Raw genomic sequence first — 115,343 nt, 5'->3', positions numbered from 1 at the left:
TAAATTTCCTTGTAGACTGGTTACTTTTGATTCAAGAGATGAAATATATAATTCTAAATCATCTGTTTTTATATTTTTTGCCGACTGAAAATTATATTTCTTATTTTTAATTATAATTATATTCGCAAAAGGAAGATTAATCGTTTTACCAAATCCTGTAACAATTTCTTTGTCAGATTTTCCAGATTTTATGATTAATTTTTCTCCTTCAATTTTTAGTTTTAAAACATTAACTTCCGAAGGAGAATATTTTTTCTCATTAATAATTTTAACTTCTATGGGTGAAGACTCCTTATATAGCTCTATATTTTTTATTCTATCTTTTGCAATTATGTTAGTTTGAAGATTTTGATTAACAACGACCTCTCTCATTAATCTTTTTGATCTTAAAAGCTCTATTTCGTTTGCTATGCTATTCGTTTTCAGACCTCCAAAACCTGATAAATCAGGTAAAACACCTAAATCATTAGGGCTTACTTGTGAAGATGAATTTTTGGCATCCTTAATAAGTATAGTTGTTTGAACATTGTATATAGAAGTCATAAATTTCAAAGCTATGAATCCTATTACCAATGCAATTGTAGCACTAATAATAAACCATCCCCATCTTCGAATATAAGGTTTAACTATTTCTTTAATATCTATATTATTAAATTTTTTTTCTTCTTGCAGTTGCGGAGAATATTGATTGTCCATTAATTTTCTTATTTCTTAAATAAACTTACCACTACTGCGACTGCTGTAATGGCTATAGATGCTGCTGTTAGATAAAGTCCGGTATTTGGATTCTGTTTAGCCGCAAGGTCTCTTGTATTACTGGCTGAAACGATGATCGCATCTCCTTGTTTTAAATTATAGTATGGTGAATTAATTAGATTAGCATCTTGTAAATTAACTTTACCATGTGTGATAGTGCCATTTTCTGTTCTTATTACGAGTACATCATTTCTTTTGCCATACATCGTTAAATCACCAGCAAGTCCTAAAGCATTTAAGATTGTTGCCTGTCCGCTTGTTATTGTATAATCTCCCTGTCTATTTACTTCACCTAACACTGTAATTTTAAAATTAGCAAGTCTCAAACTTATCGTAGGACTGATGATGTATTTTGTCATTTTATTATAAAGTTCATCTTTAAATTCAACTAAAGACTTACCCGTAGTATTAATTTTTCCTAAAATAGGAAAATCAATATTTCCATTTGTATCTACAATATATGTTGGACCCGAAAGGGTAGTTGAACCCTGATTAGGATTATTTCCTCCGGCTAAAGCATTTGTCTGAATTATTTCTGATGAAGAATAATTCTGATTAAATGGTTTTACAACATCCATATCTTTAGCAGTAATTAGGATAATCAATTGATCTCCTATCTGTATTGTAGAATTTGAATTTTTAGCTGATGCTTCCGTTGCTACCTGCTCTATATTTTGCATATAGTTCAGATCATTCTTTTTTTTCGGATTAGTTTTACATCCAACTAATAAAACCAAAAAAAATATGGCCAATATTTTACCCTTCATATTTTAAAATTGTGCAAATATACATTTATATTTTTTCTATTTATCTAATACCTCATAAACAGAATTGTTACTCCTGAATTCGGGAACAATTGTTTTCAAAATCCTTACTACATCTACTTTATCCCTCTTTATGGACGCCCTTGTAATGGAGTTCACTAATGCTTCTATATCTGAGAACTCCATTGTCGGATCTTTCGAAATCATAATTTTATTATTATGAGTAGGAAGTGTTTTTGCATTATCACTTAATAGCTCTTCGTATAGCTTTTCCCCAGGTCTTAAACCTGTATAAATTATTTTTATATCAATATTTGGTTCAAAACCAGATAATTTTATCATTCTTTTGGCCAGATCCAATATTTTCACTGGTTCTCCCATATCAAATACAAAAATTTCACTTCCTTGTCCCATTGTTCCTGCCTGCAAAACGAGCTCACAAGCTTCAGGAATGGTCATAAAATATCTTACAATATCCGGATGGGTAATGGTAACAGGGCCTCCTACTTCAATCTGTCTTTTAAAATGTGGAATAACAGATCCATTTGATCCTAAAACATTTCCAAATCTTGTGGTAATAAATTTGGTCACATTACCTTCAACATTCTGTAATGACTGTACAAACAGTTCTGATGCCCTTTTAGAAGCCCCCATCACATTGGTAGGATTAACAGCCTTATCTGTTGAAACCATCACAAATCTGTTCACTTTATATTTACTTGATAAAGTCGAAACATTTTTTGAACCTAAAATATTAACTAATATAGCTTCATGAGGATTTTCTTCAACTAAAGGAACATGTTTATAAGCAGCAGCATGATAAACCATTGAAAAATTATACATCTGGAATAACGGCTCAATTCTATGTTTGTTTGAAACATCCGCAAGAACAAATTTGAATCTGATGTGAGGGAATTTTTCCTTCATTTCCAATTCAATATCGTATAACGGTGTTTCAGCTTGATCTAACACTACGATTAAAGATGGGTTAAATTGTGCCACCTGCCTTACAATTTCACTACCTATAGAGCCTGCTCCACCTGTTACTAATATATTTTTATTGTAATGTCTACTTTTAACCTCTTCATTTTCTATTTTTATAGGCTTTCTATTTAATAAATCTTCAATCTGAAGATTTCTGATGGAAACTCCTAAGTCATTTTCTCTAAGCTTTTGTACAGATGGTGCTTTGAAAATATTTAAGTCTTTTTCTAAAAATAAATTAACCCAAGAGTTCATTTCATCTTTAGACATCATTTCTTTAACGATAATTACCCCGTCTATAATAAGATCTTCTTTAGAATTTTCTTCAATTCTTTTCTTTTCGTAAATAGGCTTTCCTAATAATGATGCTCTTTTAGAATCTGTTCTCTGAGTAAGAAACCCAACTACATGATAAGGCAAACTAGGATTGTCTAAAATAGCTCTTGCAATGGCAATAGACTGTTCATCAATCCCCAATACCAAAATTCTTTTCTTTAGCGCACTTCTTCTGTATTCTCGCACGATATGAAAAAATTCTTTTACATACAATCTGAAAAGAAATAACCCCATAAAGGATATGATAAAATAAAGAATAAGATAAGGTGTAAGAATGAATTTCTCACCTGTTGTCCAGAAATAGATCATATTGATCGTTCCTATAATGAACATAGTACAGAAGCACGAAATCAATAATTTGAATAGATCAATAAAAGTTGAATGCCTTATAATCCCGGCGTAGGTTTTAAAAAAATACATGAGTATAACATTCACCGAGATAATGGAAACAAAAACAATGTTTTCATTATCATGATAAATAAATTCTTTTATACTGATTTTTTCAATGATGTAGGTTGAAAGAAATAAGGATATGACCAGAATAATAATGTCTATTACAAGTATTATCCATCTGGGAAGGTATCTTACATCTGAGAGATTGACAACATTATCTCCTGCAAACATTTTATTTCTAAGAGAATTGTACATTGTCGTTATTTGTGTTCATATTTAATAAGGTATAAAACCTGATATTCATTATTAATAGTTATATCAATCTTGCAAAATTAAAATAAAATTTCATCTATGCTTACTATTTAAAAAATAAATTTAAATTTTAGTATTTTTGAAAATCTCAATAATCCTTTTTCTACAAGTATCAATAAGGTTAGTTCATGATGGCAAGCACAAACCATTGGCAAAAATTATACCAGAAAACATATCCTAAAGAATTTGCATTTCTGATAAAGTAGATGCAAATATATCTAATTCCATAATTACTTGGTTTTTATATTATTTTGAAAAAAGTATCTTATATTTTCTTTTGATAAAAATCTTTCATCTTTCATAATTATATTTAACCAAAAAGTTGAAATAAAAAATATTGAGTTCGAAAAACAGATTTATCCAATCAATTTCCTTAAGAGTTTCTTGATAAAAATCATGGTTTTCTACTTTTAATACATTCTGTTATCTAGAATTTTAAGGTATAATCAAATAGTTTTATTTTTTTTCAATTATTTAATCAAAAATATCATTTATTTTTTCATATTCAAAACCTTTGCCCATCAAATATTTAATAGTCTTTGATTTTCTTTGATATTCCTTTAAGCCTGTTTGTTTAGAATAATAATCTTCAAACATTTTTTTTAATGCTTTTTCATAATCTGGTTCATAAATTTCATCAAAACAGCTATTTATTAGTTTTTCAGAAATCTGTTTTTGCTTCAGATTAATTTTAATCTTATTTCTCCCCCAATGTTTTATGTAAAACTTTCCACGGATGTAACTTCGGGTAAATCTTTCTTCATTTAAATAGTTTTCTTTTAAAAGATAAAGGATTATTTCATCTTTAGCTTCTTCAATTAACATAAATTCTCGCATTTTCTGCTCTACTTCTGCATGACAACGATCCTGATAAACACAATAGTTTACCAATTTCAGCTTAATTTCATCAAAAGTGAAAGATTTCTTTTCCATAGCTATAAAAAAAGAATGAGCATAAGCCCATTCTTCATATTTTAAATTCGGTAAATATTAGTAGTTAAATAACGCTTTACCTTCCATTAATTCATTCACTTTTTTTCTTACAGAAGTAAGAACCTCTTCATTTTTAATATTATCAACCACTTCAGAGATTAATTCCGAAATCGTTTCCATATCATTTTCTTTCAATCCTCTTGTTGTGATCGCAGCCGTTCCCAATCTGATTCCAGAAGTTGTGAATGGTGACTTATCATCAAAAGGAACCATATTTTTATTACACGTAATATCAGCTTTTACAAGCGCTTTTTCAGTTTCTTTACCGTTTACGCCTTTATTTCTAAGATCTACCAACATTAAGTGATTGTCTGTTCCTCCACTTACGATATCAAAACCTCTGCTTACCATTGCTTTTGCTAAAGCCTGAGCATTAGATTTAACCTGCTTAGCATATGTTTCAAACTGAACATCCAACGCTTCACCGAAAGCGATTGCTTTACCAGCAATAACGTGCTCTAATGGACCACCTTGAATTCCCGGGAAAACAGCTCCATCCAATACTTGGCTCATCATTTTAGTTTCTCCTTTTGGAGTTTTGTGACCGTATGTGTTTTCAAAATCTTTACCCATCATGATCATTCCACCTCTTGGACCTCTTAATGTCTTGTGAGTAGTAGTTGTTACCACGTGGCAATGTGCGAATGGAGAATTTAATAATCCTTTTGCAACCAATCCTGCTGGGTGAGCAATATCTGCCCAAAGTGTAGCTCCGATCTCGTCTGCAACCTCTCTGAATTTAGCATAATCTAAATCTCTTGAATACGCAGAGAAACCAGCGATCAACATTTTTGGTCTTTCTCTAAGAGCAACTTCTCTCATTTGATCATAATCGATCAAACCAGTTTCCTGCTGAACTCCGTAAGAAACTACATTATATTGAATTCCTGAGAAATTAACCGCAGAACCGTGAGTAAGGTGACCTCCCATTGAAAGATCCATTCCCATGATTTTGTCTCCAGGTTTCAAAACTGCCAAGTAAATTGCTGCATTAGCCTGAGAACCAGAGTGCGGCTGAACATTTACATAATCAACTCCGAAAAGCTCTTTCGCTCTATCGATCGCCAATGTTTCAACCTCATCTACTACTTCACATCCTCCGTAATATCTTTTACCCGGATATCCTTCTGCATATTTATTAGTCAATACGCTTCCCATTGCTTTCATTACATTTTCAGAAACAAAGTTTTCTGATGCAATCAACTCTAATCCATGGGATTGTCTTTGTCTTTCTTTTTCAATAAGGTCGAAAATAATGTCCATTTACTTTTAGATTTTGAAATTTTTCACCCCAAATATACGGATTTTTAGGCTAGATTTCAGTATCCTCATTTATGATTTTTGGACTAAAAATCTAATCATAATCAATAAATCCCTGTTCAGCTTACATTATCACTAATAAACTTCCGGCAATAATTTTTTATCTGTAACCGAACATCTCTAAATTGTTGCTTGACCACTTCTTCAGTACCGACCGCTTTTGCGGGATCCGGAAAGTTATAATGAAACTTTTCAGCTTTATTAGGAAAATACGGGCAATTTTCTTTGGCATTATCGCAAACCGTAATCACAAAATCAAAGTTTATATTTTGGTATTCATTAATATGATTTGAAGTGTGATCTGAAATATCAATCCCATCTTCTGCCATTGTTTCGATCGCCTTTGAATTAACACCGTGAGTTTCAATTCCTGCGCTGTAAACTTCTGCTTTATTTTCTGCAAAATATCTTAAATATCCTTCTGCGATCTGGCTTCTGCAACTATTTCCCGTACAAAGTACCAATATTTTCTTTTTCATATCTAAACAAATAACCATATTATATTAATTGCACAAAACTTAGGATCAAATCCAAAAATGAGCTGTAAAACAATAATTGAAAACGTTATAATGATTGCTTTTTTATACTTAATCAATTTTTGTTTCATAATCAGCAACATCCTGAATTCGGAGAGCAAGAATTACTCTTATCACCTTTCAATTCGCTCAGATTTATTTTTTGTTTTTCCTGAGGAATTCCGCAAGCGTCCTGAGCTAAACAAGCGGTTACTTTATTTTTAAGGATAAAATTCTTTCCATTAAAATCAAGATCATACTTTCCAATCGTTGTGTCTTGATATTCCACTTCAATTTCAAAATTTCCGATTCCTAATTTTTCTTCTGAAAGTGTAATAATATGCAAAAGCTTTCCCGGTTTCAGGCGATGTTCAAAATCATCAGCATTCCAAAGTTGGAAATTCACTCTTTCTTCTTTTCTCATGGTACCACCACAATCTATAAAGTTTTTGGTAACCATTCCGATTTCTGTGACATGGAAATGTTCAGGGACAAACTTTCCATTTTCTAATTGAAATTCTACGTTTTCTAATGATGGTAGAATATTTTTAATTTGTTCTAAAGTCATTTTTTCTTTATTTTAAATTGTCACATTGCAATATTACGATATACTTGGTCAAAAATTTTTTAACAGCAGTTTTGCTTTTTTACTGTGGAAATAATATTCGAGAAATAGGTATTTAAAACCTCGAAAGCTTTATCATCGATGCAATAGCAAATTTTGTTTCCTTCAATATTACCTTTGATCAAACCTGCGTTTTTAAGCTCTTTTAAGTGTTGAGAAACTGTTGGCTGGGCAAGCGGTAATTCATTGACGATATCTCCACAGATACATTCATTCACTTTCAATAAATGTTCTATGATTGCTATTCTGGCAGGATGTCCCAAAGCTTTTGCAATGGTAGCGATCTGGTTTTGCTGTTCTGTAAAAAAGTCTGTTTTAGTTGCACCCATTTTTATAAATAATTTTATATCGCAATATTACGATAATAAATAAAACCATGAAAGATTTTTTCTACATTTAACAAAAAATCCTTGCTGAAATAACAACAAGGATTCAAAAAATATAATATAATTAAAACTGTTCATCCACTAATTCTTTATTCACCATTGCTCCGGCAAAATTTCCTTGAGCAATGGCATTTGAAACCGAACGCATCATCGTTACATTATCTCCGCAGGCATAAACACCATAAATATTTGTTTTTTGAAAAGGATCAACTTTAATAAATCCATGTTCGGTCATTTCACAGCCAAGATCTTCTGATACATTGATATTTTGTTGAAATGGGATTTTTGCATACAACGCTTTCAATGAAAATTCTTGTCCATTCTTGAAAGTTAATTTTTGAATTTGTCCGTTTTTATGGATTACTTCTTCAATTTCGTTTTCATTGATATTGATGTTTTTCTCTTTTAATTTTTGAGTCTGATCTTCACTTAAGCTTGATTTTCCGTTTGTGAATAATGTTAAGTCTTTTGTCCAGTTCAGGATCATTTTTGAAAATTCAAAAGCTATATCTCCGTTGGCAAAAATTCCGGTAGTTTCATTCTTAACTTCATATCCATGACAATATGGACAATGCAAAACAGAAATTCCCCAACATTCAGCAAATCCGGGAATATTGGGTTGAATATCTTTTATACCTGTCCCAATAATGAGTTTTTTAGCAGAAAATTTTTCTCCTTGTTCAGTTTCTACTTCAAAACCAATATCAAGCCTAGCGATTTTCACCACTACTCCATCATGAAATTTTACCGTATCATATTTTTCTACCTGTTCTCTTGCAATCGTGCTTATTTCTTTTGGAGTTTTCCCGTCCTGAGTCAGAAAATTATGAGAATGTGGAGTTTGTCTGTTACAAGGTTTTCCGCTATCAATGAGCAAAACATTTCTCAAAGATCTGCCTAAAGCCATTCCCGCTGAAAGTCCGGAATAGCTTCCTCCAATAATAATTACGTCAAAGTTTTTCATATTGCTTGTTTCTTGTTGCAAATGTAAAACAAATTTTCATTAATGCGACTTTATCGCAATAATATTTTATATATTTGTATATGCTTAAGAGAAATACAAAAACAAAACAGCTGATCCTGGATTCTTTAAAGAATTCAAAATCAGCGATTAGTCAGGATATTTTATTAAAAGAATTGGGAGATGAAGTAGACAGAGCTACGATTTACAGAGTTTTAAACAGCTTCTGTGATGATGGAATTGTGCATAAAATTCTAAGCGACGATGGGAAATATTATTTTGCTTTCTGCGTCAACTGTTCAGAAAAGGCACATCAACATAATCATTTCCATTTCAGATGTTTAAGTTGTGGGAAGATCGAATGTATTCCCAATGAAATTGAAGTGAAATTACCGACTGGTTATCAATCTGTAAATTTTAATGGATTTATTTCGGGATATTGTGCAGGTTGTTCTTAATTAATTGTTAATGCTAATTCAAATCAAATTTTTGAAATTTCATTTCACTTTTAACATTCAATATTTTTTCGTTCCAATAGTTAATTCTCTCCATCTTATCAGGATATTCTGCCTCACTTTTACCTTGATAATAAGTAATAGAATCCTGATATTCTTTCAAAGCTTTTTGTAAGTATACTTCGTAATCTTTTGGATTTTGAGGAATGTAACCTATCCCGTCACAACCACAAGTATGAAAACGCTTTCCTAATTTAAAAAGTCCTTCTACAATTTTCCATTCTTTAACTGCAGTTTTCTTTGGAGCTTTAAAATCTCTACCTAGATCAGCCATTAAGTTTCCACATTCGGGACATTTTATATCTCTATTTTTTATTTCATGTACTAATTCAGCTAATTTATTTCTTTCTGATTTTGTAAAAACCTGACCTACTTTTCGTATAGATTTTCCATTAAGCTCATGATATACTTTATCCTTTTTTATTCGTAATAAAATATCATCTGAATCAGCTTGCTTAAATGATTTTCTACATTTAAAACAAACGTAATGACATTTATATGTTTTTCCTGCGTATCGACACATTACTTTTATTTTTATGAATAGTTCAAAATTATAAAATCAGTTTCATTAAAACATTCTCAATTGAAATTAATTATCTTTTAAGCAATAAAATGTAGAGATTTCTTCATTCCTCGGAATGACTGTTTTCATATAAACAAAAAAAATCCCGAAAAAAATTTCGGGACTTCAGATAAAATGTATCTAGTTAGTTTATTATTTCTTGCCTTTCTTTTCTTTAAGCTCTTCTTTATCTTTATCAGACGGGTTCCAAACTTTTATTTCAGAGTCTTTTGTAATATTTGATCCTGGAAGAATCTGAACGTTGATTCCGTCACTAGCTCCTAATTTCACGTATACTTTTTTGAATGTTCCGTTAGCTTGTTTTACCTCAACAAAAGGAACGTCTTTACCATTTTTCTTTTCATACTGAACCAATGATTCATCCAATAACAAAGCATTTTTCTGAGAACTTAAAACAATTTCACCGTTGGCAGAGAATCCAGCTCTGATGTAGTCATTATTAGGATTCTGAACATCACCTTCAACAGGGAATTTTATCGTTCCGTTGGTGTCTTTTCCTTTTGGAGCGATCATCGTCAGCGTTCCAGGGAACGTTTTGTTCTGTAAAGCTCCAATCACGATTTTCATATCCATTCCTTGCTTTAATTTTCCAGCCTGAGCTTCATCAATTTCCCCTTGGAAGATCAAAGCGCTAAGATCAGCAATAGAACAAATCGTTGTTCCTGCATTGAATGAGTTAGCTTCAATTACCTGACTTCCCACTTTCACAGGAACTTCAAGAACTGTTCCTGCAGCTTTAGAACGAATCTGAGTCGTTGCAAAACCTTGTAATTCTGGAGTAGCACCTGTTTTTACAATTTGTAATCTTTTTTGAGCCGTTACTAATTGTTGGTTAGCGTTTTTAAGATTCTGCTGTTGTGTATATAATTGTTGTTGAGAATTAAGATATTCCTGTTTAGAAATAACGCCTTGTTTAAATAATCTCTCCTGCATTGCAAACTGCTTTTGCATATTCTCAACATTCATTTTAGAGTTACTGATCTGAAGCTGAGAATTTTGAACCTCCTGCTGTGCATTATTAACATCACTCACACTCGGAATAATTCTTACCGTTGCAATTAACTGTCCAGCAGTTACTTTATCACCTTCATCCACTAAAATTTTGTCGATGATTCCGGCGATATTCGGCTTGATCTCAATTTCTTCTTTTGGAACAATTTTTCCTGTTGCCATCACTTTATCATCCATATTCTGAATGGTTGGTTTACGGGTAAGGAAAGCTTCACTTTCTTTAGAATTCGACTTTACAAGGTAGCCAATCCCTGAGAATAATGCCACTGCAAATAAAAGCCCCAAGAATATATAAATGGCTTTTTTCCAAGTGAATTTCTTTTTCATATATCTAGTTTATTTTTTAATATTGAATTAATTTATCTTTATCTAATTGTTTATGCTTTTCAAGCTTCTCAAATGCCTGATCTAAATTTTCCGGTTTATTAATAAAAAGGATAACGATCATTCTGTTTTTAGCATCAAAAAAACTTATATTACTGATTGTGTTATCATATTTTATTTTCTGAATTTCTGGAAATGCCTTTTTCAATTCTTCCAGATTCTCTTTTTGATTTTTATCTAATAATATGATAAAAGAAGAATCATCTTCCAATAATCTATGACTTTGCGAAACATCCTTCAGCGGGCTTGAAACATGCACACTATTGGCACTAAAATATTTAAAAAAATTATCAAAAATATAATTGCCTTCCAACTGATCCGCATACAGGTTTAATGTATTAAAATTAGGACCATATTCGTAAATCGAGTTGGGAAATGTCTTCTCAAAACTTTTAATTATTTCATCAACAAAATTCTTATCAATTGGTTTATTTTGTTCCAAATATTTTTCTGTTAAAGGATAAATTACTTTTGCAAAAAGATTAATGGTAGCTTTATTATACCATTCTCCTTTATCTAAATTTCCTTTATTTAAAATTTTATATCCATACCCGTTTCCTAATGCTGTAGCCATTGCTTCATTAAAATAAGAGTAAGCCAGTTTTGAATATCTTGATTTATTTTCTGTAAAATATTTTTCTAATTCTGCCTGAACTTCTTTGCTCTGCTCATTGTATAAAATATGACACATTTCGTGTAGTGTTACACCCAAAGTCCCGATTGTATCATTTGAATCTGTCATACTTCCTACACACAAAGCATTTCCATGAGGTGTAGCCGTAGTATTTCCTTGCTTTCCTGGGATTGGATATAGGGTAACATAAAACGGAACCTGCACATCCCAAGATGACTTATAAAAATGATTAAACTTTAAAAATAATTCTGAGCTAATATCATTGTGTTTCTTAAGTTCAATGATCTGTTTTTTTATTTTAGCTTCACTTTCATTCCATACAAACTGTCTGAAATACGGTTGTGCTTTTTTCAATGAATTATAAATTTTCATCTGCTCATTAATTGGCAAAATCCCAGTTATTCTTTCATTAAAATCTTCAAGATCTTTAGACTTTAAAGTAGTTACCACAAGCAATGTCAAATAACTTTTTCTATAATTTCGTCCTGCAGGATAATCTTGTCTTGAGATACTTTCATTATAATCAATAGACTTGAAATCCTGAACCAACTTTTGAAAATCTTTATTATCTGCTAACTTTTCAGTAATAAATTTTCTGTAGGTTGATGATGTCCCGGGCATTTTTGCTGCGGTCTCCATAAAATTAAAAAGACTGTATACTTCACTTTCTTTAAAGATAAAGAACTCATTGCGCTGTCCCGAAACAGAGCCAAAAAAGAAGATTATTATAATTAAAAAAAGTCTTTTCATCTTTAAATTACTCTGATCTTAATGCTTCAATAGGTCTAATTTTCACCGCTCTCTGTGCAGGAATCATCCCGATAATTAATCCTAAAATTACCATTACCGCCATTGCTCCAAATACGTTTGCATAGTTTACTGTTGGATTATAGAATGGAAATTCATCCTGACCCTGAGTCGCCATATTCAAAATAATCAAAACAAAAATCCCGAATATAAAACCTAGTATTCCTGAAGACAGCGTAATAACAACACTTTCAAGCAAAATCTGGTTTCTTACTTCCGAAGGTTTCGCCCCTAAAGCTCTTCTGATCCCTATTTCTTTTGTTCTTTCTTTCACCGTAATTAATAGGATGTTTGAAATCGCAATTACCCCAGCAAGAATCGTTAAAGCACCTACAATTATGGTTAATAACTGCATTCCGGTTAAGAAACCTGTTAGTTTTTTAAATTCTTTTCCAAGGTTGAAACTTCCAAAAGCGTTTGTATCTTCCGGTGAAACTTTATTTTTAGCCTTTAAAGCCAGTTTTACCTGTTCCTCCACCTCATTTACGTTTGCGTTAGGCTTACTAACAATCGCAAACATATCGATATTGTCTCCTGCATTGTACATTTTCGTGTAGGTAGAAAGTGGAATAAAAACGGTTTGGTCATTCTCAAATCCACCCCCTTTTTTCACTCTGAAAACTCCAATTACATTAAAGAATATCCCTTTAACATTGATTGATTTTCCGATTGGGTTTTCATTCTTTTTAGAATCGAAAAAGTTCTTGTAAACCTCTTCTCCAATTACTACTACATTTTTATTTCCTGAAACGTCTGCATCATTGATATATCTTCCAAAAATCAGTTTCTTTTCAGAGATCTTATTTCCTATCGGATAATCTCCGGTAAGAGAATAAGTCGCATTTTTTCCGTTTCTTGACATTGATTCCCCAGGTGTTCCGGTAAAACTTCCTCTTGCATTTTGTGGAGAGATATAATCAATTTCCGAGATTTTATTTTTAAGCATCTGGATATCCGGAAGATTAAGATGTACCTGTCTTCCTTTCGGGAAACCTTCATAAGGGATATTCGTGTTTTGCGCCCAAAGGAAAATAGAATTCGTCGCAAATCCTGAGAACACTTTATCAAAGCCGTTCTCCATTCCTTTTGCTGCTCCCAGCAGACTCACGTATAGAAACATCCCCCATCCCACACCAATCATGGTAAGGAATGTTCGAAGCTTATTATTCTTCAACGAATAATAAATTTCCTGCCAAGTATCCTTTTTAAATAAGATGTTCATTTTTTACTATCAATATTTTACTTTGTAAAAGTGAATTCACTTCGTTTGTCAATTGTGAAGATAAAATTCACCATTGACTATTTACAATTACCTATTCTGTTCTTAACGCTTCAATCGGTCTGATTCTCGAAGCTCTGTATGCCGGAACAAATCCTGCAATTAATCCTGAAAAAACAAGAGCGATAAATGCCATGATGATCGTTCCCCAGCCAACACTTGGGCTTTTTATGAAATATTCTTCAAGGCTGTCTCCGATTAAATGTAAAGCCAATACACCGATGCCGACTCCTACAAATCCTGAAACTACAGTAATCACCACACTTTCCTGAACAATCAAAGCAACAATACTTCTTGGTTTTGCTCCAATCGCTTTTCGTACTCCGATTTCTTTGGTTCTTTCTTTTACGATGTACACCATGATGTTACTGATTCCAATAATTCCTGCCAGCAAAGTTCCCAATCCGATAAATGTTACAATAGCGGTAATTACTGCCATGAAAGTGAATGTATCACTCATATTCTTAGCATTATTCCTTACACGAACTCCATTTTCGTCATCAGGGGAAACATTTTTTCTAGCTTTTAATCTATCTTGTAGTTCATCCCCATATTTTATAGCTTCCTGAGGAGATAATTTGTCATTATAAGCAATAAATACTGTACTCACGGTATCTGAGCCTTTTTTCATTTGTTGCAGCGTAGTGATAGGCACCGAAATATGCCTTTCATCCCAGTCACCTCCGTCATCAGAAAATACGCCGATTACTTTAAACATGGTTCCATTGATATCAAGATCTTTTCCTACAGGACTTCCATTTTTAATTAAATCCCTTTGAACCATTCTACCAATTACCGCTACATTTTGTTTTCTGGCTAAATCTGCAGAATTAAGATATCGGCCTTCAAGCATTTTACGGTTTTCGATATATTTTTCTTCTGCATCTGTTCCGTTTATCTGATAAGTTCCACTCTCTTTCCCGTATTTCACCAATAAACTTGATTGATATCTTGGAGTAGCTTCTCCTACTTTTTCTTTATCAGAATTAACCAAAAAATCATAGTCATCATTATTCATTGTCACCGTTCTATCCGACTGTAAACCTTTATAAGCAATAGTCGTTTTCCCTGTAAAAATAGTGATCAGGTTTTGAGCATCTCTTGCGAAACCTTCTGTAAAAGCATTTTGCAATCCTGTACCAATTCCGAAAAGAACAATGAAGATAAATAATCCCAAAGCCACCGTAAATCCCGAAAGCACCGTTCGCAATACATTACTGCGAATAGAACTGAATATTTCCTGCCAACGATCTAAGTCGAACATATATTTTTGGTTTGAAGCGGGAAGACTGAAGCTTGAAGCTCTCCAACTTACCGCATATTTTTTTACTTAATTTTTAGACTTCCTGCCTCCTTCTTCTAACTCCCAGCTACAAAACAATCTGCTTTATAAACTCATCACTTTCAATGATACCGTCTTTTAAAATAACGTTTCTTTTTGTCTGTGCTGCAACGTCTGGTTCGTGGGTTACAACGATGATTGTTTTTCCTTCATTATTTATATCCTGAAGAAGTTTCATAATATCATGTGTTGTTTTGGAATCTAATGCTCCTGTTGGTTCATCGGCCAAAACAATTTTAGGATTGGTGATCAAAGCTCTTGCGATGGCAACTCTTTGTTTCTGTCCTCCGGAAAGTTCGTTAGGAAGGTGATTCGCCCATTGCGCAAGACCTACTTTTTCCAAATATTCCATTGCTTTTTGGTTACGCTCTTTTCTCGGTACATTTTGATAATATAAAGGAAGGGCTACATTATCCAAAGCTGTTTTATATCCAATAAGATTAAAAGATTGAAAAATGAAACCCAGAAATTTACTTCTGTATTCTGCAGCTTTTATTTCAGATAAATGCTCGATCGGTACACTATCCAATTCATAAGTCCCTGAATCTTTTTCATCCAGAATACCAATAATATTAAGGAGTGTAGATTTTCCGGAACCGGAACTTCCCATAATAGAAACAAACTCGCCTTCGGAAATATTAAGATTAATACCCTTGAGAACGTGCAACTTGCTTTTCCCTGTATCGTATGATTTATGTAGATCCTGAATTACTAACATTAAGTGATGTATGTTTTTATATCCTAATAAGTAGAAGTAATTTTCAATTTGTTACAAGAATAAAAATTTATTCAAATAATTTACTGTTTAACTATTTTCTATTTTGTTTATAGGTATTTACGATAAAGTGTTTAACTGTAACTCGGCAATTTTATTTATTTTTGCTGAATAATAGTGTATAAGCCAATATCAGAGCAAGTTTCATGTAAATGTGGAAAACTTTTAAGGTTAAAAGTCAACCAATTAGTATTTGCCTCTTTTAAAATCAGTTCTTTTTTTCGACCTTTGTGCTTCGCACGTAACAAGAAATAAGCGCGTTGGTTGAGTGAATAACTTTTAATTATAAGCTTCAAATAATCAGAACGTTAAATATTTCTTGAATCTTATCCACAGTGATCTAATTATTTTAATTTTAAAGACATTTTAATATGGGAATTTTTGATAAAAGAGTAAGCTATAAACCATTTGAATACCCTGAGGTTCTTCAATTTGTAGAGGCAATCAACAAATCGTTTTGGGTACATTCGGAAGTGGATTTTACCGCAGATGTTCAGGATTTTCATTCGCAACTTGAACCGCACGAAAAATATGCTGTAAAAAATGCACTTTTAGCCATTGCACAGATCGAGGTGTCTGTAAAGACATTCTGGGGAAACCTATACAACCACATGCCAAAACCCGAATTAAACGGTCTTGGAGCTACTTTTGCAGAATGTGAATTCCGTCATTCTGAAGCTTATTCCCGTTTGGTAGAAGTTTTAGGATATAGCGAAGAATTCTCTAACGTTATAGAAATTCCTGCCGTAAAAAAGAGAATTGATTTTTTATCAAACGTTCTTAAGCACGCGAATTCTACAACACCGAAAGAATACGTTTCTTCTCTTTTATTATTCAGTATCCTGATTGAAAACGTATCGCTTTTCTCACAATTTGCGATTATTCTTTCTTTCACAAGATTTAAAGGATACATGAAAAATGTTTCTAATATTATCGCTTGGACTTCTATTGATGAGCAGATTCACGCAAATGCAGGAATTTATTTAATCAACAAAATCCGTGAAGAGCAACCTGATTTATTGACTGATTCTGATATTGAAGATATTTATACTTTAGTTGATCAATCTGTAGAACTAGAAGGTGAAATCCTTGACTGGATCTTTGAATTAGGAGAATTAAGCGTTTTCTCAAAAGAAGATCTTTTGAACTTCATGAAATACCGTGTTGACGATAGTTTAAAGAAAATCAATATGGATACTCGTTATAATATTACTCCGGAGCAATACCGTCCGATGAAATGGTTTGAAGAAGAAGTTTTCGCAAATTCTATGGATGATTTCTTTGCAAAAAGACCTGTGGATTACACGAAACATGATAAGAGTATTACGGCAAATGATCTTTTCTAAATTTTAGATTTTAGATTCTGAATTTTGGATGAAAAGCGCGAGCGAAGCGAGCGTCAAAGCAGTTAGTATTAGCAATGTCATGCTGAGTCTGTCGAAGTATATTAATAATTAAAATTTTAAACCATTAAGAATTTATTAAGAGGTTAAGATTATTAAGAGATTGCTTCGTTCCTCGCAATGACAAGCGTATTAAAATCAAATACAAAAAATAATGATCAACGTAATCGTATCTTATACTGTAAATCCCGATTTTGTTCCAGAAAACAAAGTCAATATTCAAAAGTTTTTGAATGATTTTAAAAATTTAGATCAGGAAACATTTGAGTATAAAGTTTATGTAAAAGAAGACGGCGTTACCTTTGTTCATTATTCAAATTATATCAATGAAGCAGTTCAGCATGAGGTTTTGAATGTACCATCTTTTAAAGAATTTCAAAGGTTAAGAGATGAAAGCGGACTGAACGGTTCTCATAAAGTAGAAATTTTACAATCAATATAAACAACACAAAATTTCCGGGTAATAAAACAAACCCGGAAGTTTGAAAACATACAAACATCTATGGAAGAGCAAAATTCAAATATATGGTGGCTCAATGAAGAGTCTGAGCAAATGCTTAACAGAGGATATCTGTTAAAAGGGGAAACTGTAGACGGAGCTATCGACAGAATCACCACCGCAGCTGCAAAAAAATTATACAAGCCTGAATTACAGCCGGCTTTCAAGGAAATGATCGTGAAAGGATGGATCAGTTTCTCTTCTCCGGTTTGGGCAAATATGGGAACGCAGAGAGGTCTTCCAATCTCTTGTTTCAACGTTCACATTCCGGACAGCATTGAAGGAATTACCCACAAAATGGGTGAAGTGATCATGCAGACAAAAATTGGAGGTGGAACTTCAGGTTATTTCGGGGAACTTCGTAACAGAGGTACTGCCGTAACAGATAACGGAAAATCTTCTGGAGCTGTTTCTTTCATGAAATTGTTTGATACTGCAATGGATGTAGTTTCTCAAGGCGGTGTAAGAAGAGGTGCTTTTGCTGCTTATTTGGATATTGACCACGGAGATATTGAAGAATTTTTATCAATTAAAGACATCGGAAGCCCGATCCAGAACTTGTTTACAGGAATTTGTGTTCCTGATTACTGGATGCAGGATATGATCGATGGTGATATGGATAAACGTAAAATCTGGGCAAGAGTATTGGAAAGCCGTCAACAAAAAGGGCTACCTTATATTTTCTTTACAGATAACGTTAACAGAAACAAACCTCAGGTTTACAAAGACTTAGGAATGCCTGTAAACGCAAGTAACCTTTGTTCTGAAATTATGCTTCCTTCTACAAGAGAAGAATCTTTCATCTGCTGTTTATCTTCTATGAACTTAGAATTGTACGACGAATGGAAAGATACGGACGCTGTAAAATTGGCTGTTTACTTCCTGGATGCAGTTCTAACTGAATTTATCGAAAAAACAGAAGGAAACTACTATCTACAAGGAGCTAGAAACTTCGCATTGCGTCACAGAGCGCTTGGTTTAGGAGTTTTAGGATACCATTCTTATTTACAGAAAAACATGATTCCGTTTGAAAGTTTTGAGGCTACTCAATTCAATGCAAGAGCTTTCAGACATATCAAAGAACAGGCAGAAACAGCTTCAAGAGAGCTTGCAAATATCTACGGAGAACCTGAATTATTGAAAGGTTACGGATTGAGAAATACCACGACAATGGCTATTGCTCCTACCACTTCAAGTTCTGCAATTTTAGGACAAACTTCTCCTGGAATTGAGCCTTTTGCATCTAACTATTACAAAGCAGGTTTGGCTAAAGGAAACTTTATGCGTAAGAACAAGTATTTAGCTAAATTATTAGAAGAAAAAGGATTAGACAACGAGGAAACTTGGAGAACGATCATGCTAAATCATGGTTCTGTTCAGCATTTAGCTGAATTAACTGACGAGGAAAAAGCAGTATTCAAAACATTTAAGGAAATTTCTCCGATGGAGATTATTTCTCAGGCTGCTCAGAGACAACAGTATATTGACCAAGCTCAATCATTAAACTTACAGATTCCTTCTACAATGCCGGTAAAAGATGTAAACTACCTTTACATTGAAGCTTGGAAAAAAGGAGTTAAGACATTGTATTACCAAAGAAGTTCATCTGTTTCTAAAGAAATGATGGTCAATTTTGTTTCATGTTCAGCTTGCGAAGCATAAATTACAAGTAATAAACCTCAGCATATTATTAATAAAAGCACGTTTTTTAACGTGCTTTTTTCGTGTTTTTAAAATTTTTAATGAAAATTTAATTTAGCATTAATAAACATTTATTTTTCGTTTATCTACGATTAATACTAGAAATTTTATGTTCATACTCTCCAAACAGTGATATTTAGACAGTATATCATTGATTTCCAAGTAACAATATTTTGTATTTTTTTTATATTTTTGTGCCCACAACACAATAAAAATTATTTCAAACCCTTATTATGACAAAAATTATTAACGCTAATAAAATCATTATGTTGATTTTATTAACAGCCCTCTTTGAAGTCAAGGCTCAGGTAAAAATCTCAAATTCATCACCCGTAATAAATTCAGAAAGTGTTTTACATCTTGAAAGTAATTCCAGCGACAAAGGTTTCTTGTTGACGAGAATTACACTTCAAGCCACGAATTTAGCAGCTCCGCTTGCTTCACATTCTGCAGGAATGGTTGTTTACAATACAGCAACAGCAGGAACTTCACCTAATAATGTAACTCCCGGCCTATACTACAATAATGGTACAGCTTGGGTGAAATTATCTACAAAAAAACCTCAAGTTGGAGATATTAAAAACGGTTTCCAAAGTGCTGATCACAACGGATGGTATCTTTTAAACGGAAGAACGGTTTCTACGTTAGCGGTAAATCCAAGAGCCAGAGCCGCTGCTTTAGGCTTTTCTGCAATCTTACCTGATGCAACAGACAGATATTTAAAAAATACAAGTGGAAGTGACAATATGGGAACTGCTTCGGGAAGTGATACATTTACTTTAGTACAAGCTAATTTACCGAATGTAACGTTCACAGGAACAACCAATACGACAGGAAGTCATACGCATACTTATACAGATAATCCGGCAAACGCAACAACAAACGGTGTTGCAGCGGGAACTAACAATCCGATTTCTAATACAGCAAGTGTAAATGACACAACTTTCAGCTCGGGAGCGCATACCCACTCTCTTAGTTTTACATTAGGAAGCAGTCAGGCTGTAAGCTTAAAACCGGACAATATTATCACTAACGTATTTATCTATTTAGGCAACTAATTATGAGAACAAGATCATTTTACACATCGATAGGGATTCTTTTTTTCGCAATATTAAAATCCCAAGTTGGCATAGGAACTTCAAATCCTTCCAACTCTGCTGTTTTAGAATTAAATAGTTCTAATAAAGGCCTTCTTATGAATACTGTTTCTCTTACTTCTTTAAACTCTGCTTCTCCGATGAGTAGCCATGTTGAAGGAATGTGGGTTTACAATACAGCAACAGCAGGAACTTCACCCAATAATGTAATTCCTGGATTATATTACAATGACGGAGCTAAATGGGTTTTAATGTCCATCAATGACAATCTTCCAAGAATTGGAGATATCAAATCCAGTGTGGTAACAACAGATCACGACGGTTGGTATTTGTTGAATGGAAGAAATATCACAACTTTACCAACTATTGGTCAAACAAATGCTTCTTCACTTGGTTTTGCCACTACTCTGCCCAATTCAAGCGACAGAATTTTGAAGGGTAAAAATACTTCCGAAGCTCTGGCTGCCGTAGGAGGAAATAATTCTTACTCGATCACTCAGGCTAATTTACCCAATCTAAGCATCACAGGAAACACCGTTCAAAGTGGAGCCCACACTCATAGTTACACCAACAGAGGTGTTAATTATTGGAATTACAATGCCGGAGGACAAAATACAACAAGAACGGTTAACACAGAAGTAAGAATAACAGGAGCTGCAGGAGATCACCAGCATACATTCTCTGTCCCAAGTGGAGGAACCAATACAGCTATCAATCAATATCCTAAACATATGGTTGTTCAGAACTTCATTTATTTAGGAAAATAAACAAAAACACAAAAATCAATGAAAAAATTAAGTTACATACTCTTACTTATAGCTTGCACTTTTACTCAGGCTCAGGTTATGATCACGGCAGGTGTTACAGCAACACCTTCACCTAATACAGATGCTGCTTTAGAATTATATTCACAAAACAGAAATAAAGGTTTATTAATGCCAAAAGTATCTTTAACGGCAACTAATAACCCAAGTCCGCTTCCGAGTCATATTGCAGGAATTACTGTTTATAACACAAATACCGCTACAGCAACAGCTCTAACAAGCGTGACACCGGGATTTTATTACAACGACGGAACTTCTTGGAACAAACTGGAAGTACAGACACCAACTGTAGGAGACATAAAACACAGCAGCACAGCAACCGATCACGAAGGATGGTATCTTTTAAACGGAAGAACAATATCTACTTTACCAGCTGTTGCACAAACAAATGCAACTTCTCTGGGATTTTCAACCGTTTTACCAGATAGTTCAGATAAGTTTTTAAAGGCAAAATCAGCATCAGAAACATTAGGAGCGACCAGTGGAAGTACTTCTGTTACCCTTGCAAGAGTTAACTTGCCAAACACAACTTATAACGCTACAACTACGAGCGCAGGAGCACATACTCACACTTATAATGACAGAGCAAGCGGTATTACAGACAGTGTAGAAGGCGGAAGTACCAAAACCGTAGTTGATAATGATTCTGAAATATCAACCACAGCCAGTGCCGGGGCCCACACGCACACTTACAGTTTGTCTACAGGAGGATCAAGCACGCCGTTGAATTTAACTCCTAAGTATTTGTCAACGTATATTTTTGTGTATTTAGGACAATAAAATTAATTATTAGTAATTTAAATATAAAGATCTCTTTTTGGGATCTTTTTTTTGTTTGAATTAAAACTTAATCAAAACTATAAAATATTTATCCTGATATTTTAACATCAAAATCCATAGAAATTTCTGTGGTTTTGTTTTATATTTGTTAGACAGTTTAATTCCAAAAAAAATAGATATGAAATTCGGGCAAGTAGAAGATCCTTCAAAAATAGATTTTACGTTACCAAAAGATCATTCCAGAACAAAGGAAATTTTAAGTCAAAACAAAAAAGGCTTAGAAAATATTTCTATCGGATGTGCAAAATGGAATAAAACAGATCTTAAAGGATTTTATCCTAAAGGAACAAAAGACGAATTAACATATTACGCAACACAGTTCAATTCCATTGAATTAAATGCTACATTTTACGGAATGCCAACTCCGGAACAAGTTCTTACATGGAAAGAAAAAACTCCGGAAAACTTCAAATTTTTTCCAAAAATAACGAATACTGTTTCTCATTTCAGAAGGCTGATTGATGTTACGGATCCTGTGACTCAATTTGCGACTTCAGTGATGAACTTCAACGAAAAATTAGGAATGGTTTTCCTCCAACTTCATGATAATTTTAAACCAAAAGATTACGATAGGTTAGAAAAATTCGTGAAAGAGTGGCCAAAAGAGGTTCCTCTCGCTATTGAGTTAAGAAATACGGAATGGTTTACCGACGAAGACATTTTTAATACTACCTGCGAACTTTTTGAGGCTAATAATATCACAAACATCATCGTAGATACTGCCGGAAGAAGAGATATGCTTCACATGCGTCTTACAACTCCAAACGCGTTCATTCGATACGTAGGCGCCAATGCCGAAAGTGATTACGAAAGACTGGATGACTGGATGAAACATTTAACAAAATGGAAAAAAGAAGGTCTTCAAAATCTATACTTTTTTGTGCATCAGAATATCGAAAAAGCATCTCCGCTATTATCCGCTTATTTCATCAATAAAATGAATGAAGAATGGAAAACTGATCTTCTGCTCCCTAAAATGGCAACAGAAAACACGCCAACCTTATTTTAATCATTTTTTATTATACTTTAGACATAAGTAATACCCTAAAATAATTCACACCTATTTGATCTCAATATAATAGATTTCTCCATAATCCCGTTTTATAAAAACATTAATAAAACCCTCTATTTATAATAAAAATTGACTAAATTAGAGATGAAAACATATTGAATATTTAATGTTCAAAAATTAATGTTATGGAAAAAGAAATTTGTACAATCAGTATAGCCACAACTTGGCTTGGAGATACCTACACTTTTTATGATGATAATAAGATAAAAAGAGTTTACGACAATAACAGCCTGAGTTCTGATGTAAGCGAATGGCTGGAAGCAGAGCAAATCAGTAAACAAAACAAGGATAAACTGATTAAAAATTGTCCTGAAGAATTCAAAGAAAGAGTGATGCAGATTTTAGATTATCCTTAATCTTTAAAAAAGTTTAAAAAATTAACTTAAAAACTAGTATTTAACGAAACAAATCCCAACTTACGTTATCTTTTTTTATTTTTTCTTTCTCAATAACAAAACCATATTCAGGAACAATAAAAGAAAATCCAAAGACACCCAAATTCCAAGTTTAATATTCTCATGATTATAAGCTTCAACATCTTTCTTTGCGATTTCGGAAAGCTTTACACTCTGATTGATATAATTCTGAACCTCAATAATCTGATCAATATTTTTATTAGGAACGGAATGTTGTGAGAAATAGACCAGATTCTTTTTCCCTAAATATCCTACAATCCAGTATTCATTGGATTTATCCATTTTAAGATGTTCAATTCTGTAGTATTCTGGACGAATTTTCCCGATATGTTTGGCCTCTAAAATTCCATTTTTATCAGGATCATTATTGTTAATCACATAAAAATCAAGCGTCTGAGGAAGTTTATTGATTACCTGTAAAGCCAAAGAATCCTTCACAATTCCTACCGCACTTTTCTTCACAAACCAATAGGTAAAAATGGAGATCGAGAAAACAACAGTAGCAATTCTGAAAATCTTCGCCCATTCGGCACCTTTCCCTTTTTTTATTTTTGATAAAATCAGAGAAATGATACAAGCCAGAAAGATAACAAAAATGATTAAGCCCATGTTGCAAAGATACTGATTTCGAAAGGTCTTTAAAAGAAGACTACTCTACATTCCACTCCTTATAGAACTGATCTAGAAATTTTAACATAAAATCGTGTCTTTCCTGCGCGATCTCTTTTCCTTTTTCAGTATTCATTAGATCTTTCAGAAGCAACAATTTTTCGTAAAAATGATTGATTGTTGTGCCGTTAGACTTTTTGTATTCGTCTTTAGACATATTCAGTTGTGGCTTAATGTCAGGATGATACATCAGATTATTTTTAAATCCACCAAAGTTGAACGTTCTGCCAACCCCGATGGCACCAATCGCATCAATACGATCTGCATCCTGAACGATTTTAAGCTCAATAGGAAGATCTTTAGGAGCTTCACCTCTATTCTTGAATGAAATATTTTTGATAACGAATAAGACCTGCTCAATGATATTTTCAGGTGTATTCTGGCCTTCCAGAAACTCACGGGAAACCTTCAAAGCTAAAGTTTCATCACCGTTATGAAATTTGGGATCTGCAATATCATGCAACAACGCCGAAAGTTCCACAACATCCTGATTACAATCCTCATCCTGAGCTATTTTCTTTGAAAGTTTCCAAACTCTTTCGATGTGAAACCAATCGTGACCAGCTTCTGCACCTTCCAGTTTTTGCTTTACAAATTCTACCGTGTTATCTATTATATCTTTCATTTCTCAATTAATTCATTTAAAATAATGTCCCAAAGTTTTTTATTAAAGCTTCTAAAAAAATTAATGTGCCCAATTTCTCTCTTTTCTGATTCAGAAACCTTAACTAATCTGTAAGTTGGTTTTAGGTTAGGGTAAGTATCATTTAAAAGGCTTTTTACTCCTTTTTCCGTTAGCCAGGCATCATCTTCAGCCCGAATAACGAATACTTTTTGCGTTAAATTTTTAGAAAAATCATCAATTTTCTCTAATAAACCGTTGGTTGATTTCTTGTTCAAAATTAAGATTCTCCAGTCATAAGCGCAATTTTTTGGAAGACTTTCTCCCAAACCAAACCAATTTGCAGGGAAATAACCTAATAAAGTGGTAGTTACAGGCTGAATAATTCCGAAACCGACGTAAGCTTCAATTTTTGTTTTAAATTTTAAATGCCCGACAAAAGCATTTTGAGTTCCGACAAAAATAAATTCTTTAAACATTTCAGAGTCCTGATTCATTCCTAAAATCAAGGCACCAACCGAATGCCCCAGACAATATTTTTCGTGGTCTGGAAATCTATTTTTGATATATTGTGTCAATGCTTTATAATCTTCTGAACCCCAAATTCTCATGGAAGCTTTAAAACCTTTCATAATTTCAGGTTTTGAAAGTCCAATTCCGCGATAATCATAAGTAATCACTGTAAATCCTTCTTCGGCAAAAAACTGAGCAAAAGAAAAATAAATCTGCTGTTTAACTCCCGTCGCAGAATTGATGAGCAGGAATTTATTATTACTATTCTCAGGCACAAAAAGATGTGCTGTGAGCGCTGTATTGTCGTGAGTGTTAAGAATTAACTTCTCCATATTTTAAAACAAAAAATCCACTATAAAAGTGGAGATTTTATTGATATTTTTTATGTTAACTTATCTGTTATCGATATGCAGTAAATAGTTTTAAGAAAAGAAGTCTGAAACTCTCGGTAACGCACTTTGCGAACCTTTTGTTCCTGAAACCCTTGAAGAAACTTCATTCCCGAATTTCACGCATTCTTCAATAGAATTTCCGTGGCACAATGCTACAGCAAATCCTGATGTAAAGGCATCTCCCATTCCCATTTTATAGGCTGTTTCGTCTTTGTCGTTTCTGTAATATTTCATTTCTGTTCCATCAAAATAAACAGTAGAATTGGTATCATCTCTTACAAAAACTTTGTTGGAATATTTTTTAAGAATATCTTCTCGCTGATCTTCACCAAAGACAATGTGTAATTCGCTGCTTTTAGAAACTATAAAATCTACATTTTCCAGAAGTTCATCACTTAATCTCATGGCAGGAGAAGCATATAAACCAACTTTTTTACCGTATTTCTTAGCTTTTCTGATCGAATATTCTACCACTTCAAGAGAAACTTCAAGTTGAACAAGCATTAAATCAACAGTGTGAAAATATTTATCTGCCGCCTCAATATGTTCTATACTCAAACATTTATTGGCTGCCGGAACCACAACTATAGCCGCGTCTCCACCAGAAGTCGTTACATAAGCAGTTCCCGTAGACTCTCTGTCTGTTTCATAAACAAATCCCACATTCACGCCCTCACCTACAAGATTTCTCATAATTTGCTGACCAAGAGGATCCATTCCCACACAGCCAACAAAATAAACACTTGCCCCCAATCTCGCAGCACCAACTGCCTGATTTGCCCCTTTTCCTCCGAAATAACTATCTGAATTAGTGGCTAAAACAGTTTCGTTTGGAATGGGAATTTTTTCGGTTTCTAAAATCAGATCTATTGAAGAACTGCCGACCACTATAATTTTGGGTTGTTCTGAGGAAAAATTCATTGTGTTTTTTTTATTTAGTTTTTAGTTTGAACAAATGTAAAAAAGGGAAATATTGTTTCAAAAACAATTAACTTTAATTAACTAATTTCTATAAATTCTGTAATGATCTTTACAGGATTATTATTCTTATCATAACCAATATAGCTTGCATAAAAACCTTCACCATACCCTGTTTCAAAACCGAAAATGGTTCCGGGATGGTCTTCTGACGGCTTTAAAAATGCATATTGATCGATCGCGCCATTTTCATCAAAGAAATAATCGTGGAAGAATTCTTCATAAATTCCCATGAAATCTGCTCCTTTGCTGTGATATAATTTTTTTTCCAGCTTATCCAGACTTTCCTGAGTATCTACATCCATAAAACAGCCCATGCCGCTTTCAGCAGGATACCCAAAAACCTCGCCTTCTGCCAGATCTTTTACATTTTGATCGGCTGTCGTGGCCAATTTCCAGTCGGTGACTTCAGAATTAGCGAAAATAATTTCGGCATACGCTACACAATTACTCTCTCTTTCTTTATGCAATAAAACAGAAAAATCACCTTTTGGAAATTCTATAGAAAAAGGCTGCATATCATTAGTAATCAAAGGATCACAGGCAACCAATTTCCCGCTGGAAAGATAAATTTTTCCAACTTCAAAGCTCTCCAATAACGGACTTTCTACGAAGTCTTTTGAGAATAGCTTTTTTATGTTTTCTATGTGTGTCATTTCAATCTTGAAATATATTTAAAAATTGCCAGACTTAGATATAACTCAGCCTGACAATTTTCATACTTTATTTTATATTTTAATTATAAACTTTTCAGTTTCTCTTCCAGAATTGCAATTTTATCCTGCGCATCTTTTTGTTTCTTACGCTCACCGTCTACTACTTCCTGTTTTGCATTGGCAACGAATTTTTCATTAGAAAGCTTTTTATCAACAGAAATTAAGAATCCTTTTAAATATTTTATCTCTTCTTCTGTCTTGATTTTTTCTTCTCCTAAATCTAAGTTATCACTTAAAGGAATTGAAACTTCCGTTGATCCGATCAGGAAAGTAAAGCTTGGTTTATCTGTTTTTTCACCAAAATGAATATCAGAAACGTTGGCTAGTTTTCTTATAACAGCTTCATTTTCAAATTCGTTCGCACTTGTATAAACCTCAACCGCTTCTTTTGGCGAAATACCTTTTGTCTGACGGTAATTTCTTACCCCAGAGATAATTTCTTCCGCAGTTTCAAAGTTTTTAATAATATCTTCATTAAACGTTTCTGCCTTTTTTTGCTGAGAAATAATTAATGCTTCTTCAATATTTCTGTCTGAGATCAATTGCCAGATTTCTTCTGATTGGAAAGGCATGAACGGATGAACCAATTTCATTAATTCCTCAAAAAGTGCAACTGTTTTATTGTAAACTTCTTTAGAAATACCTTCACCGTAATTTGGCTTGATCGCTTCCAGATACCAACCACAAAAATCATCCCAAATCAATTTATAAATCAAATGCAATGCATCAGAAATTCTGAATTTCTCGAATTGCTGATCGATCTCTATAATCGTTTTATTTAATTTATTTTCAAACCATTCGATAGCTTGTTTGTCGGCAACGTTTGCAGGTTTATCTTCATGGTTCCACATGTTGATCAAACGGAAAGCACTCCAAATTTTAGTCATGAAATTTCTTCCCTGAAGCATTAAATCTTCATCAAAAAGAAGGTCATTTCCAGCCGCAGAACTTAATAAAATACCAACACGAACGCCATCTGCACCATATTTATCCATCAATTCTAATGGATCCGGTGAATTTCCTAAAGATTTTGACATCTTTCTTCTCTGCTTATCTCTTACAATCCCTGTAAAATAGACATTCTTGAACGGAACTTCTTTTCTGTATTCCAATCCGGCCATAATCATTCTTGCTACCCAGAAGAAAATAATATCCGGACCTGTTACCAAGTCTGAAGTTGGATAGTAATAATTGATGTCCTTATTTTCAGGATCATTCAAACCATCGAAAACAGACATTGGCCACAACCAAGATGAGAACCATGTATCAAGAGCGTCTTCGTCTTGCTTTAAGCTGGAAGCTGGAAGCTCGGAGTTGGAAGTTTTTTCTCTTGCGAGTTTTAAAGCTTCTTCGATTGTCTCTGCAACTACGAAATCATTTTCTCCTTCTCCATAATAGAATGCAGGAATTTGTTGTCCCCACCATAATTGACGTGAAATATTCCAGTCGCGGATGTTTTCCATCCAGTGTTTGTAGGTGTTTTTAAACTTTTCAGGATAAAATTTAACCTCATCATCCATTACTACATCCAAAGCTGGTTTAGCAATATCAGCCATTTTTAAGAACCACTGAACAGAAACTTTAGGCTCAATAACGGCACCTGTTCTTTCTGAAGTTCCAACTTTATTTACGTAATCTTCTGCTTTCAACAAAAGATCTTTTTCTTCTAATTCTTTCGCGATTTGTTTTCTTACGTCAAATCTGTTTTTTCCTGCGTAATGTAAACCGTGATCGTTTAAGTTTCCGTCATCATCCAAAGAATCAATCATCTGAAGATTGTGTTTTTTTCCGATCTCATAGTCATTGATGTCGTGAGCAGGCGTAATTTTCAAAGCACCTGTTCCGAATTCAATATCAACATAATCGTCTTCAATAATTGGAACGACTCTGTTTACGATCGGTACAATTACATTTTTACCTTTTAAATGAGCATATCTCTCATCATTAGGATTGATACAAACCGCAGTATCACCAAAAATCGTTTCAGGACGCGTTGTAGCAACCGAAAGGAATTCTTCTGTACCTTCGATTTTATATTTTAGGAAATATAATTTTCCGTTTTGTTCTTTAAAGATAACTTCTTCGTCAGAAATATTGGTTTTCGCTTCCGGATCCCAGTTTACCATTCTGTATCCTCTATAAATAAGTCCTTTATTATATAGATCAACAAAAGATTTGATCACCTGCTGAGAAAGTGACTCTTCCATTGTGAAACGGGTTCTGTCCCAATCGCATGAACAACCTAGTTTTTTCAACTGTTCAAGAATCGTTCCTCCGTATTTATCAGTCCATTCCCAAGCGTGTTTTAAAAACTCTTCGCGGGTAATTTCTGATTTATTAATTCCTTCTGATTTCAGTTTGGCAACAACCTTCGCTTCCGTAGCAATTGAAGCGTGATCTGTTCCCGGAACCCAGCAAGCATTAAAGCCCTGCATTCTTGCACGACGGACCAGAACATCCTGAATGGTATTATTCAACATATGACCCATGTGTAAGATCCCCGTAACGTTTGGCGGAGGAATTACAATAGTATATGGTGGTTTTTCATTTGGCTCTGAATGGAAGTACTTGTTTTCCAACCAGTAGTTGTACCATTTTTGTTCTGTTTCCTGTGGATTATACTTTTCTGAAATCTGCATAAATTCTATTTCTTTGGCTTACAATTTGCAAAAATAGTCTAAAGAAAAAAAAAATTCAGTATGAATTAAAATAATTTTTAACTTTGTTTCTCAAAATTTATCTAACAAACATATTAACATTCAAGAATATGAAAAAATTAATTGCAGGAATTGCACTATTTGGAACATTTGCTCTAGCATCTGCGCAGACTATCACTTTTGATAAAACGACTTTTGACTACGGTAATGTGAAGCCTAGTTCTGACGGTGTAAGATTCTTCACTGTAACGAATACTGGTGATAAGCCTCTTGTTCTTTCTAATGTAAAAGCTTCTTGCGGATGTACAACTCCTGAGTTCAGCACTGATCCTATTATGCCAGGAAAATCTGCTAAAATCAAAGTTGGATACAACACAGCAATCAATGGAGGATTCAACAAAATGATTGAAGTTTTCTCTAACGACCCTGCAAACAGCAGAAGCGTAATTTACATCAAAGGAACTGTTGATGCTAATGCACCTGACGTTGTAGTAGCTCCAGCTAAAATGGAAACTCCAGTTGATGCTAAAGCTGCTAAAAAAGAAGCAAAGAAAGCTGCTAAAGCTGCAAAAAAAGTAGCTGCTGCGAAGTAACCTCTACTCAAAAAAAATAAGAAACCGTCTCCATGGAGGCGGTTTTTTTGTTATATTTAGGCTTTAGGCAAAATTAATCTTTTAATCACTATAAAAAATATGGACACCAATTTCTCAGATGATTTCCTGGTACAAGGAAAATTTTCAATAAAAAAAACTTCAACAGAATATAAAGGAAAACTTACCAAAGAAGAGGGAGGACAATTATTAATTCAGGAAAAGGAAAAACTTCGTAATCTGCAGGAAAAATTATATGCCGATGGAAGTAAATCTTTATTGGTTGTTCTTCAGGCAATGGATGCAGCCGGAAAAGACAGCTTAATTGAACACGTTTTCGGGGGAGTGAATCCACAAGGTTGTAACGTAACAAGTTTTAAAACGCCAAGTTCAAAAGAATATTCTCATGACTTTTTATGGAGACATTATTTGGCACTTCCTCAAAAAGGGATGATTGGAATCTTTAACCGTTCGCATTACGAAAGTGTTTTGGTGTGTAAAGTTCATCCTGAATATAATTTAAGTGAAAAAACATGGGGTTCTGTAAAAGATTTCGATGATAAATTCTGGGCAAACAGATATGAAAGCATCAGAAATTTCGAAAAACATCTGGCTCAGAACGGAACAACCATCGTTAAAATATTTTTAAATGTTTCCAAAGAAGAGCAAAAGAAAAGACTTTTAGACAGAATAAACGAGCCTGAAAAAAACTGGAAATTCTCAACTGCGGATCTTCCGGAAAGAGCTTTATTCGATCAGTACATGGAAAATTATGAAATTGCTATTAATGAAACCAATAAAAAAGATGCTCCATGGTATGTACTTCCGGCAGATAATAAATGGTTTGCAAGAATAGCTGCTATCCAGATTATTATTGATACTTTAGAAAAAATGGATTTGAAGTATCCTCAGCTTTCAAAAGAAGACAAAGCAGGGTTGCAGGAAGCGAAAAAGCAATTGGAGAATGAATAAATTTTGATGGAAGATTGGAGCTTGAAGATAGAAGTTTTTAACGCAATAATTTTAAACCTCCATCTTCAAGCCTCTAACTTCCGTCTTAAAAAAATCACGAGAAAATCTATAAGCCGGATTTTGTACTTCCGAAGAAGCGCCTGTTATTTATCTACGTCGTACATTACTGCAAAACTTGAGCTGATTACCCCTCGGCTTTCAGAGCGAGCCGCTCCTATTTCCATTACTGAAAAGAACCGATATACTTACCATTGCACCGCAAAGAGTTTACCTGGTTTCACTACAGCCGAACTGTACATACTTTCTGTTGCACTTGTCCTACCCTCGCGGGTGACGGATGTTATCCGCTTTGCTGCTCTATGGTGTCCGGACTTTCCTACCCTTGCCGAAACAAGAATCAACAAGCCGACTTTCTCGTGGCTGCAAAGATATACAAAATGCCTATAATATTTGCATTTTGTGAATTGTGAATAGTCAATTCACTTTGTTGTCAATTTTTTTAAATGTTTTCAAAATAAAATTCACCATTCCCTTACGAAGTAAAATTTACAATTGACTTATTATTATTATCTTCGTGAATTATTACACATCCATTTTGATCTCGAGAGAAAAAGAATTTGCGCAATTGATAAAAGATAATCAGGGCTTGATTATCAAGGTTTCGCGTCTTTATACGAATTCTCTGGAAGATGAGGAAGATCTTTTTCAGGAGATTGTTTTACAGCTCTGGAGAAGTTATGATTCTTTTAAAGGAAATTCTAAAATTTCTACTTGGATGTATCGTGTAGCCCTGAATACAGCTATTACCCTTTTCAGAAAAAAAAGCAAAAGCTTGCCTACTAATGAATTAGACATCAATCACAGAGATTTTATCGAAGATGATGACGAAAAACACCAACAGGTCTCACTTTTGTATACAGTAATAAAGACGCTTCCCAATGTGGAAAGAGCGATTGTTACCATGTATCTGGATGATTTGCCTTACAAGGATATTGCAGAAAACCTCGGGATTACCGAAGTAAATGCGCGTGTGAAAATGAACAGATTAAAGAAAACCCTTAAAGAACAGATGGAAAAATATGCCTGAATTTGATTTAGACAGCTTTAAGAAAACATGGCAGGAACAGCCTGTTCAGCAAAAATACGACAATAACGAGATCCTTAAGATGTTGAACAGAAAATCACGTAATTATGTGAAGTATATTTTCTGGATCAGTGTTGTAGAATTTCTGTTTTTTACCGTGTTGGGATTATTTTATATTATCCAAGACAAAGAATCAAACAGTTTTCTCAGTATTCTGGAAAGACTTGGTGCCAAAAAAACAACCGAGCTAGAAGGTTTTCTCGACAACATATATGTAGTATTGAAGGTTTTAAGTCTTTCTATAACCGCTTATTTTGTATTCAAATTTTATCAAAATTATAAGAAAATAAAGATTGAAGAAAACTTAAAGAAATTTATACTTAGAATTATTCAGTTTAAGAAAACGGTTAATGCTTTTATTTTAATTAATATCCTTCTATTAATAGCATTTACGTCTGTTTTCACTGTTTTTGTATTTTATATTTTAAAAACTCAGCATATTGAGGTCAATAATTCCAATCTTATGGTCTTCATAATTGGAACCATTGTAAGTACCGCATTGGCAGTGCTTTTGATTTGGCTTTATTACAAAATAGTGTATGGAATCATTATGAGGAAGCTCGATAAAAATTTAAAACAATTAAAAGATATTGATTCTGAGGAAGACTAATATCTTTTACACTTATAAACAAGAAAAGCATTTCAAATTGAAATGCTTTTTTTATATCATAAACTTAAATAAAATATCATTAAAGTAAAATCAAAAAACACAGTAAAAAAATTTAAATTTTATTTTTTATTATGTTAAATTTAATAATTTTACGTACCACATTTTCCAATTTTATTATTTAAAAGTATTTAGCTTTCAACTGATTAACATGATGCAGTATAATTGCAGTATTTTAACTTTTAATAAAGGGTTTTAACTTTGATACCGCGATATGAAAAATTAGAGTTATTTGTTTTTTTAAACTTAAAAACGATTTTAATTGTCCTAAACATTAAAGTGATATTAAATAATACAAACATTAAAATTGATTAAAAATGAGAAAAAAATTCATTCTTTTATGTCTTTTGGCAGTAGCGCCATGGGCATATTCCCAAGTCGGGATTAATACTTCAAACCCTCAGGGCATGCTACACGTTGACGGAGGAAAAGACAATCCTTCAACAGGAATTCCTAACACTGTACAACAAGCTAATGATTTTACAGTAACCTCAGCAGGTAGAGTCGGAATTGGAAACATCGCTCCTACATCAAATCTTCATATCGTAAATAATGGGACTGCTACAAGTATTGGAGGTGGTGAAGCAACAAATACCGGACTTTTGATAGAAAATCCGGTTACTAACAATTCCATATTAGCTATTTTAAGAACTATAGGAACTACAGGAATCAAACAAGCTGTAATGGGAATAAATCCAAATTTCAACGGAAATAATGGCGCTTTTATTATTTCGCGTATTCCCGGCGGATCTGATTTTGCAATGGATTTAACTACAGGCAATATAGGAGTTGCCACAAACATTCCTACAAATACTTTAGATGTAGCCGGTAGCGCGAGAGTAAGAACTTTAGATGTTGCAGCAGGAGCTACCTTAATTACTCCTGTATACACTGATCCTAACGGAGTTTTAAACAAGGCTGTGAGTAACGTATACGGAACAGTAATTAATAACACAGTCAATATAGCATCAGGAGCTACAAATACTCTTATTACAGGAATTGCTGACGGCGGAATATATAAAGCTGTTGTGAGTGTTAGTAATTCTTGTGGACGTGTTGCAGTTGCAGATTATTATGTGACTAATAATAATTTCAATAGCGCTTTCTCAATCAAAGGAATAAACGGACTATTGAATACCGATACAACCGACAAAGCACCAGCTTTTACCGAAGTAAACAGAAATACCACTTCAGTTGTTTGGTCTGGAATTCCAAATTGTGCAGGTGGAACAAATACGGCATTTAGCTATACTTTAACAATGCCTTCGGCAGGAACTATAAATCTTACTAATAATGGGAACGTGAGCTTAGAGTATAGAATTGTACTTACCAGAATTTTTTAAGATACGGATAAATCTAAATTTATATCTAAAAACAAAAAATGCTCAGAACAATCTGAGCATTTTACATATTTTATAGAATTTTTATAATTCTTTTCTTAGTCTCGCAACAGGAATATTCAACTGTTCTCTGTATTTTGCAATGGTTCTTCTTGCAATATTATAGCCTTGCTCCTTTAAAATAACCACTAAAGCATCATCAGTAAGAGGTTTTCTTTTATTCTCTTTGCTGATAACTTCCTGAAGATGATTTTTAATTTCCTTTGTAGAAACTTCTTCCCCATCGTCATTTGTTAAACTATCCGAGAATAGATCTTTAAGATACAAAATCCCGTTTGAAGTATCGGCATATTTACTTTTCACCACTCTTGAAATGGTAGAAATATCAAAACCTGTAATATCGGCAATATCCTTTAAGATCATTGGTCTCAGAGATTTTTCGTCTCCGGTAATGAAATAATCTTTCTGGAATTTTACAATAGCCGTAATGGTCTGTAATAAGGTATTCTGACGTTGATTGATCGCATCAATATACCATTTTGCAGCATCTAGCTTTTGTTTGATAAATAAGGCAGCCTGCTTATGCTCAGAAGAGTTTTTATCGTGAGAATACGTCGTTAAAATATCTTTATATTCTTCTGAAACTCTTAGAGTTGGTGCATTTTTACTGTTCAACATTGGGATCACCATTCCATCCTTCACCTGAATCACAAAATCCGGAATAATTTCCTGGTTGATCGTAATCGTCTGAGTATCAAAATTCCCTCCTACCTTTGGAGATAATTTTGAGATTTCTTCCAATGCATCTTTTAAATCTTCTTCATCAATATCATATTTCTGAATGATTTTGTTGTAATGCTTGTTCGTCAAAGCATCAAACTGATGTCTCAAAATATTGGCAGCCAAAGAAACGGCTTTATCAGAGCTTACTTTTTTCTCGATCTGCAACAATAAACATTCCTGCAAACCTCTTGCTCCAACACCAGGCGGATCTAATTTCTGAACATAATTTTCAAGAACATCATCCACTCTCTCTTTGGTCGTATAAATCCCTTGAGAAAAGGCAAGATCATCAACAATCGCTTTGATTTCTCTTCTTAAATATCCGTCTGTATCTAGGTTTCCGATGATATATTCGGCAATTTTTACATCTTCTTCATTAATATTGGCAAGATGGATCTGCTCCAATAAATAATCATATAAAGACTGACCTTCCGTTAAAAGGCTTTCGTTATCGAATTCTTCATCATCTGCAGAATAGTTGCTTGAAGCAGTTTTATAGGTTGGCTCGTCATCGTAAAGATAATCGTTAACATCAAAATCGGTTTCAATGCTTTCCGTACCTTCATTTTCATAAGCATCCTCCAAAGAAGCATAATCATCTTCCTTAGACTCTTCTTTCGCGATTTCCAAAGCAGGGTTCTCCTCTAGTTCTCTCTCCAATTCCTCTTCAAACTCCAATGTATGAAGCTGAATAAGCTTCATCAACTGAATCTGCTGAGGCGCTAACTTCTGTCCTAATTTGAGTTGTAAGTGTTGTCTAAGCATATTAATCTTTGTGTTTTAACATAACATATTCTACGAATTTAGATAAATTTATTCGACAAAAAAAGCATTTAGCACGATTTTTGCTGTATATGTGGTACCCAATAAACTATTAAAAAATAAAAAAAGCCTTAAATTTTACTTTAAGGCTTTTTTATTTATCTAAAATTCAGCATTTTTCGGTGTTCTTGGAAAAGGAATCACGTCTCTAATGTTAGTCATTCCTGTTACGAAAAGAACCAGTCTTTCCAATCCTAATCCAAACCCTGCATGCGGAACAGAACCGAATTTTCTGGTATCCAAATACCACCAAAGTTCATGCTCATCTACATGCATTTCTGCCATTTTTTGTTTTAATACATCTAATCTCGCTTCTCTTTCTGAACCTCCGATGATTTCTCCGATTCCTGGGAAAAGTACGTCCATTGCAGCAACGGTCTTGTTGTCATCATTCAATTTCATGTAGAATGCTTTGATCTCTTTTGGATAATCAAATAAAACGACAGGACATTCAAAGTGTTTTTCAACTAAGAATCTTTCGTGCTCAGACTGAAGATCAGTTCCCCAGTTTTCAACCGGATACTGGAACTTCCCTTTTTTATTTTCTTTTGAGTTCATTAAGATCTCAATAGCTTCTGTATAGCTTACACGCTTGAAACGTTTAGCAATAACATTTTCTAATTTTTCAATAAGACCTTCTTTTGCTCTGTCCTTTTCCGGTTTTGATTTCTGTTCTTCTGCAAAACGCTTGTCTAAGAAGTCAAGATCATCTTTACAGTTATCTAAAACATATTGAATAACATATTTCAAGAAATCTTCTGCCAAGTCGATGTTATCTTCAAGGTTGTTGAAGGCAACTTCCGGCTCCACCATCCAGAATTCTGCAAGGTGACGCGTTGTGTTTGAGTTTTCAGCACGGAAAGTAGGTCCGAAAGTATAAATTCTTCCCAATCCCATTGCTGCAGTTTCTCCTTCAAGCTGACCAGAAACCGTTAAGTTCGTTTTTTTACCAAAGAAATCCTGAGCGAAATCAATATCTCCCTGCTCGTCTCTTGGAATATTATTTAAATCAAAGTTGGTTACTCCAAACATTTCTCCTGCTCCTTCTGCATCGGCTCCCGTAATTACAGGCGTGTTGATATAAAAGAATTGGTTTTTGTTAAAAAAAGAATGCACCGCAAAACTCACTGCGTGACGTACTCTGAAAACAGCCCCAAACAAATTAGTTCTGAATCTTAAATGCGCCTGATCTCTCAATGTTTCCAATGAGTGTTTTTTAGGCTGAAGAATTGTTTTGTCTCTTTCCTCTGTGAAGTTATCTCCTAAAATGATAATCTTTTTAGCTACAATTTCTACTGTTTGTCCCGCTCCCTGGCTTTCTACAACTTCACCAACAATTTTTAAAGAAGATGCTGTACTGATTTTACTGATAATTTCTTCGTCAAAATTTTCAAAATCAACAACTATCTGCAAATTATTAATTGTAGAACCATCATTAAGTGCAATAAAGCGATTTGAACGGAAAGCTCTTACCCAACCGTAAACTGTAATGTCATGATGTAATACCTTTTTGTAATCCTGTAGGATTTCTTTAATTGTTTGCTTTTTCATTTGTTGACTTATAAATTTTTATATAAAAATTAACGTCGGCAAAGTTACAAAAAAACAGCGCAATTTGAATATTACGCTGTCTTTAATAAAAAATCATTTATCAATTATTTAACTAAAAACTATGCTTTGAATATTATTTAATTAAAGAATATCGTTTTTTTCCTCTGTTTGCCATTCCTGATTTTCCAGGCGTGATAAGAACTTGGGATATCAAATTGCCATTTCGGAAGTATCAAAACAATTAAAATAACGTCAATATGAGAAACTAATCCCAACACAATTGTGAGATAAAATGCCCAGCCCGCTTCCTGGAATCCTATTAAATAAGTAAAAGCGATCAACAAACTCAGTCCCCACATTTTCGATAAAAATGCATGAGTACAGGTTTCTTTTCCGAATTTCCAGATGCTTATGATGTAGCAAAGTGCTTCCATGATAAAAATTAAAAGAATGCTTAACCATTCGGTTTTGATCAATTCAGGATTCAAAAAATAAGAAGCGAAACCTAACGACAACCAGAAAACCAGATCGGTCTGACTGTCTAGTCTTCTTAATTTCTCGGATGAAACGCCAACTTTTCGTGCGATAATTCCGTCGAAAATATCTGTTAATAATCCAAAGTACATTAATATTAGAATTAAAAACTTTGATTCTTCTCCTTTAAAATAGGCCAAAGAAATAATAATCGGAGCTAAAATGAATCTGATGGCGATTAATATATAAGGTATTGTTTTCATGATTTCTTAGCTTTAAAATTCCAATTAATAATAGGCAGCTTACGTCTTTCATTTACATTCCACAATCCTATCTGAACTGCTTTTCCATTTTTATTTTTATTAATAACTCCTATCTGAAGCCCATTGAAGCTTTCACTTTTATTACTGGCTCCAACCTGTAACCCTTTTCCTTTCCCATTGTAATTATAGACTCCGGTTTGAAGTCCGTTAAACTTTTCAGCATCGTTTGAAAACGCAACCATTGCCCCATTTCCGGAATCTGCTGAATTATTCAACCAAGAAACATGCAGTCCATTTAGTTTTCCTGAATTATTATTAAAACCATTAAATGATATTCCATTGGTTTCCTGAGCAATATGATACATTGAAACACCAATTCCATTCAGTTTTTTACCGTTCATCATTCCTCCGGTAGAAATATGGAGCCCGTTAATTACGACAGTTTCTTGTCCTTTTTTAGGAACTTCAATTCCTTTTGGAATTAATAAGTAAAGCAATGTAATTGGGTTAGCTTGTATATTGATCCCATTAATTCTCTGTTTCTTATAATCATCCAAGATTCCTACATTAATTCCGTTTGTATTTTTAATTACATTCTGGTTCGGGTTTACTGTAAAAAAAGAAGACTTAACTTTTAAACTATCTTGCCCAAATACAAATGAACTTATGAGGAGTAATCCTATTAATAATTTAGTTTTCATAATCGTTATTTTAAAATTATACCTCAAAATTATCTGCGAAAAACACAAATCTGAATGCGAAAAAAAATTAAAATAAAAGAGTACATTTGTGAAAATCACAAAACAATGCATCAGGAACGTTTACTTAAGGAAATTCGTAAAAGAATTGGAGATAAATCTTTGAATGACGAAATCGCCAATATTTTGAATATAAGCTATGATGCAGCGCACAGAAGAACTTCATTGAAGGCAAAATTCAGTTTTGAAGAGGCTTTGGAATTGGCAAAACATTATCAGATTTCGTTGAATCAGTTTATCACCTCAGATCATCAAATCGTAGTACAAAAAACTTCGGGCGTAAGTGAAACGGAGGATTTACAATCTTTTTTTCAAAATAATCTCAATGTTTTTGAAAGTCTGCCACTTTCTGATGGGATAACTATTTATTATTCGGCGAAAGATATTCCGTTTTTTTATACACTTTCAGATACACTTCTTTCCCGTTTCAAGATTTATGTCTGGATGAATTTATTGAATGCAAAGCAGGTTTTTATTCCTTTTCTACAATTTTCACCGCCGTATTTTGAAACAAATACCAAAGAATTAAAAAAGAAATATGAAGAACAAAATGTAGTAGAATTATGGAATAACATGACGATTTCCAGTATTTTACAACAGATTTCTTTCTATTACGACACCGGACTTTTACAAAAAAATGAAGCTCAAATTATTTTGAACGAACTGAAAGAATTAATACAATATATTGAACAAAAAACAGAAAATAATCCTAAATTTCATCTATATGAAAATGAATTGATGCATCTTTCCAATGACATTTTTTTTCATCATCCGAAGCAGTCGCTTTTTGCATTGCCGACCAATATGTTTGGGTATATTTTGATTAATGATGCCAAAACCTGTGGTGAAACATTGAATTATTTTGAACATCAGATTAAAAATTCAAAGTCGATGAGTACTTCCGGAAATCGGGACAGAAAAATTTTCTTTAACAGAATGTATGAACAGATTGAAAATTTAAAGCTTACATTATAATGGATACCCTCGGTAATGGACAATTTTTCGGACAAACCAATGAAACCCTCGACTTCGACGGGTTGATTATTACCGATACGGAATACACTCATCCTTATGTTGACTGGCATTATCATGAGAACGCTTATTTCACCTTTCTTCTTCAGGGAAATGTGATTGAGGGAAACAAAAAAGAAATCTACGAATGTTTGCCCGGAACTATGCTCTATCACCATTGGGAAGACCCGCATTACAACATAAAACCAGATGGTTTTACAAGAGGTTTTCACATTGAAATTCCAAGAGAATGGTTTGAAAATCTTAACATTTCAAAAGATAATCTTGAAGGAAGTTTTAATATTAAAAATCCTGAATTAAAGTTGTTGATGTACAAGATATTTAAAGAAAGTAAGATCAATGACAATGCTTCAGAAACCTCAACACAACAGCTTTTATTAAATATTTTCAGTGAATTATCAAATCAAAAAGTACTTTTAGAAAAGAAACCGATTTGGGTGAAACAAATCAATGAATTACTTCATGAAACTTGTACTGACAAACTGAATTTGACAGAAATTGCCCAAACTTTAAACATTCATCCAACTCATCTAAGCAGAGATTTCCACAAGTATTTTCACTATAATCTTGGAGATTATGTTCGAAAATTAAAGATCAATAAATCGTTGTCAATTCTTACTACGAACGAAAAATCTTTAACTGAAATTGCTTTAGAATGTGGTTTTGCGGACCAAAGCCATTTTATCCGTTGTTTTAAAGAAAATATGGGAGTAACACCTTTGAAATATAGGAAGATTTTGAAGTAGTTTTTTCCCACAGATCCCACAGATTTTCACAGATGTTTATATTTTTTTTCAGCACAATCCTTGTCAAGGTTTAAAACCTTGACAAGGATCAATCTATATAATCCACGAAATCACAAATGTTAATTTTATTCTATTTTTTCTAAACTAAGCTATATATTTTTGTTTAGATTTAAAATTGAAATGAAACCAATCTCTATATTTATTCTGTCACTGATATTTAGTCTATCTTTTGGACAAACTCAAAACCTTATTACTCCGGAAAAAATTGAAAACTCTGTTCAGAAAAATCATTTGAATACAGTTCTTTTTTTAGATAAAGTAATCACTCTGGAAAATCTTAAAGAAAATAATCTTCTAAAAAACATGATCTTTCAGGAAGATAAAGACCTTGATATCAGAGTTTTTATGGATAATTCTTTGGTTAATTCTTTACATGAACTCGATCCTACCCTAACTGCTGATGAATTACTCAAAAAAGGGAATTATCAGTTTTCTTTTTACGTTGATGAAAAATTAATCTATGTCGAAAATTTAAATACAGGTGCCGGAACTATAGAAAATAAAAAGGTAAAAACAAACTTTAGAATTCCTTTAATAAGCTCCAATAATGAAGATTCTTGGGGAAAATATTTGTGGTCACGCTTTTATTTGGTTCATGGTGGAATTGATGCTCTGACTGCAGGAAATCATACTTTAGAAATAGAAATCCGACCTTATTTAAAATCAACTTCAGTAAAAACAGGTCGTCTTATTGCAAAAGGTGAAATTAATCTAACCGTTCCTAAGAAAGATATTAGCGAAAAACAGATCGCACTTCAACCTATAAAGTCAAACAGCGGATGGGAAGTTTCTACAGAAAAATTTAACACAGAAAAAATTAGAAATTTAAATCAAAAAATTGCAGAGAACAGATTCAGAGATATTACCAGCATTGTTGTTGTTAAAAATAACAAACTTCTTATTGAAGAATATTTTAATAATTCAGGAAGAGACAGTTTACAAGATACCCGTTCCGTAGGGAAGTCTTTTGCATCTGCATTAGCTGGAATTGCTATTAAAGAAGGTCATTTAAAGAATGAAAATCAAACACTTGGAGAATTTTATCATTTAAAAGAATTCCAACATTATACATCAAAGAAAGATAGTGTTACCCTTAAAAGCCTGTTGACGATGAGTTCGGCCTTTGAAGGCAACGATGAAGATGAAGATTCTCCCGGAAATGAAGAAAACATGTACCCGACCGATAATTGGGTGAAGTTTACGCTTGATGTTCCTATGACGGATAATAAAATTGGGGGAAAATGGAGTTATTTCACAGCGGGAGTTGTTGTTGTAGGAGATATTTTAGATCAAAAGGTTCCAAACGGATTGGAGAATTATGCAAAAGAAAAGCTTTTTAATCCATTAGAAATCAAAAATTACAAATGGCAGTATACTCCACAGCATAAAATATCTTTAGCAGGAGGTCTGAAAATGAATGCATTAGATTTTGCTAAATTCGGTCAATTATACAAAAATAATGGAGAATGGAAAGGCAAAAAAGTAATCGATAAAGCATGGATTAAAAAATCATTTACCAATTATTTTCCTGAAAATAAAGACTTTGAAGGCTACGGATATTTATTTGGAGAAAAGTATATAAGGTTGGAGGCAAAAGTTTTGAGGCGTATCAATGCAGTGGAAATGGTGGTAACAAAATCATTATGTTCACTGAAATTCCTTTAGTGATCGTAATTACAGCAAAGGCCTATAATAAAGCATATGCTCATCCACAATCTGAGAAAATAGTACAAGAATATATATTACCCGCAGTTTATGAGCAATAAATAATAAGTAATTCAAATAATATGGAAAGATGAAAGTTGATTAACTTCTCATCTTTTTTTATGAAAATTTATTCGTCTTTTTTAGAAGAAACTAAAAAGACATCAATAAGACCTTCAGGAAGTATCATTTTAATGATTCTTTCTTCTCTGTCTACTTCCAGAATCCAGTCTTTGATCATAGGAATGACAACTTCTTTTCCGTCTAAGTTTGTAACGAAATAAACCTGAGCAGTCTGATCATTTACAGATCTGATGACACCACAATCGTTATCATTTTCATCAAGAATATTATATCCGATGATTTCGTGATAATAAAACTGTTTCCCTGAAAGTTTCGGCAATGTAGTAAGCGGTAAGTAAACGCTTTTCCCCAAAGATTGGTCTACCAAAGCCTCAGAAGAGTTTTTAAAGGCAAGATTTAGAGCATCTAATTTGCTCCAAGATGTTTTTTCAATAAAAAAAGGAACCAATAATCCGTTGATTTCAACGAATATTGATTCCAGTTTATTGTAAAGCTCGGGCTGGTCTGTGTCCAATTTAAGGATCACATTACCCGCAAGGCCGTGTCTGCGTGTGATTTTTCCTAGTAAATAGCAATCTTCTTTACGCATAACAGGGATTTTTAAGCTTCAGTGTTTTCTTCAGTTTCAGTAGCAGCAGGAGCTTCTCCTTCTGTAGTAGCTTCAGCAACAACTTCTTCAGCAGGTGCGTTAGCAGCTTCTTCAGCAGCTTTAGCATCAGCAATAACTTGTGCAGCAGCAGCAACTCTAGCTTCGTTTACTTTAACTTCAGCCTCTAAAGCAGCTTTCTTAGCGTCTACTTGAGCTTTAGATAAACCGTCTACTTTACCTTGTACTTTTTGTTCTTTAGTTTCTAACCAAGCAGCAAATCTTTTTTCAGCTTCAGTCTCGTCAAAAGATCCTTTAGCAACACCACCTTGTAAGTGTTTTTTGTAAAGTACTCCTTTGTAAGAAAGAATAGCTCTTGCAGTATCAGTTGGTTGAGCACCGTTGTTTAACCACTTTACAGCAGAATCAACGTTCAAATCGATAGTCGCAGGGTTAGTAATTGGGTTGTAAGTACCTAGTTTCTCGATGAATCTACCATCTCTTCTAGCTCTAGCATCTGCAACCACGATGTGGAAAAAAGGTCTCCCTTTTGATCCGTGTCTTTGTAATCTGATTTTTACTGACATAATGTTTGAATTTTATGGGAACTCGTCCCAGTTAAATATTTAAGAGTGCAAAGATAAATAAAATTTTCAATTCTACGATCAATAAATGCAACAATTTATCAATCTGACAATGTAACAATGCTTTAATGTGCTTTCATTGATAAATTTGTAAAATTTCACTTTAGTTAGTCTTTACTTCTAATAATTATTCCCGCAAGGTTTGTGACTATTTTCCAAATGTTTTATCAAACGACTGCCACCCTAGCCCCGATTGGAACGACATCCTTTTTTGTTGCGGCTGGAGCGAAGCGGAGGCCGTAACAAAAAAGATACAGTGGAAAGCGGGAAATAGCTCCTTAAAATAATTCAGCGAAGTCAAAAGCCTCTAAAAAAAGGTTTAAACAGATCCATTGTTAAAGTGATTAACCTTTCCCATGTAGAAAAGCCCAAGACATTTCTGGTTCTCTTCGATCGTCAAAGAATCTTTCAATTGGTCTACAATTTTAGGAGAACTCCAGTAACAGCCGATGTTATTTGCTGTGCAAGTCAGATACATGTTCTGAACCGCCATAGAAACGGCAGCGATTTCTTCCCATTCCGGAACCATTCCGCTGAAATTGACAATGATTGAAGCAACAGCATCAGCTTTATTGATTTTAAAGCCAATATCATTATATTTTTTCTCTAAAAATAGTTGTTCGGGTTGAGAAGCTTTGTAAATAGCCTGCATTTCGGAAGCTAATTTCGCTTTTTCTTCTCCTTTGAAAATCTTGAAACGCCAAGGTTTTGTACGTTTGTGATTGGGAGCAAATGTCGCTGAATTCAGGATTTCATTAATAATTTCCTGAGATATTTCGGTTTCAGTGTAATCTTTTGGAAAGATGCTTTTTCTTTGCTCTATGATTTCTTTTAAAACTTCTGCTTTATTCATAAGTGCAAAATTACGAAAAAGTTGATCGTTGGCGGTTGTTAGTTGTTGGTTTTATGCTACAAATTAAAAATTCAGATTCTTCATTCGTCATAATGACAGTATGGAAAATCAATTCACAATTCACAATTCACAATTCACAATTCATAATTCATAATTCATAATTCTACAAAACTTCTACAATTTCCTGATGAATTTTATTGAGAGTAAAATCGTCTCCGGGTTTCATGCCCATCATTTTTTTAGCCATCGGGCTTTCCGAGGAAATAGCGTAAAAGCGATCTCCCTCAAAAAAGAACTCTCCCAAGGAAACTGATATATAAAAACGAGCTTTATTGGTAATGACAATCGAACCCAACTGCACTCTTTCTGTGGCATTATTTAGAACTTTTGACATATTTCGCTGAAGATCATTCAAAGCTGCCAATTGTCTCTGCATCTGATAAATCTCCTCCTGCATTTCCTCTCGCATACTGTCATATTTCGGAGTTTTTTTGATATCACGGGTTGCATCCAACGTAAACTCGATAAAGTTTTTCAGCTTTTCGATTTTTTCGGCAATAATGGTCTTCACAAAGTTTCTTATGGCATTTTTCTCAAATACGGTCTTCTCCATAAATCTTTTCTTTATATAAACTTTACATAAAGATAATATTTTTTTGATAAAAACATTTATTTTTACAGTTCAAAAAAACACAATCATGTTTGAAAATCCTTTTTCTTTTAATGGTAGAATAAGACGTGCAGAATACGCTTTATCATATCTTGTTTATGCTGGTGCTGCAATCATATTAATTATACTTGCTAAAGCAATAAATTCTTTTATAAATCCTTCTATTTTACTTATCTGCTTTATACCATTAATTTGGTTTTTAATTGCACAGCGCGTAAAAAGATGTCATGATTTGGGAAGTAGTGGATGGTTTCAAATAATCCCCTTTTATTCGCTTTGGATGCTGTTTGCAAACAGTGATTATGGACACAATGAATACGGGCCTAACCCTAAAGGAATCGGAAATTATAATTCTATTAATGAAATCGGTAAAAAAGAATATTAAGCAAAAAAATAGCCTTGTAAAATCTACAAGGCTATTTTTTTATTTTTCTACCAACGCTTTCAAATTATTCAAACCCTCTTCATAAGATTTCCCCATTTGGTAATCCATCATTGGTCTCATTATTTTCATCATAGGATCTTGCTCGGTATCCATCGTCCAGACTACTTTTGTAGCATTTCCTTCAGGAGACAAAACGATCTCGGAGGTTGCCTGCCCTTCGAAAGGTTTTACAAAAATCATTTCTGTTTTTTGCTTTTCGTTGAAAACTAATTCTTTGATTTCCTGACAACCCGCTCCTGCATCATCATTTTTGCTGTCCCAACAGTATTTATCTCCCACTTCTCCTGAATTTCCGGTATACGTGATTTTCATGGTTTTGTCTAATTTCATCCAAGGATTCCATTGATTAAAAGCTTTCATCGAGCTTATCTGCTGCCATATTTTTTCTTTCGGAGCATTAATTACCATCGATTTTTCATAATGATAATTTTTACCAAAAGCCAGCATTGCGATTACAGCATATCCGATAATTAAAAGAACAATTACACCAATAATTTTTAAAATTGTTTTCATAGTTTAAAATATTTAGGGTTAAATTTTTAACATCATTAAGTTGTAAGTCTGTTGTCAAAATTAATCATTCCACCTATATCTCAACTTTTCATATGACAAGATTATTAAAGATAAAGCATTTTTGTCATACCTTTTCATTGAGGCATTATTTTTGAGAATTCCACCATCAAATCAATACGAATTATTACATTTACACTTATTAAAAAATCGAAAAATGAATATTTTAACAGAAAAATTTAACACACCATATCATTCAGCGCCATTCAATTCTATTAAAAATGAAGATTATCTTCCTGCTTTTAAAGAATTAATTGAAACATCAGAAGAGGAAATCAATGTGATTGTTAATAACTCTGAAGAACCGACTTTTGAAAATGTAATTGAAGCATTGGCGTATTCGGGAGAACAATTGGATGCTGTTTCTAATATATTTTTCAATTTAAATTCTGCCGAAACGAGTGATGAATTGCAACAGATCGCTCAGGAAGTTTCTCCGATCTTAACGGAATATTCATCAAAAATTTCTCAAAACGAAGCTCTTTTCAACAAAATCAAAAAGGTTTACGATGAAAAAGAGAAATACAATCTTAATGAAGAACAGCAAATGCTTTTAAATGAAACTTATAAAGGTTTTGTGAGAAGCGGTGCTTTATTGAATGAAGAAGACAAGGAAAAATTAAAGAATATCAGCATGGATTTGTCTTTAAAATCTTTGCAATTCGGACAAAATGTGCTGGCTTCGACCAATAATTATTTTAAACATATTACCAATAAAGAGGATTTGGCAGGAATTCCTGAAGCTATCATCGAGCAATATGCCGAAGAAGCTAAAGAAAGAGAGCTTGAAGGTTGGGTAATAACTTTGCAATATCCAAGTTATCTTCCGTTCATGACCTATGCTGAAAACCGTGAATTAAGAAAAGAAATTGCATTAGCCAATGGTAAAAAATCTTTCGATGGTGGAGAATTTGACAATCAAAACCTCATCAAAGAACTTCTTCAATTAAAACAGCAAAAATCAGAATTATTAGGCTACACTAATTATGCAGACTATGTTTTGGAGGAAAGAATGGCAAAATCTCCGACAAAAGTATTAGACTTTTTAAATGAATTGCTGACAAAAGCTAAACCTTACGCAGAAAAAGAAATTGAGGAATTAAAATCATTAGCAAAAGCCGATGGAATTGATGAAATACAAGGCTACGATCACACTTTTTATGCTGAAAAACTTCGTAAAGCAAAATATGATTTAAATGACGAGGAATTAAAACCTTACTTCCCATTAGATCAGGTTCAGGACGCCGTTTTTGGACTGGCAAATAATTTATTTGGATTGACTTTTGAAGAAAGAAACGATATTCCGAAATATCATGAAGATGTGAAAGTCTACGAGGTCAAAGAAGTCTTCGACTCCGCTCAGACCGACAACCAACAACCAGCAACCAACTACAAAGCCCTGCTTTACGTTGATTATTTCCCAAGAAAAGGCAAAAGAGCCGGAGCTTGGATGACGAGCTACAAAAATCAGTACAAAAAAGACGGTGAAAATTCCCGTCCGCATATTTCTATTGTTTGTAATTTCAGCAAACCGACGAAAGATACACCGAGTCTATTGACGTTTCAGGAAGTGACGACTTTGTTCCATGAGTTTGGTCACGCTCTTCACGGAATGTTGGCGAATACACAATATCCTACCCTTTCCGGAACTTCTGTAAAATGGGATTTTGTGGAATTACCTTCTCAATTCCTAGAAAATTTCTGTTACGAACCTGAGTTCTTAAAAACTTTCGCCAAACATTATAAAACAGGTGAAATTCTTCCAGACGAAAAAATCGAGAAAATTGCTCTTTCTAAAAACTTCATGGAAGGCTATCAAACGATGAGACAATTAGGTTTCGGGATTTTGGATATGAATTATCATACTAAAGTTTCAGAGTTAGAGAATGAGAGTGTAAAAGAGTTTGAAGACAAATACACAAAAGCAACACAATTATATCCGGCAAATCCTGAAACAGCGATGAGCCCAAGTTTTTCACATATTTTCCAAGGTGGATATTCTGCTGGATATTATTCTTACAAATGGGCAGAAGTTCTGGATGCCGATGCTTTCCAATATTTTAAAGAAAATGGAATTTTCAATCCTGAAATTGCAGCAAAATATAAAGTTCTTCTTTCTTCCGGCGGTACAAAAGATCCAATGGAATTGTATAAGAATTTCAGAGGAAGTGAGCCGAAAGTGGAGAGTTTGTTAAAGAGGGCGTTTGGGTAGGAAATATGGAAAAACAATTAACCGGAATTTCAGGAGAATTTTTTGTTGCAGCAGAATTAGCAAAGAGAAACTATCAAGTTGCTTTAAGTTTGGGAAATGCAAAAGGTGTTGATTTATTTGCCACTAATCAAATTACTAACAATACTTATGAGATAGAAGTTAAAACTTTAAGAAAAAAACCAAACTGCTTCACATTAAATACAAGAAGAATTAAAAATAATTCAATTTACATTTTTGTATATCTCAACGAAGAAAATAAATCTCCTGACTTTCACATCATCAAAGGCGAAGAGCTATTAAATAATTTAAATCATTACTATGGTTCAAGTTTGAGTACAAATAGAGAAACTGTTAATCACGGACCATTAAAACCACATTTAAATAAATGGGAAATAATATATTAATAAGAGGTTGGATTTAATTATCATTCCAAAAGTGGTGATCAAATCAAGACTTTTCTCAAACTCAGCAAGTATAAAATGACTCAACAGATTAAAGACAAACTCATATTTGAAAATAAAGAATATTATCTAAATGATGAGCTTTTGGAAAGTTATTTCCGTGAATTTACTGAGAAAAAACCAAATTTTGAAATTAGTTGTACCGCTTTATGGAGAGGATATGTCGCTGTTTTTGAAATCAAAAATAAAGAACTCTTAATTAAAGAAATTAATTGGTTGACAGATGTTAATTTTAATTTGAAATCTTTGAGAGAAGAGATCTTTCCGAATAATAAATTTGAATGGTATTCCGGATTGATTAGAATTGATGATTTTAGAGGAGAATTTGATCAAGAACCTCAAAATGGAATATTTGAATATTTACAAATCGAAAACGGAAATTTTATTCAAAAAAGAATATTTAATTATGATGAATTGCAGAAATTTAAGAAAGAGCAATACGAATATTTTTTATTGTCAGATGAAATAGAAATAATTTATGATTTTTGGAGAAAAAATAATGAAGAGGGAATAATCAATAAAGAGAATTTGAATAAAATTATTTTCGAAAATATTATGACGTATACACGAAAAGTATATGTTGATTAAAATATCTTACTTATCAAATCACTTTTAACCCGGAAACCAACGAACTTTCCACTTTCAAATAATCTCAAAAAATTATGAAATTCAAAATACTCCTTTTAATCTTCACCATAAATCAAGCTTTTGCACAAAAGAAAGAATTTCGGGATACGAAAGTTGATACCCTTACTTTTTTAAACAATAGAAAAATATTAAACAGCTTAAATACCGATAAATTTCAAAAGAAAATATTTACAGAAAACGACATTAAAATTCCATACAGATTTTTAACGCCTAAAAATAATCGGAAAAATGGGAAATTTCCGTTGGTTATTACATTTCATAATTCTACAAGGATCGGAAATGATAATGAAAATCAGCTCGAGCCATTCGCTAAAATATGGTTGCGGGATGAGATTTATGAGAAATTCCCATGTTATGTTGTAGCTCCACAATTTAATACACGCTCCACCAATTATGAGATAAATGCAGAAGGTATTCAAATTTCAAAACCATCTAACGAGGTTTTTGCTTTATTGAAATTGATTAAAAATCTCGAAAAAGAATATCCGAATATTGATAAAAACAGAATCTATCTGATAGGTTATTCGATGGGAGGTTCAACTGCTCAAAATCTTATGAATTTGAGTCCAAATACATTTGCAGCCGTTATTTCTGTTGCAGCCGTTCCTGATTTGTCGAATCTTAATAAAATTAAAGACAAAAATATCTGGCTCATTCACGGTAAAAATGATGATGAAAATCCATATGTTGGAAGTGTTGAATTATATAAAAAACTTCCTTCCGACAAAAATTTAATCTTCACAACATTCAACAACCTTAATCATAACAATATTGTGATTCCGTTTTTGGTGACAGATGAAATTCCGAAATGGTTATTTGAAAAACGTAAATAAAAGAAAAATAAATAGTTGCAATTCCGTAATTTTACGCCATGAATAACATAACCCAAAGATTAGAAAACGTAAAAAAACTCCAGGCAAAAAGATGGGAAAATGAAGATCACTGGGACGATATTAATGATCTTTTAGTTAAAGAATTAGATGAAATTTTACTCATCGAACCTGAAAATACGGCAGCTTTAATCAATATCGGAGCGGTTTATTCTGATATGGGAGAAAATGAAAAGGCAATAGAATATTTAAAAACTGCAATGAACTTAGGTTCAGTAGATAAAAACTTGTATATAAACCTTGCAATCGTAATGGTTTACATGGAAATGCATCAGGAAGAATATCATGAATATCTGGAAACTGCTGAAGATAAAATTGAGGATCCGCTGACTTTTAAAGCCTATTTTGATCCCAATTCTCAGTAGGAAAATATTAAACCAATAACAATAACTTAAAATTCTTAAACCATGTTACTAGCTATTTTATTACCTTTTTTATCTTTCATTGTCCGTGGAAAAGTTTTAACTGGAATTATCTGTTTAGTTTTACAAATTACTTTAATTGGTTGGATTCCGGCTGCAGCTTGGGCAGTTCTATCATTAAATAACGAAAGAGCAGAAGAACGAAATGATAAATTGATTAAGGCCATGCGAAATAATCAAAAATAAAATTCTCAATCAAAATATTGCAAATCCTTTAAGAAATTAAGGGATTTATTTTTTCGCAGACGGAATATTGTTGGGAACTTAAAAATAAATCAACGCTAAATCAAGATTCCAACGCATAGCATATCAAATTTTTAATTTAAATAGAGACATATTTTGTATCTTTAGTAGCCGTTATAACAGTTTTAATAAAAATAATTTGGCAGAAATTCATGGCAGAAGAACTTTATTTCATAAAAACCAATCCAACTATTGCCAAAATTAATTTGTACAATAAGCTTTGCCGTGAAGAAAAGAATGTGCTGAATTTCTTGAGCGAAGATAAAAAAACAAGTTTTGAACTGATTAAAACTAAAATAAAGGATTCTGTAGAAAACCTTACCAAAGAAGAATTACTACAAATTTTTTCTTGGTTCAGCAATGAATATAAATCAGATCGCGAAGAAGTAAAAACCCAGCTTTTCATTAATGGAATTGATCTTTTTTATGAAATTCCTTCAACGGTTGATGTTGTAAACTTTCAGCAGATTCTATCGGATTATGAAAATTATTCCAAACAAAAATTAAATCATTTGGTTGATGCTCAACATTTCAATCAATTCTTGATTTATGGAATTTTTTACACCGGAATTAAAAATCAGGATAAAAATATTTCAGTAGACATTTTGAAACAGGATTATAAAAATCTTTATTCTTTTGCTGAAAATCAATTCAGTTCTAATGGGAAGATATTTGAAAATGAAGATATTGTCCTGAATATTTATAATTATTTCACTGATTTATATGATCTTACGAAATATTACAAGGGTTCTATTATCAAACTTCATAGCTAGTAAATATTTAAGTAAAAAAAATATTAGCTTATTAAATATGTCAAAAACTGAGACTCAACCAATACAAACGGATAATTTTGATATCTTACTAAATCTGAGATCGTATGGCTGGAGTGATTTTTACCTTTTTGTAAATGAAAAGTCTTTTGAATTCACAATATCTCATGTTTTTACAGATCCTTGTTTTGACCTAATTAATACTTTATCAGATTTAATTATTGGCAATTCTGAAACCAGCTTTGTTTTACAGGGAGAGCCTGATGGAGTCTTTTTTGAGATAAAAAAAATACTTACCCAACAACATAAAATAATAATTTCAATTTATAATTTTGATGGATTTTATAACTCAGACTCAAAATTTAATTTGATAATTGAAGTGGAAGTAAAAACAAAACAGTTTATAACTATCCTTTATCTTCAATTAAAGAAAATTTTTATGCTTCTTCATGATAAAAAATTTGCCGATCAACGAGAGGGAGAATGGCTTTTACAAAATTTTCATAGTTTTGAAAAAGAAATAATTAGTTTTCTTAAAAAATAATATCATAACCAAACACTTACGAACATGAGCTACATTATGGTAGATATAGAATCCGACGGTCCGATTCCCGGAGATTTTTCGATGATCTGTTTCGGAGCAGTGCTTGTGGATGAAAATCTGGAGACCACTTTTTATGGAAAATTAAAACCAATCTCTGATCAATTCAATCCTGATGCATTAGCTATTTCCGGTTTCAGCAGAGAAGAAACAATGGATTTTGATGACCCGAAAGAAGTGATGTTGAAATTTGAAGAATGGATCAAAACAAATTCTAAAGGAAGACCTATTTTCATCAGTGATAATAATGGTTTTGATTGGATGTTTATTTGCTGGTATTTTCATCATTTTATTCAAAGAAATCCTTTTGGATACTCTTCAAGAAGATTGTCTGACTTATATTGCGGGCTCGAAAAAGATACTTTTGCTCAATGGAAACATCTTCGTAAAACCGAACATACCCATCATCCCGTTGACGATGCCAAAGGAAATGCAGAAGTTTTATTACATATGAAAAAGGAAATGGGCTTGAAGATTAGTTTAAAATAGAGAATATGAATTTACAATACAGAAAAGTTTCAAACAGAGACTAAAAAAAGTATGCCTTTCAGCATACTTTTCTTATTTATAGGTATAAGGTACAAGAACATCAATAAAATTATCCGACTGATAAGGTTCTCCTATCGCGCGGAATTTCCAATCTCCATTATGTCGGTACGCTTCTGCAAAAACCATTGAACACATTCCGTTCATACTTGCATCACCCGAAAGACTGAATTTTGTAATTTCTTTCCCTCTCGCATCAACTGCTCTGATAAAAGCATTATCGATCATCCCGAAATGCTGTCTTTTCACATTTCCCTGATAAATTGAAACCACGAATACAATTTTCTCATACCGCTGATCCAACTGATCTAATTTTACAATGATCTGCTCATCATCGCCGTCACCTGCGCCCGTTCTGTTATCACCCGTCAGCCAGATTTGCCCGCTCGGATGTCTCATAGAGTTAAAATAAATAACATCTCCCTGATAAAGAACGATCTGCTTTCCGTCGTGTCGCTGTATCGTTTGTCCTATATTGGCAACTTTTCCATTGGAATCCAATAAAAAAGCTACTGCATCCAGATCATATTCAGGTTCACTTCCGAATAATCTTCCTAAAAAACCACCCTGTTTACGAACATCCCAACCCAAGCCTATTGTGACTTGAGACAAATCATAAACATCTTCTCCACGGTCATTTTTCCTCAAATTAATGGTTTGACCTTTCTGTAAATTGATCGCCATATTATTTTATAATTTGCCCTTTATAATATTTTTCTAAAAAGAAAGAAAGATCAGCTCTGTAACCAGTTCCTGAAGCTTCAAATTTCCAGCTTCCGCCACGTTTGTATAATCTTCCGAATTCTACACCTGTTTCGATGGAGAAATCTTCATCAAGTTCATATTTCGCGATTTCCTGATTGCTGATGCTGTCGATAATTCTAATGTAAGAATTCCTCACCTGTCCGAAGTTTTGTTTTCTTCTTTCAAAATCTTCAATGGTAACTACGAAAAGAATTTCCTCAACGTTTGGATTTACTTTTTCAAGATCAATGATAATAGATTCGTCATCATCACCATCACTGTTTTTTCCGCTCGGATCATCGCCTGTATGTGTCAAAGCTCCATCGGGAGAGTGTAAATTATTGTAAAAAACAAAATATTCTTCATTTACTAATTTTCTGTCTGCATCAATCATAATTGCAGATGCATCAAGGTCAAAATCATATCCTTTTCCTTCATTCGGATCCCAGCCAAGACCGATGGTCATTTTTGTAAATCCTAGATCTATTCTTTGTCCTTTCTGTAAGTTAATTGCCATAATAATATATCTGTTGTTTTACTCGAAGTTATGGCTGTTTTAGGAATTTTCCAACTTATTTTGTGAGAAAGTTTTATGTAAATTGCAGAATATTAGAAATTAAATTGTTTGAATTAATCAACCATAAAAAAAGTCCGATCAACTTGACCGGACTTCTATATTTTTAAGATATTAATTGAAATATTTTTTAGTTTTGAATATCTTTTTCTGCAACATTATTTCTTGCTTTTGCTAACATTGGAATAGAGATTAATCCCATCACAAGCATAATTGTAATTTGTAACGGTAATGAAATAAATGAATAGGTAAGTCCCATTTCTGCACCAAGATCAGCACTTTTTCCCATTGAAATAAATAAAGCCATAAAACCGAATTTCATTGCTAAATTAAATGCTCCGATTCCTCCACTTGCCGGAATCATCATACCTAAAGTTCCCACAACGATGATGAAAAATCCGTCAGCAACAGTGAAATTAGATGTTTCAGGAAGTGCAAAACACACTAAGTAAGCTGCAAAATAATAAGAAATCCAGATTCCTAATGTATAAAGAATAAATTTTCCTTTTTGTTTTAATTTAAATATTGATGTTAGGCCTTGAAAAATCCCGTCAATAAAATTAATGATCTTTCCTAAAAACGGAACGGTTGCCAATCTCTTTTTAAACACAAAAAACAAAACTGTCCCTATTATTAAGACTAAAAGACCGATCAGAATTTTATTGGGATTCATAGTAACTCCCGAATTTTCATAAAAAGATACAATCGCTTCATATTTAAAAGCTAGAGTTAATCCTAAAAATCCGATCATACAGACAAGGTCTACTACTCTTTCTAGAATAATGGTTCCAAAAGATTTATCAACCGGAACTTTTTCTACCCCATACAAAGCAGTTGCTCTTGCAACCTCGCCACTTCTAGGAATTGTAAGATTCATTAAATACCCAAAAGATATAGACCAGAGTGAATTTGAATTTGAAATACTGTGTCCCATCGGTTCAAGCATCAGATTCCAGCGAATTGCCCTGAACCAATATGCCATAATACCAAAAACGGCAGCAAATGCAACCCAAAAATAATTGGCTTTTACAAGAGATTTCTGAATTACTTTAAAATCAAGCCCTCTAAGAGCGAGCCATAAAAAGAAACCTGCAAACGCTAGTGAAACAACTATCGTAATTACCGATTTTAATGGATTTGACGTTTTTTTCTCCATAAGTTAGGTAAGAAGGTTAGTTTTTTCATCCGGGAAAACGATCTTCGGCTGAAAATCCTTCGCTTCTTCGGGAGTCATCTGAGCATACGCTATAATGATAATGATATCATCTCTCTGAACTTTCCTGGCAGCAGGACCGTTCAGGCAAACTTCTCCTGACTTTCTTTTACCTTTGATAACGTAAGTGTCGAAACGCTCACCGTTATTAACATTTACGATATAAACCCTCTCTCCTACTACCAAACCGGCAGCTTCGATAAGATCTTCATCGATCGTAATACTTCCTATATAATTAAGGTCTGAAGCCGTAACTCGTACCCTGTGAATCTTAGACTTGAAAACTTCTATTAACATGCTGCAAATTTATTAATAAAAATTAATAAAATGGCCTTTTTAATGATTTTCAAACACGCAGATACACAGCTATTTAATTTTATTAAAAACATTTTTTTTGAAATTTACTTACAGAATCTATAACCATATCGCTAAAACCATTAATACTTTATATGAAATTCAGGATTTAATAAATACGAAAAATAATATTAAATTTTTGCTAAAGTCAATACACATAAGCATTTGGCATGATTTTAGCAACGGCTAACGTAGATTTTCTGTGAAAAGTCAAATTATCATATTTTAACTGTTTTCACTCAAAATCAAAAAAATTGTACAACTTTTCATAAAAAAATTGCACAATTAGAAAATAGTATTATATTTGCTATAATTACGAACTAACTTTAATATTAAAAATTATGAACAAGTCTGAATTAATCGACGCAATCGCAAAAGACGCAGGAATTACTAAAGTTGCAGCAAAAGCTGCTTTAGAATCATTCATCAGTAATGTAACTACTACTTTAAAGAAAAAAGACGGAAAAGTTTCTTTAGTAGGATTTGGTACTTTCTCAGTAGCTGAGAGAGCGGCTAGACAAGGTATTAACCCTGCAACTAAAAAGCCGATCAACATCGAAGCTAAAACAGTTGCTAAATTCAAAGCTGGTGCTGATTTATCTACTGCTGTAGCTACTGCTAACGCACCTGCTCCGGCTGCTGCTAAAAAGAAAAAATAATCATTCAGATTATACAAAAATTCAAACCTCACCGATGGATGAGGTTTTTTTTGTGCCTATATTTTAAATTTTCTATTAATTACGGTGCTAAACGGGAAATCTTCCAGTCCAGATCATCTAATGTGTAGATAATTCTGTCATGAAGTCTGTTGGGTCTTCCCTGCCAGAATTCAATTTCGTAAGGTTTTGCAATGTAGCCTCCCCAGTTTTCCGGTCTTGGAACTTCTGTGTTTTCGAATTCCTTTTCCAAATCCTTTAATTTTTGTTCTAAAAACTCTCTGTTCGGAATAATCTGACTTTGTGGAGAAACCGCCGCTCCAAGCTGACTTCCTTTTGGTCTGGAATGAAAATATCCATCACTTAAATTTTCAGCAATTTTTTCTAAATCCGCTTTTATAATAATCTGTCTTTCAAGATTTGGCCAGAAAAAATGAAGACAGGCTTTATGATTCTTCTCTATTGCTTTTCCTTTTCGGCTGTCGTAGTTTGTATAAAAAATAAAACCTTCAAATGTATACGCTTTCAACAAAACCATTCTTATGCGCGGACAACTGTCTTCTTCTACTGTTGAAACCGCCATCGCATTGGCTTCCGAGATATTAGGATTCTCGCTCGCTTCCAAAAACCAATCTCTGAATTGCTCTATTGGATTTTGTTTTATCTCACTTTCAATAAGTTGGGATTTCTCGTACACTTTTCTTTGGTCGTGCAGGTTTTCCATAAATATTTTTTATTAAATTTGAGTATGAATTACTCATACAAAGGTAAAATATTAATTTCCACACCAGACATTTCCGGCGATATTTTTTCCAGATCTGTAGTGCTTGTTATTGAACATAACGAAAGCGGTGCATTTGGTTTGATATTAAACAAGAAAAACGGACAGATGAGTAGTAAGTTCAAAAACTTTTTTGACTTCAAAATTGAGGTCTACGATGGCGGTCCTGTGGAAAACGAAAAAGTTTTCTTTATTGTAAAAGGCAAAAAGGTTACTGAGATGTATTCTGATATTTCTGAGGATTTTTATCTGACTGAAGATATTGAGAATATTATCAGCTCTGTCCTTAGCGGTGAACTGAATATTGATGATGTAAAGATCTTCTCGGGATATTCCGGATGGTCTGCCGGTCAGCTTGACAGTGAGGTTTTAAAGAAAATGTGGACGGTGGTTGATGTCTATAATTTGGATTATACTTTACCAAATGACCAAACGCTTTGGAAATCTATCATGCAAAACCTTGGTGGCGAGTATGTTCTTTGGGCAAATTCTCCTGAAGATATTTCATTGAATTAAACCATAATATTATTCTAATAAAAGGGATATAAAACATTAACAAACTTTAAGATTCTCTTAACCAATTTTTAGGAAAATATTCCCGTTATTTGATAAACCAAAAACAAGAAAATGAAAGTACTTACAAACCTTATTTTATTTTTCTTTCCAAGAGTAAATATAGCTCTGATTCCTATTAAAACAAGACGAAGATTTAAATAAGCAAAAAAAATTGCTAATAATTCATGGGTACATTCCGTCGAATTATTAAACAATACAAATTCTGATCTATTCAGAATAAAACCCGGTAAAGGACTTTGGAACTTTTGTTGTTTACCGGGTTTGTCAATTTAAAAACTTTTCTTCCAGCTTTCCACTAATTCTAAAAAGCGAGAATTTTCAAAAATCTTATTTCTTATTTTACCTACAGAAAATATGCCCTTTTCGTCAGAAATCATTAAAATTTCTTCGGCTTTCTGAGATTCAAATGCAATTATCTCGTGTTCCTGCGTATCGGCAAGGTTATTTTTATGTAAAAAAGTGACAAAATTTTCCAGCAAAGGAGAAATGTAAGCTCCTTCAGACTGTTTAGGAACTTTAATAACATTTCCTTCCAAGAATAATAAATTCCCTGATGTTGAACGTGCAATTCTCTTATTAGGATTAAGCAAAATCACATCATCCAGATCGTTTTCCTGAGCGTAAATTCCGCCATAGATATTTTCCGGGCTGTGAACTCTGATATTACTCAGTAAATTATTATTAACGTTGATCTCTTTAATGATATCTAATTCCAAAGGTCTTTGATAAACCGAAAGAATATCATCCATTTCATCAACTTCATAGAAATAAGAAATTGATGACTTGGCCAATGTAACTCCGTCTGAATTTCTGAAAACCTGGAAATTAATAATTCCGTTAAGGATTCCTTTTCCTTCAATAATATCTTTCTGAAAAAGTGACTGAAAAAATTCCAATGTATAGGTCAACGGAATATTCATCCTCATCTTTCTCATGGAAGCCATCAAATAAAAATAACATTCTTCATCCATGATGAGTTTTCCCTCTCTCACAAAAAAAGAAACTTTTACGGCGTCGCCCATAAGAAACGCTCTATTCTTTACATTTAATTCGTCTGATGTAAAATATTGATTTTCCAATGTCTGATCTGATTTATTTATAAAAAAATAATGAACGATAAATCGTTCATCAGTTTTATCATTTAATGCAACTTAAATTAAGCTGCACCCAATTTAATTCTAAGGTTTTCAATAAGATTTTCCCAATACATTGCATTTTCCTCTTCATCTCCTTCCTCACAGAAATCTGTAATATTTAAGGCCAAATCTTCGGTAATATCATCAATGGTAATGGTCATTTCAAAGAAATGCTTAGTTCCTTCATCTTCTTCCCATCTGAAACGAACGAAGCCTTCAGGCTTGTATCTGATTAAAGTGGCCTTTTCTTCAGGACCCCCACCCCAACTGAAAAAGAAATCGTCACCTTTCTCTACTACATCATCCGCAAACCATTCAGACAACCCCTCTGCAGTCGCCAGATATTCATATAAAATCTCTGAAAGACAGTGCATTGGAAATTCGTAATGGACTTTATGTTTAGCCATATAATCTTTGTTTTAATCGTCCCGCAATATATAAATTAATTTTTTTATTACACAAAAATGTATTTACTTTTTTGTATAATCTTCATGATATTTATCACAGAAATTAAATAGATGTTTAACATAGTTTTTAAAGTGATACTTTAAGCCTTAAAAACATAAAAACTCTTCAGGTGTGAAGAGTTTTTTATATTGATTTTCGGTTATACCCAAAAACAATTTATCTGTATGATTTTTAGAAGTGAAAATTAAGTTCTATAAATCCAATTTTACCTAATCCGGTTTCACTCCATCCCGTTTTGTTGTCTTTCTGAAAAGTAGAACGGTCTACAATATAAATATATTTGTAATAGAACATAGGCTCCGTAGAAATAGAAAAATGAGGAGAAATAAAATACTGAACACCAAAAAAAGCTCCAATACCATTGTCATACTGAGGTTTATTGATGTTTTTATAATTAGAATATCTTGTAAAAATATCTGCTCCGTAATAAAAATTCCAATTTCTGTATCTCTTTAGATTTCTGTCTACCCCTAATTTGAAAGCAAATTGTGTAAAACCACCTTCACTATCATCTTTTTTAAAATCAAAACCTGTTCTGTAAGACCATTTATTTTTCCCTGTGTATCTATAATTAATGATCATAGCGTTGTCATCGGAAGCGAAAACAGACTTAATAAACTTATTAAGACCGATACCGACCTGATGGCTGGGAATAGCAAATAAACTGTCTTTTTCTGCCTGTGCAAATGAAAAAGAAGCAATGAAAAGAACAAAAAATAATGTAATAATACGTTTCATAATAAAAAACATCTCAAAGATTGATAAACCTTTGAGATGCGTGTGTTTTTTGTTAATATTTTAATCTAAATAGTTGGCAAAAATATTTTTGATTTTCTGCTCGAAATCACCTACATAAACGTCTGTATTTTCCATAGTTCCATCAAAGTAAACCACAAATAATTCTCCTTTTCCGCTTACTGTTTTATAAATGATGTCACCTATTTTTTGACCGTTATAGAATAATTCTGCTTTTGAATTATTATTAATCTGAGCATCCGTAGGATCTGAAAGAGGAGCAAGAGCTTCTACATTCATATTAGCTACAATTTTAAGATTACCTTCAGTTATTTGCGCTGAGATTGTTTTAAAATCATCTTTAGAAGAAATGTTAGCATAATCAGAATGCTTTAAAGTAACCTGAGCAATAATTTCGCTGTTAGCTCCCTGAGGTGTACTAGCGTTATAAGTAAATTTGAAATCTTTACTTGTTACTCTCTGCCAAACAATATTCTGTGTTAATGGAGCAGAATAAATCTGAACATTTGCGCTGATTGGCATACTGAAGTTTGTACTGTTATCAAACGTTACATTTGATAATTTCATGCTGAATACAGTATTTCCGCTTCTTTTCAAAGTAATATCAAATGTTTTTGGCAACCAGATTGTCTCAGAGTTATAACTTGTCTGGATATCCGTGTAAGAAGTAAGCGTTAATTCACTATCAACAGCAATTTGATTTTGTACTGATGGAAACTTCAATACTACTGCGTTTGCATTAGCAACTTTAGTCCATGTACTGCTTACCGGGTTATAAGTGTAAGTCCCTAATTTGTTAGCAAACTGTAATTTATTATCAATTAAAGCATCTCCGAATTGAGTTTCCCATTTCTCTACAACGTTGTTCAAGTAGCTGTCATCATACTCCTGAGCTGTATTATTGAACATTGTGTACAACACATATTTTGAGAAATCTCCGTCATCAATTACATTCAATTTATCATAAAAACCATCGATTGTTTTCTTGATATTTGCTTTGTCTTCTGCTACGGAAGTTGTGTGAGTTGTGTCCTCAACCGAAGTACTACATGCCTGAATCCCAAAGATAGTCGCGACTCCCATTCCAACGAATAGAATAATTTTTTTCATAGTTATTTTTTTTTTTGGCGCGAAAGTATATCTTTTTTTCGGATTATTCAAAATTTTAACATTCAAAAAACTATAACTCATTTAAAACCTGCAGAATAATGCCACAGCCTTCTCTTATCTCATCAAGCGAAAGCGTTAATGGTGGAGAAATCCTTAAATATTCATTTCTATATAATTGCCAGAAAACAATTAAGCCTTTATCCATGCATCTTTTTGCAACATTTAAAGTAAATTCTGGTGAGCCTAGATTTACGGCTAGCATTAATCCTTTTCCATTAATATTTTTAATTTTCGGGTGAACTAAAAGTTCTCGGAATAATTTTTCTTTTACCTCCACTTCATTCATTAAACCACTATCCAAAACTTCTTTTAAAGTTGCATGACTCGCCGCTGCAATTAAAGGATTTCCTCCAAAAGTTGTGATGTGCCCCAATTTTGGAGAGTGAGACAGCGATTCCATAATTTCTCTGGAACTCATAAATGCTCCAACAGGAACTCCACCTCCCATTCCTTTTCCCATCACCAGAATATCCGGAACGATACCGAAATGTTTAAAAGAAAATAATTTCCCTGTCCTTCCAAATCCGGGTTGAATTTCATCTAAAATTAAAAGAGCACCAACTTCTTCGCATCTCCTTTTTAATTTAATTAAATAATCCTCTTTCGGAACTAAAAAACCAGCTGCTCCCTGAATTGTTTCAAGAATTACGCAAGCTGTCTTTTCGGTGATCTTATCGAAATCATTTTCATTATTAAATTCAATAAAAGAAATCATCGGCAACAATGGACGAAATTCTCTTTTATGAGTTTCATTTCCTGAAACACTTAAAGCTCCATGTGTATTTCCATGATAAGAATCTTTAAAGGAAACAATTTCTTCTCTTCCTGTATATCTTTTGGCTAATTTTAAGCTTCCGTCGATGGCTTCTGCTCCACTGTTAACCAAATAAGTAATTTCTAAAGGATCTGGAGTAGCTTCGGCTAATAATTTACATAATGCGACAGGTTTTTCCTGAGCATATTCGCCATAAACCATCACATGAAGATATTTATCCGCCTGTTCTTTGATCGCATTCACGATTTTAGGATGAGAATGTCCTAAAGTATTTGCAGAAACTCCCGCCACAAAATCAAGATATTTTCTTCCGTCTTTTCCGAAAATATAGCTGCCCTCTGCTTTCTCTACTTCAAAACCTGCTGCAAATTTTGTAGTCTGCGCCTGATATGTAAAAAAATCTTTTTGTATTTCCATTTTATTGAAAAATTTTCAGCAAAGCTAAAGAACATTCGTTAAACACCGAAATTATCCTGATAGAATAAAAAAATCACCCTTAATAAAAAATTAAGGGCGATTCACCAAATCACAAAATATTAATATATAATTTTCACTGTGTTTTATAAAACTTTTTCTACCGTTACAAAGCTGTTGTTGGTAACATTATAAGAGGTAGTTCCTCCAATTTCAGAGATCGCTTCTAAAGTAATATACTGTCCCTGAACTGCATATACGGAGAAATCTAAATTAATTTTCCTGTTCGTTCCATCATAATTTACGGTATTTTCCAGCAATTGGAATCTTTGAGCATCATTTATATATAATCCCGCACCGAGCCTGTTACTGAAAGATCCTGCCGGACCCGTAAAATTTAAGTTCAAATTAATTCTGTACAAACCTGTCTGTCTCACGTATAATCGATTAAGATTGGGAGCAACTGTTGAAACATTTGTTTTAAGCCTTAGCGGATCTGCCAAAAAATTGGGTTTATCGATTAAAGAATTAATGGGCAACAAAACAGATCCCGAAGTTGTAGAAACCGCATTGATCTGAAATCTTGAAATATTATCTGATTCTACTTCAAAAGCTTTGCTCCAAACCAAGCCGTCAAAAACCATCGCCTGTCCTGTACTCTTTACAAATAAAAGCATTCCGCGAAGTGCTTCAATTCTTACTGAAGGGGCATTGACACCAGTATAAGGAAGATCAACATCCGCATTTACCGCAGGAAGACCAAAACCTTTTATACCGCTGGCTTCACTCGTATTTGTCATGTACATCATCACCTGATCGTTCCCGTTTGCGTTTGAGTCAGGGTTGGGAATATTCGTAAAATTAACCTGTGCACTGTAGCTATTTAATACAAATAAAAACAGGCAGAATATATATTTTTTCATGACTAATAAGGTTTGATTAAACGGGCAGCAATGTATGAGTTAATAGAATTCGTATCTGTTCCGTAGGCGGCCAAAGCACCACCTGAAACTGCATTAGAGCTTATTTCGGGAACCACTCTCAGTTCTGCACCAACAGGCAAAGAAATTGTCTGGGCAAAACTTGACGTTTTATTTCCCTGCGTATCTATTACAAAAACGATGGAGTAATTTGTTTTAGATACTACCGTTTCCCAATCTGAAGCGGAAGTATATTTTACTTGTAGCGTCAATTTAAATTCTGTAATTCCTGCCTGAAAGCCTAAACTTCCTCCTGTAAAACCAAGTGCGACACCGATGTCATAGATTCCGGCTACTTTTATGGTTACTGTACTTGCGTTTTTTAATGTTAAATTATCTACAAGAACCTGACTTTTATTATCTACTGCAAGATATCCCGGTGTACCTCCCGCAAAACAAAATCCGATTCCGAAAGAAATACAAGGAATTGAAACTCCTGTCGATATTCCTAATCTCGAAATTTTAGGCTGAAAAACACCTTGTATCTGCCGGGAAGGATTCCATGAAAATCCGTCATATTTATAGTATTGATCATCATTTTTGTTATAAATAAGTCCTCCGACAAGATTAGGATAATCATCAAATACATCTGTTGCTGTAGCATTATATTTCGGAAAGGAAGTATAAATATTGGCAAAAGGAAGTATCACTCCGCGAGTCCCGTCCTGAACTTTCACTATATTTTTCACACTGCTTATATCACTTCCTATAATAACTTGACTATAAGCTGAATATTGAAAAAATAGTATCATAATTAATAAAATTCTTTTCATCTTATTACATATTTATTTTTTCAACAATAATCTCTGATACTGCATTTCCCGTTTTACTCATGGCAAAAGACATATTGTCTCCGCCAAAAAGCCCGGTACAAACGCCTGTTCCAATATTTTGAGTTCCACCAAGAGTTAATCTTAACTTGTCTCCGGCATTGAAAACACCAACATAAGTGAACGCCAAAGACTGCCCCACGTCAATTGAGCCCGGAGCTAAAGTACTTACTGATAAAGCTCCTGCTGTTGAGCTGCTTGCCGTATTATTAATTGGTCTCCATGTAGCATCAGCAGTTGTACTAAGTTCTAAATTCAAACTGGACTGCAGATTAATAACAACTCCTAAACAAAGAGGTGTACTGATATCGATAGCACCACTTTTAAAGGAAATTTTATACAATCCTTTTGTATTGATATTAATGACATTACTGGTTGCTGCTGCCAAGGAAACATTAGAAGAAATATCATTAAAGCTTGGACTGACATTCGTGAAATTAACATTTTGCGAGGTACACGTCCTAACAGTAACACCACATGCAAATCCACAAGTTCCACAGGTTGAAGTTATTGTTCCCGTTCTGATAAATCGAGCCATCTTGTTATTCTTCATTATTGAAACAATCTGGTCTGAAATCTTCCAGGTTGTACCATCATTTTGAACAACACTTCCCGTTTCTCTATTGAAAATTATCGAAGCCTGTGTTCCGTTGCCTGTTGTCCCCGTCGCTGAAACTGGAAGCAATGATGTTAAATTAGTTCTGGGTAAACGAGTGGCATTATTATCCTGCTTTACATGCAGTTGTGTTCTCGAATCGGGATTAAAAGAAGCTTCTTTTGAAATCCCAACTTGTGCGGTATTTTTAAGACCATAGATCAAAAAAATAAAAAGGATAATTTTAGTTTTCATTGGTTTTTTTTATAAAATACGTTCTTGACGTAATAAATATATAAAATAATTCCATTTACAATAAAAATAATTCAACGTATAGCATATAATAATGAAAATAATTTATTTCATTTTGACGTGAGATATAAAATTATCAATGAAAACTCAATAACAATAAATATTTAACATTCACTATTCATGGAATAATGTTTTGAAAAAATAAGAAAATAAAAATTCAAAATAAGAAGTTATAGCGGTAATTTTAACAGTTTTAGACAAAAATAAATCACCATTTCCGATATGAAAATGGTGATTTATTTAATTTTAAGAAAGAATTTATATCAATTATAAGACTCTGCCTGTAGTTTATTATTTATTTTCGGGTACGTTTTGGTTTTTTAGCTTCCTCTTTTGCCTTTTCTTTATCTATCGCTTCCTGAGCTTTGTCGTAAAGAGAGCTTTCAGCCTCGTACTTTATTTCCTCGTTATTTGGTGTATCTACCAATATGTCCTGCCATTTGTTGATACGGTCTTTGGTATTCCAGTTAAAGTCTGGAAATTTCCTTTTGGAAGGCTCAATTTTGCTCATTGGATAAGTATCTGAAGTTGCTCCAATATTACATGAAACAATCTGCATTACTTTTTCTTCAAATATCGCATCAATAATTCCGCAAGAAGTAAGAGAAATACCTATTCTTTCAGGTTTCTTTGTAGCCTGGTCTACGTCGTCTGCATAACTTATGGCCTGTGCATTTCCTATTACCGTAGCCTCTTTGATGTCATTATTCTGATAATGAACCGTCATAAATCTACCTTTAACCTGGTTAAATTCATCTTTTAAATTTAATGAATCAACCTTGCTGATTGCAAATGCATTTCCGATAACTTTTAAAGAATCAATATTTTCGTTTTCAGTATTGAAATAAGCTTCAATTTTATCTCCTGTCACCTGCTTTATTCCGCTCCACAGAATAGGTTTGGTGTACATGTGCATAATTCCGTCAGTTTCATTAAAAGCGATGGAATCTGCCCTTCCTTGAGCGTTAGATTTATAAAATCTTCCTTTTCTGAAAGCTCGCAAAAAGCTTTTTTTCTTTGTAATATCTGCAGAATCTGGTCTCTGGAAAGAAATGATTTTTTCTGCTGCAAAATACATTGAATCTTTTTCAAAAGCTTTTACTGCGTAAGGATTTTTGGTCATCATCGCAGAATCTTTCTTTTCAAAAATCTCTCCGTAACCGCCTTTTATCCATCTTCTTTCTTTAGGATCGTCTAAGGTTACATTTCCGGTTGCTTTTCCAAAACCTGTGAGCTGATTGAAATACATATCGTCACCCGTCAGGATTTTATCGTTATAAAAAATCTTAGAATTTTTATTTAGAAAAGCTTCTTTGGTGTTCATTCTGTAAGTTCCTCTTTCCGTGTAAACACGATTTTTAGGATTCTTACGGTTGGTAATTGTTGTCGGACCAAAGAATTCAGCAATTTTAGTAATCTGATTTTGTTTGATATTGTCTCCATCAATGATATAATCAGGAGTATCAATTTTTACATTCCCGACAAAGTCAATTAATTTTGTATCCAGAAAATAGGTTGCTGACTTTGTGTACATTGTATTCTGAGCATCAGAAATTGTACCTCCTGTATTAAAATAAGCCTGATTGGCAAGCTTATCATAATAGAGAATCTCTGTTTTAATGGTCTGTTTTGGATCCGTAAGAACTACATTTTTTCTGGCAACACCTTTTTGAGTGTTCCCATCGTATTCCATTTCGCCTGCAGTAATTACCGAACCGTCCGGATTTTGAAGTCTTGCGTTACCTATAGCTTTTACAAAATTTTCTTCTTCATATAAAATCACTTCATCAGCAGTAAGAATAGAACCTTGATGTTCTAATTTTACATTCCCCTTCATATAACGGTTGCCGTCATACATTTTGGGATCTTTGATAATTTCATCAGCATTGATAATTTTCACCTTATCTTCAGGCTTTGCCTGCTGAACCTGCTGCGGATTTTTAATCGGATTTTGTAAATACGGATCTCTTTGCGCAGGCTTTTGTTTGTCTTGCGCAAAAGTAATCGTTGAAATAAAAACTAATAGGAAAAAAATCAGTCTCATTGATTAATCATTCTTGGTGCCATAAAAATATAGCGAATGAGAATCAATTTTTACGCCAAATGCTCCTTCAATTGCTTCTTTAATACCTTGAATCCTTGGATCACAAAACTCTATGATCTCTTCAATTTCCTTATCCGAGTCTTTTTTGTAGATCACCAAATGGTCATGCTGCTTGTCAAAATAAGACTTTTCATAAGATGAAGACGTCAAAGTTTTTTCTCCAAACTGGTGCTTACGAATTAATCCTGCATCAAGGAAAATCTCAATTGTATTGTAAATTGTAGCTTTAGAAACATGATATTTCTTCTGCATCATGAGAAGATACAGATCATCCACATTGAAGTGATGATCCATATTATAAATCTCTTCTAATATTGTATATCGTTCAGGTGTATTTCTGAAACCCTTTTCTAATAAGTAGTTTCTTAAAACATCTTTTATTAAAGCAATATTTTTTTCTTTCTGTAAAGTATCCATTAAAAAAATTATCTACAAATTTATCGATTTTTATTTAAATAAATATCAGACTATTCTGTTAAAGGATCTTAACTGTTATGTCTTAAAAATTCAGCCTGCTCAATTTTATTGTCATAAACCGTTAATTCCGTAATCGGAGCAGACTCTACAACCACGTTGTGAGAGGTAACCCCCCAAGATTTGAAATCATCACTCCCAATATATTTCACGAAGTTGTAAATATTAAGCGTGATTTTTTGCTTAACCGTTAAAAGTATATCGTTGATATAGGTGTTGTCTATTACCACATATTTCAGATCCGGCGGAATATTATGAGCTCTTAAAGAAGGATGGCTGCTTTTTGAAGGAATTGTTCCATCTGCCATTAAATCTTTTAAAACCATGTGGAAATAATCATTGATTCTTCTATCAACCTTAAATCCTAAAAGGAAATTGATCTTATAGACCGTTCCAGGTAAAATTTCATCAACTGTATATTTAAATGTAAACGGATCTTCCTGATTTACAATACTTAAAATAAAATAATGATCTGCTCTTTTCGGCTGCTTTTTGATGATAGAATAGATAATTTTTGATTCTACTTCATCATTTCTCTTAGCTCTGCTTAGATAAGCAAGGTTTGTAGCATATTTTGGAATCGTTTCATCAAGCTTCATATCTTTAATGATAGAAACATAACTATCGATTTTTACGAAATTGATGAATTTAGTTTTAATTAATCTTCCGTTATACCAAGCGTACATACAAATTCCGATGAATCCTGCTAGGATAACCGTAATCCAACCTCCTTCGAAGAATTTAATGATATTCGCACTAAAGAATCCTAATTCGATTGACATATAAACTAAAGCAAAAACAAGGATCAAACCTTTATTTATTCTATGTTTTAATAGCCAGAACATTAATAAAATGGTTGTCATCAACATCGTCACCGTAATGGAAAGACCATAAGCCGCTTCCATTTTACCCGATTCTCTAAAGTGAAGAACCACAATAATACAAAGAATAAGAAGTCCCCAATTGATTCTTGGGATATACATTTGTCCTTTAACTCCAGACGGATAATCAATTTTTTGATTAGGCCATAAATTAAGTGACATCGCTTCAGAAAAGATCGTAAAAGAACCTGTAATCAAAGCCTGACTCGCAATAATTGCTGCAGCCGTTGCTAAAATTACTCCCGGAACGATCATCCATTCTTCCATAATTCCGAAAAATGGGTTAATTACAGAAAAACCAGGTTTTCCATAATTCGTTAAAAGCCAAGCTCCTTGTCCAAGATAGTTTAAAACAAGCATGATTTTAACAAAAGCCCAACTTACTCTGATATTTTTAGCACCACAATGTCCTAAATCTGAATAAAGTGCTTCTGCTCCTGTTGTACAAAGGAAAACAGCTCCAAGAATAACAATTGCACTCGGAGAATTCGCAATAAGCTTGTAAGCATAATATGGATTGAATGATCTTAAGATCTCAAAATTTTCGCTTAAATGCATTACTCCCAAACCTCCTAATACAAAGAACCAGACAACCATTACAGGGCCAAAAAACTTCCCGATAAAGCTTGTTCCAAATTGCTGTACTACGAAGATTAAAATAAGAATCCCAATGGTAATCGTAACAACAGGTGTATGAGGATTGTAAATTTCAAGACCTTCAATTGCCGACATTACGGTAAGCGACGGCGTTATAACTCCATCAGCAACCAATGCGGCAGCACCGACAATCGCTACGAGATACAGCCAGCCTTTTTTAAGGTTTTTAACTAATGAAAATAATGCTAAAATTCCTCCTTCACCTTTATTATCTGCCCTCAAGGCGATGATAACATATTTTACGGTAGTTTGGAGCGTAAGAGTCCAGATGATACAAGAAAGAGCTCCCTCTATGTATTCATTGAAAGGCATACTGCTACTTGCACCTCTTGCATTTACAATCGCTTTCATTACGTAAAGCGGTGATGTTCCAATATCTCCAAAAACGATTCCTAAAGAAACCAGAACTCCAAAAAAAGAAAGTTTTTTAATGTCAAAATGATGACCACCTTCTGTAACTTCTGCCATATCAGCTTATATATTTTAAGTGGGCAAATTTATACTAAATTTATGACCTTAGGTACATTTCTTCATGCATAGAATAAATGAAAAAGCTCCCTTTCGGAAGCTTTTTTCTATTATATCTATTTAACGTACATCGCATTTTTGATTTCCTCTTTTACTTTCTCAAGTTTAGGGAACCATTCTGCAAATAATGCAGCTGAGTACGGTGCAGGCGCATCAGGAGTAGTAATTCTCTTGATTGGAGCATCCAAATAATCAAATGCTTTTTGCTGTACTATATATGTAATTTCAGAAGAAATAGACGCAAATGGCCAAGCTTCTTCTAAAATAACTAATCTATTTGTTTTCTTTACAGACGTTAAGATTGTATCAAAGTCTAAAGGACGAACTGTTCTTAGGTCAATAACCTCAACAGAGATTCCTTCTTTAGCCATATCTTCAGCAGCCTGGATCGCCAACTTCATGATCTTTCCGAAAGAAACTAAAGTTACATCTGTACCTTCTCTCTTGATATCTGCTTTTCCGATTGGTAAATAGTACTCTTCTTCAGGAATTTCCATTTTATCACCATACATCTGCTCAGATTCCATGAAAATGATAGGGTCATTATCCTGAATAGCTGTTTTCAACAATCCTTTCGCATCGTAAGGGTTTGAAGGAACTACTACTTTAAGACCAGGAACGTTTGCAAACCAGTTTTCGAAAGCCTGAGAGTGCGTTGCACCCAATTGACCTGCCGAAGCAGTAGGACCTCTGAAAACGATAGGACAATTCCACTGACCACCACTCATCTGACGGATCTTCGCCGCGTTATTGATAATCTGATCAATACCTACCAATGAGAAATTGAACGTCATATACTCAACAATTGGTCTGTTCCCGTTCATTGCAGCACCTACAGCAATCCCTGTAAAACCAAGCTCAGCGATTGGTGTATCGATTACTCTCTTAGGACCAAATTCATCCAACATTCCTTTTGAAGCCTTATACGCACCATTGTATTCTGCAACTTCCTCCCCCATTAAAAAGATGGATTCGTCTTTACGCATTTCCTCGCTCATTGCTTGCGCAATTACCTCACGAAAAGTATATTCTGCCATATTTATTTGAAAAATTTAGACTACAAAAATAGTGTTTTTTTATTATTAACATAACAAAAACGACATCTCATTGAATGAAATATCGCTTTATTAATTTTATTTTAACCTAGTTTTCTTCTACTTTGCTTAATTCTTTGTAAATTTTCTGAAGATCAAAGAGTACTAAGCAATAAATCGATTTATAAATCATGAATAAAAAATTATCAACATTAATGGTGAATTTTTCAAAATTAAAAACGACATTCCAATAATGAAATGTCGTTTTATAATTTTATTTAAACTTGATTAATTAACTTTCTGCCAAGTCTGAGTTCTACCCATTAAAGATATTCCTACATATCCTCTTACGTTTAATTGATCACCTTTTCTTGTGATTGTACATTTGTAAGTTTTCCCCGTTTTTGGGTCTGTAATTGTTCCTCCTGTGAATTCATCTCCGTCTTTTTTCAAACCTCTGATGATTTCCAAACCTAAAATTGGCTTGTTTTTTCTATCGTCTTTACAGTCTACACAATTAGGATTTGCCGGCTTTATCAACAATTGAGAAACCTTCCCGTAATATTGATCTCCTTTTTTATAGATCTCTACAATAGATTTTGCCTGTTTTGTTTCGTCGTCTATTGTTTTCCATTTACCTTCAATTTGAGCAAAAGATAATACGCCAAATAGAGAAAATGCCAATGTTAATAATAATTTTTTCATATTTCTTATAGTTTTAATTCAAATAAAATATTTCTGTTGTCTATTCATTGCTAAAAATATAAATTAATTTTAAACAAACAAAAACTTTTATTATCCTAGGCATATATAACAATAGATATACCAATTTTCAGAATTAAACATGAGTTAAACGTTAATACAACTTTCTGTTAATCACCTTATCCATATAATCCTGATACCACGCTTTTGCAATCTCCTGCCCTTTTTGAGCTTCCGGATTGCTTTTCAGCTGATCCATAAGATTTTTTTCTAAGCCTAAATCTGATTTATCAAAGATTCCTACTACATTTTTACCATCAAAACGATAAATATAATTCCCGATAATGAACTGCTCCACTCCTCCGTCTGAGTTGGCAATGATGGCAGGATATTTTTTATCGCTTACCAAACTTCTTCCCCAGCTTCTAATTCTTTTATTATAGCCGATAAGATCAGCTAAAGTTGGATAAATATCAATTTGCTGTGCTTCTTCAGTATTTACACCTTTTAAATTATATTCCGGATTTGGAGAATACAAAATAATTGGAACAGCGAAACGATTCATCGCTTTTTGATATTCCGGATAATAAATTTCGTTGGTATGATCTCCCGTGAAAACAAAAATAGTATTGTTGAACCAAGGTTGTTTTTTAGCGGTTTCAAAATATTTTTTAATTGAATAATCAGTGTATTGCATTGGTTCATGCATCTGATTCGTTCCTTTTTTAAATTTACCTTTATATTTTTCAGGAATTTTGAATGGATGGTGAGAAGAAGCCGTGAAAACTGTCGCCATAAAAGGTTGCTTTTTTCCTACATTTTTAGCAAAATACTGTAAAAATGGTTCATCCCAAATTGCCCACATTCCGTCGAAATCTTCATCATGATTGTATTCTGTTTTTCCAAAATAATGTTTAAAACCCAAAATATTTCCAAAGCCTAAAAAGCCCATTGATCCATTCGGAGCACCGTGATAGAAAGAAGTATCGTAACCCAGATCATTACAAATTGAAACAATGGACTGTATTTTTTGATTTGAATATGGTGAACTCGTAAAAGCATCCGTTAAACTCGGAATTCCTGCCAAAACGCTGCTCATTCCGTGAATAGACTGCCTTCCATTCGCAAAAGTATTAGGAAAAATCAAACTTTGACCCGCCAGACTATCAAGAAACGGTGTGTAAGAAACGTAATCTTTTATCTTCGTATTTTGATTAAAAGCGCCTATATATTCCCTACTTAATGATTCAACAATAAAAATGACGATGTTAGGTTTGTTGGCAACTTTTCTATCGTAAATTTTATAAGGCTGAATATTTTCATTAATAAATTTTTCATCTACAAAATGAACTTCCTTAAAACTATTCGTATTTAATGTCCTGAAAAACGAAAAAGTACTGTTCAAAACAAGATTTCCCTGTGACGGAATTTTCACAAAACGGTTTGCATCCACCAAATTAATCGGTCTTGTACTATGTTTGAAATCTCCACGGATTCCTCCAACGCACAAAACAGCCGTTAAACAAAGTGTAACAACGGATAAAATAAAGTAAGGAACCAATTTTATTGGCTTACGTTCATCAATTTTCACTTTTTTGTAAAGGAAAATCCAAAGCCACATCAAAACGACAAACCAAATTAAAATAAAAGGATTTTGAACGATGGAAGCCGTAAAAACTTTAAAAATATTAGACTCGTGTTGCGCCACCTGAAATGCCGCCGAAGTTAATCTTGTCTGCGCAAATTTAAAGTAAACAAAATCACCAAAATTCATCGCATAGGCAATTCCGTTTGTTATAAAATACAGCCAGAAAAGTACTTTTTGATAGACTTTCTTGGTATTAATAATAATTGGAACCAAACTCAGCAGAATAAACAGCGCATTCACATATAAAATTGCTGTTGTATCAAACGCAATCCCATGAAATGCCAGACCGAAATAATCCGACACAGAATCAACTTTTATCAGTTCTTTATTAAAGTACCAAAATAAAAATCTTGCAATCTGATAAAAAAAGTATGCTAAAAAAATCCGGTATAAAAGTACCAGAACTTCCTGTTTTCTAAATTCTTTAAAAAATTTCATTCGGCAAATTTACATCAAAATCGTATTAATGCATTTTTTAGTGCATAAAATTTTGAGTTAGAATTTTCAAAAACAGTAATTTTGCGATTATGAATTTCATTAAAAATAATCTTGCCAATGCATTAACGCTGGCTAATCTATTTGCAGGTTGCGTGGGTGCCATTCATCTTATTTTAGGTGATTATCAGACGACTGCGATCTGTTTAATTCTTTCTTCAATATTCGATTTTTTTGACGGATTTGTTTCCAGAGCTTTAAAATCAAACTCAAATTTGGGTCTTCAACTGGATTCACTTGCCGATATGGTGAGTTTTGGAGTGATTCCCGGATTGACGATGTATAAAGCATTAGAGCCTTTCGGAACTGAGTTATTAGGACTTCATCTCCCTTTTGAGATCAAATATTTCGGGTTGCTTGTTACTGTTTTCTCTTGTTTAAGACTGGCAATTTTCAATCTGGATGAAGAACAACGCTATTATTTTAAAGGATTAAATACACCAACCAATACTGTTTTGCTTTTTGGCCTGTATTATGCATTTAAAGAAACCAATTATTTCAGTTTTCTTTTCGAAAATGAATTATTATTGATTCTCTTAACCATCCTTACTTCATGGCTGTTGATCAGTCCGATAAAAATGATGGCGATGAAATTCAAATCAAAAAAGATTCAGGACAATTATGCTAAAATTGTATTAATTGTTGGCGGAATTGCCATCTTAGCGATATTTCAGATCGTCGGAATTCCGATGCTTGTAATTTATTATATCTTAGTATCATTAGTATTTCAAAAAGAACTTAGCTAAATTAGAAGCTAGATTTTTGAGATAAATCTCACATTAACCTATTATCAAATTAAAAAAATGAATTTAAAACTGCATAAACCTCTTTGTATTTTTGACCTTGAAACAACAGGAACGAACATTGCTAAAGACAGAATCGTTGAAATCTGTATCTTAAAAGTAAATCCTGACGCTTCAAGAGAAAGCAAAACGTGGAAAGTAAATCCTGAAATGCCGATTCCTGTAGAATCCAGCCAAATTCACGGAATTTATGATGAAGATGTAAAAGATGCTCCAACGTTCAAAGAGATTGCATCAAAAGTAATGGAAATGATCTCAGGAGCGGATTTGGGAGGATTTAATTCTAACAGATTTGATGTTCCTTTGTTGGCAGAAGAACTTTTGAGAGCAGAACTTGATTTTGATTTAAGCAAATTCAAACTTGTTGATGCACAAACTATTTTCCATAAAAAAGAACCTAGAAATTTAGGAGCAGCTTATCAATTCTATTGTGGAAAAACTCTTGAAAATGCGCACTCGGCTGAGGCTGATGTGATGGCAACTTTCGAAGTTTTAGATGCTCAGATTGGAAAATATGACGATATTCCGAATGAAATTGCTCCTTTAAGTGAATTTACATTCCATAATAAGAATGCAGATCTTGCAGGTTTCATTGGTTTAAATGATAAAATGGAACCGGTTTTCAATTTCGGAAAATATAAAGGTCAGGGTGTAAAAGCGGTTTTCCAAAAGGATCTTGGCTATTTCGGATGGCTTCAAAATGCTGATTTCCCGCTTTACACAAAGAAGGTTTTCACTAAAATACAATTGTCAGGTAAATTCTAAAATATGTCAGAATTAGTTAAGTTTAAATTTTATGAAACTGCTCTTGAAGCCAATAGAGACAAACAAATCTTGGCCGAAAATGAAATCAACAGTTTCATCGCGAATGAACAGCTTATTCAATCCGATTGGTTGCTTTCGCAGGCTGTTGGAGGAATTCAGTTACAGGTTTTTGAAGAAGATCTGGAAAAAGCCAATCAAATTCTGAGCGATTATAAAGAAAATGAAAAGGTTTCGCTGGAAGTAGAACATACGATTGCAGATCCTAAATTTGATTTTGTGTGCCCAAAATGTGGTTCAAATCATATTTACAGAGATGATAGTGCCACCAGCTTTTTTGGAGTTTCGCTTTTAACGAGTCATAAATTCATTTGCTATTATTGCGAGAATGAGTTTACGCATTAGAAATAAAAATATGTTAAATTTTAAACCATTAAGATTTCATTAAGAGGTTAAGAGTATTAAGAGATTGCTTCGTTCCTCGCAATGACAAAAGGGTTTTGAAAAGAAGAAAATAGTATGAAAATTATCTGCATAGGAAGAAATTACGGTGAACACGCGAAAGAATTAGGAAACGAAATTCCTGAAAAACCGGTTATTTTTATGAAGCCTGATACGGCTGTTTTGAAAGGAAATGATTTCTATATTCCTGAGTTTTCAAATGACGTTCACTATGAATTGGAAGTTGTTCTGAAAATTTCAAAAGGTGGAAAATACATCCAGAAAGAAACGGCTCATAAACATTATGAGGAAATCGGGTTGGGAATTGATTTCACGGCAAGAGATCTTCAAAGCGAATTAAAGTCTAAAGGTCTTCCATGGGAGCTTGCCAAAGGTTTTGACGGTTCGGCAGTGGTTGGAAATTTCTTTAAAAAAGAGAATTATAATCATGAAGGTGTTCAATTTTCATTATTAAAAAATAAAGAAAAAGTTCAGGACGGAAATACAAAAGATATGATCTTTTCATTTGATGATATTATTGCATTTGCTTCTCAATATTTCACTTTAAGAGTTGGTGACCTTATTTTCACAGGTACTCCAAAAGGCGTTGGAAAAGTTGATGAAAATGATATTCTGGAAGCTTATCTTGAAGATGAAAAAATCCTAGACATCCGAATATTATAAGTAATTTAACATAAAAATTGGCATAATTTTTCTATCTTTAGTAAACAAAATTAAAGGTTATGATAAATATTGTACTGCCCGTAGATTTTGGGGATAAAACAGATCAGCTTGTAGATGGAGCTGTAAAATTTGCAAAAGAACTCAACGGTAAAATTTTTCTAATTCATGTTGCACCTTCAGATATTGGTTTTGCCATCGGAGATATGGGATTCCAGTATTTTCCTGAAGTTGAAGCTAATGAAATAAGAGAAGAGTTGGTTCAGCTGAATAAAATAGAACAAAGAATTATTGCTCAAAATGTAGAATGCGAGCATCTTTTGAAACAAGGGATCGCGAAAGATATTATTTTAGAGTATTCTAAAGAAAAAAATGCAAACTACATCGTAATGGGCTCTCACGGAAGAAGCGGAATTTATGATGTCTTTGTAGGAAGTTTAACCAAAGGACTGACGAAAGATTCTCACATTCCTGTTTTGGTGCTTCCGATCCACGAAACACACTAAATTTTAATCGTTACCCATAAAAAAACCGACCAAACACATATGTTTTGATCGGTTTTTTACTATATAACCAATTAATTAACCTTCTTTTTTGTAGATCGTAGGATCATAATAAGGGTTTTTACCCTCAGTTGGAGAATAGTAGTCTTTATCTTTATCACCACCTAGTGTTGCCACTAATACATAACACCAATACGTGAACAGTACGCAGCAAACAGTAAATAAGATCCAGTTTAAAACATTTCCGAAAGTGTCAAAAAAGCCGAAAGACCATTTGAAAACTTTGCTTAAGAATAGAAAGAAAGACGTCATTATTTTCCTTTTTTAAATTAACTTTGTACAAATTTATAAAAAATGTTTAAATTACTTTCAAAAGAAAGCAATATTTTTTCAATTCCTGTTTATATTGGTTTTCTTCTTTTAATCGTAATCGTATTTAACATCCTGAATTTCAATACAAATGAAGCCATTATTGCCGGAATAACTTTTTTGGGAATTGCTTTGGCATATTTCTGTTTTCATAGCATTGCGCTTAATTATCAGACACATTTGCCTTTATTCTTATATACATTTTTTATATTTGGACTTTATCCCGGGAACTTAGACATCGGAATTGCCGTTGCGCTTCTTACCAATTCGTTCCTTCTTTTGCTTTTAACAAGTACCGATGAAGACACTCGAAAAAAATCTTATGTGTTGGTAGGTTCCATCGTTGCATTAAACTTTATTTTTCTGCCGACAACGTGGCCGATGGCGGTTTTTGTGATCATTCACGTGATTGCTACTTCGCAGAGAATTGTTTTAAATATTTTCAGGTTTATTTTAGGAGTTATATTAATCGCGTTCAGTTATTTTTCCATTATGTTTTTCGTTGGATTTACTTCTTGGAATATCGATTATTTCCCATTTGGAAAGATGAAGATAATAACAGATTACACGGAACTTTTTCCTTTAATTCCGATCGCATTAATGCTGATTTATGCAGTGTACGACCATTTTCAAAATTATAATAAAAAGAGCCCGATAAGCAGGTATAAATACACTTTTCTACTTGTGTTTTCATTGGCACAGCTGGTTACTATTATTCTTTATATGAATAAAAGTTATGAATATTTATTACTCCTGGCATTTCCTGCAAGTATTATTTTGAGCAGGATGCTGAAGTTTTTACCTAAATATTGGATGCAGGAAGTAAGCTTATGGCTTCTCCTTATTAGTTTAGTTACCTTTAAAGCGGGAACTTATTTTGATTTATTTTAAAAAAAATTATGATTCAGATAGACGAAAAATTGATTTCCGAGGATATATTTTCCGAAGAATTTGTTTGCAACCTTAGCAAATGCAAGGGTGCATGTTGTGTGGAAGGAGATGTAGGAGCTCCGTTAGATAAAGATGAGCTGGAAATTTTAGATTCAATTTTTGATAAAATAAAGCCCTACCTTACTCCGGAAGGAATTAAAGCTCTTGAAGAGCAGGGAACATGGACGACCGATCCTGCTGATGGGATGTACGTAACGCCAATGGTTGAAGACCGTGAGTGCGCTTATGTTACCTATGATATAAGAGGAATTACAAAATGTGGAATTGAAAAGGCCTACGAAGATGGCGCTGTAGATTGGCAAAAACCAATTTCATGTCACCTATACCCTATTCGTGTTACAGAATACTCTGCGTTTACTGCTTTGAATTATCATGAATGGAACGTTTGCAGCGATGCCTGTACGCTAGGAAAAGAACTTCAGGTTCCTGTTTATAAATTCCTGAAAACTCCATTAATAAGAAAGTATGGAGAAGAATTCTACGAAGTTCTGAGCGAAGCCGCAGACGAATGGAAAAAAGAATACGGAAACTAAAAAAATAAAAACCGCGAATCATTGATTTGCGGTTTTTTTTATCTTTAAAAATTAAATATTTCTATTTAAAATCTGCATCTGTAACACCAGAATTGATCACAACTTTAGTCGTTTTGATCGTGATTTTCTGACCTTTTCCTTCTGCTTCGATCTCAGACGGGAATTGAACACCATCTACCGTCATATAGCTCTTAATTGTAGCCGAACCTTCATCAGAAGTTGATTTATGTAATAAAGAAGTAGAAGCATCGAAATAATACTTTCCTTTATCTGAAGCTAAAACATTATAATCTTTACCGTCAATTTTCTCAATTGTAACCGTTGGAAATTTAGAAGCTTCATATCCTAATGCATCAATTGTTTTGCTTTTTTTAAGTTCAGCAACTTTATCTGCAGGAATGTCATTTTTCTGCCCCATTTGGTCGAAATATCCTTTCTCACCGTCAAAAAGCTGAGTCATAGTTTGTCCCATTACGGATTGTACAGATTTGAACTTATTCCCCATCTTCTTTGTGGTCATAGAAATTTCCATTCCCTGTACAGAAAGAGTATTGTCTGTAATTGTAGTTTTTACAGCCTCTAATTTATCTTTTCCACCCAAAGCTTTCAGATAATTATCGATCACTTCTTTAGATGTTAATTTTGATTTTACGGCTTCCGTTTTAGCGGAAGCAACAGTTGTTTTTTGCGCAGCTACTGAGGTGGAAAAAAACACGGCACAGAAAAACGGGATGATGATCTTTTTCATATATAAGTTAGTTTATAATGCGTAAATATATGAATATTGAATGATATAAAGTAATTCGAACCAAAAAACAAAACCACCAAAATAATTTGGTGGTTTTAAAATATTTATAGAAAATAAATTATTTCTTAAGTTCTTCCAAAAACTCGTCGTGAGAGATTGCAGTTTCTTTTTTAGATGCTTTTTCAAGAATTACATCTTTCAATTTAGTCATTGCAACTTCAGAAGAGATTTGTCTTACCTGCTCTTGGTCTTTCAACATTTCAACAGCATATTTTTGGATCTCCTCGTCTCCTAGGTGGTGAATTCCGTAGATCGCCAATTGGTTTCTTACTAATTGCTCAGCTTGCGCTAAAACATCAGCATAATCCAACTGAATTTCGTTATCAGACATCAATTTACCTTCGATGATCTGGTAGCTTAATTGCTTTTTCTCAGTTTCAAGGATTTGTTTAGCCTGCTCTTCAGACTGGATGTTCTGGTTAGAGAATACCAACCATTTTACCAAGAAAGCTTCAGGAAGTTTTACTTCTTCTTTCTCTGTAATTTGCTCTAATACTTTGTTTACAAAGTGTACATCAGCATTTTGTTGGAAGTATTCGTCTAATTCAGACTTCACTTTTTCTTTAAGCTCGTCTTCAGACTTGATTGTATCTGCTCCGTAAACTTTATCGAAAAGTTCTTGGTTAAGCTCAGCCAAGTTTAAAGAATAGAAATCTTTTACTTTAACCTCAACTTCGTTGTGGTGTAAGTGCTCAACTTCTTCTTTGCTGAATCCTAATTCTTTAGCTAATTCTTCGTCACCAGCAAGAGTTTCTTTAGAAACCTTTACAGATCCGTCCATTTTCAAAGCTTTTACCAATTTGAAAGCTTCTTTGTTTTCAGCTGTAATGGTAACGTTCTTTGGTTGGTGGTGGTGCTCACCTTCAGCACCTTCTTCAACAACCTGAGAAATTTCTAAAGCGATGTAAGAATCTTTAGTGATTTTATCTTGAGGAACCTGCTCAGCGAAACGCTTCTGCATGTTTTCAATACTCTTGTTGATTTCTTTTTCAGAAGCTTCTACTTTGTAGTGAGGCGCTTCATATTTAGCTAGATCTATTGTGAATTCAGGCTCGTACCCTACTTCAAAAGCAACTTCCAATTTTTCTGCGTTATGATTGAAATCATTTACAGGCTGAGGAACAGGCTGGCCAACTAATCTTAACTTGTTATCATTAACATAGCCGTTTAAAGCATCAGAAACTTGCTTATTGATCTCTTCGAATGCAATACCTGCTTCATATTGTTTTCTAACCATACTTAAAGGCACTTTTCCTTTTCTGAATCCAGGAACTTGCGCATTTTTAGCATAATTAATCAACTGCTTCTCTACTTTTTCTTTGTAGTCAGATTTTTCCAATGTTACAGTAAGTAATGCACTTACGTCATCATGGTTTTGTGCGGTAACCTTCATTATTGATTAAAATTTTAGGTTGCAAAAATATGAATTTTTTATCAAAATACCCTACTAAAGATAAATTCTTATCCATCAAATATTTATAAATAAAAAACCACTGAAAATTTCAGTGGTTTTATTTTGAAAATTATTATTTAGTTGGTAAGGTTATAGGTAGCCTCAGCATCTGTTTCTCCACCTACTACACTTCCCCATGCAGTTCCGGATTTAGCATCATTTACACTTTCAGGAGCGTGGATAAGGGTTAATTTTAACAATGGTGATGGTGAGTCTACAGTTTTCACTACATCCCATTTTGTTCTAAGACCTACTCTTTTCCCGTCATTTCTAAGATCGTTCCCGTCTAATCTGGTAACAGTGATATTAGATTTAGGAAAATCAAAGATCAAGAAATGTTCATCTTTAGCATCAATAATTTCCTGAGTTGCATCTTCATTTCCGTTTCTGAATTTTGCTACAACCGTATAAGATTTCCCATCCTTCAAAGGAATTGTAGGAATTCCACCTGCTCCGATGCTATAATCGTACGTCAATGTATTTGTAGTTCCATCTTCGGTAACCAACAAAACAATATTGGTAAGCTCTTCCTGAGGTAGATCATCCTCTTCTGCCGAACCGTCTCTCTGACAAGAAACGACAGTGATCGTAATGAATAAAATTGCTAATAATTTGATGATATTTTTAGTATTGAATAGTTTGTTCATTTTTAAGAATTTTAAAATTGTAAAATTTTGATTAAATAAATTTTTGAAATCTCTAGAATTTATATCTAAAGTTTAAAATAAAGTTTCTTCCTGCCTCATCCGCGAAGAATCTCAGACGATTCAAATAATCTCTGTACGAAGTGTTGAAAAGATTATTCACGGTAAGTCCCGCAGAAAGATTTTTGCTGATATTGATCCCCGTTTGGATGTTCCAAAGTGAATATCCGTTTGGCGGCGTACTGAAATCGATCTCTTTATCCACCAATTGTCCGTCCACATAAATTTCCAACGGAGCATTTCTGACTGGAAATCTGGTTTGTTTTAAAGAGGTTTGATTTTCAACCGTGAAATAGAAGTTATTCCATTTTTCTTTTTTGAACTGTATCGCATTCGAAAAATTCGGAGGCATCATTAAGATCAACGGTTCGTTGTTGGTTTCGTCCTGTCCGTGAACATAACTTCCTTTTCCAACATAAGTAAGATCGTCTGTAAGTCTCCAATTGATATCCAAATCTACACCATACATTTTGGCATCGATCTGTTGATATTGCCATTCCGGAAATACCCCTCTAATCGTCCCTTTGATACCAACCGGAACTTCATTAATGAAATTTTTAGTGATGAAAAAATAAGGGTTTACAGAAATATTAAGACCTCTCAAAACATTGAATTTTGAATCTACCGTCAAATTAAACTGATGTCCCTGTTCGTTTTTCAATGCCATATCTCCGGTTTCAATGATTCCCGCAGAATGGTGTAATCCGTCGGAGAATAATTCCGCAACGTTTGGAGATCTGCCCACTTTTGCATAATTAAATTTCAGATCAAAATTAGAGCTTGGACGATATTCCAAACCTGCATTGAAAGAAACATTGTTATAATTAAGCTGAGGACGCGTCAAAACTCTGTTCTGATCTGTCTTCACATAAAATTGAGGAAAACTGTCTGCATATAAATTCTCCCAATCACTTTTGTCGTACCATTTGGTAACATCATAGCGTGTGAAATCATATCTAGCTCCTGCTTCAAAATTAAAATCAGAAGAAATTTTATATTTAAAAACAGAATAAAATCCTGCGGCATATTTATCATAATTAGGAATCAAACGTCTTGCTTTTGTCGCAGGATCTGAATAATTGTTTTGAAAACTGGCATCAATACCCGTTTCCAGAGACCATTTTTCTCTTTCCAATAAATCATTAAGGTTAAACTGATGCGTCATCAATTCCAGATCCAGAGAAGGCGTATCGTTTAATTCTCCTCTTCTGATGTCATATTCCTGTCTGTGATTGTACTGATAACTATAAGTCGCTGAAAGTTTTCCGATATTTTCAAATCTTTTGAAAGCCGAAACTTTTGCAATATGATGCTCAATAAGTTGTCTCGGATTATCAATATCATAACTGAATTTTCCCGAATAAATAGGCGGATTGGCATTCATCGCTCTGTCATAATCACCCGAAGTAGCAACGTGTGAATCTCTCAGAATCCCAATATTCTGGTTCGTTAAATAATAATCAAATGAAATTCCTTTTTCATAAGAGTTATTCTGAACCGTAAAATTAAAGGAAGAAAAATCCATTCCCGTATTTTTTAGATTATAGTCGGGAGCGCTTTGGTCGCCCAATTTTTTGATGCTTCCGCCTGACTTTACAGCCCAACCGTTTTTCCAAACCTTGGCAACATCTACATCCAATCCCAAACCTCGTCCGTTGGAAATTCCGGTAAGACCTACAGAACCTTTGATGGTATCTTTTTTAGGAAAAATTTCAGGTTCCATTACTACGACTCCGCCGACGGCATCACTTCCGTATTTCAATGCAGAAGCACCTTTGATGACATCAATATGTTGAAAATTATTAATATCAACATTCGGTGCGTGTTCTACTCCCCATTCCTGTTCGGCCAGTTTTACTCCATTATTTAAAATGGCAATTCTGCTTCCGTAAAGCCCGTGAATAATAGGTTTTGAGATATTATTTCCGGTTTTTAATGCCGTAACTCCCGAGATTTTAGATAATAAATTCCCCAGATTTTCTGTAGAATTTCTTTCTATATCTGTTTTATCAAGGGTTTTTATAATTAAGGAACCATTTTTTTTGTGATTTCCGTGTATGGTCACGGTTTCAATGTCCTGAACATGATGTTCGAGGGTTATTGCTACATGCATATCCTGAGCAACTGCTATATTTTCAGTATAATCATTACAATCAGGATGTTTAGCAATGAGTATATATTTCCCTGCAGGAATTTTTTCAAAAGAAAATTTTCCTTTTTTATCTGTTTTGGCTGTAAAATCACCAATTTTCACCACCGCATTTTCCAGCAAGGTTTTATCATGAAAATCCTGAACAACACCCTCTACAGTATAGGTTTTTTGTGCGTTTGAAAATGCAAATCCACAAAGGATCAACATTAAACTATATATCAATTTCATTGTAAATAGATAGATTTCGTACTCTTAAAAAAGTACATTTTCGTAAAAAATGTGAAATTTATGGCTGATTAATCTTCGTTAAAGTAAAACTGGTAATGATGATCATTAAAAAATCCTATACTAATTATCCCGCCCTTTCGGGTCTACATTATCATCTATCTTTCTTTCACCGGGTTTCACCCGATGCTATTATTATTTCGCCACTTCGTGGCTGATTAAGATAAATTTAAAAGGAAAATAGCATCAATTTTAAAGCTAAACTTTAACCCATTAAAGCCAAAAAAGAATCTAAAAAACTATGAAATTGTGGGTGGACCCCGAAGTTGAAAAGTGAATTTAGTCTGAGACCAGATTTTTTCCTGAACAGCAATAATTAATTCTACTTCGTGCGTATAATGCTCAAAAGTAAAGTTAAATTCGTCAGGAACCAAAGTATGTCCTGTAGCTAAGAAATGACAAGCCAAACAATCGCCAGCTTTTTCTTTCACTACATTATTTGAAATCTTATTTTCCGTTTTTTTAAAACTAAAATTTTTAAAAACTTCTTCGGAGCTGTGATTGTGAAAATTTTGAAAAAACAGCGCAATAAAGTATATCCCAAACAATAGCTTGGAAATAAAACTCTTCAGATTTCTGCTTTCTTTAAAAATCATCTTTCAAAAATATGAATAATAATTTAAAACTTAGATTAAAGTTTTATTAATATGCTTTGTGAAACTGTCTAGAATATGTCGTTATGATTGCAGTTTTGTTACAAAAATTTTGAAATATTGATCTTTAAAATTCTTTGAAAAGATCATCATCAATGATTTTGTTTTGCATTTAGTTTGCCATTCCGTAGGAATCCTGACTCAGTTTTAAAATTTATAATACTTTGCTGAGATTCCTACGGAATGACAAACCAAACGGTTATATTTCTTAATACAATTAATCCAATTGAGAACCCAAATACTCCCATTCCTGTAGAGCTGCATCCAATTCTTCCTTAGTTTTATTATATTTTTCTAAAGTTTCCTCTGATGGGTTTTCCTTGGTGAAGGTAGCTTCCATTTCTTCGACTTTGGTTTCAAGCTCAGAAATTTTTTCTTCTACTTTCTTTAATTTATTCTGAATATTTTTTTGTTCTTTACTTACGATCTGAGATTTTTCCTCAACTTTTGGTTTTGGAACTTCTTTTACCTCAACTTTCACATCATCAGCGTGAAGTTTTGCTTTTTCAGCAGAGATTTCTCTGATACTTTCTTTTTGTCTGAATTCAAGATACTCGTTAATGTCGCCTAGGAATTCCTTCATTTTACCATCACGGAATTCGTAGATTTTGTCACAAAGTCCCTGTAAAAATTCTCTGTCGTGAGAAATTACTATCAATGTTCCTTCAAATTTCTGTAAAGCCAGTTTAATAATCTCCTTAGACTGAATATCCAAGTGATTGGTAGGCTCATCCATAATCAACGTGTTGAAAGGGCGTAACAACAATTTACAAAGTGCCAGACGGTTTCTTTCTCCCCCTGAAAGTACTTTTGTTTTTTTCGTTACTGCCTCTCCCTGAAATAAGAAAGATCCTAATAAATCTCTTACTCTAGGTCTGGTTTCTTCTGTTGCAGCATCTTCTGCTTCTTCTAAAACGGTTTTATTTGGCGTTAAAACTTCTTCCTGATTTTGGGCAAAATACCCGATATTTACATTGTGACCTAAATTCCAAGTTCCTGTGTAATCTGTAATTTCACCGGAAAGAATTTTTGCCAACGTTGTTTTTCCCTGTCCGTTCTGCCCTAGAAGGGCAATCCTGTCTCCACGCTGTACGATAAAGTCTACGTCATCAAAGATTTGCTTCTTTCCGTAAGCTTTTCCTAATTTTTCAGCTTCAAAATTTACTTTTCCGGGAACAACAGACTGTACGAAACGGATATTGAATTTTGAAACGTCATCGTTTTCTACTTCAATACGTTCAACTTTTTCCAGTTTCTTGATCAAAGACTGGGCAAAAGATGCTTTAGAAGCACTTGCACGGAATTTATTGATCAGTTCTTCTGTATGTTTAATTTCTGCATCCTGATTCTTTTTAGCCTGAATCAGTTTTTCTTTTCTGTCTTTTCTAAGCTCAAGATATTTGGTGTAATCAGCTTTATAATCGTCAACTTTTTTGTTGTTAACGTCAAAAGTTCTGTTACAAACCGCTGTCATAAACTGCTTATCGTGACTTACCAGAACAATCGCTCCGGGATAATCTTTTAAGAAGTTTTCAAGCCAGATAATGGATTCCATATCCAAGTGGTTGGTAGGCTCATCCAGAAGCATCACATCATTCTTTTGAAGAAGAAGTTTTGCCAATTCAATTCTCATTCTCCAACCTCCGGAAAATTCATCCGTTATTTTTTGAAAATCATCCGCTTTAAAACCTAATCCAAACAATACCTTTTCTACATCACCCTCCAAGTTATAGGCATCGTGGTGCATTAAGATATCATTAAGCTCCGTCATTTTGTTGATCAGATCTGTATAACCGTCACTTTCGTAATCAGTTCTGATGGTCATTTGATGGTTTACTTCTTCAAGTTCATTTTTCCAAGCATTGATTTGCTCAAAAGCCTGCAATGTTTCATCCCAAACGGTTCTTCCTTTCACAAAATCAAGATCCTGTTTCAGGAAACCAATCGTAATGTTACCATCCGGCACTACACTCCCCTCGTAGAAAGTAATTTCTCCGGAAAGCATTTTCAATAAAGTGGATTTTCCCGCTCCATTTTTACCAACCAAACCAATTTTATCATCCTTTTTAATGGTGAAATTAACGTTTTGAAACAGATAGTTTCCCGAATGATGTAATCCTAGACCTTGAACCGAAAGCATGTAATGATGTAATTAAGAATTAATACTGAATATTTTTCGGGTGCAAAAATACGGAAAAAGAAATGAATAGCCCAGAAATAAAAAAAGCCATTCAATTTGAACAGCCTTGCATTAATCTAAAAACTTATAGGAACTTTATTTTTTATCATTAAAAAAATGATTCTTTTTTGAAAAAAAGAGCTGCCCACCACAGACAGCTCACACCTAAATTTAAAACTGAAAAAGTACTAACATTTATTATAAAATCTTATTTAATTAAAATAGATCGGCTCCAGTTATCATTATTCGGAATGTTGCCTTCATAGGCGTAATCCGTAAGAACATCGTGTTCTAAAAAATGAATTTCTTTCTGAAGCTTTGATTCTCCTGCATTGGCATGCTTTATCGTGGCACTGCCGGGAACGTTAAGACTATCATTAAGCATTTCAACAAAAATTTCGTCTTCTGTTCTCAATAATAAAGCCTTTTCATACAAACCGAAGTTAGAAGAAAAATGAGTATAATTCACAAATCGCTCATAATTATAAACCGGCTTTAGATTAAGAGAAAGATCTTTAACATATTTCTCCAACTCATCAGAAAATGACAGTAAAAACTGGTGAATTTTAGGATCAATCTCAAAATTTGACTCATCAAAATCTGTATTAAAAACAGGTTGAAAAGCATTGGTTTCTGTCAACATTAATTTTCCGTAAACTTTCGGAAGATCATTGTAAACCAAATCTCTTTTCACATAAGCCTGAGAAAAAAAGTCTCCAGAATCTATCTGATAATTATCTAAAAGTGCTTCCCAAATTTTATTACCTTCACTATCCGTTGCTGTATTTTTCACATTCGAAACATAAGCATCAACCTCATCTTTAATCACAAAATCATGTGAAACATAGACCGATTGCGGACCTTCTAAATATCCTCCACCTACGTCTGCATGGGCGCCGGGAACAAAAACCTCTTTCCAAACTGAATTTCCTGTTTCTGATTTTGAATCTTCCATACTTTTTGAATCTTCAAAAAAGCCTGTCAGCGGAAAAAAGTATCGGCATTCATTGACCGCGCATAACTGTAAAGCTCTTTCAACACCAGGAAGAAGACTTACGTTATAATCATTAAAAGGAGTAGATTCTACCGTATCAAAAACTCCTAAAAATTTAACTTTAAAATTTCCTGATATTTTGGGGTTTTGCTTTAATAATTCATAGCAAAAGTTTCTCGCCAACATAGATCCTCTACTGAATCCATAAACATAAAAATGATATTCTTTCGTTTTATCCAACGTTACCTCATCTACAAAAGCATTTGCTTTCGCCAATTTATCATCTGAAGCATATCCAGTGAACCGATAAGGATTTCTACAGGTTACCATCGCAAAATCGCTATCCTCTGCTCCTGTTACCGTTCCAACTCCTTCAACGTAAATTTTCTTATTTCCATTGAAAAGTTGATATAATTTATAAACATTGGTTATATTATTATGATAGCTTTCGTTCTTACTTTGTGGCTTCTGAGGAGAAGTTGCATTAAGCCCGTTGTTTCCTGTTCCATCGAAAAAAATTCCAATAGAAATTATATCATTTTCCATCTTTATTGTTTTTTTAATTGAATTATTCAGGAAAAATTTAATGCTGAAAAAAACTTTTCAAATACCTTAAAAACCTCTCTGAATAACACTTTCAAAATAACATCGAAATGAAATAAAATGCTACAGTAGAAAACACCAAATAAAAAATTCCGTATTTCTACGGAATCAAATTCTTTCTAGTGAATAAATATTGTTGATGATGGCATAAATAACGATGCCGACCGTATTTTTGGCTCCAATTTTTTCTAAAACTCGCTGTCTGTGGCTTTCAACCGTTCTTGGACTGATGAATAGTTTTTCAGCAATTTCGTTGTTGGTATGTTCCTGACAGATCAATTTAACCACATCTTTTTCGCGCTCAGAAAGTTCATCATCCATTTCGAACAATGATTTTTTCTTGCTGGAACTGTTCATGTAAGAGAACAGCATCTGATGATCTTCAGAAGTGAAGAAAACACCGTTTTTATAGACCATTGTTATGGCATCAATAAAGGTTTTTCTGTCGGAATTTTTAGGTAAAAATGCAGAAACTCCAAGCTTTACCATATATCCTAAAATCGAGCTTTTGTAATGAGAAGAAAGGATAATTATTTTGAGATCGGGATGTTTTTCCTTCAAAATTTCAACCAATTCGAATCCGTTCATTGGTTGCATTTGCACGTCTACCAATGCAATATCGGGAAATTCTTCTTTCGATAAAGTTTCTAAACTTTCGATAAAAAGAGGTCCGTTGTTACACGTTAAGGATACTGAAATATTTTTTTCTGTTGACAATAGCATTTTCACCCCTTCGAGGATCAGTTGTTCGTCATCAATTAGCGCTATTTTGATTTGCGGATTCATCGTTACATGGAATTTTAATAATTAAACGGCTTCCTTTATTTAAAACATTCTTCCATTTATGGAGAGCATTCATGGATTTTATTCTGGACTCAATATTTTTAATCCCCATTCCTTTTTTTACGGCATCATACTCAAAACTTTGTCCGTTATCAGAAATTACTATACTCAGATTTTTCTGATTATCTTTAATATAAATCCAGATTCTCGTAGCTTCAGAATGTTTCAGAACATTGGTTGTAAACTCCTGAATAATCCTGTACACCTGCACTTCAATGAAAATATTTTTCTTTTCAAATTTGGAGCTTACATTTAATGAGATATTAACTCGATTGGCCAAATTGTTTATTAATTCTTCAATATATAAGACCAATCCGACCGATTCCAAATTTACGGGATATAATGAATGGGAAATGCTTCTGGCAGAATCTATCAAGGAAGACATCTGACCGGAAATATTTTTCTTAATTAATTCATCACCTTTTGTGTCGAGATTATTCAGCCATAAAGAAAGAATATTCAAACGGTTTCCGATGTCATCATGAATCATTACCGCAATTCTTTTTCTTTCTTCTTCCTGCGCTTTTATATTTTCTAAAACCAGTCTTTTCTGATGAAGAACTTCCGCTTCATGCTGCGCATTTTTTTCTTTAATAATTCTATCAATGAAAAATTTATACGCCAGTAAAACGAAAACAACAATGATCAGCAAAACGACAATCAAAGTGATAAAAAAGCTGATATTTAAGGTTATTTCTTTAATTTTAAAAAGGTATAAATGATTGATATATAAAGGAAACAGCACAGAATATTATTCATTCCCCAGATCATATAAACTTCGTCATTAGAAAATGATTTCAACTGACGCAGCATGAAGAATATAAACACCGAAACAGCATAATAAAGGAAAATAAAAGCATCCACCAATATAAATCTGTCATTATTGGTTTCGCTTTTTCTGATCTCCGTTAAGAGTGAATATCCTGCAAAACAGATCACTACAATATTTGAAACAACTTTCTTTAGCTCATTTATTTCCGGAATGTTTACAAAGAAAAAGCAGCCAATCAAAATAACGATCGGAATGTACCAATACTTGGATAGGTTAGACTTCCTTATAAACAAACTTCCCAGCAGAAACAACTCGCCGGATACGTAAAGAGGATACAGGAAATCTATATTTTTTAATTTAAAAATATAGATCGAAATTTTAATCGCAGCTTCTATTAAAAAAAGAAAAATGATATAATAAACATACCATTTTTCCGTGTTTTTTAAACGCTTAAATTTTATAAGTCCTATAAGCGCACTAATAAAAAGAAAACTGTTATTAAAATAAAGTATTACTTTAAAAGCATCCTCCATTTAATTTATTTTTTACTTGATTTTTTTTAAATATTACAAATTGGCGGGCACGGTTGTGACCAGTCATAAGTATTCGAAATTGTTTGAACACTACTTCCATTATTTTCTAAATTCTCCTGATATTGAGAAATAAAGATTAATGTTACAAGTGTTCTCTGGTAGATATCAGAAAACTTCAATCCAAATGAACATACAATTCCTGTCAAATTATCTTTCATCGGCGTAAGGTCTTCTGCCGGAACTAAAAATTTCTTGAAAACTCTCATTCCTTTGAATTCGCTGCACTCCATGTAGAACCAAGTCATTCCTTCAGTTCTCCAAGATTCGATTGCAGCTAATGCTTTATCCTGATCCATGATCGGCACATTTGATACAGGAAGATACATATTAGAATTATGGTCTATATTGCAAAGTTCCTGAGACAACACCGCATTTTTTACTACAATAAATTCCTGTTTTTCCATAAGCGTTAAGTCGCTCTTCAATTCAGCCAGAACACTGTATGGATGATCTGTTACAGGGATTTTAAGTCCATCTTTGTCAAGTGGACAAAGAATCAATACCAATTGATCGCTATACACTCCTATTTCTGTACAGAAATTTTTGTTTTTGTTTGTATTTTTAAGCCAATCAATTTGATCCGGAGTAAGTTCAAAAACAAAATTAGTTGGGATTAATTGTTGAATAACTTGATAATTTGCACAGCAGTTTGCCCAGTCTGCTAATGCCATTTCGTACTGTTCGTTGTTAAAAGTTGTCATAATTTGCATGGTATAATTAGTCGCATAAAATTATATAAATTAAACTACCTGTACAAATATCTCACTAATAATTGAAGATTTATTAACAATTCCCAAGCATAAAAAATAAATTTTGATATTTTGCTTTAATAATTTCTTACAGTAATGTGATAACAGCTTTGTTGCTTTTCTTTGATGTAATAAATTCTGCCTGCATTTACATAATATTTCAGCACCTTTTCCAAAGCGATTTCCATTTTGGGATTATACTTTAAAACATCATTGAAACGAATGTAAGAGATATCGAAAGAATTTCCATAATTATGAGAACTAATCCCTACAGAAGCGTTGGCATTAACTCTTCTTAATCTACATTGATCTTCCAGAGTTCTGGTCATGGATGAAACCGTAAAAGTATGCCCTTTTGTTTCTTTACTGAATCTTGCTCCCATTTTCTCAAGCGTCGCCTTGGCTTTAGAAACCATATAAGCTCTGCTGTAATCTAGTTTTTGAACACGATATCCTTTTCCTGTCTTTTTTATTTTATGAAATTTTCCGTTGCTTATATATTTCTGAACCGTTTTGGAATCTCGAAGCAATTTCACCCCAAAACTTTTTGATGCATCTAAATGAGGTTTGTAAAGAGGAGTTGCTTCCACTTTTAAAACTTCGGTCAAATCATAGCATGGAATTGTCTTTTTTGCAGTTTGAGAATGATAAAAGCTAGAAACAATACACACATAAACCACACACAAAAACTTTTTCATTAAAAAGGCTTTTAAATTTATAAACGAAAAATAAACATTTATGTTATACAATTCAATGATTATACCAAGAATGTTAAATTAATTTCATCATTAAATTCAAAATCAGATTATTAATATCGCAACCATGTTTCACATTCATTTGAAATATTTTAACAATTTTGCTTTTTAGTTTACAATTTTAATTTTAAATTTGATTTACATTAAAATAAACAACATGATAAAAAAACTATTTGCTGAATTTTTCGGCACCTTTTGGCTTGTTTTTGGAGGTTGCGGAAGTGCAATCTTCGCCTCACAAATCGCTCCGGCTTCTAATGGTCAAATGGGAATTCTTTTAGTAGGAGTTGCCTTGGCTTTCGGACTTACTGTTCTTACGATGGCATATGCTGTCGGACACATTTCAGGAGGACATTTTAATCCTGCTGTTTCGTTTGGTTTAGTGGCAGGAGGCAGATTTCCGGCTAAAGATCTACTTCCTTACATTGCCGCTCAGTGTTTGGGTGCTTTATTGGCTGCGGGATGTCTGTACGTCATTTTAAGCGGTTCCGGAACCCCTGATTTTTCCGGGCCGGGAGCTTTTGCCACCAATTTTTATGGTGATGCCGTCTACTTCGGGAAAGGATACTCAATGGGAGCTGCATTTTTAGCAGAATTCTTACTGACAGCATTTTTCCTGATCATCATTATGGGAGCAACCGACAAAGCTGCCGACGGAAAATTTGCAGGAATTGCAATTGGCTTGGGTCTAACATTAATTCACCTGATCTCAATTCCGATCACGAATACTTCCGTAAACCCTGCAAGATCCCTTTCGCAGGCAGTTTTCGTAGGAGGTAATGCAATGTCTCAGCTGTGGTTATTCTTGGCAGCACCGATTTTAGGAGGTGTAGTCGGAGGATTAATTTATAAATTTTTACTGCAACCTGCGGACAAAGTTCCGTTGGGAGATTAAAAAAATACACGTAAAAAAATCCTGTCGTAGTGGCAGGATTTTTTTATTGTCTTTTCTGAAAAGAGATTGATTTTTATTTAAAGTATTCAATAGCCTTATAATTTCCGTCCTGATATTTATCCAGCAATTCTTTTAGGTAATATTTATGCTGTACTCCCGTTAAAATAACGATTTTCTTTCCTTTATATTGATTGGCTTGCTTAATAATATTCAGCGCCATCGTATTGTTTCTCATATCCCAGAAATTGCACCAAAGCTGATATCCATCGCGATATGAAATCTTTTCTCCGTTCGGTTTTGTTACAAACTGACGCGCAAAAATGTCTTCAGAATTAGAAATTTTAGGAATTTCGTGATGCTGAACAAACTGACGGTATCTGTTTACAGTTTCAAAACTTAATGAATTTAAAGTTTTAATATCTGTTTTAGAAAAATCTTTCAAAGCATTATTCGCTTCCATATATTTCTCAAAAATGACCATATTTGTTGGGTTTAATGCCTTTTTTTGATAGAGACTATCCATTAATTTTATGGTCAGATTATCTGTAGGAACCATTCCGTGATCTTTTCGGTATTGATTTCTTCCTTCAAATTCGAATGGCAGATTAACTATTTTCGGGTATTTATTTAAATATAATATTGCTGCGCTTACTTCATTAGAGCCTTTAGACATACTTTCTTTTTTGAAATCTTTCATCTGCTCGGTATCAAGTTCTTGCAAGATAACATCAGGTTGTATCTTTTCCAAAATCTCAAAAAGACTCTGAGGATTTAAAATTGGAGATGATGGTTCATGAACCGTTCCCAAAATATAAATTTCTGTTTTCCCTGAATTTTGTGCGTTGTAAAAACAAGATAACAGGATAAAAAGACCTAAAAATAGATTCTTCATTGTATATGATTAATTTGTAATAATTTATTATTTAATTTTCTGTAATTCTACCACGCCGTAATGCAGCCAAATCCCAAAAACACCAGTTTTAGAAAGATAAGTTTCATCTTTATTAAATCTTACCACCGTGTTTGGTTCTGTCTGGCAAATGAAAAAATGACCACCGTCTATGCAGTTCATTTTCCCGCTTTTATGTAAATCAGTCCAACCGAATTCTTCATATGTATCTTCATCATTTTCCGGATCAAATAAAAATCGTTTGATAATTTTCGTTTCTTTAATTTGGGAGGTAAGCGTCCAACGAGCCAAATCAAATTCATCCTTAGCCGGAATCTCGTCTGGATCAGCATCTGCGGTTTTTACGATTACTAAAGTATCCACTTTCGTTACCTTGCCACCGTTTATCAGATGTACTTCATAACTTCCTGTCCATAAATCGTTTTGCAATTTTTGTTGTGCGTACAGGACGTTGCAACATAGAATTATTAAGATGAAAAATAACTTGTTCATTGGATTTATATTTTTTACGACTGCTTATTAGTTCTTATATAACATTTTTTTCATCCATTGAACTGATGCTGTAATTTTTTTATCTTTATTTAGATCTTCAAAATTATCACCGCCCATGATTTCTACATCAGGTTTCACATTTTCAATATAAATCTTTCCTGTTCTGTCAACAACATATCCTACAGCTAAATTTAATCCTGAGTTTACATCAACTTTGAAACCTTCATTAGTCGTTGTATATCCTGCAGAATCTTCACCGAACATTTTAGTCTTCTTTCTACCAACTAAACTTACGGCAGTCATTTCTCCCGAACTGGCAGTATATCCGCTGATCAAAATAGCTACAGGTAATTGTTTTGCAACAGGTATTTTCAATTTCCTTCTGTTTAAAACTTGATTGTTATCAACATATACATTCCCATTTTTCAAGATCCATTCTCCCTCTGACTTTTTATCTGATGCTACAAATCCACCTATTTTTTCATTATCACCAATCAGATCACTGATTCCTGCAATCATGGGATACATATTACCTCCGGTATTTAGTCTTAGATCGATAATCCAGCCTTTTATTTTACCCGAATTTATTTTATCGATTTCGTCAACGATATTCGCAGCTATACTATCCATTTTTTTTGTGCTAAAATCATTGTTCCCGGGAATTCTTATATAGCCAATATTTTTATTGATTAATATGGCCTGTACTTTTCCATACTTTTTTACAGCATTTTTTACAACTTCGTTATCTACTCTTCTTACATTTTTGATCCATCGATAATTTTTGTTTTTATAACTTAGCCACCCATGATGATCTTCTATTTTTTCAAATAAATAAGGATATACAGAAAGTGCAGCCGGAATATCATCAGCTCCTTTTGTCTTGTTATACACCTCTGTCTGTAAAGAATTCCAATCTATTTTATCTTTATTCAATGCATGGGTACGAATTAATACAAGCGTTTTATCTATGTATTGCTTTACACTATCATTTTTAAAGTGAGTCTGTTGTTGAGCATGGAATATACTCATGATACTAAAAATAGTAAAAAAGAGAAGTAGTTTTGTTTTCATAAGAAATTATATACGGAAAGTATTAAGTTTTTTTTGCAGATTATTATTTTACCTTTCTTACAATATTTTGCAATGTAAGAGCTATCTTTTCTATATCACCGCCGTCAGGATGAAAAATCCATAAAGAATTCTGATCTCTATTGTCAACAAACAAAATCCTTGTGTTTTCGGAACCAATTGTGAGACAATTCCCCAATTCTTCATAGCTTAGGTCTTGATTTTGTTGAAAATTTTCATCAACAAATTCCATCAATATATCTGTAAATCCTTTTAATTGATTAATGGTAAGATAAGATTTACCTTCTATATTTATTTTTTCACAGAGCTGATTTAGATTAAAAAGAATAAAATCTTCTTCATTTGGAAAAATTGAAATTTGAGGTTCAAATTTATCGCTGATCAAATATTCAAAATACGAAAGTGGGATTTCAACTTTAGCTTTGTTGAGAATAGTGATTAATTGTTTTGTTGTCTTTTCATTCTTTTTGACGATATTATTTGGATTAGAATATCCAAATTCATCTGATTTCCATTGTATTGTATCAAACTTAAATTCTCTTGAACAGTTTGGACAATGAATAATCATAAAAGTCATTTTCTTTTCTACCGCAGATTGTATAAAATTATAATCAAATTTACTAAGGTCTTGCGGATCAAAAATTTTCCCACAATCCCACGAATAAGGACAGATAATTTCTTTCATATTCTTTTCCATTTATAAACCTATTCAATAAAAATTTAATCTAATTTATTTGATTACCTGTATTTTTTTCTCAATATCCAAAGACTATATTTATAAACGGCGAATGTACAAAAAGAAAGCATAAAAAAAATCCTGTCAACAGATCAGGATTTTCTATTTTAATTTCTTTATTTCAAAAGGATTTTTAAAGATGAGTTCTTCATGTTTTCCCTTGATTTCCATTTTTCTTTGAAGTAAATTGAGTGCCATTTTTCGGATAAAAAGGTTTTTATCATTTAAATTCCAATAAGAATCTTCATGAACCTTTTTAGGTTTTCGGATCAGGTAAAATTCTGTTTCCCAAGTGTCAACGTTGTGATAAAATTCAATAATTCCGCAATGTTCAGGAATTACAGCATGTTCAATCATTCCCATCGGAAGCAAAAAACTGAACGCATTACAAACATAATCTCCACAGGAAATTTTATCGTGTTTTAGAAACTTCTCGCCCGTTTTTGTATTTAAATATGATTTTTTGAAGTCATTTTTAAAATCACTTTTTGAAAACTTGATCTCAATTTCATGACTAAAACCATCCGCATCAATGATCAACATATCTGCTTCCCAATCAGAATGAAAATGATTAGTCAGCACAATTTCTTTCTCAAAATCACAATGAGAATGGATGTAAGCATGAACAAGTTCTTCTATCTTCAGCATGAATTTTTAAATAAATGATAAATAATAATTGATAAATGATCGATTTAACTTCTACAACACTAATACCCTACAACACTATCGCTCTCCCACTCTAAAACCCACTAACTCACTAACAAACTGCATCCGCGGATATCAGAATGATCAATCCTTCCCAACACTTGAAATTTAGAATCCGGAAGTGTTTTTCCTAAATCCTGTGTTGCGATAAAAGCACACGAATGAATATTCGCCAGATCTATAATATTGATTGCTCCGGTTCTTCCTTCTTTTTCATAATTAAAAGGATCTTCGGCATTTCTTACCAAAATTCTCATCCAGTTTGGACATTGATACACATTTTCACCTAAAGAATACGCCTGAGAAAGAAGCTCCGTCATTGAATATTCTGAATAAATTTTATCAGTTTTAAAACCTTCTTGCAAAATTTTCAACAATTCATCCTTTGTCATTTCTTCTTTACGCCCTTTCATTCCACCGGTTTCTATAATTGTAAAATTGTTGGAATGTTGGAATGTTGAAGTGTTTGAGTTACAAAAATCCAGAAAATCTAAAAGTGCAAAAGAAACTCCGAAAAGAATGACTTTTTTATCTTTCAGAGTGTTTAGAAGCTCAAATAAATCTGAATGATTGTAAAGAAAATATCCGTTTTCAGGCTTGGCAGATTTCTTCATTAAATAATCTACCATATATATTAAGGAAGAATTTTGTTTTTCCAAATAGCTTGGAAGCAAGCCCAAAAAGATAAAATCTTCTGGCTTTCCGATGAATTGTTCAAAACTTTTGTAAATACTTTCCTGATATATATTTTCTTCTGCAATGAAATGTTTAGACAAATTCATCTGCGTCGTTCCCGAACTTTGAAAAAAGAGACCAGCTGTCATATTTTTGTCTAAAATCTGATGATTTTTGAACATCTCAATTGGCAGAAACGGAATTTTTGTCAGTTCTTTTACCTCATCTGGATTTATCTTTAAATAATCAACAAACTTTCCGTAGATCTCAATATTTTCATATTGATAACGAAACGTTTTCAATGCTGCATCCAAAAAATCCTGCTCTGACTGTATGCTGAATATGTTTTCCAATCTTTTATAAAATTTTTCACTTTCTTTCTATTGTTTCCATTTGAAAAAATAGAAAGCAAAGCATATTTCTTTTAATATTTTTTTAATCTTAAATTTAATTTTTGGTCAGATTCTTGCAAGCATCTATCCGGAATATGGATTAAAAACAGGATGAAATTTATTTTCGTCCGTTAATTACCTCTTTTAGGGGTAATTTTTTTTGTTCCGTCCGCAAAAGATTTTAATTCAAAATCTTTTTCAAAAACACCGTATGTAAAATACGAAATCCAGTCTCCAAGATTGATATATTTTGCTTTTTGCTCCAAATCTAACACCATCGGAAGATGACGGTGACCGTAAATGAAATAATCTATTTTCTGAGTTTTCAGCTTTTCCTTTGAATAAATAATTAAAAACTCTTTCTCTTCACCCAAAAATTCTTTGTCTTCGTCACCGGATATCATTTTATTCTTTTGTGACATGTACAAAGCGATTTTCATCGCAATATCTGGATGAAGCCATTTAAAAAACCATTGTGCAACAGGATTTGTAAAGACTTTTTTCATTCTTTTATATCCTTTATCACCAGGTCCCAAACCATCTCCGTGAGCCAATAAAAACTGCTTACCGCCCATTTCGAAATATTGCTTTTTATAGAAAACGGTACAGCCAATTTCTTCTTCGAGATAATCTTTCATCCAAAGATCATGATTACCCACAAAAAAATAAATGTGAATTCCGCGATCTTTTAATTCTGCAATTTTACCTAAAACACGCACATATCCTTTGGGAATTACATGTTTCCATTCATGCCAAAAATCAAAAAGGTCACCCATTAAAAATAAAACCTGAGCATCTTCTTTTATTTCGTCCATCCAACGGATAAATTTCTCTTCACGCACTTTGCTCTCCTTGGGATTAGGAGCTCCAAAATGCTGATCTGAAGCAAAATACACTTTTTTACCAGGTTCTAAATTGATAATCGTTTTTAACACCGATTGAGTTTTTTGTTGAATATATTATTGATTATCTTCTGCAAACCACTCTCCGTAAGAGTTTTCGGTTTCGTGAAGTTTAAGATAAGCGAGAGAAATTCCTTCCGGAAGTTTTGACTTAATTTTTGCAGCAATCGCATACAACATATTTTCGCATGTTGGCTGGAAGTTGCAATAAATCACTTTATGTCCCTGACTTTCAAGACTCTCTCCCAATTGTCTGTGAGGAGATAATCCGTTGATCAAAACTGCATGATCCCAAACATCAACGATTTCAGGTTTTACAATACTTTTAATATCACCAAAATCAACTACCATTCCATTTTTAGGGTTCTCCAAATCATTTACAGGCTTTCCTTTCACCGTTACAAACAGCTTATAAGAATGTCCATGCATATTTTTACATTTTCCATCGTAGTTATACAGCACGTGGGCTGTTTCGAATGTGAAAATCTTTGTAATACGTATCATGGTGCAAAGATAAGGAATTTGGTTTGAGTTTTGGTTTTGTTATGCATACTTCAAAAAGGATTATATTGTATAATCAAATAAAATATTACTTAACTTTGATCATAGAATTAGAATTAAGAAAATGGAAAATACTATAGATCTAAAAAAAAGAATACATGAATTTATAGATCATGCCGATGAAAGGATTCTCCGCATTATTAACGCTATTATTACAACGGAAGAAAATACCGATGAAGAACTTACGCCCGAACATAAAATAATTCTGGATAAACGAATCGAAGATCACAAAGAAAATCCAACCTCCGGTAAATCTTGGGATGATGTAAAAAATTCATTAAAAAACAAGTATGAATTATAAATTAATTATCAAACCTGAAGCCGAAAATGATTTAGACGAAGCAATAGAATGGTATAAGGAACAGAATGAAAATCTTCCTGAACAATTATTAAATGAAGTTGAAACAGGTCTTAATAAAATTCAAAAATACCCTGAACATTATCAAAAAAGATATAAAGAAATTAGAATTACTTTTACTAAAAAGTTCCCTTACGGAATTTACTATACTTTAGAGAATGAAATAATTTTTGTTCATGCTATTTTACACAATAAGCAAAATCCTAAAAGCGTTAGTAAAAGGAAAAAATAAAACTTCTTAAATCTTCTCCAGCCAATCATTCCCCAAACGCTTTATTTTCTGCGTTTCCACATCAATCAAAATCCATAAGGTCAGTGAATCTACAACAAGCTGATCATTACAATAAAACTCAACTTTTCTGGGTTGTTTTGCCCCTTCAGGAACTTTAGGATATGTTTTTACTGTAATAGTATCACCCAAATAAACTTGCTTTTTGTACTGAATATGATGATCCAAAAGCATCCAGATATCTTCCGGATATTCTGTTTTGTGTTTTACAAAATCTCAATGTTCGCCTGCAACTTCTTCAACCCAATGCACATACTGAACATTATTCACATGGTTATTCTGATCAATATGCTCTTCTGTGACTTTTATTTCTTTTTGATAAATTAAACTCATTATTTTTTACTGCTTCATTAATACTCAAATATAAGGACTTTAAATTTTTAATTAAATTCAAATCAAAAAAACCTTCCCAAAGTTGAGAAGGTTTACATCAAAAAATTTTAATTAAATATGGAAAAATGATTTAGTGAAATTGTGCCGTTTCCGTAGAATCTTTCATCGCAACGGTTGCCGAAGAACCACTTGTTACCACATTCTGTACTTCGTCAAAATATCCGGTTCCAACAAATGATTGGTGTTTCACCGCTCTGAAACCTTTTTTCTGCAACGCAAATTCACGTTCCTGAAGTTCAGAATATCCAGCCATTCCTTTTTCTTTGTACGCTAAAGCCAATTCAAACATCGCTGTATTCAAAGCATGGAAACCTGCCAATGTAATAAACTGGAATTTATAACCCATTTTTGCCAATTCTTCCCTGAAATTCAACATTTCATCCACAGAAAGTCTTGCTGCCCAATTGAAAGAAGGCGAACAATTATAAGCCAACATTTTTCCGGGGAATTTGGCATGAATTCCTTCTGCAAATTTTCTTGCTTGTTCCAAATCGGGATTTGAAGTTTCCATCCAGATCAAATCTGCGTAAGGAGCGTAGGACAAACCACGATCAATTCCCTGTTCTACTCCATTTTTAACGACATAAAAACCCTCGGAAGTTCTTTCTCCTGTTACAAATTTTTTATCTCTATCGTCAATATCTGAAGTTAATAAATCTGCTGCATCAGCGTCTGTTCGGGCAATAATTAAACTTGGAACACCCAAAACATCAGCTGCCAAACGTGCTGCAATCAATTTATTAATCGCTTCCTGAGTCGGAACCAATACTTTTCCTCCCAAATGGCCACATTTTTTAGCCGAAGACAATTGATCTTCAAAATGTACGGCGGCGGCACCCGCTTCAATCATTTGTTTCATTAATTCGTATGCATTCAGATTTCCGCCAAAACCAGCTTCTGCATCGGCAATAATCGGAACTAAATATTCTTTATCTCCTCCTCCATTTACAGATTGGATTTGGTCTGCTCTCAATAAAGCATTATTAATTTTCTTCACCACAGAAGGGACTGAATTCGCAGGATACAGAGATTGATCAGGATACATTTCTCCTGATAAATTGGCATCTGCAGCAACCTGCCAGCCTGAAAGATAGATAGCTTCCAACCCTGCATCAACTTCCTGAACGGCTTGATTTCCTGTTAAAGCTCCCAATCCTGCAACGAAATCCTGATTATTCAATTTATCCCAGAATTTCTTTGACATTTCTGTTGCAATTGTATAATCTAGCTTGTAAGAACCTCTTAATTTCAGCACTTTTTCAGCGGTGTAAGGTCTTTTTACTCCGTTCCAACGTGGATTTGTCAGCCAGTCTTTTTCTATTTCCTGAATTTCTTCTTGTCTTGTTTTCATAATAATATTTTTTTTGTTTTTTGTTGCTTGTTGTTGGTTGTTGGTTGATAGTTTAAACTCTTAAACACTAAAACCCTCTCACCCTCCTACTCTATAACTCTCCCACTCCAATAAAAGGGTAAGCTTTCAGGGTTAAAAATTCTTCAAAGTTTTCAGAAAAAATCAATTCATTGAAAAGTTCTTTTGCGAGATTGAATTTTCCGTTTTTGAAACGTTCTTCACCGACATATTTTTCAATAATTTCCATTTCTTCCAGTTCCCATTGAAGAATCATCGTTCGGGTTAATGTTCTGCCATCAATTAAAACTGCTTCATTTTTCAGCCATTGCCAAATTTGCGTTCTTGAAATTTCTGCCGTTGCTGCGTCTTCCATTAAATTATAAATCGCAGCAGCACCGATTCCCATTAACCAACTTTCGATATAGAGAATTCCAACGTTTATATTTTTTCGGATTCCTTTTTCAGTTATTTCACCTTTTGGAATTTCCAATAAATCACTTTCTTTGATCTGATAATCAAATTTTTTCTCAATCTGATTTTCTGAAGGCATATATTGATCAAAAATCTTTTTTGCAACAGAAACCAAAGCCGGATGCGCTACCCAAGTTCCATCGTGACCGTTTTTTACTTCACGTTTTTTATCATTTCTTACTTTTTCGAAAGCTAAACTGTTGGCTTCATAATTATCTTTAATTGGAATTTGAGCTGCCATTCCACCGATAGCGTGAACATTTCTTTTGTGACAAATTTCAATCACCCTTTTCGAATAAGCGCTCATAAAAGGCGATGTCATGGTCACCTGATCTCTGTCGGGAACAATAAATTCGGGTAGATTTCTGAACTTTTTAATGAAAGAAAAAATATAGTCCCAACGTCCGCAATTCAGACCTGAGCTGTGTTCTTTTAATTCAAATAAAATTTCATCAATTTGAAAAGAAGCGGTAATCGTTTCAATCAAAACCGTTGCTTTGATGGTTCCTTTTGGAATTTCCAGATAATTTTGAGCAAAAACAAAAACTTCATTCCACCAACGGGCTTCTTTGTAATGCTCTAATTTGGGAAGGTAAAAGTAAGCTCCACTTCCGTTTTCCAGTAATTGGTTTATATTTCTGAAAAAGTAGATTCCAAAATCAATTAACGACGCGGAAGTTTCTTCTTCATTAATTTCAATATGCTTTTCATTTAAATGCAGACCTCTTGGACGAACTAAAAGAACCGCAGTTTTTTCATTAAGCTGATACAATTTTCCATGCTCACTTGTGAAATCAATTTCTCGGTTAACTGCATCAGAAAGATTGATTTGCCCTTGCATACAATTACTCCAAGTCGGGGAATTGCTGTCTTCAAAATCCGCCATAAAAGTTGACGCATCCGAATTCAAAGCATTGATGATCATTTTTCGGTCAACAGGTCCTGTGATTTCAACTCTGCGATCTAATAAATCATTTGGAAGTTGAGCACAAACCCAATTTCCATTTCGGATTTCTTCGGTTTCCTTTAAAAATTTAGGAAGATTTCCTTTATCAAATTCCTGCTGAGTTTTTTTCCTTTCTTCTAAAAGCTGTAATCGTTTAGGATTAAAATTTTGATGAAGTTCTACCAAGAAATCTACTAATTCCGAAGTAAAAAGTTCTTCAAACTGATTTTGTGATTTTATTTTTAATTGAGTCTTAGTTTCCATAACCTATTGATTTTGTGATTCGACATTACAAACATAAATAAAAATATTTAATATTTAGCGAACGTTCGCTAAATATTTTAAAAAATTATTATGCGAATAATCGCTTCTATTATTTATATTTGAATAATGAATTCTGACAGCGACTTTATCAAAACGGTTTTCGGACTAAAACTGAAACAGCAAAGACAAAAGAAAAATTGGTCTTTGCAGGATCTTGCCCTAAAAACAGGTTTGTCAAAATCTTACCTAAACGAAATTGAAAATGGTAAAAAATACCCGAAACATGATAAGATCATTCAACTTTCAGAATCATTAGGTTGTACTTTTGATGATCTGGTTTCAACAAAACTGGATAAAAGTTTAGCGCCTTTTAATGAAATTCTACAATCGGATTTTTTTAAAGAAGTTCCGCTAGAGCTTTTTGGAATTAATAAGAATAATTTAATCAGTATTATCAGTGATGCGCCTAAAAAAGTAACTGCTTTTATTAATGCATTGATTGAAATCTCGCAGAATTATAATTTAGGAAAAGAACGTTTTTATTTTGCTGTTCTACGATCTTTTCAGGAATTGTATGACAATTATTTCCCTGAAATAGAGGAAAAAGTCATACATTTTGCCGAAGAAAATCAATTGGAAATCAGTAAAAATGTAAAAGCTGAAGTCTTGGAAAATATTTTGATTGAAAAATTTAATTATACCATTCAATCTGATAATTTTGAAACCTTTGGAGCTTTAGATAATCTGCGCTCGCTCTTTATTCCCGAGAAAAAATTACTGTTGCTGAATATCAAACTTGAAAAAGATCAGAAGACTTTTATTTTAGCGAAAGAAATTGGTTTCAATGTTTTAGAATTAAAAAATCGACCAAATACTTATTCATGGCTGGATTTTGGAAGTTTTGAAGAAATTCTCAATAATTTCTACGCTTCTTATTTTGCAGGAGCTTTATTGATTTCAAAAGAACAAATCATTGAAAATACTTCCAATTTTTTCCTGCAAAACAATTGGGAACCAACCAATTTTGAAAATCTTATTGAAAATTTCACCAATTCGCCCGAAACTTTTTATTACCGATTAACGAATGTTCTTTCTTCGGAATTGGGAATTAAAGATCTCTTTTATTTATGTTTAGTTAAAAAGAAAAATTCAGATAAAATTCAGATTTTAAAAGAATTACACCTTAATCATCAACAAGCTCCACACGCAAACGCTACGAATGAGCATTATTGCAGAAGATGGATTGCTGTGAAAAACTTAGCTCATTTAAAGGAAAATGAGACATTGACTGATGCCCAAATTTCACATTATAAAGATCAAGGCGTGAGTTATCTCGTGATTTCTACATCACAAAAAAACCCTTTCTCTGACGGGAGTAACAGAAGTTATTGCCTTGGAATTTTATTGAATTCTCAGACAATCAAGAAGATTAATTTCATCAAATCTCCCACTTTAAAAACTATCAATGTTGGAGTGACTTGTGAATCTTGCAGTATCGCAGATTGTGAAGTAAGACAAGCTCAACCTGTTAGATTAGAGAAAGAATATTTCAATCTTGAGATGAAAAATGCTATTGAAAAAATAAGAAAAGAACTCTTGTAATAATTTAATAAAATTCTAGACGGTTTATTTTCAACTATAATTCTTGATTTTTAGCTTTTAAATTTTAGTTAAAAATTATATTCAACATAATTAAATTTGCATAATCGATTAATCTACAATTAATTATTAAAAAATATTGATATTTTACTCAATAAAAAGCGTTTTAGTTTATTTTTTATTGAATCGATAAAAAATAAGCGTAATAAATAACAAATAAGTAAATTAAATTAATTTTTTCGATAAAATTCACTTTCAAATGAATTGATTTTCATTAATTTGTAAAAAAAATATTGATTGAAAGATATATTTCTTGATCTGTTATTTCCAAACCGCTGTTTAGATTGTAATAAAATTATTGAGAATAATTTGATCGTTTGTAATATCTGTTTTGAAAAAATTCAGTTTACGCATTTTGATTATTTTGAGGAAAATACACTTAAAGAAATATGTAAAACACTTTTTCCTGTAGAAAATGCTTATGCTTTGATGCAGTTTGAGAAAGAAAGTTTAAGCCGGAAAATTATACATGAATTAAAGTATAAAAACAGAGAGATAACAGGTAAAATATTAGCCGATTGGATAACGGAACGTGTAGACTTCAAAAACGAAAAACCAGATCTGATCGTCAGCATTCCACTTCATAAAAAGAAACTTAAAGAACGCGGATACAATCAGTTGCATTTGTTTGCTGAGACATTATCTGAATTCTATAATATTGCTTTTGATCATGAAGTGATTTTGAGAAATTCTTATTCAAAAGCACAGGCTTTAAAAGATAAAACAAACCGTCTGAGTACAGAAAATATATTTTCGCTCAATAAAAATATCTCAGAAAAACATATTCTTTTGGTTGATGATGTTTTTACGACCGGAAATACAATTGCCACAGTAGCATGGGAAATTCTGAAAGCAGGAAATAACAAAGTTAGTGTCCTGGTAATGGCAATAGATAAGTAATAATTTAAATTAAAAATCAGATAATGAAAAAACTTTACACACTTTCAATTTTTTTAGGGATAATTATTAATGCCCAAGTAGGGATAAAAATAGATAACCCAACACGAACTTTAGATGTAAACGGAACTACAAGAATGCGAGTTGTTTCCGATAAATCAGCAGATACAAATTACACTCAAGTTTTAACGACAGATGCGAGCGGAAATGTGGATTATGTTCCTAAAAGCAGTCTAAACCAACAATATGTGCAGTTATTTAATCTTAAAACTCTGCCTTCTGTTTTAAACAATAGCAACACAACAGCGTCTACAATTTCTACACAATCAATCACACTAGCAAAAACAGCATTGGTAATGATCAATTTCTCTGTGCCTATTGATCTTACAACAGCTCCTTCAGACGGCAGAGCACGAATATTAAGAACACATTTACTTGTAGATGGCAGCACGGCTGTTAGGGCAAGTAATATCTATTCTAATGCTACATCTACAGGAACAAACCTTTCAGGATATTTTTACAATACAGGCTCTTATTCTATTGAACTGGCAGCGGGAACCCATTCTATATCGATTGAAGGTTATTGCTTTGACAATGCATCATGCACACAAGGAGGAAGTATGCCCGGAACAAGTTTTCAGGCAGTTGCTTTATACAATAACTTTTAACACAAGTATCTTTATAAATATCTTTCAAAGCACAGTTAACAATTGTTACTGTGCTTATCTTATTTTAATTATTGAATAAATATTTCTGTTATCTCAAATGTTTTTTATAATTTCAGGTAAACTATTAATTATGAAAAATTTACTTTTATTACATGGAGCTTTGGGGCACAGCAGCATGTTTAATCCTTATTTAGAAGAACTTTCAAAGTATTTTAATATTTATACGCCGTTATTTTCCGGCCACGGAAATACTTCTTTGCCTGAAGATGGAATTACTATTGAAAAATATATTCAAGAATTATCTGAATATTGTGAGACAGAAAATTTAGATGATATTTATATTTTCGGGCACAGCATGGGAGGTTATGTTGCGCTTTGTTATGCTTTTGAAAATCCAAAAAAAGTAAATTCAATCATTACTTTGGGAACTAAATTTGACTGGACGGAAGAACAGGCTTTAAAGGAAAGTAAATTATTAAATCCAGATGTTATTCTTGAAAAAATCCCGAAATATGCGGAACAATTGGAAATTCAGCATGGCGCTCAATGGAAACAATTACTTCCGGATAATGCCAAAATGATGGTTTCTTTAGGTAAAAATCCGCCGCTGAAAGATAAAGTTTTAACTAAAATTGAAACTCCGGTTCAGATTATGATTGGTGATAAAGATAATATGGTAAGTTTTGAAGAAAGCATTGAAGTTTACAAAAAAATCCCAAACGCAAAATTGGCCGTACTTCCAGATACAAAACATCCTCTGGACAAAGTACGACCAATATTATTATTTGATCTAATGAAAGATTTCTGGAAACTTTCTTAGATTATCTCTGAAGTTTTTCTCCATAGCTTAAATCTCCTGCATCTCCCAATCCTGGGCTTATGTAGCCTTTTGATGTTAAATTTTCATCAATGGCTCCTACCCAAATTTTTGCTTCCGGATAAGCTTTTTCGATAGTTTCAACACCTTGTCTTGAAGCAATTGCTGCAACAATATGAAGTTGAGTCGGCTTTCCGTGTGTTAGTAAATCTTTGATCGCTTCTATTAAAGATGCTCCTGTTGCTAACATTGGATCTCCAACGATTAGAGGTCTGCCTTCGATGCTCGGACACGTTAAATAATCCTGTTTGATTGAAAAATAATCGTTCGCGTCGTGTTTTCTGTAGGCAGCTACAAATCCGCAGTCTGCTCTGTCGAAATAGTTTAAAATCCCTTCAAACAAAGGCACTCCGGCTCTCAGAATCGTTGTAATAACGGGCTGAACAGCAATTTCTTTAACCTTAATTGTATCTAAAGGCGTCTGAATTTCAATTTCTTTTGTTTCCAACCCTTTACTGATCTCAAAAGCAGCAATTTCTCCGATGCGCTCCATATTTCTACGGAACCTCATTCGGTCTTGCTGAATATCAACATTACGAAGTTCATTAATCCAAGAATTAATTAACGAAAATTGTTCTGACAACACAATTGTACTCATTATTCTGAAAAAGCTTTTATTTAAAAATTATTAAATTTAATATGAATAAAATCCCTCTTAGAATAATCTAAAAGGGATATATTTTTTATTTCTGTCTGAAATACACTTCGATTGGAACTCCGGTAAACCCGAATTCTTTTCTCAATTGGTTTTCAGCAAATCTCTTATATGGTTCTTTCACGTACTGCGGTAAGTTACAGAAGAATACAAACTGCGGTGACGGCGTAGGAAGCTGAACGCAATATTTAATCTTAATAAATTTACCTTTGTTTGCAGGCGGTGGAGTACGTTCGAAGATGGGAAGCATGATTTCATTTAATTTTGAAGTCTTGATCTTCTTCTTACGGTCTTCATAAACCAACATTGCCATTTCTACAGCTTTCAGAATTCTCTGTTTTGTTAACGCTGAAACAAAAAGAATTGGAATATCGCTGAACTGACCGATTTTATCTTTAATTGACTGTTCAAAATCACGTACTGTATTGGTGTGCTTATCTTCAACAAGATCCCATTTGTTAACAACAATTACGATTCCTTTTCTGTTTTTCTGTGCTAAACCGAAGATGTTCATATCCTGAGATTCCCACCCTAAAGTAGCATCAACCATGATAATTACAACGTCTGAATATTCAATAGAACGGATAGATCTCATTACAGAATAGAATTCTAAATCTTCATTTACCTTAGATTTCCTTCTCATTCCGGCAGTATCAACCAATACAAACTCGTGTCCGAATTTATTATAAAGCGTTTGAATACTGTCTCTTGTAGTTCCTGCAACATCAGTTACGATATTTCTATCGGCATCCAATAAAGCGTTTGTTAAGGTAGATTTTCCAACATTCGGACGACCTGCAATGGTAATTTTAGGTAGACCTTCGAATGGATCTTTATAATCTGTAGTCGGGAAATCTCTAACAATATCATCTAAAACTTCTCCTGTTCCAGAACCTGTTGCAGAAGATAAAGTATAGTATTTGTCAATTCCTAATTGGTAGAATTCTGTAGCATCAATTTCTTCTTTAGCTGAATCTACTTTGTTAATAACAATATAAACCGGCTTATTTGCTCTTCTTAAAAGTTCGTGAATTTCGTAATCTGTATCAGTAAGACCTTCTTCTACATTCATCATAAAAATGATAGACGTAGCTTCATCAATAGCCAACTGAACCTGTTTTGAGATTTCCTCCTGGAAAACATCGTCATTGTTCACATCATATCCACCTGTATCAATAACGGTGAAATCTACTCCGTTCCAGTCTGATTTTCCGTAGTGACGGTCTCTTGTAACACCAGCGGTAGAATCTACAATAGCTTCTCTTCTTTCCAGTAAACGGTTGAATAATGTGGATTTTCCTACATTGGGACGCCCAACGATAGCAACAATATTTGACATAAAAAATGTTTAATAATCCTTCATAATAAAGGACAAGTTATTAATGAGTTACTCCAACTTTTGGAGCTCAATTTTTTGCAAAGATAGCGCTTTATTATTTAGTAATGAAAAACCTCTCAAAATGAGAGGTTTAAATTTATCTTCCTATAACAATCCAGCCTGAGCCATCACTTTGTATCTGATATCTTTGTCCGCCAGAAATTGAAGTAATCCCTGCATTAGTAACATCATCATAAATTCCTGTTCCTGCAACAACAGAAATTGGTTTTGATGCAATACCATTACTTCCGATTAAAATATAAACTCTTCCCTTACAAGTACTTGCATCGGGAAGAACAATTCCTGTGTTTCCACCATAAATTCTTACAGTAAAATGAGTATCATTAAGTGTTAAACTTCCTGAATTTGGTGTATCATAGGGTTCTGACGAAGTCCCTGATTTAATTTTAATCCATTTGTCTAAATCTCCATTAAAATAATAATACCCAGTAGAAGTAACATCTAAAGTCTGCCCGCTTGGAGAAGAATCTGCAGTTGTAACATATACCAAAGCACCTGTTTGTAAAGAAGTATAACTTTTAGCTTTTAATAAATCTCCGGAAATTCTTGGAGCGATAATTCCATCTAATTTTGTATTGTTTGAAGCATCTCCAACTACATCGAAAGTAGCGTGTGGAGCATCAGTATTAACCCCAACCTGGGCATTAGTAAAAGTAAATGCGCCTACCAAAAGTAAGGCAGGAAATAATTTTTTAGTCATTTAAGTTTGTTTTTTCTGCAACAAATATAGGTTTTATTTTAATAATCAACTACGTTGAATCATAAATTACGCTATAATCAACAAAAAAAGACAGCCAAAACGACTGTCTCAATAAATATTATGTTAAGTATGAAATTTAGTTCAGATCAAATCTATCCAAATTCATTATTTTAGTCCATGTTGCAACGAAGTCTCTGACAAATTTTTCCTGAGCATCTGCACTTGCATATACTTCTGCCAAAGCTCTCAATTCAGAATTTGAACCGAAGACCAAATCTGCACGACTAGCTGTCCATTTTGGCTGACCAGTTGATCGATCAGTTCCCATATACAATTCATTATCTTCCGAAATGGCTTTCCATTGTGTTCTCATATCTAAAAGATTAACAAAGAAATCATTGGTTAAAACTCCGGGACGTTGAGTGAATACTCCATTCTTGGAGCCGTCGAAATTGGTATCCAAAGCACGCATTCCCCCGATTAAAACGGTTAATTCAGGAGCTGTAAGTGTTAATAACTGAGCTTTATCAATTAATAAAGATTCTGTAGAAACCGTATATTTTTTCTTTAAATAATTTCTGAAACCGTCTGCTGCAGGTTCCAAATATCCCATTGATTCAACATCCGTCTGCTCTTGTGAAGCATCCATACGACCTGGAGCAAAAGGAACAGTAATATTTTGTCCTGCATCTCTTGCTGCTTTTTCTACCGCTGTACTTCCCGCCAAAACAATTAAATCTGCTAAAGAAATCTTTTTATTTCCGCCTTGAGTATCATTAAATTCTTTTTGAATATTTTCTAACACATTCAAAACTTTTTGTAACTGAGTCGGGTTATTTACAGCCCAATCTTTTTGTGGAGCCAAACGAATTCTTGCCCCGTTTGCACCGCCACGTTTATCACTTCCTCTGAAAGTTGATGCAGAAGCCCAAGCTGTAGAAACTAATTCAGAAACACTTAATCCTGAATTTAAAATTTTATTTTTCAGAGATTCAATATCAGAATCATTAACCAATTCATGATTCACTTCAGGAATTGGATCTTGCCAGATCAATTCTTCAGCTGGAACATCAGACCCTAAATAACGAACTTTTGGTCCCATATCTCTGTGCGTCAATTTAAACCAAGCACGAGAAAAAGCATCTGCAAAAGCATCAGGATTTTCAAAAAAGTTTCTTGATATTTTTTCATAAACAGGATCAAATCTTAGTGAAAGATCTGTTGTAAGCATTGTTGATCTGTGCTTTTTAGTAGAATCAAAGGCATCAGGAATAATTTTCTCTCCGTCTTTTGCTACCCACTGATGAGCTCCTGCCGGACTTTTCGTTAATTCCCATTCGTTTTCAAATAGATTTTTAAAGAAAAGGTTGCTCCATTCTGTTGGTTTTTCAGTCCATGTAACTTCTAATCCACTTGAAATCGCATCTGTACCTTTTCCTGATTTGTAAGAACTGTTCCAACCAAAACCTTGTGATTCAATTCCTGCAGCTTCAGGTTCTTTTCCAACATGATCAGCCGGTCCGGCACCGTGAGTTTTCCCGAAAGTATGTCCACCTGCAATTAATGCAACGGTTTCTTCATCATTCATCGCCATTCTTCCAAAAGTATCGCGAATATCTTTTGCTGCTAAAATTGGATCAGGATTTCCGTCCGGTCCTTCTGGATTTACATAAATAAGTCCCATTTGTACCGCAGCCAAAGGCTTTTCAAGATTTCTGGAGTGAATAATCTCCGAATCATCTTCCGCAGGAAGAACACCATGACCTTCAACCCCCGGAGAACCGTGAGCATAACGAAGATCTCCGCCTAGCCAAGTTTTTTCTGTTCCCCAATACACATCCTGATCCGGTTCCCAAACATCTTCACGACCTCCCGCGAATCCGAATGTTTTGAATCCCATTGATTCTAAGGCAATATTTCCTGTAAGAATTAAAAGGTCTGCCCAAGAAATCTTTTTACCATATTTTTGTTTGATTGGCCAAAGCAATCTTCTCGCCTTATCCAAACTTACGTTATCCGGCCAACTGTTCAAAGGGGCAAAACGCTGTTGTCCAGCTCCAGCTCCTCCTCTTCCGTCGCCTACACGATATGTTCCGGCACTATGCCAAGCCATACGGATAAATAAGGGTCCATAATGACCAAAATCGGCAGGCCACCAATCTTGGGAATCTGTCATTAATGCATGAAGATCTTTTTTAACACTCTCAAGATCGAGACTTTTAAAAGCTTCAGCATAATCGAAATTTTCTTCCATAGGATTTGACAAAGACGAATGTTGTCTCAGAATATCAACTCTAAGATGGTCAGGCCACCAATCTTTGTTATTGGTTCCACCTCCGGCAACATTTTCTTTTTTCATTGTTCCATTATGGAATGGACATTTGCTGATGTCATTTAAATCTTTTTCCATTGTAGTTTAATTTTTTATGTTGATTTATACAGTTTTAATACCTCGTCTATTAATCTTTATACAAACTTACAACGCTTAAATAATAAATACAATCTATCAATAAAATTTTTACAGTAGTTAAAAACTATAATAATTTATTAATTATGGATTATCTCTCAATAGATGTATAAAAGATATAATAATGCATTTAAGTTAATAAAATTAGCTTAAACTTAAATAAAAATCAATAATTAAAGTTCATATTTAGAATAATTCAATGTATAGTTGACAATTAAATATTATTCATATTCTTTATAATTAAAATTTTAATAACTTTATCTATTAAGAAACATGAATTTCAGCGTATGAAAAAAGTAATTGTAGTTCTTCTTGTAGCATTTATTATCATTCAGTTTTTTCCGATTGATAAGACAAACCCGCCACCAACTCCAGGAATGGATTTTTTAAGAATAAAAAAAACACCACCTCAGATTGCAAATATAATTAGTACTTCTTGTTATGACTGTCATTCCAATGAATCAAAATATCCTTGGTATTCTGATATTGCGCCATCTTCATGGTTGTTGAAAAATCATATTAATGAAGGAAGAAAGCATTTAAATTTCTCTACCTTTGCTACATACGAACCTAAAAGACAAGCTCATAAGCTGGAAGAATGCATTGAAATGATTGAAAAAGAAGAAATGCCTTTAGATTCGTACTATCTTGGTCATCAGGATGCTAAATTAACTACAGAACAAAGACAGGAATTAATTAAATACTTTAAAAAAGTAAAAGAGGAAACCGAACAAGCAATGGTATTTTAAAAATAAATCATGGACGAAAATTGGCAAAATAAACATATTGTATTTTTTGACGGAGAATGTGGAGTCTGCAATTTCTGGGTACAATGGATTTTAGAAAGAGATAAAAAAGATCAATTTATGTTTGCTTCACTGCAATCAGATTTTGGGCAAAACTTTTTGTCCGAAAGAAGTCTTGAAACTAAGGTATTCAATACCATGTATCTTTGGAAGCCAAGTCAATATTATTTAATTAAATCTAAAGCCATTTTACAAATTGCATCATTATTGGGTGGAATTTATAAACTCTCAGGAATTGGAAAAATATTCCCTACATTTCTAAGTGATAGTGTTTATGATATTATTTCCAGAAACAGAATGAAATTGGCTAACCAAAAATGCTATCTACCTACGCCACATCAGAGAGGGAAATTTATTGAGGTTTAAAAAATAATTTTCTATCCTTATAATATTTGAATATAGAATGTTTTTCTAATATTCTATATTTCTTTTACATTAAAAATTTACATACTAAAAATCAAATTATTTTTCTTCTTTCATCAATAGGAGCAGGTTTTAACCCGTTCTCATTATTGAATTTATGGAAATTGGCTTCAGCCAAAACTTAAATATACATCTAGCTTCTAGCTTCTATCAAAAATACTGCTCAATGATTTTTTATTACCCATTACTTATTATTCATGTATTTGGGGTATGTGCATAAAAAAAGTCTCATACAAATGAATGTATGAGACTTTTAAATAAAAACTGGCGGCGACCTACTCTCCCGCTTTCGCAG

At 33.3% G+C, this 115,343-nt stretch carries 123 protein-coding genes and 1 other RNA gene (1 of these 124 running past the window's edge); 45 read left to right on the top strand and 79 right to left on the bottom strand.

What is annotated here, in order from left to right:
- The 9 genes from SB689_RS11435 to SB689_RS11395 form a co-directional block, all read right to left on the bottom strand.
- Positions 1–696, bottom strand: partial view of a GumC family protein gene (locus SB689_RS11435; protein ID WP_410692276.1) — the start only. It extends 1,704 nt beyond the left edge of the window; only the first 696 of its 2,400 coding nucleotides appear in the window; it begins with the start codon at positions 694–696; its stop codon lies beyond the left edge, outside the window.
- A gap of 8 nt (positions 697–704) precedes the next feature.
- Positions 705–1,523 (bottom strand): polysaccharide biosynthesis/export family protein, encoded by an 819-nt coding sequence (locus tag SB689_RS11430; RefSeq protein ID WP_410692275.1) that lies wholly within the window; start codon positions 1,521–1,523, stop codon positions 705–707.
- A gap of 36 nt (positions 1,524–1,559) precedes the next feature.
- Entirely contained in the window at positions 1,560–3,488 is a 1,929-nt protein-coding gene (locus tag SB689_RS11425; protein WP_410692273.1) for a polysaccharide biosynthesis protein, read from the bottom strand.
- A 531-nt stretch (positions 3,489–4,019) separates the two neighbouring features.
- The gene (locus SB689_RS11420; protein ID WP_410692272.1) at positions 4,020–4,478 is read right to left on the bottom strand and encodes a regulatory protein RecX; all 459 of its coding nucleotides are present in this window, start codon (positions 4,476–4,478) and stop codon (positions 4,020–4,022) included.
- A gap of 57 nt (positions 4,479–4,535) precedes the next feature.
- Positions 4,536–5,801, bottom strand: a complete 1,266-nt coding sequence (glyA, locus tag SB689_RS11415; RefSeq protein ID WP_054510318.1) for a serine hydroxymethyltransferase — start codon at positions 5,799–5,801, stop codon at positions 4,536–4,538.
- 116 nt (positions 5,802–5,917) lie between these two features.
- Entirely contained in the window at positions 5,918–6,337 is a 420-nt protein-coding gene (locus SB689_RS11410) for an arsenate reductase ArsC (RefSeq protein WP_410692270.1), read from the bottom strand.
- 130 nt (positions 6,338–6,467) lie between these two features.
- A complete protein-coding gene (locus SB689_RS11405; protein ID WP_410692268.1) occupies positions 6,468–6,941 on the bottom strand; it encodes a DUF6428 family protein in 474 nt (157 codons plus the stop codon).
- A gap of 59 nt (positions 6,942–7,000) precedes the next feature.
- Entirely contained in the window at positions 7,001–7,327 is a 327-nt protein-coding gene (locus SB689_RS11400; protein WP_410692267.1) for an ArsR/SmtB family transcription factor, read from the bottom strand.
- A gap of 121 nt (positions 7,328–7,448) precedes the next feature.
- Positions 7,449–8,348, bottom strand: coding sequence for an NAD(P)/FAD-dependent oxidoreductase (locus SB689_RS11395; protein WP_410692266.1), 900 nt, complete (start codon positions 8,346–8,348; stop codon positions 7,449–7,451).
- A gap of 80 nt (positions 8,349–8,428) precedes the next feature.
- On the opposite strand from SB689_RS11395, the gene SB689_RS11390 reads away from it, so the two are divergent.
- Positions 8,429–8,803: a Fur family transcriptional regulator gene (locus SB689_RS11390; RefSeq protein ID WP_410692264.1), complete on the top strand. Its 375-nt coding sequence runs from the start codon at positions 8,429–8,431 to the stop codon at positions 8,801–8,803.
- Between the two features lie 13 nt (positions 8,804–8,816).
- Here the strand turns inward: SB689_RS11390 and SB689_RS11385 are convergent, their stop codons facing one another.
- The 6 genes from SB689_RS11385 to SB689_RS11360 all read right to left on the bottom strand — a co-directional run bounded on the left by SB689_RS11385 (position 8,817) and on the right by SB689_RS11360 (position 15,618).
- Positions 8,817–9,383, bottom strand: coding sequence for a hypothetical protein (locus SB689_RS11385; protein WP_410692263.1), 567 nt, complete (start codon positions 9,381–9,383; stop codon positions 8,817–8,819).
- 192 nt (positions 9,384–9,575) lie between these two features.
- Complete coding sequence (locus tag SB689_RS11380; RefSeq protein ID WP_410692262.1) at positions 9,576–10,781, bottom strand: efflux RND transporter periplasmic adaptor subunit; 1,206 nt, start codon at positions 10,779–10,781, stop codon at positions 9,576–9,578.
- Positions 10,782–10,797: 16 nt separating this feature from the next.
- The gene (locus tag SB689_RS11375) at positions 10,798–12,111 is read right to left on the bottom strand and encodes a hypothetical protein (protein WP_410692261.1); all 1,314 of its coding nucleotides are present in this window, start codon (positions 12,109–12,111) and stop codon (positions 10,798–10,800) included.
- 118 nt (positions 12,112–12,229) lie between these two features.
- Positions 12,230–13,501, bottom strand: coding sequence for an ABC transporter permease (locus SB689_RS11370; protein ID WP_410692260.1), 1,272 nt, complete (start codon positions 13,499–13,501; stop codon positions 12,230–12,232).
- 91 nt (positions 13,502–13,592) lie between these two features.
- Positions 13,593–14,822, bottom strand: coding sequence for an ABC transporter permease (locus SB689_RS11365; RefSeq protein WP_410692259.1), 1,230 nt, complete (start codon positions 14,820–14,822; stop codon positions 13,593–13,595).
- A gap of 106 nt (positions 14,823–14,928) precedes the next feature.
- Complete coding sequence (locus tag SB689_RS11360; protein ID WP_072407967.1) at positions 14,929–15,618, bottom strand: ABC transporter ATP-binding protein; 690 nt, start codon at positions 15,616–15,618, stop codon at positions 14,929–14,931.
- Between the two features lie 428 nt (positions 15,619–16,046).
- Here SB689_RS11360 and SB689_RS11355 point away from each other — a divergent pair, with 428 nt between their 5' ends.
- The 8 genes from SB689_RS11355 (at position 16,047) to SB689_RS11320 (ending at position 23,467) form a co-directional block, all read left to right on the top strand.
- Positions 16,047–17,021 (top strand): ribonucleotide-diphosphate reductase subunit beta, encoded by a 975-nt coding sequence (locus SB689_RS11355; protein WP_410692258.1) that lies wholly within the window; start codon positions 16,047–16,049, stop codon positions 17,019–17,021.
- A 211-nt stretch (positions 17,022–17,232) separates the two neighbouring features.
- Entirely contained in the window at positions 17,233–17,520 is a 288-nt protein-coding gene (locus SB689_RS11350; protein WP_410692257.1) for a hypothetical protein, read from the top strand.
- A gap of 21 nt (positions 17,521–17,541) precedes the next feature.
- Positions 17,542–19,239: a ribonucleoside-diphosphate reductase subunit alpha gene (locus tag SB689_RS11345; protein WP_410692680.1), complete on the top strand. Its 1,698-nt coding sequence runs from the start codon at positions 17,542–17,544 to the stop codon at positions 19,237–19,239.
- Between the two features lie 272 nt (positions 19,240–19,511).
- Positions 19,512–20,336 carry a hypothetical protein gene (locus SB689_RS11340; protein ID WP_410692256.1) on the top strand — a complete coding sequence of 275 codons (825 nt, stop codon included), beginning with the start codon at positions 19,512–19,514 and terminating at the stop codon, positions 20,334–20,336.
- Positions 20,337–20,338: 2 nt separating this feature from the next.
- Positions 20,339–21,142, top strand: coding sequence for a hypothetical protein (locus SB689_RS11335; protein WP_410692255.1), 804 nt, complete (start codon positions 20,339–20,341; stop codon positions 21,140–21,142).
- 18 nt (positions 21,143–21,160) lie between these two features.
- The gene (locus SB689_RS11330) at positions 21,161–21,979 is read left to right on the top strand and encodes a hypothetical protein (RefSeq protein ID WP_410692254.1); all 819 of its coding nucleotides are present in this window, start codon (positions 21,161–21,163) and stop codon (positions 21,977–21,979) included.
- Positions 21,980–22,157: 178 nt separating this feature from the next.
- Positions 22,158–23,048 (top strand): DUF72 domain-containing protein, encoded by an 891-nt coding sequence (locus tag SB689_RS11325; protein WP_410692253.1) that lies wholly within the window; start codon positions 22,158–22,160, stop codon positions 23,046–23,048.
- Positions 23,049–23,236: 188 nt separating this feature from the next.
- Positions 23,237–23,467 (top strand): hypothetical protein, encoded by a 231-nt coding sequence (locus tag SB689_RS11320; RefSeq protein WP_066755463.1) that lies wholly within the window; start codon positions 23,237–23,239, stop codon positions 23,465–23,467.
- A 75-nt stretch (positions 23,468–23,542) separates the two neighbouring features.
- Here the strand turns inward: SB689_RS11320 and SB689_RS11315 are convergent, their stop codons facing one another.
- The 6 genes from SB689_RS11315 to SB689_RS11290 all read right to left on the bottom strand — a co-directional run bounded on the left by SB689_RS11315 (position 23,543) and on the right by SB689_RS11290 (position 30,056).
- Positions 23,543–24,136, bottom strand: coding sequence for a hypothetical protein (locus SB689_RS11315; protein WP_410692252.1), 594 nt, complete (start codon positions 24,134–24,136; stop codon positions 23,543–23,545).
- A gap of 40 nt (positions 24,137–24,176) precedes the next feature.
- Entirely contained in the window at positions 24,177–24,821 is a 645-nt protein-coding gene (locus SB689_RS11310; protein ID WP_410692251.1) for an HD domain-containing protein, read from the bottom strand.
- The gene (locus tag SB689_RS11305) at positions 24,818–25,663 is read right to left on the bottom strand and encodes an alpha/beta fold hydrolase (RefSeq protein ID WP_410692250.1); all 846 of its coding nucleotides are present in this window, start codon (positions 25,661–25,663) and stop codon (positions 24,818–24,820) included. The genes SB689_RS11310 and SB689_RS11305 overlap by 4 nt, the downstream gene beginning before the upstream one ends.
- Before the next feature lie 90 nt (positions 25,664–25,753).
- Positions 25,754–26,644, bottom strand: a complete 891-nt coding sequence (locus SB689_RS11300; protein WP_410692249.1) for a ribokinase — start codon at positions 26,642–26,644, stop codon at positions 25,754–25,756.
- Between the two features lie 77 nt (positions 26,645–26,721).
- Positions 26,722–27,357 (bottom strand): DUF4241 domain-containing protein, encoded by a 636-nt coding sequence (locus SB689_RS11295; RefSeq protein ID WP_410692247.1) that lies wholly within the window; start codon positions 27,355–27,357, stop codon positions 26,722–26,724.
- A gap of 83 nt (positions 27,358–27,440) precedes the next feature.
- Complete coding sequence (locus SB689_RS11290) at positions 27,441–30,056, bottom strand: valine--tRNA ligase (RefSeq protein WP_410692246.1); 2,616 nt, start codon at positions 30,054–30,056, stop codon at positions 27,441–27,443.
- A gap of 128 nt (positions 30,057–30,184) precedes the next feature.
- Between SB689_RS11290 and SB689_RS11285 the strand changes: the two genes are divergently transcribed.
- Together SB689_RS11285 and SB689_RS11280 are read left to right on the top strand one after the other, a co-directional pair.
- Positions 30,185–30,667, top strand: a complete 483-nt coding sequence (locus SB689_RS11285; RefSeq protein ID WP_410692245.1) for a DUF1573 domain-containing protein — start codon at positions 30,185–30,187, stop codon at positions 30,665–30,667.
- A 99-nt stretch (positions 30,668–30,766) separates the two neighbouring features.
- Positions 30,767–31,636, top strand: a complete 870-nt coding sequence (locus SB689_RS11280) for a PPK2 family polyphosphate kinase (protein ID WP_410692244.1) — start codon at positions 30,767–30,769, stop codon at positions 31,634–31,636.
- Between the two features lie 93 nt (positions 31,637–31,729).
- On the opposite strand, the gene rnpB is transcribed toward SB689_RS11280, so the two are convergent.
- Positions 31,730–32,053: RNase P RNA component class A (rnpB, locus tag SB689_RS11275), an RNA gene on the bottom strand.
- Positions 32,054–32,231: 178 nt separating this feature from the next.
- Here rnpB and SB689_RS11270 point away from each other — a divergent pair.
- The 3 genes from SB689_RS11270 (at position 32,232) to SB689_RS11260 (ending at position 34,790) form a co-directional block, all read left to right on the top strand.
- Positions 32,232–32,723, top strand: a complete 492-nt coding sequence (locus SB689_RS11270) for an RNA polymerase sigma factor (protein ID WP_066759721.1) — start codon at positions 32,232–32,234, stop codon at positions 32,721–32,723.
- The gene (locus SB689_RS11265; RefSeq protein WP_410692242.1) at positions 32,716–33,390 is read left to right on the top strand and encodes a beta-carotene 15,15'-monooxygenase; all 675 of its coding nucleotides are present in this window, start codon (positions 32,716–32,718) and stop codon (positions 33,388–33,390) included. The genes SB689_RS11270 and SB689_RS11265 overlap by 8 nt, the downstream gene beginning before the upstream one ends.
- A 374-nt stretch (positions 33,391–33,764) precedes the next feature.
- Entirely contained in the window at positions 33,765–34,790 is a 1,026-nt protein-coding gene (locus SB689_RS11260) for a hypothetical protein (RefSeq protein ID WP_410692240.1), read from the top strand.
- A gap of 81 nt (positions 34,791–34,871) precedes the next feature.
- Here SB689_RS11260 and rpoN read toward each other — a convergent pair whose 3' ends face one another.
- The 4 genes from rpoN to SB689_RS11240 all read right to left on the bottom strand — a co-directional run bounded on the left by rpoN (position 34,872) and on the right by SB689_RS11240 (position 39,381).
- Positions 34,872–36,335, bottom strand: coding sequence for an RNA polymerase factor sigma-54 (rpoN, locus tag SB689_RS11255; RefSeq protein WP_410692239.1), 1,464 nt, complete (start codon positions 36,333–36,335; stop codon positions 34,872–34,874).
- Positions 36,336–36,494: 159 nt separating this feature from the next.
- Positions 36,495–37,943: an asparagine--tRNA ligase gene (asnS, locus tag SB689_RS11250; RefSeq protein WP_410692237.1), complete on the bottom strand. Its 1,449-nt coding sequence runs from the start codon at positions 37,941–37,943 to the stop codon at positions 36,495–36,497.
- A 137-nt stretch (positions 37,944–38,080) separates the two neighbouring features.
- Positions 38,081–38,680 carry a CDP-alcohol phosphatidyltransferase family protein gene (locus SB689_RS11245; protein WP_410692236.1) on the bottom strand — a complete coding sequence of 200 codons (600 nt, stop codon included), beginning with the start codon at positions 38,678–38,680 and terminating at the stop codon, positions 38,081–38,083.
- Positions 38,677–39,381, bottom strand: a complete 705-nt coding sequence (locus SB689_RS11240; protein WP_410692235.1) for an LA_2272 family surface repeat-containing protein — start codon at positions 39,379–39,381, stop codon at positions 38,677–38,679. The genes SB689_RS11245 and SB689_RS11240 overlap by 4 nt, the downstream gene beginning before the upstream one ends.
- 54 nt (positions 39,382–39,435) lie before the next feature.
- Between SB689_RS11240 and SB689_RS11235 the strand changes: the two genes are divergently transcribed.
- The 3 genes from SB689_RS11235 to SB689_RS11225 all read left to right on the top strand — a co-directional run bounded on the left by SB689_RS11235 (position 39,436) and on the right by SB689_RS11225 (position 42,941).
- On the top strand, positions 39,436–40,413 hold the full coding sequence (locus tag SB689_RS11235) for an XRE family transcriptional regulator (protein WP_410692234.1): 978 nt from the start codon (positions 39,436–39,438) through the stop codon (positions 40,411–40,413).
- Positions 40,413–41,216: a helix-turn-helix domain-containing protein gene (locus SB689_RS11230; protein WP_410692233.1), complete on the top strand. Its 804-nt coding sequence runs from the start codon at positions 40,413–40,415 to the stop codon at positions 41,214–41,216. The genes SB689_RS11235 and SB689_RS11230 overlap by 1 nt, the downstream gene beginning before the upstream one ends.
- Positions 41,217–41,396: 180 nt before the next feature.
- Positions 41,397–42,941 (top strand): serine hydrolase domain-containing protein, encoded by a 1,545-nt coding sequence (locus SB689_RS11225; protein ID WP_410692232.1) that lies wholly within the window; start codon positions 41,397–41,399, stop codon positions 42,939–42,941.
- Positions 42,942–43,110: 169 nt separating this feature from the next.
- Here the strand turns inward: SB689_RS11225 and rimM are convergent, their stop codons facing one another.
- From rimM to SB689_RS11205, 4 genes are all read right to left on the bottom strand, one after another.
- On the bottom strand, positions 43,111–43,653 hold the full coding sequence (rimM, locus tag SB689_RS11220) for a ribosome maturation factor RimM (RefSeq protein WP_410692231.1): 543 nt from the start codon (positions 43,651–43,653) through the stop codon (positions 43,111–43,113).
- A gap of 11 nt (positions 43,654–43,664) precedes the next feature.
- The gene (locus tag SB689_RS11215; protein WP_410692230.1) at positions 43,665–44,237 is read right to left on the bottom strand and encodes a 30S ribosomal protein S16; all 573 of its coding nucleotides are present in this window, start codon (positions 44,235–44,237) and stop codon (positions 43,665–43,667) included.
- A 376-nt stretch (positions 44,238–44,613) separates the two neighbouring features.
- Positions 44,614–45,147 (bottom strand): nitroreductase, encoded by a 534-nt coding sequence (locus tag SB689_RS11210; protein WP_410692229.1) that lies wholly within the window; start codon positions 45,145–45,147, stop codon positions 44,614–44,616.
- A gap of 163 nt (positions 45,148–45,310) precedes the next feature.
- The gene (locus SB689_RS11205) at positions 45,311–45,760 is read right to left on the bottom strand and encodes a hypothetical protein (protein ID WP_066755396.1); all 450 of its coding nucleotides are present in this window, start codon (positions 45,758–45,760) and stop codon (positions 45,311–45,313) included.
- 85 nt (positions 45,761–45,845) lie between these two features.
- Here SB689_RS11205 and SB689_RS11200 point away from each other — a divergent pair, with 85 nt between their 5' ends.
- Entirely contained in the window at positions 45,846–46,202 is a 357-nt protein-coding gene (locus SB689_RS11200; protein ID WP_410692227.1) for a DUF805 domain-containing protein, read from the top strand.
- Between the two features lie 39 nt (positions 46,203–46,241).
- Here the strand turns inward: SB689_RS11200 and SB689_RS11195 are convergent, their stop codons facing one another.
- Positions 46,242–46,775 (bottom strand): SRPBCC family protein, encoded by a 534-nt coding sequence (locus SB689_RS11195; protein ID WP_410692226.1) that lies wholly within the window; start codon positions 46,773–46,775, stop codon positions 46,242–46,244.
- 214 nt (positions 46,776–46,989) lie between these two features.
- Between SB689_RS11195 and SB689_RS11190 the strand changes: the two genes are divergently transcribed.
- From SB689_RS11190 to SB689_RS11150, 9 genes are all read left to right on the top strand, one after another.
- A complete protein-coding gene (locus tag SB689_RS11190; protein ID WP_410692225.1) occupies positions 46,990–49,044 on the top strand; it encodes a M3 family metallopeptidase in 2,055 nt (684 codons plus the stop codon).
- Between the two features lie 5 nt (positions 49,045–49,049).
- Positions 49,050–49,448 (top strand): hypothetical protein, encoded by a 399-nt coding sequence (locus tag SB689_RS11185; RefSeq protein ID WP_410692223.1) that lies wholly within the window; start codon positions 49,050–49,052, stop codon positions 49,446–49,448.
- 75 nt (positions 49,449–49,523) lie between these two features.
- The gene (locus SB689_RS11180) at positions 49,524–50,093 is read left to right on the top strand and encodes a hypothetical protein (RefSeq protein ID WP_410692222.1); all 570 of its coding nucleotides are present in this window, start codon (positions 49,524–49,526) and stop codon (positions 50,091–50,093) included.
- 74 nt (positions 50,094–50,167) lie between these two features.
- On the top strand, positions 50,168–50,986 hold the full coding sequence (locus tag SB689_RS11175) for a prolyl oligopeptidase family serine peptidase (protein WP_410692221.1): 819 nt from the start codon (positions 50,168–50,170) through the stop codon (positions 50,984–50,986).
- Positions 50,987–51,024: 38 nt separating this feature from the next.
- Entirely contained in the window at positions 51,025–51,408 is a 384-nt protein-coding gene (locus SB689_RS11170) for a hypothetical protein (RefSeq protein ID WP_072407901.1), read from the top strand.
- Between the two features lie 42 nt (positions 51,409–51,450).
- Positions 51,451–51,651: a YqaE/Pmp3 family membrane protein gene (locus SB689_RS11165; RefSeq protein WP_410692220.1), complete on the top strand. Its 201-nt coding sequence runs from the start codon at positions 51,451–51,453 to the stop codon at positions 51,649–51,651.
- Positions 51,652–51,860: 209 nt separating this feature from the next.
- Positions 51,861–52,481, top strand: a complete 621-nt coding sequence (locus tag SB689_RS11160) for a hypothetical protein (RefSeq protein WP_410692219.1) — start codon at positions 51,861–51,863, stop codon at positions 52,479–52,481.
- Between the two features lie 37 nt (positions 52,482–52,518).
- The gene (locus tag SB689_RS11155) at positions 52,519–53,022 is read left to right on the top strand and encodes a hypothetical protein (protein ID WP_410692218.1); all 504 of its coding nucleotides are present in this window, start codon (positions 52,519–52,521) and stop codon (positions 53,020–53,022) included.
- Positions 53,023–53,046: 24 nt separating this feature from the next.
- The gene (locus SB689_RS11150; protein WP_410692216.1) at positions 53,047–53,568 is read left to right on the top strand and encodes a 3'-5' exoribonuclease domain-containing protein; all 522 of its coding nucleotides are present in this window, start codon (positions 53,047–53,049) and stop codon (positions 53,566–53,568) included.
- Between the two features lie 72 nt (positions 53,569–53,640).
- Here the strand turns inward: SB689_RS11150 and SB689_RS11145 are convergent, their stop codons facing one another.
- The 4 genes from SB689_RS11145 to panD all read right to left on the bottom strand — a co-directional run bounded on the left by SB689_RS11145 (position 53,641) and on the right by panD (position 56,453).
- Positions 53,641–54,309, bottom strand: coding sequence for a TerD family protein (locus SB689_RS11145; protein WP_410692215.1), 669 nt, complete (start codon positions 54,307–54,309; stop codon positions 53,641–53,643).
- A 1-nt stretch (position 54,310) separates the two neighbouring features.
- Positions 54,311–54,886: a TerD family protein gene (locus SB689_RS11140; protein ID WP_410692214.1), complete on the bottom strand. Its 576-nt coding sequence runs from the start codon at positions 54,884–54,886 to the stop codon at positions 54,311–54,313.
- A gap of 187 nt (positions 54,887–55,073) precedes the next feature.
- Positions 55,074–56,099, bottom strand: coding sequence for a lysylphosphatidylglycerol synthase transmembrane domain-containing protein (locus SB689_RS11135; protein WP_410692213.1), 1,026 nt, complete (start codon positions 56,097–56,099; stop codon positions 55,074–55,076).
- Positions 56,100–56,102: 3 nt separating this feature from the next.
- Complete coding sequence (gene panD / locus SB689_RS11130; protein ID WP_029294648.1) at positions 56,103–56,453, bottom strand: aspartate 1-decarboxylase; 351 nt, start codon at positions 56,451–56,453, stop codon at positions 56,103–56,105.
- Positions 56,454–56,851: 398 nt separating this feature from the next.
- On the opposite strand from panD, the gene SB689_RS11125 reads away from it, so the two are divergent.
- Entirely contained in the window at positions 56,852–57,169 is a 318-nt protein-coding gene (locus tag SB689_RS11125; RefSeq protein WP_066755359.1) for an HU family DNA-binding protein, read from the top strand.
- 79 nt (positions 57,170–57,248) lie between these two features.
- Here the strand turns inward: SB689_RS11125 and pdxH are convergent, their stop codons facing one another.
- Positions 57,249–57,890, bottom strand: a complete 642-nt coding sequence (gene pdxH / locus SB689_RS11120; RefSeq protein WP_410692212.1) for a pyridoxamine 5'-phosphate oxidase — start codon at positions 57,888–57,890, stop codon at positions 57,249–57,251.
- A 24-nt stretch (positions 57,891–57,914) separates the two neighbouring features.
- On the opposite strand from pdxH, the gene SB689_RS11115 reads away from it, so the two are divergent.
- The gene (locus tag SB689_RS11115; RefSeq protein ID WP_410692211.1) at positions 57,915–58,463 is read left to right on the top strand and encodes a YqgE/AlgH family protein; all 549 of its coding nucleotides are present in this window, start codon (positions 57,915–57,917) and stop codon (positions 58,461–58,463) included.
- 329 nt (positions 58,464–58,792) lie between these two features.
- Here the strand turns inward: SB689_RS11115 and SB689_RS11110 are convergent, their stop codons facing one another.
- The 14 genes from SB689_RS11110 to SB689_RS11045 form a co-directional block, all read right to left on the bottom strand.
- Positions 58,793–59,545 carry an aminotransferase class IV gene (locus SB689_RS11110; RefSeq protein ID WP_410692679.1) on the bottom strand — a complete coding sequence of 251 codons (753 nt, stop codon included), beginning with the start codon at positions 59,543–59,545 and terminating at the stop codon, positions 58,793–58,795.
- Between the two features lie 134 nt (positions 59,546–59,679).
- Positions 59,680–60,066: an START-like domain-containing protein gene (locus SB689_RS11105; RefSeq protein ID WP_066755352.1), complete on the bottom strand. Its 387-nt coding sequence runs from the start codon at positions 60,064–60,066 to the stop codon at positions 59,680–59,682.
- 232 nt (positions 60,067–60,298) lie between these two features.
- Positions 60,299–60,865, bottom strand: a complete 567-nt coding sequence (locus SB689_RS11100; protein ID WP_410692209.1) for a hypothetical protein — start codon at positions 60,863–60,865, stop codon at positions 60,299–60,301.
- Positions 60,866–60,925: 60 nt separating this feature from the next.
- Positions 60,926–61,993: a hypothetical protein gene (locus tag SB689_RS11095; RefSeq protein ID WP_410692208.1), complete on the bottom strand. Its 1,068-nt coding sequence runs from the start codon at positions 61,991–61,993 to the stop codon at positions 60,926–60,928.
- Positions 61,994–62,063: 70 nt separating this feature from the next.
- Positions 62,064–63,245, bottom strand: a complete 1,182-nt coding sequence (locus SB689_RS11090) for an aspartate aminotransferase family protein (RefSeq protein ID WP_410692206.1) — start codon at positions 63,243–63,245, stop codon at positions 62,064–62,066.
- Positions 63,246–63,388: 143 nt separating this feature from the next.
- Positions 63,389–64,165 carry a hypothetical protein gene (locus tag SB689_RS11085; protein ID WP_410692205.1) on the bottom strand — a complete coding sequence of 259 codons (777 nt, stop codon included), beginning with the start codon at positions 64,163–64,165 and terminating at the stop codon, positions 63,389–63,391.
- A 2-nt stretch (positions 64,166–64,167) separates the two neighbouring features.
- Complete coding sequence (locus SB689_RS11080) at positions 64,168–64,995, bottom strand: hypothetical protein (RefSeq protein WP_410692204.1); 828 nt, start codon at positions 64,993–64,995, stop codon at positions 64,168–64,170.
- Between the two features lie 4 nt (positions 64,996–64,999).
- Complete coding sequence (locus SB689_RS11075) at positions 65,000–65,902, bottom strand: hypothetical protein (RefSeq protein WP_410692203.1); 903 nt, start codon at positions 65,900–65,902, stop codon at positions 65,000–65,002.
- A gap of 352 nt (positions 65,903–66,254) precedes the next feature.
- Complete coding sequence (locus tag SB689_RS11070; RefSeq protein WP_410692201.1) at positions 66,255–68,003, bottom strand: OstA-like protein; 1,749 nt, start codon at positions 68,001–68,003, stop codon at positions 66,255–66,257.
- A 3-nt stretch (positions 68,004–68,006) separates the two neighbouring features.
- The gene (locus SB689_RS11065; protein ID WP_047399628.1) at positions 68,007–68,480 is read right to left on the bottom strand and encodes a Fur family transcriptional regulator; all 474 of its coding nucleotides are present in this window, start codon (positions 68,478–68,480) and stop codon (positions 68,007–68,009) included.
- Positions 68,481–68,548: 68 nt separating this feature from the next.
- On the bottom strand, positions 68,549–70,543 hold the full coding sequence (locus SB689_RS11060) for a KUP/HAK/KT family potassium transporter (RefSeq protein WP_410692200.1): 1,995 nt from the start codon (positions 70,541–70,543) through the stop codon (positions 68,549–68,551).
- A gap of 116 nt (positions 70,544–70,659) precedes the next feature.
- Positions 70,660–71,640 (bottom strand): pyruvate dehydrogenase complex E1 component subunit beta, encoded by a 981-nt coding sequence (locus tag SB689_RS11055; RefSeq protein WP_410692199.1) that lies wholly within the window; start codon positions 71,638–71,640, stop codon positions 70,660–70,662.
- 285 nt (positions 71,641–71,925) lie between these two features.
- Positions 71,926–72,342 carry a DUF2147 domain-containing protein gene (locus tag SB689_RS11050; RefSeq protein ID WP_410692198.1) on the bottom strand — a complete coding sequence of 139 codons (417 nt, stop codon included), beginning with the start codon at positions 72,340–72,342 and terminating at the stop codon, positions 71,926–71,928.
- 151 nt (positions 72,343–72,493) lie between these two features.
- Positions 72,494–74,425: an LTA synthase family protein gene (locus SB689_RS11045; RefSeq protein ID WP_410692197.1), complete on the bottom strand. Its 1,932-nt coding sequence runs from the start codon at positions 74,423–74,425 to the stop codon at positions 72,494–72,496.
- An 89-nt stretch (positions 74,426–74,514) separates the two neighbouring features.
- Between SB689_RS11045 and SB689_RS11040 the strand changes: the two genes are divergently transcribed.
- The 5 genes from SB689_RS11040 to SB689_RS11020 all read left to right on the top strand — a co-directional run bounded on the left by SB689_RS11040 (position 74,515) and on the right by SB689_RS11020 (position 77,675).
- Positions 74,515–75,228, top strand: a complete 714-nt coding sequence (locus SB689_RS11040) for a CDP-alcohol phosphatidyltransferase family protein (RefSeq protein WP_066755338.1) — start codon at positions 74,515–74,517, stop codon at positions 75,226–75,228.
- Between the two features lie 57 nt (positions 75,229–75,285).
- Complete coding sequence (locus SB689_RS11035; protein ID WP_066755336.1) at positions 75,286–76,050, top strand: 3'-5' exonuclease; 765 nt, start codon at positions 75,286–75,288, stop codon at positions 76,048–76,050.
- A 3-nt stretch (positions 76,051–76,053) separates the two neighbouring features.
- Positions 76,054–76,452, top strand: a complete 399-nt coding sequence (locus SB689_RS11030; RefSeq protein ID WP_410692195.1) for a putative signal transducing protein — start codon at positions 76,054–76,056, stop codon at positions 76,450–76,452.
- Positions 76,453–76,566: 114 nt separating this feature from the next.
- Positions 76,567–77,172 carry a fumarylacetoacetate hydrolase family protein gene (locus SB689_RS11025; protein WP_410692193.1) on the top strand — a complete coding sequence of 202 codons (606 nt, stop codon included), beginning with the start codon at positions 76,567–76,569 and terminating at the stop codon, positions 77,170–77,172.
- Positions 77,173–77,231: 59 nt separating this feature from the next.
- Positions 77,232–77,675 (top strand): universal stress protein, encoded by a 444-nt coding sequence (locus SB689_RS11020; protein ID WP_410692191.1) that lies wholly within the window; start codon positions 77,232–77,234, stop codon positions 77,673–77,675.
- A gap of 75 nt (positions 77,676–77,750) precedes the next feature.
- Here SB689_RS11020 and SB689_RS11015 read toward each other — a convergent pair whose 3' ends face one another.
- Positions 77,751–77,984, bottom strand: a complete 234-nt coding sequence (locus SB689_RS11015; RefSeq protein ID WP_072407826.1) for a DUF6341 family protein — start codon at positions 77,982–77,984, stop codon at positions 77,751–77,753.
- A gap of 42 nt (positions 77,985–78,026) precedes the next feature.
- On the opposite strand from SB689_RS11015, the gene SB689_RS11010 reads away from it, so the two are divergent.
- Together SB689_RS11010 and SB689_RS11005 are read left to right on the top strand one after the other, a co-directional pair.
- Positions 78,027–78,932: a DUF6427 family protein gene (locus SB689_RS11010; protein WP_410692189.1), complete on the top strand. Its 906-nt coding sequence runs from the start codon at positions 78,027–78,029 to the stop codon at positions 78,930–78,932.
- 8 nt (positions 78,933–78,940) lie between these two features.
- Entirely contained in the window at positions 78,941–79,525 is a 585-nt protein-coding gene (locus SB689_RS11005) for a DUF3109 family protein (protein WP_410692187.1), read from the top strand.
- A gap of 61 nt (positions 79,526–79,586) precedes the next feature.
- On the opposite strand, the gene SB689_RS11000 is transcribed toward SB689_RS11005, so the two are convergent.
- The 12 genes from SB689_RS11000 to SB689_RS10945 all read right to left on the bottom strand — a co-directional run bounded on the left by SB689_RS11000 (position 79,587) and on the right by SB689_RS10945 (position 93,011).
- Entirely contained in the window at positions 79,587–80,273 is a 687-nt protein-coding gene (locus SB689_RS11000; RefSeq protein ID WP_410692185.1) for a hypothetical protein, read from the bottom strand.
- A gap of 118 nt (positions 80,274–80,391) precedes the next feature.
- The gene (locus tag SB689_RS10995; RefSeq protein WP_410692183.1) at positions 80,392–81,726 is read right to left on the bottom strand and encodes a trigger factor; all 1,335 of its coding nucleotides are present in this window, start codon (positions 81,724–81,726) and stop codon (positions 80,392–80,394) included.
- Positions 81,727–81,863: 137 nt separating this feature from the next.
- Positions 81,864–82,433: a hypothetical protein gene (locus tag SB689_RS10990; protein WP_410692181.1), complete on the bottom strand. Its 570-nt coding sequence runs from the start codon at positions 82,431–82,433 to the stop codon at positions 81,864–81,866.
- Between the two features lie 52 nt (positions 82,434–82,485).
- Positions 82,486–84,870: a TonB-dependent receptor gene (locus tag SB689_RS10985; protein ID WP_410692179.1), complete on the bottom strand. Its 2,385-nt coding sequence runs from the start codon at positions 84,868–84,870 to the stop codon at positions 82,486–82,488.
- Positions 84,871–85,166: 296 nt separating this feature from the next.
- Positions 85,167–85,358, bottom strand: coding sequence for a hypothetical protein (locus tag SB689_RS10980; RefSeq protein WP_410692177.1), 192 nt, complete (start codon positions 85,356–85,358; stop codon positions 85,167–85,169).
- A gap of 439 nt (positions 85,359–85,797) precedes the next feature.
- A complete protein-coding gene (gene abc-f, locus SB689_RS10975) occupies positions 85,798–87,720 on the bottom strand; it encodes a ribosomal protection-like ABC-F family protein (RefSeq protein WP_123980364.1) in 1,923 nt (640 codons plus the stop codon).
- Positions 87,721–87,967: 247 nt separating this feature from the next.
- A complete protein-coding gene (locus SB689_RS10970) occupies positions 87,968–89,299 on the bottom strand; it encodes a T6SS phospholipase effector Tle1-like catalytic domain-containing protein (protein ID WP_410692175.1) in 1,332 nt (443 codons plus the stop codon).
- Between the two features lie 165 nt (positions 89,300–89,464).
- Entirely contained in the window at positions 89,465–90,142 is a 678-nt protein-coding gene (locus tag SB689_RS10965) for a response regulator transcription factor (protein WP_410692174.1), read from the bottom strand.
- On the bottom strand, positions 90,111–90,944 hold the full coding sequence (locus tag SB689_RS10960; protein ID WP_410692173.1) for a sensor histidine kinase: 834 nt from the start codon (positions 90,942–90,944) through the stop codon (positions 90,111–90,113). The genes SB689_RS10965 and SB689_RS10960 overlap by 32 nt, the downstream gene beginning before the upstream one ends.
- On the bottom strand, positions 90,890–91,504 hold the full coding sequence (locus tag SB689_RS10955; protein ID WP_410692172.1) for a hypothetical protein: 615 nt from the start codon (positions 91,502–91,504) through the stop codon (positions 90,890–90,892). The genes SB689_RS10960 and SB689_RS10955 overlap by 55 nt, the downstream gene beginning before the upstream one ends.
- A 26-nt stretch (positions 91,505–91,530) precedes the next feature.
- Positions 91,531–92,265, bottom strand: coding sequence for a hypothetical protein (locus SB689_RS10950; protein WP_410692171.1), 735 nt, complete (start codon positions 92,263–92,265; stop codon positions 91,531–91,533).
- 125 nt (positions 92,266–92,390) lie between these two features.
- On the bottom strand, positions 92,391–93,011 hold the full coding sequence (locus tag SB689_RS10945; protein ID WP_410692170.1) for a DUF5715 family protein: 621 nt from the start codon (positions 93,009–93,011) through the stop codon (positions 92,391–92,393).
- A 217-nt stretch (positions 93,012–93,228) separates the two neighbouring features.
- Between SB689_RS10945 and aqpZ the strand changes: the two genes are divergently transcribed.
- A complete protein-coding gene (aqpZ, locus tag SB689_RS10940; protein ID WP_410692678.1) occupies positions 93,229–93,963 on the top strand; it encodes an aquaporin Z in 735 nt (244 codons plus the stop codon).
- A 73-nt stretch (positions 93,964–94,036) separates the two neighbouring features.
- Here aqpZ and SB689_RS10935 read toward each other — a convergent pair whose 3' ends face one another.
- From SB689_RS10935 to SB689_RS10900, 8 genes are all read right to left on the bottom strand, one after another.
- Positions 94,037–94,855: a hypothetical protein gene (locus SB689_RS10935; protein WP_410692169.1), complete on the bottom strand. Its 819-nt coding sequence runs from the start codon at positions 94,853–94,855 to the stop codon at positions 94,037–94,039.
- Positions 94,856–94,882: 27 nt separating this feature from the next.
- Positions 94,883–95,365 (bottom strand): phosphate ABC transporter permease, encoded by a 483-nt coding sequence (locus tag SB689_RS10930; RefSeq protein ID WP_410692168.1) that lies wholly within the window; start codon positions 95,363–95,365, stop codon positions 94,883–94,885.
- A 27-nt stretch (positions 95,366–95,392) separates the two neighbouring features.
- A complete protein-coding gene (locus SB689_RS10925; RefSeq protein ID WP_410692167.1) occupies positions 95,393–96,436 on the bottom strand; it encodes a S41 family peptidase in 1,044 nt (347 codons plus the stop codon).
- Positions 96,437–96,479: 43 nt separating this feature from the next.
- Entirely contained in the window at positions 96,480–97,151 is a 672-nt protein-coding gene (locus SB689_RS10920; protein ID WP_410692166.1) for a hypothetical protein, read from the bottom strand.
- Between the two features lie 141 nt (positions 97,152–97,292).
- Positions 97,293–97,838, bottom strand: a complete 546-nt coding sequence (locus SB689_RS10915) for a hypothetical protein (protein WP_410692164.1) — start codon at positions 97,836–97,838, stop codon at positions 97,293–97,295.
- A 101-nt stretch (positions 97,839–97,939) separates the two neighbouring features.
- Positions 97,940–98,923, bottom strand: a complete 984-nt coding sequence (locus tag SB689_RS10910; protein WP_410692162.1) for an acyl transferase — start codon at positions 98,921–98,923, stop codon at positions 97,940–97,942.
- Between the two features lie 170 nt (positions 98,924–99,093).
- Positions 99,094–99,897, bottom strand: a complete 804-nt coding sequence (locus SB689_RS10905) for a UDP-2,3-diacylglucosamine diphosphatase (protein WP_410692161.1) — start codon at positions 99,895–99,897, stop codon at positions 99,094–99,096.
- Between the two features lie 24 nt (positions 99,898–99,921).
- Complete coding sequence (locus tag SB689_RS10900) at positions 99,922–100,368, bottom strand: 6-pyruvoyl trahydropterin synthase family protein (protein ID WP_410692159.1); 447 nt, start codon at positions 100,366–100,368, stop codon at positions 99,922–99,924.
- 121 nt (positions 100,369–100,489) lie between these two features.
- Between SB689_RS10900 and SB689_RS10895 the strand changes: the two genes are divergently transcribed.
- Together SB689_RS10895 and SB689_RS10890 are read left to right on the top strand one after the other, a co-directional pair.
- Entirely contained in the window at positions 100,490–100,726 is a 237-nt protein-coding gene (locus SB689_RS10895; protein ID WP_410692158.1) for an addiction module protein, read from the top strand.
- Positions 100,716–101,015: a type II toxin-antitoxin system RelE/ParE family toxin gene (locus SB689_RS10890; RefSeq protein ID WP_410692156.1), complete on the top strand. Its 300-nt coding sequence runs from the start codon at positions 100,716–100,718 to the stop codon at positions 101,013–101,015. Before SB689_RS10895 ends, SB689_RS10890 begins: the two co-directional genes overlap by 11 nt.
- A 6-nt stretch (positions 101,016–101,021) precedes the next feature.
- Here the strand turns inward: SB689_RS10890 and SB689_RS10885 are convergent, their stop codons facing one another.
- From SB689_RS10885 to aceB, 4 genes are all read right to left on the bottom strand, one after another.
- Complete coding sequence (locus tag SB689_RS10885) at positions 101,022–101,246, bottom strand: acyl-CoA thioesterase (protein WP_410692155.1); 225 nt, start codon at positions 101,244–101,246, stop codon at positions 101,022–101,024.
- Between the two features lie 42 nt (positions 101,247–101,288).
- The gene (locus tag SB689_RS10880) at positions 101,289–101,405 is read right to left on the bottom strand and encodes a hypothetical protein (protein WP_410692154.1); all 117 of its coding nucleotides are present in this window, start codon (positions 101,403–101,405) and stop codon (positions 101,289–101,291) included.
- 130 nt (positions 101,406–101,535) lie between these two features.
- On the bottom strand, positions 101,536–102,816 hold the full coding sequence (gene aceA, locus SB689_RS10875; RefSeq protein WP_410692153.1) for an isocitrate lyase: 1,281 nt from the start codon (positions 102,814–102,816) through the stop codon (positions 101,536–101,538).
- A 91-nt stretch (positions 102,817–102,907) separates the two neighbouring features.
- The gene (aceB, locus tag SB689_RS10870) at positions 102,908–104,497 is read right to left on the bottom strand and encodes a malate synthase A (RefSeq protein WP_410692152.1); all 1,590 of its coding nucleotides are present in this window, start codon (positions 104,495–104,497) and stop codon (positions 102,908–102,910) included.
- Between the two features lie 126 nt (positions 104,498–104,623).
- Between aceB and SB689_RS10865 the strand changes: the two genes are divergently transcribed.
- The 4 genes from SB689_RS10865 to SB689_RS10850 all read left to right on the top strand — a co-directional run bounded on the left by SB689_RS10865 (position 104,624) and on the right by SB689_RS10850 (position 108,541).
- The gene (locus tag SB689_RS10865; RefSeq protein ID WP_410692151.1) at positions 104,624–106,099 is read left to right on the top strand and encodes a helix-turn-helix domain-containing protein; all 1,476 of its coding nucleotides are present in this window, start codon (positions 104,624–104,626) and stop codon (positions 106,097–106,099) included.
- A gap of 294 nt (positions 106,100–106,393) precedes the next feature.
- On the top strand, positions 106,394–107,056 hold the full coding sequence (locus tag SB689_RS10860; RefSeq protein WP_410692150.1) for a ComF family protein: 663 nt from the start codon (positions 106,394–106,396) through the stop codon (positions 107,054–107,056).
- A 23-nt stretch (positions 107,057–107,079) separates the two neighbouring features.
- Complete coding sequence (locus SB689_RS10855) at positions 107,080–107,721, top strand: hypothetical protein (RefSeq protein ID WP_410692148.1); 642 nt, start codon at positions 107,080–107,082, stop codon at positions 107,719–107,721.
- Between the two features lie 130 nt (positions 107,722–107,851).
- Entirely contained in the window at positions 107,852–108,541 is a 690-nt protein-coding gene (locus tag SB689_RS10850) for an alpha/beta fold hydrolase (protein WP_410692147.1), read from the top strand.
- Position 108,542: 1 nt separating this feature from the next.
- Here SB689_RS10850 and upp read toward each other — a convergent pair whose 3' ends face one another.
- The 4 genes from upp to katG form a co-directional block, all read right to left on the bottom strand.
- Positions 108,543–109,196 carry a uracil phosphoribosyltransferase gene (upp, locus tag SB689_RS10845; protein ID WP_066755273.1) on the bottom strand — a complete coding sequence of 218 codons (654 nt, stop codon included), beginning with the start codon at positions 109,194–109,196 and terminating at the stop codon, positions 108,543–108,545.
- An 85-nt stretch (positions 109,197–109,281) separates the two neighbouring features.
- Complete coding sequence (gene der / locus SB689_RS10840; RefSeq protein WP_410692146.1) at positions 109,282–110,592, bottom strand: ribosome biogenesis GTPase Der; 1,311 nt, start codon at positions 110,590–110,592, stop codon at positions 109,282–109,284.
- A gap of 136 nt (positions 110,593–110,728) precedes the next feature.
- Positions 110,729–111,352 (bottom strand): hypothetical protein, encoded by a 624-nt coding sequence (locus tag SB689_RS10835; RefSeq protein WP_410692145.1) that lies wholly within the window; start codon positions 111,350–111,352, stop codon positions 110,729–110,731.
- Positions 111,353–111,488: 136 nt separating this feature from the next.
- Positions 111,489–113,762 (bottom strand): catalase/peroxidase HPI, encoded by a 2,274-nt coding sequence (katG, locus tag SB689_RS10830; RefSeq protein ID WP_410692144.1) that lies wholly within the window; start codon positions 113,760–113,762, stop codon positions 111,489–111,491.
- Positions 113,763–114,106: 344 nt separating this feature from the next.
- Here katG and SB689_RS10825 point away from each other — a divergent pair, with 344 nt between their 5' ends.
- Complete coding sequence (locus tag SB689_RS10825) at positions 114,107–114,568, top strand: heme-binding domain-containing protein (RefSeq protein WP_410692143.1); 462 nt, start codon at positions 114,107–114,109, stop codon at positions 114,566–114,568.
- Between the two features lie 9 nt (positions 114,569–114,577).
- Positions 114,578–114,991: a thiol-disulfide oxidoreductase DCC family protein gene (locus SB689_RS10820; protein WP_410692142.1), complete on the top strand. Its 414-nt coding sequence runs from the start codon at positions 114,578–114,580 to the stop codon at positions 114,989–114,991.
- Positions 114,992–115,343: the final 352 nt, after the last annotated feature.

It is taken from the genome of Chryseobacterium sp. SIMBA_038, from assembly GCF_046535115.1.
GTDB lineage: Bacteria > Bacteroidota > Bacteroidia > Flavobacteriales > Weeksellaceae > Chryseobacterium.
The sequence above is the reverse complement of the archived record's forward strand: the minus strand, read 5'-3'. Positions and strand labels throughout refer to the sequence as shown.

What these genes read in the sequence shown, in the direction of transcription:
- SB689_RS11430 (WP_410692275.1), bottom strand. Translation starts at nt 1,523, where the DNA reads ATGAAGGGTAAAATATTGGCCATATTTTTTTTGGTTTTATTAGTTGGA.
- SB689_RS11425 (WP_410692273.1), bottom strand. Translation starts at nt 3,488, where the DNA reads ATGTACAATTCTCTTAGAAATAAAATGTTTGCAGGAGATAATGTTGTC.
- SB689_RS11420 (WP_410692272.1), bottom strand. Translation starts at nt 4,478, where the DNA reads ATGGAAAAGAAATCTTTCACTTTTGATGAAATTAAGCTGAAATTGGTA.
- glyA (WP_054510318.1), bottom strand. Translation starts at nt 5,801, where the DNA reads ATGGACATTATTTTCGACCTTATTGAAAAAGAAAGACAAAGACAATCC.
- SB689_RS11410 (WP_410692270.1), bottom strand. Translation starts at nt 6,337, where the DNA reads ATGAAAAAGAAAATATTGGTACTTTGTACGGGAAATAGTTGCAGAAGC.
- SB689_RS11405 (WP_410692268.1), bottom strand. Translation starts at nt 6,941, where the DNA reads ATGACTTTAGAACAAATTAAAAATATTCTACCATCATTAGAAAACGTA.
- SB689_RS11400 (WP_410692267.1), bottom strand. Translation starts at nt 7,327, where the DNA reads ATGGGTGCAACTAAAACAGACTTTTTTACAGAACAGCAAAACCAGATC.
- SB689_RS11395 (WP_410692266.1), bottom strand. Translation starts at nt 8,348, where the DNA reads ATGAAAAACTTTGACGTAATTATTATTGGAGGAAGCTATTCCGGACTT.
- SB689_RS11390 (WP_410692264.1), top strand. Translation starts at nt 8,429, where the DNA reads ATGCTTAAGAGAAATACAAAAACAAAACAGCTGATCCTGGATTCTTTA.
- SB689_RS11385 (WP_410692263.1), bottom strand. Translation starts at nt 9,383, where the DNA reads ATGTGTCGATACGCAGGAAAAACATATAAATGTCATTACGTTTGTTTT.
- SB689_RS11380 (WP_410692262.1), bottom strand. Translation starts at nt 10,781, where the DNA reads ATGAAAAAGAAATTCACTTGGAAAAAAGCCATTTATATATTCTTGGGG.
- SB689_RS11375 (WP_410692261.1), bottom strand. Translation starts at nt 12,111, where the DNA reads ATGGAGACCGCAGCAAAAATGCCCGGGACATCATCAACCTACAGAAAA.
- SB689_RS11370 (WP_410692260.1), bottom strand. Translation starts at nt 13,501, where the DNA reads ATGAACATCTTATTTAAAAAGGATACTTGGCAGGAAATTTATTATTCG.
- SB689_RS11365 (WP_410692259.1), bottom strand. Translation starts at nt 14,822, where the DNA reads ATGTTCGACTTAGATCGTTGGCAGGAAATATTCAGTTCTATTCGCAGT.
- SB689_RS11360 (WP_072407967.1), bottom strand. Translation starts at nt 15,618, where the DNA reads ATGTTAGTAATTCAGGATCTACATAAATCATACGATACAGGGAAAAGC.
- SB689_RS11355 (WP_410692258.1), top strand. Translation starts at nt 16,047, where the DNA reads ATGGGAATTTTTGATAAAAGAGTAAGCTATAAACCATTTGAATACCCT.
- SB689_RS11350 (WP_410692257.1), top strand. Translation starts at nt 17,233, where the DNA reads ATGATCAACGTAATCGTATCTTATACTGTAAATCCCGATTTTGTTCCA.
- SB689_RS11340 (WP_410692256.1), top strand. Translation starts at nt 19,512, where the DNA reads ATGACAAAAATTATTAACGCTAATAAAATCATTATGTTGATTTTATTA.
- SB689_RS11335 (WP_410692255.1), top strand. Translation starts at nt 20,339, where the DNA reads ATGAGAACAAGATCATTTTACACATCGATAGGGATTCTTTTTTTCGCA.
- SB689_RS11330 (WP_410692254.1), top strand. Translation starts at nt 21,161, where the DNA reads ATGAAAAAATTAAGTTACATACTCTTACTTATAGCTTGCACTTTTACT.
- SB689_RS11325 (WP_410692253.1), top strand. Translation starts at nt 22,158, where the DNA reads ATGAAATTCGGGCAAGTAGAAGATCCTTCAAAAATAGATTTTACGTTA.
- SB689_RS11320 (WP_066755463.1), top strand. Translation starts at nt 23,237, where the DNA reads ATGGAAAAAGAAATTTGTACAATCAGTATAGCCACAACTTGGCTTGGA.
- SB689_RS11315 (WP_410692252.1), bottom strand. Translation starts at nt 24,136, where the DNA reads ATGGGCTTAATCATTTTTGTTATCTTTCTGGCTTGTATCATTTCTCTG.
- SB689_RS11310 (WP_410692251.1), bottom strand. Translation starts at nt 24,821, where the DNA reads ATGAAAGATATAATAGATAACACGGTAGAATTTGTAAAGCAAAAACTG.
- SB689_RS11305 (WP_410692250.1), bottom strand. Translation starts at nt 25,663, where the DNA reads ATGGAGAAGTTAATTCTTAACACTCACGACAATACAGCGCTCACAGCA.
- SB689_RS11300 (WP_410692249.1), bottom strand. Translation starts at nt 26,644, where the DNA reads ATGAATTTTTCCTCAGAACAACCCAAAATTATAGTGGTCGGCAGTTCT.
- SB689_RS11295 (WP_410692247.1), bottom strand. Translation starts at nt 27,357, where the DNA reads ATGACACACATAGAAAACATAAAAAAGCTATTCTCAAAAGACTTCGTA.
- SB689_RS11290 (WP_410692246.1), bottom strand. Translation starts at nt 30,056, where the DNA reads ATGCAGATTTCAGAAAAGTATAATCCACAGGAAACAGAACAAAAATGG.
- SB689_RS11285 (WP_410692245.1), top strand. Translation starts at nt 30,185, where the DNA reads ATGAAAAAATTAATTGCAGGAATTGCACTATTTGGAACATTTGCTCTA.
- SB689_RS11280 (WP_410692244.1), top strand. Translation starts at nt 30,767, where the DNA reads ATGGACACCAATTTCTCAGATGATTTCCTGGTACAAGGAAAATTTTCA.
- SB689_RS11265 (WP_410692242.1), top strand. Translation starts at nt 32,716, where the DNA reads ATGCCTGAATTTGATTTAGACAGCTTTAAGAAAACATGGCAGGAACAG.
- SB689_RS11260 (WP_410692240.1), top strand. Translation starts at nt 33,765, where the DNA reads ATGAGAAAAAAATTCATTCTTTTATGTCTTTTGGCAGTAGCGCCATGG.
- rpoN (WP_410692239.1), bottom strand. Translation starts at nt 36,335, where the DNA reads ATGCTTAGACAACACTTACAACTCAAATTAGGACAGAAGTTAGCGCCT.
- asnS (WP_410692237.1), bottom strand. Translation starts at nt 37,943, where the DNA reads ATGAAAAAGCAAACAATTAAAGAAATCCTACAGGATTACAAAAAGGTA.
- SB689_RS11245 (WP_410692236.1), bottom strand. Translation starts at nt 38,680, where the DNA reads ATGAAAACAATACCTTATATATTAATCGCCATCAGATTCATTTTAGCT.
- SB689_RS11240 (WP_410692235.1), bottom strand. Translation starts at nt 39,381, where the DNA reads ATGAAAACTAAATTATTAATAGGATTACTCCTCATAAGTTCATTTGTA.
- SB689_RS11235 (WP_410692234.1), top strand. Translation starts at nt 39,436, where the DNA reads ATGCGAAAAAAAATTAAAATAAAAGAGTACATTTGTGAAAATCACAAA.
- SB689_RS11230 (WP_410692233.1), top strand. Translation starts at nt 40,413, where the DNA reads ATGGATACCCTCGGTAATGGACAATTTTTCGGACAAACCAATGAAACC.
- SB689_RS11225 (WP_410692232.1), top strand. Translation starts at nt 41,397, where the DNA reads ATGAAACCAATCTCTATATTTATTCTGTCACTGATATTTAGTCTATCT.
- rimM (WP_410692231.1), bottom strand. Translation starts at nt 43,653, where the DNA reads ATGCGTAAAGAAGATTGCTATTTACTAGGAAAAATCACACGCAGACAC.
- SB689_RS11215 (WP_410692230.1), bottom strand. Translation starts at nt 44,237, where the DNA reads ATGTCAGTAAAAATCAGATTACAAAGACACGGATCAAAAGGGAGACCT.
- SB689_RS11210 (WP_410692229.1), bottom strand. Translation starts at nt 45,147, where the DNA reads ATGAATAAAGCAGAAGTTTTAAAAGAAATCATAGAGCAAAGAAAAAGC.
- SB689_RS11205 (WP_066755396.1), bottom strand. Translation starts at nt 45,760, where the DNA reads ATGGAGAAGACCGTATTTGAGAAAAATGCCATAAGAAACTTTGTGAAG.
- SB689_RS11200 (WP_410692227.1), top strand. Translation starts at nt 45,846, where the DNA reads ATGTTTGAAAATCCTTTTTCTTTTAATGGTAGAATAAGACGTGCAGAA.
- SB689_RS11195 (WP_410692226.1), bottom strand. Translation starts at nt 46,775, where the DNA reads ATGAAAACAATTTTAAAAATTATTGGTGTAATTGTTCTTTTAATTATC.
- SB689_RS11190 (WP_410692225.1), top strand. Translation starts at nt 46,990, where the DNA reads ATGAATATTTTAACAGAAAAATTTAACACACCATATCATTCAGCGCCA.
- SB689_RS11185 (WP_410692223.1), top strand. Translation starts at nt 49,050, where the DNA reads ATGGAAAAACAATTAACCGGAATTTCAGGAGAATTTTTTGTTGCAGCA.
- SB689_RS11180 (WP_410692222.1), top strand. Translation starts at nt 49,524, where the DNA reads ATGACTCAACAGATTAAAGACAAACTCATATTTGAAAATAAAGAATAT.
- SB689_RS11175 (WP_410692221.1), top strand. Translation starts at nt 50,168, where the DNA reads ATGAAATTCAAAATACTCCTTTTAATCTTCACCATAAATCAAGCTTTT.
- SB689_RS11170 (WP_072407901.1), top strand. Translation starts at nt 51,025, where the DNA reads ATGAATAACATAACCCAAAGATTAGAAAACGTAAAAAAACTCCAGGCA.
- SB689_RS11165 (WP_410692220.1), top strand. Translation starts at nt 51,451, where the DNA reads ATGTTACTAGCTATTTTATTACCTTTTTTATCTTTCATTGTCCGTGGA.
- SB689_RS11160 (WP_410692219.1), top strand. Translation starts at nt 51,861, where the DNA reads ATGGCAGAAGAACTTTATTTCATAAAAACCAATCCAACTATTGCCAAA.
- SB689_RS11155 (WP_410692218.1), top strand. Translation starts at nt 52,519, where the DNA reads ATGTCAAAAACTGAGACTCAACCAATACAAACGGATAATTTTGATATC.
- SB689_RS11150 (WP_410692216.1), top strand. Translation starts at nt 53,047, where the DNA reads ATGAGCTACATTATGGTAGATATAGAATCCGACGGTCCGATTCCCGGA.
- SB689_RS11145 (WP_410692215.1), bottom strand. Translation starts at nt 54,309, where the DNA reads ATGGCGATCAATTTACAGAAAGGTCAAACCATTAATTTGAGGAAAAAT.
- SB689_RS11140 (WP_410692214.1), bottom strand. Translation starts at nt 54,886, where the DNA reads ATGGCAATTAACTTACAGAAAGGACAAAGAATAGATCTAGGATTTACA.
- SB689_RS11135 (WP_410692213.1), bottom strand. Translation starts at nt 56,099, where the DNA reads ATGGAGAAAAAAACGTCAAATCCATTAAAATCGGTAATTACGATAGTT.
- panD (WP_029294648.1), bottom strand. Translation starts at nt 56,453, where the DNA reads ATGTTAATAGAAGTTTTCAAGTCTAAGATTCACAGGGTACGAGTTACG.
- SB689_RS11125 (WP_066755359.1), top strand. Translation starts at nt 56,852, where the DNA reads ATGAACAAGTCTGAATTAATCGACGCAATCGCAAAAGACGCAGGAATT.
- pdxH (WP_410692212.1), bottom strand. Translation starts at nt 57,890, where the DNA reads ATGGAAAACCTGCACGACCAAAGAAAAGTGTACGAGAAATCCCAACTT.
- SB689_RS11115 (WP_410692211.1), top strand. Translation starts at nt 57,915, where the DNA reads ATGAATTACTCATACAAAGGTAAAATATTAATTTCCACACCAGACATT.
- SB689_RS11110 (WP_410692679.1), bottom strand. Translation starts at nt 59,545, where the DNA reads ATGGGCGACGCCGTAAAAGTTTCTTTTTTTGTGAGAGAGGGAAAACTC.
- SB689_RS11105 (WP_066755352.1), bottom strand. Translation starts at nt 60,066, where the DNA reads ATGGCTAAACATAAAGTCCATTACGAATTTCCAATGCACTGTCTTTCA.
- SB689_RS11100 (WP_410692209.1), bottom strand. Translation starts at nt 60,865, where the DNA reads ATGAAACGTATTATTACATTATTTTTTGTTCTTTTCATTGCTTCTTTT.
- SB689_RS11095 (WP_410692208.1), bottom strand. Translation starts at nt 61,993, where the DNA reads ATGAAAAAAATTATTCTATTCGTTGGAATGGGAGTCGCGACTATCTTT.
- SB689_RS11090 (WP_410692206.1), bottom strand. Translation starts at nt 63,245, where the DNA reads ATGGAAATACAAAAAGATTTTTTTACATATCAGGCGCAGACTACAAAA.
- SB689_RS11085 (WP_410692205.1), bottom strand. Translation starts at nt 64,165, where the DNA reads ATGAAAAAATATATATTCTGCCTGTTTTTATTTGTATTAAATAGCTAC.
- SB689_RS11080 (WP_410692204.1), bottom strand. Translation starts at nt 64,995, where the DNA reads ATGAAAAGAATTTTATTAATTATGATACTATTTTTTCAATATTCAGCT.
- SB689_RS11075 (WP_410692203.1), bottom strand. Translation starts at nt 65,902, where the DNA reads ATGAAAACTAAAATTATCCTTTTTATTTTTTTGATCTATGGTCTTAAA.
- SB689_RS11070 (WP_410692201.1), bottom strand. Translation starts at nt 68,003, where the DNA reads ATGAGACTGATTTTTTTCCTATTAGTTTTTATTTCAACGATTACTTTT.
- SB689_RS11065 (WP_047399628.1), bottom strand. Translation starts at nt 68,480, where the DNA reads ATGGATACTTTACAGAAAGAAAAAAATATTGCTTTAATAAAAGATGTT.
- SB689_RS11060 (WP_410692200.1), bottom strand. Translation starts at nt 70,543, where the DNA reads ATGGCAGAAGTTACAGAAGGTGGTCATCATTTTGACATTAAAAAACTT.
- SB689_RS11055 (WP_410692199.1), bottom strand. Translation starts at nt 71,640, where the DNA reads ATGGCAGAATATACTTTTCGTGAGGTAATTGCGCAAGCAATGAGCGAG.
- SB689_RS11050 (WP_410692198.1), bottom strand. Translation starts at nt 72,342, where the DNA reads ATGAAAAAATTATTATTAACATTGGCATTTTCTCTATTTGGCGTATTA.
- SB689_RS11045 (WP_410692197.1), bottom strand. Translation starts at nt 74,425, where the DNA reads ATGAAATTTTTTAAAGAATTTAGAAAACAGGAAGTTCTGGTACTTTTA.
- SB689_RS11040 (WP_066755338.1), top strand. Translation starts at nt 74,515, where the DNA reads ATGAATTTCATTAAAAATAATCTTGCCAATGCATTAACGCTGGCTAAT.
- SB689_RS11035 (WP_066755336.1), top strand. Translation starts at nt 75,286, where the DNA reads ATGAATTTAAAACTGCATAAACCTCTTTGTATTTTTGACCTTGAAACA.
- SB689_RS11030 (WP_410692195.1), top strand. Translation starts at nt 76,054, where the DNA reads ATGTCAGAATTAGTTAAGTTTAAATTTTATGAAACTGCTCTTGAAGCC.
- SB689_RS11025 (WP_410692193.1), top strand. Translation starts at nt 76,567, where the DNA reads ATGAAAATTATCTGCATAGGAAGAAATTACGGTGAACACGCGAAAGAA.
- SB689_RS11020 (WP_410692191.1), top strand. Translation starts at nt 77,232, where the DNA reads ATGATAAATATTGTACTGCCCGTAGATTTTGGGGATAAAACAGATCAG.
- SB689_RS11015 (WP_072407826.1), bottom strand. Translation starts at nt 77,984, where the DNA reads ATGACGTCTTTCTTTCTATTCTTAAGCAAAGTTTTCAAATGGTCTTTC.
- SB689_RS11010 (WP_410692189.1), top strand. Translation starts at nt 78,027, where the DNA reads ATGTTTAAATTACTTTCAAAAGAAAGCAATATTTTTTCAATTCCTGTT.
- SB689_RS11005 (WP_410692187.1), top strand. Translation starts at nt 78,941, where the DNA reads ATGATTCAGATAGACGAAAAATTGATTTCCGAGGATATATTTTCCGAA.
- SB689_RS11000 (WP_410692185.1), bottom strand. Translation starts at nt 80,273, where the DNA reads ATGAAAAAGATCATCATCCCGTTTTTCTGTGCCGTGTTTTTTTCCACC.
- SB689_RS10995 (WP_410692183.1), bottom strand. Translation starts at nt 81,726, where the DNA reads ATGAAGGTTACCGCACAAAACCATGATGACGTAAGTGCATTACTTACT.
- SB689_RS10990 (WP_410692181.1), bottom strand. Translation starts at nt 82,433, where the DNA reads ATGAACAAACTATTCAATACTAAAAATATCATCAAATTATTAGCAATT.
- SB689_RS10985 (WP_410692179.1), bottom strand. Translation starts at nt 84,870, where the DNA reads ATGAAATTGATATATAGTTTAATGTTGATCCTTTGTGGATTTGCATTT.
- abc-f (WP_123980364.1), bottom strand. Translation starts at nt 87,720, where the DNA reads ATGCTTTCGGTTCAAGGTCTAGGATTACATCATTCGGGAAACTATCTG.
- SB689_RS10970 (WP_410692175.1), bottom strand. Translation starts at nt 89,299, where the DNA reads ATGGAAAATGATATAATTTCTATTGGAATTTTTTTCGATGGAACAGGA.
- SB689_RS10965 (WP_410692174.1), bottom strand. Translation starts at nt 90,142, where the DNA reads ATGAATCCGCAAATCAAAATAGCGCTAATTGATGACGAACAACTGATC.
- SB689_RS10955 (WP_410692172.1), bottom strand. Translation starts at nt 91,504, where the DNA reads ATGGAGGATGCTTTTAAAGTAATACTTTATTTTAATAACAGTTTTCTT.
- SB689_RS10950 (WP_410692171.1), bottom strand. Translation starts at nt 92,265, where the DNA reads ATGACAACTTTTAACAACGAACAGTACGAAATGGCATTAGCAGACTGG.
- SB689_RS10945 (WP_410692170.1), bottom strand. Translation starts at nt 93,011, where the DNA reads ATGAAAAAGTTTTTGTGTGTGGTTTATGTGTGTATTGTTTCTAGCTTT.
- SB689_RS10935 (WP_410692169.1), bottom strand. Translation starts at nt 94,855, where the DNA reads ATGAAGAATCTATTTTTAGGTCTTTTTATCCTGTTATCTTGTTTTTAC.
- SB689_RS10930 (WP_410692168.1), bottom strand. Translation starts at nt 95,365, where the DNA reads ATGAACAAGTTATTTTTCATCTTAATAATTCTATGTTGCAACGTCCTG.
- SB689_RS10925 (WP_410692167.1), bottom strand. Translation starts at nt 96,436, where the DNA reads ATGAAAACAAAACTACTTCTCTTTTTTACTATTTTTAGTATCATGAGT.
- SB689_RS10920 (WP_410692166.1), bottom strand. Translation starts at nt 97,151, where the DNA reads ATGGAAAAGAATATGAAAGAAATTATCTGTCCTTATTCGTGGGATTGT.
- SB689_RS10915 (WP_410692164.1), bottom strand. Translation starts at nt 97,838, where the DNA reads ATGCTGAAGATAGAAGAACTTGTTCATGCTTACATCCATTCTCATTGT.
- SB689_RS10900 (WP_410692159.1), bottom strand. Translation starts at nt 100,368, where the DNA reads ATGATACGTATTACAAAGATTTTCACATTCGAAACAGCCCACGTGCTG.
- SB689_RS10895 (WP_410692158.1), top strand. Translation starts at nt 100,490, where the DNA reads ATGGAAAATACTATAGATCTAAAAAAAAGAATACATGAATTTATAGAT.
- SB689_RS10890 (WP_410692156.1), top strand. Translation starts at nt 100,716, where the DNA reads ATGAATTATAAATTAATTATCAAACCTGAAGCCGAAAATGATTTAGAC.
- SB689_RS10885 (WP_410692155.1), bottom strand. Translation starts at nt 101,246, where the DNA reads ATGCTTTTGGATCATCATATTCAGTACAAAAAGCAAGTTTATTTGGGT.
- SB689_RS10880 (WP_410692154.1), bottom strand. Translation starts at nt 101,405, where the DNA reads ATGAGTTTAATTTATCAAAAAGAAATAAAAGTCACAGAAGAGCATATT.
- aceA (WP_410692153.1), bottom strand. Translation starts at nt 102,816, where the DNA reads ATGAAAACAAGACAAGAAGAAATTCAGGAAATAGAAAAAGACTGGCTG.
- aceB (WP_410692152.1), bottom strand. Translation starts at nt 104,497, where the DNA reads ATGGAAACTAAGACTCAATTAAAAATAAAATCACAAAATCAGTTTGAA.
- SB689_RS10865 (WP_410692151.1), top strand. Translation starts at nt 104,624, where the DNA reads ATGAATTCTGACAGCGACTTTATCAAAACGGTTTTCGGACTAAAACTG.
- SB689_RS10855 (WP_410692148.1), top strand. Translation starts at nt 107,080, where the DNA reads ATGAAAAAACTTTACACACTTTCAATTTTTTTAGGGATAATTATTAAT.
- SB689_RS10850 (WP_410692147.1), top strand. Translation starts at nt 107,852, where the DNA reads ATGAAAAATTTACTTTTATTACATGGAGCTTTGGGGCACAGCAGCATG.
- upp (WP_066755273.1), bottom strand. Translation starts at nt 109,196, where the DNA reads ATGAGTACAATTGTGTTGTCAGAACAATTTTCGTTAATTAATTCTTGG.
- der (WP_410692146.1), bottom strand. Translation starts at nt 110,592, where the DNA reads ATGTCAAATATTGTTGCTATCGTTGGGCGTCCCAATGTAGGAAAATCC.
- SB689_RS10835 (WP_410692145.1), bottom strand. Translation starts at nt 111,352, where the DNA reads ATGACTAAAAAATTATTTCCTGCCTTACTTTTGGTAGGCGCATTTACT.
- katG (WP_410692144.1), bottom strand. Translation starts at nt 113,762, where the DNA reads ATGGAAAAAGATTTAAATGACATCAGCAAATGTCCATTCCATAATGGA.
- SB689_RS10825 (WP_410692143.1), top strand. Translation starts at nt 114,107, where the DNA reads ATGAAAAAAGTAATTGTAGTTCTTCTTGTAGCATTTATTATCATTCAG.
- SB689_RS10820 (WP_410692142.1), top strand. Translation starts at nt 114,578, where the DNA reads ATGGACGAAAATTGGCAAAATAAACATATTGTATTTTTTGACGGAGAA.